Origin of the sequence: Micromonospora sp. WMMD710, from assembly GCF_029626045.1 — a bacterium.
Classification (GTDB): Bacteria; Actinomycetota; Actinomycetes; order Mycobacteriales; family Micromonosporaceae; genus Micromonospora.
Window position 1 is genome coordinate 3363776 of the sequence record NZ_JARUBD010000001.1, and the last position, 114049, is coordinate 3477824.

Annotated in this window: 109 protein-coding genes and 1 pseudogene (2 of these 110 cut by a window edge); 50 read left to right on the top strand and 60 right to left on the bottom strand. The window is 72.6% G+C overall.

The genetic code is table 11. The features are described from left to right. The 5 genes from O7620_RS15435 to O7620_RS15455 all read left to right on the top strand — a co-directional run. Window positions 1-95, top strand: the end of a protein-coding gene (locus O7620_RS15435; protein ID WP_278127021.1) for a site-specific integrase. The gene continues 946 nt to the left of window position 1, outside the view; 95 of the gene's 1041 nt are visible here — the last part of the coding sequence; its start codon lies beyond the left edge, outside the window; its stop codon occupies window positions 93-95. After that, complete coding sequence (locus tag O7620_RS15440) at window positions 92-427, top strand: helix-turn-helix transcriptional regulator (protein WP_278123569.1); 336 nt, start codon at window positions 92-94, stop codon at window positions 425-427. The genes O7620_RS15435 and O7620_RS15440 overlap by 4 nt, the downstream gene beginning before the upstream one ends. Then, complete coding sequence (locus tag O7620_RS15445) at window positions 427-930, top strand: hypothetical protein (RefSeq protein WP_278123570.1); 504 nt, start codon at window positions 427-429, stop codon at window positions 928-930. The genes O7620_RS15440 and O7620_RS15445 overlap by 1 nt, the downstream gene beginning before the upstream one ends. Before the next feature lie 20 nt (window positions 931-950). Further along, a complete protein-coding gene (locus O7620_RS15450) occupies window positions 951-1925 on the top strand; it encodes a hypothetical protein (protein ID WP_278123571.1) in 975 nt (324 codons plus the stop codon). A gap of 328 nt (window positions 1926-2253) precedes the next feature. Further along, window positions 2254-3819, top strand: coding sequence for an aldehyde dehydrogenase family protein (locus O7620_RS15455; protein ID WP_278123572.1), 1566 nt, complete (start codon window positions 2254-2256; stop codon window positions 3817-3819). 58 nt (window positions 3820-3877) lie between these two features. On the opposite strand, the gene O7620_RS15460 is transcribed toward O7620_RS15455, so the two are convergent. Then, entirely contained in the window at window positions 3878-4954 is a 1077-nt protein-coding gene (locus tag O7620_RS15460) for a GNAT family N-acetyltransferase (RefSeq protein ID WP_278123573.1), read from the bottom strand. A gap of 90 nt (window positions 4955-5044) precedes the next feature. Next, window positions 5045-5746, bottom strand: a complete 702-nt coding sequence (locus O7620_RS15465) for an amino acid-binding protein (RefSeq protein ID WP_278123574.1) — start codon at window positions 5744-5746, stop codon at window positions 5045-5047. 145 nt (window positions 5747-5891) lie between these two features. Here O7620_RS15465 and O7620_RS15470 point away from each other — a divergent pair, with 145 nt between their 5' ends. Both O7620_RS15470 and O7620_RS15475 read left to right on the top strand, forming a co-directional pair. Further along, the gene (locus tag O7620_RS15470; protein ID WP_278123575.1) at window positions 5892-6971 is read left to right on the top strand and encodes a phosphotransferase family protein; all 1080 of its coding nucleotides are present in this window, start codon (window positions 5892-5894) and stop codon (window positions 6969-6971) included. Beyond that, window positions 6971-8191, top strand: coding sequence for an acyl-CoA dehydrogenase family protein (locus O7620_RS15475; RefSeq protein ID WP_278123576.1), 1221 nt, complete (start codon window positions 6971-6973; stop codon window positions 8189-8191). Before O7620_RS15470 ends, O7620_RS15475 begins: the two co-directional genes overlap by 1 nt. 304 nt (window positions 8192-8495) lie before the next feature. Here the strand turns inward: O7620_RS15475 and O7620_RS15480 are convergent, their stop codons facing one another. From O7620_RS15480 to O7620_RS15505, 6 genes are all read right to left on the bottom strand, one after another. Beyond that, entirely contained in the window at window positions 8496-9542 is a 1047-nt protein-coding gene (locus O7620_RS15480) for a LacI family DNA-binding transcriptional regulator (RefSeq protein ID WP_278123577.1), read from the bottom strand. Window positions 9543-9624: 82 nt separating this feature from the next. Then, entirely contained in the window at window positions 9625-11040 is a 1416-nt protein-coding gene (locus O7620_RS15485; protein ID WP_151492223.1) for a GH1 family beta-glucosidase, read from the bottom strand. Further along, window positions 11037-11933 (bottom strand): carbohydrate ABC transporter permease, encoded by an 897-nt coding sequence (locus O7620_RS15490; RefSeq protein ID WP_278127023.1) that lies wholly within the window; start codon window positions 11931-11933, stop codon window positions 11037-11039. The genes O7620_RS15485 and O7620_RS15490 overlap by 4 nt, the downstream gene beginning before the upstream one ends. Before the next feature lie 19 nt (window positions 11934-11952). Then, complete coding sequence (locus O7620_RS15495) at window positions 11953-12939, bottom strand: sugar ABC transporter permease (RefSeq protein WP_151492222.1); 987 nt, start codon at window positions 12937-12939, stop codon at window positions 11953-11955. Between the two features lie 113 nt (window positions 12940-13052). After that, on the bottom strand, window positions 13053-14360 hold the full coding sequence (locus tag O7620_RS15500) for an extracellular solute-binding protein (RefSeq protein ID WP_151492221.1): 1308 nt from the start codon (window positions 14358-14360) through the stop codon (window positions 13053-13055). A gap of 262 nt (window positions 14361-14622) precedes the next feature. Beyond that, entirely contained in the window at window positions 14623-15174 is a 552-nt protein-coding gene (locus O7620_RS15505; RefSeq protein WP_151492220.1) for a plasmid pRiA4b ORF-3 family protein, read from the bottom strand. A gap of 150 nt (window positions 15175-15324) precedes the next feature. On the opposite strand from O7620_RS15505, the gene O7620_RS15510 reads away from it, so the two are divergent. From O7620_RS15510 to O7620_RS15555, 10 genes are all read left to right on the top strand, one after another. Further along, window positions 15325-16071 carry a pyrimidine reductase family protein gene (locus O7620_RS15510; RefSeq protein WP_278123578.1) on the top strand — a complete coding sequence of 249 codons (747 nt, stop codon included), beginning with the start codon at window positions 15325-15327 and terminating at the stop codon, window positions 16069-16071. 148 nt (window positions 16072-16219) lie between these two features. Next, window positions 16220-17971 carry an ATP-binding protein gene (locus tag O7620_RS15515; RefSeq protein ID WP_278123579.1) on the top strand — a complete coding sequence of 584 codons (1752 nt, stop codon included), beginning with the start codon at window positions 16220-16222 and terminating at the stop codon, window positions 17969-17971. 14 nt (window positions 17972-17985) lie between these two features. After that, window positions 17986-19134 (top strand): exonuclease SbcCD subunit D, encoded by a 1149-nt coding sequence (locus O7620_RS15520; protein WP_151492217.1) that lies wholly within the window; start codon window positions 17986-17988, stop codon window positions 19132-19134. Beyond that, complete coding sequence (locus tag O7620_RS15525) at window positions 19134-21608, top strand: SMC family ATPase (protein WP_278123580.1); 2475 nt, start codon at window positions 19134-19136, stop codon at window positions 21606-21608. Before O7620_RS15520 ends, O7620_RS15525 begins: the two co-directional genes overlap by 1 nt. A 55-nt stretch (window positions 21609-21663) precedes the next feature. After that, the gene (locus tag O7620_RS15530; protein WP_278123581.1) at window positions 21664-22626 is read left to right on the top strand and encodes a hypothetical protein; all 963 of its coding nucleotides are present in this window, start codon (window positions 21664-21666) and stop codon (window positions 22624-22626) included. 18 nt (window positions 22627-22644) lie between these two features. After that, window positions 22645-23502 (top strand): fused MFS/spermidine synthase, encoded by an 858-nt coding sequence (locus O7620_RS15535; RefSeq protein ID WP_278123582.1) that lies wholly within the window; start codon window positions 22645-22647, stop codon window positions 23500-23502. 113 nt (window positions 23503-23615) lie between these two features. After that, complete coding sequence (locus O7620_RS15540) at window positions 23616-24308, top strand: sigma-70 family RNA polymerase sigma factor (RefSeq protein ID WP_139582135.1); 693 nt, start codon at window positions 23616-23618, stop codon at window positions 24306-24308. Further along, the gene (locus O7620_RS15545; RefSeq protein ID WP_278123583.1) at window positions 24305-25087 is read left to right on the top strand and encodes a zf-HC2 domain-containing protein; all 783 of its coding nucleotides are present in this window, start codon (window positions 24305-24307) and stop codon (window positions 25085-25087) included. Before O7620_RS15540 ends, O7620_RS15545 begins: the two co-directional genes overlap by 4 nt. 206 nt (window positions 25088-25293) lie before the next feature. After that, complete coding sequence (locus tag O7620_RS15550) at window positions 25294-25941, top strand: hypothetical protein (RefSeq protein WP_278123584.1); 648 nt, start codon at window positions 25294-25296, stop codon at window positions 25939-25941. Window positions 25942-26060: 119 nt separating this feature from the next. After that, on the top strand, window positions 26061-26981 hold the full coding sequence (locus O7620_RS15555; RefSeq protein WP_278123585.1) for a DNA-3-methyladenine glycosylase 2 family protein: 921 nt from the start codon (window positions 26061-26063) through the stop codon (window positions 26979-26981). Between the two features lie 14 nt (window positions 26982-26995). Here O7620_RS15555 and O7620_RS15560 read toward each other — a convergent pair whose 3' ends face one another. Next, window positions 26996-27499 carry a DUF1990 domain-containing protein gene (locus O7620_RS15560; protein ID WP_278123586.1) on the bottom strand — a complete coding sequence of 168 codons (504 nt, stop codon included), beginning with the start codon at window positions 27497-27499 and terminating at the stop codon, window positions 26996-26998. A gap of 96 nt (window positions 27500-27595) precedes the next feature. Between O7620_RS15560 and O7620_RS15565 the strand changes: the two genes are divergently transcribed. After that, window positions 27596-28090, top strand: coding sequence for a GNAT family N-acetyltransferase (locus O7620_RS15565; protein WP_278123587.1), 495 nt, complete (start codon window positions 27596-27598; stop codon window positions 28088-28090). Here the strand turns inward: O7620_RS15565 and O7620_RS15570 are convergent. Continuing rightward, window positions 28065-28487 (bottom strand): SRPBCC family protein, encoded by a 423-nt coding sequence (locus O7620_RS15570; RefSeq protein ID WP_278123588.1) that lies wholly within the window; start codon window positions 28485-28487, stop codon window positions 28065-28067. The genes O7620_RS15565 and O7620_RS15570 overlap by 26 nt on opposite strands. Window positions 28488-28612: 125 nt before the next feature. Further along, window positions 28613-28825 (bottom strand): hypothetical protein, encoded by a 213-nt coding sequence (locus tag O7620_RS15575; RefSeq protein ID WP_278123589.1) that lies wholly within the window; start codon window positions 28823-28825, stop codon window positions 28613-28615. 135 nt (window positions 28826-28960) lie between these two features. Between O7620_RS15575 and O7620_RS15580 the strand changes: the two genes are divergently transcribed. Genes O7620_RS15580 through O7620_RS15590 form a run of 3 tightly spaced genes read left to right on the top strand, consistent with a single transcriptional unit; the run spans window position 28961 to window position 32139 of the window. Continuing rightward, complete coding sequence (locus tag O7620_RS15580; protein WP_278123590.1) at window positions 28961-30076, top strand: ATP-dependent DNA ligase; 1116 nt, start codon at window positions 28961-28963, stop codon at window positions 30074-30076. Window positions 30077-30107: 31 nt separating this feature from the next. Continuing rightward, window positions 30108-31664, top strand: coding sequence for an alpha/beta hydrolase (locus O7620_RS15585; RefSeq protein ID WP_278123591.1), 1557 nt, complete (start codon window positions 30108-30110; stop codon window positions 31662-31664). A gap of 22 nt (window positions 31665-31686) precedes the next feature. Next, window positions 31687-32139, top strand: a complete 453-nt coding sequence (locus O7620_RS15590; protein ID WP_278123592.1) for a GNAT family N-acetyltransferase — start codon at window positions 31687-31689, stop codon at window positions 32137-32139. A 484-nt stretch (window positions 32140-32623) separates the two neighbouring features. Here O7620_RS15590 and O7620_RS15595 read toward each other — a convergent pair whose 3' ends face one another. The 10 genes from O7620_RS15595 to ligD form a co-directional block, all read right to left on the bottom strand. After that, window positions 32624-33349 carry an ABC transporter ATP-binding protein gene (locus O7620_RS15595; RefSeq protein WP_278123593.1) on the bottom strand — a complete coding sequence of 242 codons (726 nt, stop codon included), beginning with the start codon at window positions 33347-33349 and terminating at the stop codon, window positions 32624-32626. 11 nt (window positions 33350-33360) lie between these two features. Further along, the gene (locus tag O7620_RS15600) at window positions 33361-34356 is read right to left on the bottom strand and encodes an ABC transporter ATP-binding protein (protein ID WP_278123594.1); all 996 of its coding nucleotides are present in this window, start codon (window positions 34354-34356) and stop codon (window positions 33361-33363) included. Window position 34357: 1 nt separating this feature from the next. Continuing rightward, a complete protein-coding gene (locus tag O7620_RS15605; RefSeq protein WP_278123595.1) occupies window positions 34358-37060 on the bottom strand; it encodes an FtsX-like permease family protein in 2703 nt (900 codons plus the stop codon). Between the two features lies 1 nt (window position 37061). Continuing rightward, entirely contained in the window at window positions 37062-39782 is a 2721-nt protein-coding gene (locus O7620_RS15610) for an FtsX-like permease family protein (RefSeq protein ID WP_278123596.1), read from the bottom strand. Then, on the bottom strand, window positions 39779-42964 hold the full coding sequence (locus O7620_RS15615) for an FtsX-like permease family protein (RefSeq protein ID WP_278123597.1): 3186 nt from the start codon (window positions 42962-42964) through the stop codon (window positions 39779-39781). The genes O7620_RS15610 and O7620_RS15615 overlap by 4 nt, the downstream gene beginning before the upstream one ends. Window positions 42965-43072: 108 nt before the next feature. After that, entirely contained in the window at window positions 43073-43228 is a 156-nt protein-coding gene (locus O7620_RS15620; protein ID WP_192580289.1) for a hypothetical protein, read from the bottom strand. Further along, entirely contained in the window at window positions 43225-43440 is a 216-nt protein-coding gene (locus tag O7620_RS15625) for a helix-turn-helix transcriptional regulator (RefSeq protein WP_151490317.1), read from the bottom strand. Before O7620_RS15625 ends, O7620_RS15620 begins: the two co-directional genes overlap by 4 nt. Further along, window positions 43440-43898: a DUF2975 domain-containing protein gene (locus O7620_RS15630; RefSeq protein WP_278123598.1), complete on the bottom strand. Its 459-nt coding sequence runs from the start codon at window positions 43896-43898 to the stop codon at window positions 43440-43442. The genes O7620_RS15625 and O7620_RS15630 overlap by 1 nt, the downstream gene beginning before the upstream one ends. Before the next feature lie 116 nt (window positions 43899-44014). After that, entirely contained in the window at window positions 44015-45160 is a 1146-nt protein-coding gene (locus O7620_RS15635) for a hypothetical protein (protein WP_278123599.1), read from the bottom strand. A 240-nt stretch (window positions 45161-45400) separates the two neighbouring features. After that, a complete protein-coding gene (ligD, locus tag O7620_RS15640; protein WP_278123600.1) occupies window positions 45401-46423 on the bottom strand; it encodes a non-homologous end-joining DNA ligase in 1023 nt (340 codons plus the stop codon). A gap of 47 nt (window positions 46424-46470) precedes the next feature. On the opposite strand from ligD, the gene msrB reads away from it, so the two are divergent. Next, window positions 46471-46875, top strand: coding sequence for a peptide-methionine (R)-S-oxide reductase MsrB (msrB, locus tag O7620_RS15645; protein ID WP_088990835.1), 405 nt, complete (start codon window positions 46471-46473; stop codon window positions 46873-46875). Between the two features lie 95 nt (window positions 46876-46970). Here the strand turns inward: msrB and O7620_RS15650 are convergent, their stop codons facing one another. From O7620_RS15650 to O7620_RS15660, 3 genes are all read right to left on the bottom strand, one after another. Next, window positions 46971-47564, bottom strand: a complete 594-nt coding sequence (locus O7620_RS15650) for a DUF305 domain-containing protein (protein WP_278123601.1) — start codon at window positions 47562-47564, stop codon at window positions 46971-46973. Between the two features lie 62 nt (window positions 47565-47626). Beyond that, window positions 47627-48370 (bottom strand): lytic polysaccharide monooxygenase, encoded by a 744-nt coding sequence (locus O7620_RS15655; RefSeq protein WP_278123602.1) that lies wholly within the window; start codon window positions 48368-48370, stop codon window positions 47627-47629. Between the two features lie 106 nt (window positions 48371-48476). Beyond that, window positions 48477-48752, bottom strand: coding sequence for an isoamylase early set domain-containing protein (locus O7620_RS15660; protein WP_151492303.1), 276 nt, complete (start codon window positions 48750-48752; stop codon window positions 48477-48479). 154 nt (window positions 48753-48906) lie between these two features. On the opposite strand from O7620_RS15660, the gene O7620_RS15665 reads away from it, so the two are divergent. The 4 genes from O7620_RS15665 (at window position 48907) to O7620_RS15680 (ending at window position 52090) form a co-directional block, all read left to right on the top strand. Continuing rightward, complete coding sequence (locus O7620_RS15665) at window positions 48907-49167, top strand: Prokaryotic metallothionein (RefSeq protein ID WP_151492304.1); 261 nt, start codon at window positions 48907-48909, stop codon at window positions 49165-49167. Window positions 49168-49347: 180 nt separating this feature from the next. Next, entirely contained in the window at window positions 49348-50319 is a 972-nt protein-coding gene (locus tag O7620_RS15670) for a DMT family transporter (protein ID WP_278123603.1), read from the top strand. A 24-nt stretch (window positions 50320-50343) separates the two neighbouring features. Next, window positions 50344-50814, top strand: coding sequence for a GNAT family N-acetyltransferase (locus tag O7620_RS15675; protein ID WP_278123604.1), 471 nt, complete (start codon window positions 50344-50346; stop codon window positions 50812-50814). Window positions 50815-50932: 118 nt separating this feature from the next. Next, window positions 50933-52090, top strand: a complete 1158-nt coding sequence (locus O7620_RS15680) for a lytic polysaccharide monooxygenase (RefSeq protein WP_278123605.1) — start codon at window positions 50933-50935, stop codon at window positions 52088-52090. 50 nt (window positions 52091-52140) lie between these two features. Here O7620_RS15680 and hemQ read toward each other — a convergent pair whose 3' ends face one another. The 3 genes from hemQ to hemE are packed head-to-tail and all read right to left on the bottom strand — an operon-like array spanning window position 52141 to window position 55352. Then, window positions 52141-52842, bottom strand: coding sequence for a hydrogen peroxide-dependent heme synthase (hemQ, locus tag O7620_RS15685; RefSeq protein ID WP_151493180.1), 702 nt, complete (start codon window positions 52840-52842; stop codon window positions 52141-52143). Then, the gene (hemG, locus tag O7620_RS15690) at window positions 52839-54248 is read right to left on the bottom strand and encodes a protoporphyrinogen oxidase (RefSeq protein WP_278123606.1); all 1410 of its coding nucleotides are present in this window, start codon (window positions 54246-54248) and stop codon (window positions 52839-52841) included. The genes hemQ and hemG overlap by 4 nt, the downstream gene beginning before the upstream one ends. Before the next feature lie 6 nt (window positions 54249-54254). Beyond that, complete coding sequence (gene hemE / locus O7620_RS15695) at window positions 54255-55352, bottom strand: uroporphyrinogen decarboxylase (protein WP_278123607.1); 1098 nt, start codon at window positions 55350-55352, stop codon at window positions 54255-54257. Window positions 55353-55489: 137 nt separating this feature from the next. Here hemE and O7620_RS15700 point away from each other — a divergent pair, with 137 nt between their 5' ends. Further along, on the top strand, window positions 55490-56062 hold the full coding sequence (locus tag O7620_RS15700; protein ID WP_278123608.1) for a DUF3000 domain-containing protein: 573 nt from the start codon (window positions 55490-55492) through the stop codon (window positions 56060-56062). Window positions 56063-56226: 164 nt separating this feature from the next. Here the strand turns inward: O7620_RS15700 and O7620_RS15705 are convergent, their stop codons facing one another. Both O7620_RS15705 and O7620_RS15710 read right to left on the bottom strand, forming a co-directional pair. Beyond that, on the bottom strand, window positions 56227-57018 hold the full coding sequence (locus tag O7620_RS15705; RefSeq protein WP_278123609.1) for a hypothetical protein: 792 nt from the start codon (window positions 57016-57018) through the stop codon (window positions 56227-56229). Window positions 57019-57189: 171 nt separating this feature from the next. Next, window positions 57190-58455, bottom strand: a complete 1266-nt coding sequence (locus O7620_RS15710) for a trypsin-like peptidase domain-containing protein (protein WP_278123610.1) — start codon at window positions 58453-58455, stop codon at window positions 57190-57192. A 209-nt stretch (window positions 58456-58664) separates the two neighbouring features. Here O7620_RS15710 and O7620_RS15715 point away from each other — a divergent pair, with 209 nt between their 5' ends. The 4 genes from O7620_RS15715 (at window position 58665) to O7620_RS15730 (ending at window position 64267) form a co-directional block, all read left to right on the top strand. Continuing rightward, on the top strand, window positions 58665-59996 hold the full coding sequence (locus O7620_RS15715; RefSeq protein WP_278123611.1) for a ribonuclease D: 1332 nt from the start codon (window positions 58665-58667) through the stop codon (window positions 59994-59996). A gap of 105 nt (window positions 59997-60101) precedes the next feature. After that, entirely contained in the window at window positions 60102-61298 is a 1197-nt protein-coding gene (locus tag O7620_RS15720) for a thiolase family protein (protein ID WP_278123612.1), read from the top strand. Beyond that, window positions 61295-63364 (top strand): 3-hydroxyacyl-CoA dehydrogenase NAD-binding domain-containing protein, encoded by a 2070-nt coding sequence (locus tag O7620_RS15725; protein WP_278123613.1) that lies wholly within the window; start codon window positions 61295-61297, stop codon window positions 63362-63364. Before O7620_RS15720 ends, O7620_RS15725 begins: the two co-directional genes overlap by 4 nt. A gap of 168 nt (window positions 63365-63532) precedes the next feature. Then, entirely contained in the window at window positions 63533-64267 is a 735-nt protein-coding gene (locus O7620_RS15730) for a hypothetical protein (protein WP_278123614.1), read from the top strand. A 98-nt stretch (window positions 64268-64365) separates the two neighbouring features. On the opposite strand, the gene O7620_RS15735 is transcribed toward O7620_RS15730, so the two are convergent. The 3 genes from O7620_RS15735 to O7620_RS15745 form a co-directional block, all read right to left on the bottom strand. Beyond that, window positions 64366-64797: a VOC family protein gene (locus O7620_RS15735; RefSeq protein ID WP_278123615.1), complete on the bottom strand. Its 432-nt coding sequence runs from the start codon at window positions 64795-64797 to the stop codon at window positions 64366-64368. A 161-nt stretch (window positions 64798-64958) separates the two neighbouring features. Further along, the gene (locus O7620_RS15740) at window positions 64959-66134 is read right to left on the bottom strand and encodes a HAMP domain-containing sensor histidine kinase (protein WP_278123616.1); all 1176 of its coding nucleotides are present in this window, start codon (window positions 66132-66134) and stop codon (window positions 64959-64961) included. Further along, the gene (locus O7620_RS15745) at window positions 66131-66799 is read right to left on the bottom strand and encodes a response regulator transcription factor (RefSeq protein ID WP_088951539.1); all 669 of its coding nucleotides are present in this window, start codon (window positions 66797-66799) and stop codon (window positions 66131-66133) included. Before O7620_RS15745 ends, O7620_RS15740 begins: the two co-directional genes overlap by 4 nt. A 138-nt stretch (window positions 66800-66937) precedes the next feature. On the opposite strand from O7620_RS15745, the gene O7620_RS15750 reads away from it, so the two are divergent. Further along, complete coding sequence (locus tag O7620_RS15750) at window positions 66938-68044, top strand: peptidase C39 family protein (protein ID WP_278123617.1); 1107 nt, start codon at window positions 66938-66940, stop codon at window positions 68042-68044. Here O7620_RS15750 and O7620_RS15755 read toward each other — a convergent pair whose 3' ends face one another. Further along, entirely contained in the window at window positions 68045-69325 is a 1281-nt protein-coding gene (locus O7620_RS15755) for a PQQ-binding-like beta-propeller repeat protein (protein ID WP_278123618.1), read from the bottom strand. Next, window positions 69322-70248 carry a PQQ-binding-like beta-propeller repeat protein gene (locus tag O7620_RS15760; RefSeq protein ID WP_278123619.1) on the bottom strand — a complete coding sequence of 309 codons (927 nt, stop codon included), beginning with the start codon at window positions 70246-70248 and terminating at the stop codon, window positions 69322-69324. Before O7620_RS15760 ends, O7620_RS15755 begins: the two co-directional genes overlap by 4 nt. A 124-nt stretch (window positions 70249-70372) precedes the next feature. On the opposite strand from O7620_RS15760, the gene O7620_RS15765 reads away from it, so the two are divergent. Further along, the gene (locus O7620_RS15765; protein ID WP_192580495.1) at window positions 70373-72232 is read left to right on the top strand and encodes a hypothetical protein; all 1860 of its coding nucleotides are present in this window, start codon (window positions 70373-70375) and stop codon (window positions 72230-72232) included. On the opposite strand, the gene O7620_RS15770 is transcribed toward O7620_RS15765, so the two are convergent. Both O7620_RS15770 and O7620_RS15775 read right to left on the bottom strand, forming a co-directional pair. After that, window positions 72233-74023, bottom strand: coding sequence for a hypothetical protein (locus O7620_RS15770; RefSeq protein WP_278123620.1), 1791 nt, complete (start codon window positions 74021-74023; stop codon window positions 72233-72235). It lies immediately after the preceding gene. Next, window positions 74023-75786, bottom strand: a complete 1764-nt coding sequence (locus O7620_RS15775; protein WP_278127024.1) for a hypothetical protein — start codon at window positions 75784-75786, stop codon at window positions 74023-74025. The genes O7620_RS15770 and O7620_RS15775 overlap by 1 nt, the downstream gene beginning before the upstream one ends. Window positions 75787-76352: 566 nt before the next feature. Between O7620_RS15775 and O7620_RS15780 the strand changes: the two genes are divergently transcribed. After that, window positions 76353-77513 (top strand): hypothetical protein, encoded by a 1161-nt coding sequence (locus O7620_RS15780; RefSeq protein WP_278127026.1) that lies wholly within the window; start codon window positions 76353-76355, stop codon window positions 77511-77513. An 81-nt stretch (window positions 77514-77594) separates the two neighbouring features. Here O7620_RS15780 and O7620_RS15785 read toward each other — a convergent pair whose 3' ends face one another. The 4 genes from O7620_RS15785 to O7620_RS15800 form a co-directional block, all read right to left on the bottom strand. Next, window positions 77595-78821: an IS110 family transposase gene (locus tag O7620_RS15785; RefSeq protein WP_278121797.1), complete on the bottom strand. Its 1227-nt coding sequence runs from the start codon at window positions 78819-78821 to the stop codon at window positions 77595-77597. A 457-nt stretch (window positions 78822-79278) separates the two neighbouring features. Continuing rightward, complete coding sequence (dxs, locus tag O7620_RS15790; protein ID WP_278123621.1) at window positions 79279-81225, bottom strand: 1-deoxy-D-xylulose-5-phosphate synthase; 1947 nt, start codon at window positions 81223-81225, stop codon at window positions 79279-79281. 81 nt (window positions 81226-81306) lie between these two features. Further along, window positions 81307-82581, bottom strand: coding sequence for a TRAM domain-containing protein (locus O7620_RS15795; RefSeq protein ID WP_278123622.1), 1275 nt, complete (start codon window positions 82579-82581; stop codon window positions 81307-81309). A 7-nt stretch (window positions 82582-82588) separates the two neighbouring features. After that, the gene (locus O7620_RS15800; RefSeq protein WP_278123623.1) at window positions 82589-84658 is read right to left on the bottom strand and encodes an APC family permease; all 2070 of its coding nucleotides are present in this window, start codon (window positions 84656-84658) and stop codon (window positions 82589-82591) included. Window positions 84659-84822: 164 nt separating this feature from the next. On the opposite strand from O7620_RS15800, the gene O7620_RS15805 reads away from it, so the two are divergent. Next, a complete protein-coding gene (locus tag O7620_RS15805; protein WP_278123624.1) occupies window positions 84823-85488 on the top strand; it encodes a TrkA family potassium uptake protein in 666 nt (221 codons plus the stop codon). A 3-nt stretch (window positions 85489-85491) separates the two neighbouring features. Further along, a complete protein-coding gene (locus O7620_RS15810; protein ID WP_151490745.1) occupies window positions 85492-86181 on the top strand; it encodes a TrkA family potassium uptake protein in 690 nt (229 codons plus the stop codon). Window positions 86182-86221: 40 nt separating this feature from the next. On the opposite strand, the gene O7620_RS15815 is transcribed toward O7620_RS15810, so the two are convergent. The 4 genes from O7620_RS15815 to dut all read right to left on the bottom strand — a co-directional run bounded on the left by O7620_RS15815 (window position 86222) and on the right by dut (window position 88670). Further along, a complete protein-coding gene (locus tag O7620_RS15815) occupies window positions 86222-86905 on the bottom strand; it encodes a DUF3159 domain-containing protein (RefSeq protein ID WP_151490746.1) in 684 nt (227 codons plus the stop codon). Window positions 86906-86930: 25 nt separating this feature from the next. Further along, window positions 86931-87311: an OB-fold nucleic acid binding domain-containing protein gene (locus tag O7620_RS15820; RefSeq protein WP_151490763.1), complete on the bottom strand. Its 381-nt coding sequence runs from the start codon at window positions 87309-87311 to the stop codon at window positions 86931-86933. Window positions 87312-87436: 125 nt separating this feature from the next. Next, window positions 87437-88108: a DUF3710 domain-containing protein gene (locus O7620_RS15825; protein WP_151490747.1), complete on the bottom strand. Its 672-nt coding sequence runs from the start codon at window positions 88106-88108 to the stop codon at window positions 87437-87439. 25 nt (window positions 88109-88133) lie between these two features. Beyond that, window positions 88134-88670: a dUTP diphosphatase gene (gene dut, locus O7620_RS15830; RefSeq protein ID WP_278123625.1), complete on the bottom strand. Its 537-nt coding sequence runs from the start codon at window positions 88668-88670 to the stop codon at window positions 88134-88136. Between the two features lie 89 nt (window positions 88671-88759). Between dut and O7620_RS15835 the strand changes: the two genes are divergently transcribed. After that, a complete protein-coding gene (locus tag O7620_RS15835; protein WP_278127027.1) occupies window positions 88760-89287 on the top strand; it encodes a DUF3093 domain-containing protein in 528 nt (175 codons plus the stop codon). An 18-nt stretch (window positions 89288-89305) separates the two neighbouring features. On the opposite strand, the gene O7620_RS15840 is transcribed toward O7620_RS15835, so the two are convergent. Together O7620_RS15840 and O7620_RS15845 are read right to left on the bottom strand one after the other, a co-directional pair. Beyond that, complete coding sequence (locus tag O7620_RS15840) at window positions 89306-90103, bottom strand: hypothetical protein (RefSeq protein WP_151490749.1); 798 nt, start codon at window positions 90101-90103, stop codon at window positions 89306-89308. Window positions 90104-90224: 121 nt separating this feature from the next. Continuing rightward, on the bottom strand, window positions 90225-90521 hold the full coding sequence (locus O7620_RS15845) for a DUF4193 domain-containing protein (protein ID WP_007075406.1): 297 nt from the start codon (window positions 90519-90521) through the stop codon (window positions 90225-90227). Window positions 90522-90944: 423 nt separating this feature from the next. On the opposite strand from O7620_RS15845, the gene O7620_RS15850 reads away from it, so the two are divergent. After that, a complete protein-coding gene (locus tag O7620_RS15850) occupies window positions 90945-91460 on the top strand; it encodes a LytR C-terminal domain-containing protein (protein WP_278127028.1) in 516 nt (171 codons plus the stop codon). Between the two features lie 4 nt (window positions 91461-91464). Here the strand turns inward: O7620_RS15850 and O7620_RS15855 are convergent, their stop codons facing one another. Then, on the bottom strand, window positions 91465-92295 hold the full coding sequence (locus tag O7620_RS15855) for an inositol monophosphatase family protein (RefSeq protein ID WP_278123626.1): 831 nt from the start codon (window positions 92293-92295) through the stop codon (window positions 91465-91467). 502 nt (window positions 92296-92797) lie between these two features. Here O7620_RS15855 and O7620_RS15860 point away from each other — a divergent pair. Together O7620_RS15860 and O7620_RS15865 are read left to right on the top strand one after the other, a co-directional pair. Next, window positions 92798-94411, top strand: coding sequence for an RNA polymerase sigma factor (locus tag O7620_RS15860; protein ID WP_278123627.1), 1614 nt, complete (start codon window positions 92798-92800; stop codon window positions 94409-94411). 245 nt (window positions 94412-94656) lie between these two features. Next, window positions 94657-94890, top strand: coding sequence for a hypothetical protein (locus O7620_RS15865; protein ID WP_030337431.1), 234 nt, complete (start codon window positions 94657-94659; stop codon window positions 94888-94890). Window positions 94891-95107: 217 nt separating this feature from the next. Here the strand turns inward: O7620_RS15865 and O7620_RS15870 are convergent, their stop codons facing one another. The 3 genes from O7620_RS15870 to O7620_RS15880 form a co-directional block, all read right to left on the bottom strand. Beyond that, complete coding sequence (locus O7620_RS15870; protein WP_278123628.1) at window positions 95108-96841, bottom strand: DEAD/DEAH box helicase; 1734 nt, start codon at window positions 96839-96841, stop codon at window positions 95108-95110. Between the two features lie 179 nt (window positions 96842-97020). Beyond that, window positions 97021-97665, bottom strand: a complete 645-nt coding sequence (locus O7620_RS15875) for a trimeric intracellular cation channel family protein (protein WP_151490754.1) — start codon at window positions 97663-97665, stop codon at window positions 97021-97023. Window positions 97666-97705: 40 nt separating this feature from the next. Further along, window positions 97706-97924: a DUF3039 domain-containing protein gene (locus O7620_RS15880; protein WP_007456912.1), complete on the bottom strand. Its 219-nt coding sequence runs from the start codon at window positions 97922-97924 to the stop codon at window positions 97706-97708. Between the two features lie 89 nt (window positions 97925-98013). Between O7620_RS15880 and O7620_RS15885 the strand changes: the two are divergent. Both O7620_RS15885 and O7620_RS15890 read left to right on the top strand, forming a co-directional pair. Next, a pseudogene (locus tag O7620_RS15885) lies at window positions 98014-98948 on the top strand (pseudouridine-5'-phosphate glycosidase). Then, window positions 98945-99844: a carbohydrate kinase family protein gene (locus tag O7620_RS15890; protein WP_278123629.1), complete on the top strand. Its 900-nt coding sequence runs from the start codon at window positions 98945-98947 to the stop codon at window positions 99842-99844. The pseudogene O7620_RS15885 and the gene O7620_RS15890 overlap by 4 nt, the downstream one beginning before the upstream one ends. A gap of 30 nt (window positions 99845-99874) precedes the next feature. Here O7620_RS15890 and O7620_RS15895 read toward each other — a convergent pair whose 3' ends face one another. Next, window positions 99875-100234, bottom strand: a complete 360-nt coding sequence (locus tag O7620_RS15895; RefSeq protein WP_192580325.1) for a DUF3099 domain-containing protein — start codon at window positions 100232-100234, stop codon at window positions 99875-99877. Window positions 100235-100337: 103 nt separating this feature from the next. Between O7620_RS15895 and O7620_RS15900 the strand changes: the two genes are divergently transcribed. Then, window positions 100338-100625 (top strand): hypothetical protein, encoded by a 288-nt coding sequence (locus tag O7620_RS15900; protein ID WP_151490758.1) that lies wholly within the window; start codon window positions 100338-100340, stop codon window positions 100623-100625. Between the two features lie 13 nt (window positions 100626-100638). After that, a complete protein-coding gene (locus tag O7620_RS15905; RefSeq protein ID WP_151490765.1) occupies window positions 100639-100950 on the top strand; it encodes a hypothetical protein in 312 nt (103 codons plus the stop codon). 9 nt (window positions 100951-100959) lie between these two features. On the opposite strand, the gene O7620_RS15910 is transcribed toward O7620_RS15905, so the two are convergent. Then, window positions 100960-101535 carry an HhH-GPD-type base excision DNA repair protein gene (locus O7620_RS15910; protein ID WP_278123630.1) on the bottom strand — a complete coding sequence of 192 codons (576 nt, stop codon included), beginning with the start codon at window positions 101533-101535 and terminating at the stop codon, window positions 100960-100962. A gap of 104 nt (window positions 101536-101639) precedes the next feature. Between O7620_RS15910 and O7620_RS15915 the strand changes: the two genes are divergently transcribed. Beyond that, window positions 101640-103124 (top strand): methyltransferase, encoded by a 1485-nt coding sequence (locus O7620_RS15915; RefSeq protein ID WP_278123631.1) that lies wholly within the window; start codon window positions 101640-101642, stop codon window positions 103122-103124. Beyond that, on the top strand, window positions 103124-103546 hold the full coding sequence (gene dtd / locus O7620_RS15920; protein WP_278123632.1) for a D-aminoacyl-tRNA deacylase: 423 nt from the start codon (window positions 103124-103126) through the stop codon (window positions 103544-103546). The genes O7620_RS15915 and dtd overlap by 1 nt, the downstream gene beginning before the upstream one ends. Window positions 103547-103658: 112 nt before the next feature. On the opposite strand, the gene O7620_RS15925 is transcribed toward dtd, so the two are convergent. Beyond that, window positions 103659-104447 carry a sporulation protein gene (locus tag O7620_RS15925; RefSeq protein ID WP_151492667.1) on the bottom strand — a complete coding sequence of 263 codons (789 nt, stop codon included), beginning with the start codon at window positions 104445-104447 and terminating at the stop codon, window positions 103659-103661. A 243-nt stretch (window positions 104448-104690) separates the two neighbouring features. Between O7620_RS15925 and sigB the strand changes: the two genes are divergently transcribed. Then, a complete protein-coding gene (gene sigB, locus O7620_RS15930) occupies window positions 104691-105695 on the top strand; it encodes an RNA polymerase sigma factor SigB (protein ID WP_278127030.1) in 1005 nt (334 codons plus the stop codon). Between the two features lie 53 nt (window positions 105696-105748). On the opposite strand, the gene O7620_RS15935 is transcribed toward sigB, so the two are convergent. Genes O7620_RS15935 through O7620_RS15945 form a run of 3 tightly spaced genes read right to left on the bottom strand, consistent with a single transcriptional unit; the run spans window position 105749 to window position 110420 of the window. Next, entirely contained in the window at window positions 105749-108304 is a 2556-nt protein-coding gene (locus O7620_RS15935; protein ID WP_278123633.1) for a bifunctional GNAT family N-acetyltransferase/acetate--CoA ligase family protein, read from the bottom strand. 25 nt (window positions 108305-108329) lie between these two features. Then, window positions 108330-109511, bottom strand: coding sequence for an acetoin utilization protein AcuC (locus O7620_RS15940; RefSeq protein ID WP_278123634.1), 1182 nt, complete (start codon window positions 109509-109511; stop codon window positions 108330-108332). 48 nt (window positions 109512-109559) lie between these two features. After that, the gene (locus tag O7620_RS15945) at window positions 109560-110420 is read right to left on the bottom strand and encodes a sulfurtransferase (protein WP_151492663.1); all 861 of its coding nucleotides are present in this window, start codon (window positions 110418-110420) and stop codon (window positions 109560-109562) included. 100 nt (window positions 110421-110520) lie between these two features. On the opposite strand from O7620_RS15945, the gene O7620_RS15950 reads away from it, so the two are divergent. Then, window positions 110521-111210 (top strand): metal-dependent transcriptional regulator, encoded by a 690-nt coding sequence (locus O7620_RS15950; RefSeq protein ID WP_151492664.1) that lies wholly within the window; start codon window positions 110521-110523, stop codon window positions 111208-111210. A 20-nt stretch (window positions 111211-111230) separates the two neighbouring features. On the opposite strand, the gene O7620_RS15955 is transcribed toward O7620_RS15950, so the two are convergent. Next, complete coding sequence (locus O7620_RS15955) at window positions 111231-111779, bottom strand: hypothetical protein (protein ID WP_278123635.1); 549 nt, start codon at window positions 111777-111779, stop codon at window positions 111231-111233. An 88-nt stretch (window positions 111780-111867) separates the two neighbouring features. Then, a complete protein-coding gene (locus O7620_RS15960; protein ID WP_278123636.1) occupies window positions 111868-112122 on the bottom strand; it encodes a DUF5522 domain-containing protein in 255 nt (84 codons plus the stop codon). Between the two features lie 273 nt (window positions 112123-112395). Here O7620_RS15960 and O7620_RS15965 point away from each other — a divergent pair, with 273 nt between their 5' ends. Both O7620_RS15965 and O7620_RS15970 read left to right on the top strand, forming a co-directional pair. Next, window positions 112396-113217: a hypothetical protein gene (locus O7620_RS15965; protein ID WP_278123637.1), complete on the top strand. Its 822-nt coding sequence runs from the start codon at window positions 112396-112398 to the stop codon at window positions 113215-113217. An 89-nt stretch (window positions 113218-113306) separates the two neighbouring features. Continuing rightward, window positions 113307-113774, top strand: a complete 468-nt coding sequence (locus O7620_RS15970; protein WP_278127031.1) for a carbohydrate-binding protein — start codon at window positions 113307-113309, stop codon at window positions 113772-113774. A 64-nt stretch (window positions 113775-113838) separates the two neighbouring features. Here the strand turns inward: O7620_RS15970 and O7620_RS15975 are convergent, their stop codons facing one another. Both O7620_RS15975 and O7620_RS15980 read right to left on the bottom strand, forming a co-directional pair. Then, window positions 113839-114021: a hypothetical protein gene (locus O7620_RS15975; protein WP_278123638.1), complete on the bottom strand. Its 183-nt coding sequence runs from the start codon at window positions 114019-114021 to the stop codon at window positions 113839-113841. After that, on the bottom strand, window positions 114018-114049 hold the 3' end of the coding sequence (locus O7620_RS15980) for a hypothetical protein (RefSeq protein WP_278123639.1). The gene runs 187 nt beyond the window's last position; 32 of the gene's 219 nt are visible here — the last part of the coding sequence; its start codon lies beyond the right edge, outside the window; its stop codon occupies window positions 114018-114020. The genes O7620_RS15975 and O7620_RS15980 overlap by 4 nt, the downstream gene beginning before the upstream one ends.

The following is a 114049-nucleotide window of genomic DNA, read 5'->3' on the forward strand; positions in this document are numbered from 1 at the left end:
CCTGCGTGTCGTCGGACTTCCGCACCCGCACGCTGCGGCAGGCTCTCGACGCGACCATGGACGCGGCACTACGACCGTCCCGGAGGGCGCAATGAGCATGAAACGCCAGGTCAGCTACCGGTGGCGGCTGCGGGAGATGATGGCCGCCCGCAGCGTGTTCACCGCCACCGAGCTGGTGCCGCTGTTGCACGAACGTGGCATCGACCTGTCCGCCTCCCAGGTCCACCGCCTCGTGACCGGCATCCCCGAGCGGCTGTCGCTGCCGGTCCTCGCGGCGCTGTGCGACATCCTGGAGGTCACCCCTGCCGACCTGGTCGCCACCTCGGCAGCCAACGTCGCGCCGCGCAAGGCCGTCGCCGGCGACGCACCGGCACCGGTGGACCTGGCCACCGTCCGGCCCCGCCGGGCCCGCGTGCGACCGGACTGATGGACCGTCCCTACGCCACCGCCGAGCAGTACGAACGCTGGTTCATCCGCGACTGCGCCCGGTGCGGCCGGCGCGGCAACTTCGCGGCTCGCTGGCCGGACGGGCACGTCTGCCGCACCTGCCACGACCGGGCGCTACGCACCCATGGCCGTTGTCCCGGCTGCGGCCACGAGCGGCTCCTGGCCGGGCTGCGCCCTGCGGACCAGGAGCCGATCTGCACCAGCTGCGCCGGGTTCTCCTCCTCACATGCCTGCGTCGAGTGCGGACAGGAGGGCAAGCTGCACGCCGGCCGCCGCTGCACCCGTTGCACCCTCGCCCGCCGCGTCGCCGAGCTCCTCGACGACGGCACCGGCCGAATCCGGCTCGAGCTGGCGCCTCTGGCCGAGCTGTTGGCCAGCATGGACAACCCACTCTCCGGCCTGGCCTGGGTTTCGTCCCGGCGCGCGTTCCGCTGGAGTCGCCGACCTGCTGCAGGGCTTGGGCTGCGGCGAACATCGAACTGACCCACGACGCGTTCCACCGTTTGCAGCCCTGGCGCGTCGCCGCCCACCTGCGCGAGTTGCTCATGGCCTGCGGCGCCCTACCCCGCATCGACAAGCAGGTCGCGCTGTTCGAGAGGTGGCTGCTCGAGCACCTGGACACCGTCACCGACCCCGAGCAGCGCCGGCTGCTGCGCCAATACACCACCTGGCATACCCTGCCCTGGCTGCGGCGCCGCGCCGAACGCGGACCCATCAGCCGTCACACCCGCAACGACCTTGGTCAGCAAGTCCTACGCGCTGGCGACCTCTTCGCCTGGACCCAGGAGCAGGGACTGACCCTCAGCATGCTGCGGCAGGCCGACCTCGACCGCTGGCTGGTCGACCACCGGCCGCACCAGCGGCAACTCCTCAAGCCATTCCTGACCTGGGCCGCACGCGCCGGGCACATGCCCCGCCTGGAGATTCCTCCCTACCGGCCCGGCCAGCAGACCCCGATCACCCAGCACCGCCGTCTCGCGCTGCTGCGCAAACTGATCACCGACGAGACCGGCGGACTGCGCACCCGCGTGGCCGCGATCCTCGTCCTGCTCTACGCCCAGCCCCTCAGCCGGATCCTGCGCCTGAGCATCGACGACATCGACACCACCGGGCCCGACGTCCTGCTGCACCTCGGCGACCCGCCGACGCCGGTCCCCGAACCTGTCGCCGCACTGCTGCTGGCCCTGCGCGATCAGCGCACCAACATGCGCACCGCCACCAACCACGACGCCCACTGGCTGTTCCCCGGCCGCCGCGCCGGCCAACCCCTCACCCTCGACACGATCGCCCCGCTCATCCGGGACCTTGGCGTCCCGACCGTCCCCGGCCGCCTCGCCGCGCTGCGCCAGCTCGTGCTCCAAGCCCCGGCACCAGTCGTCGCCCAAGCCCTCGGCTTCCATCACCACACGACCCAACGGCACCACGCCGCCGGCGGCGGCACCTGGAACCGCTACAGCCCAACCCGCAACGCACCGTGACCATCGGACCGTGCTGGGCCGTGATTACAAGACGGATGGATTACCGCAGCCTGCCAGTCGGACGGGCCCCAGCGCCGCAACGCTGGCGCGAGCGTACTCGCGGGTAACTCCATCGAGGACGTCACACCATCGATTGATCTCAATACAAAGGTGGCCGTCTTCGCAGTTCAGAGGCTCGCCGCCCAGACAGCCGTCGGGGCCGACGACGCCGACGGCGTCCAGCCAGACAAACGTACTGTTGCTGACCCACTACTGTCCGCGAGACAGTACGGATCACCAGCGGTGCCATCGACGCCGCCGCTCCCCGGTCGACCCTGAGGAGAACGCGATGGCACGACGACTCGCCGAGGGCACCGCCTGGTCCGACGTCCTCACCCGCGCGGTGACCGCCACGCCAGAGACGTTCGGCGCCGCCGTGGACGGCGTCACCACCCTGCACAACCTGGTCGAAGGAGAATGGCGGGCCGTCGGCCGTCCCGCACCCGTCCGCACCCCGGTGGACAACACCGTCGTGATCAACCTGCCCCGGATCGACGCCGACACGGCCCGCGCCGCCGTCGCGCACGCCGCCGCCGCGCACCGGGACTGGGCGCAGACCCCGCTCGCCGAGCGCAAGGCCCGGGTCGCCGACGCCCTGGACGCCCTGGACGCCCACCGTGACCTGCTCGCGCTGCTGCTCGTCTGGGAGATCGGTAAGCCATGGCGGCTGGCCTGCGCCGACGTGGACCGCGCGCTCGACGGCGTCCGCTGGTACGCCGGCGAGATCGACCGGATGCTCGCCGACGGCCGCGAGCCGCTGCCGGGCCCGGTCAGCAACATCGCGTCGTGGAACTACCCGATGAGCGTCCTCGTGCACGCCGAACTGGTCCAACTGCTGGCCGGCAACGCGGTCATCGCCAAGACCCCGTCTCAGGGTGGCGCCGTCTGCCTGACCGTCGCGCACGCGCTGATGCGCCGCGCCGGGCTGCCCGCCACCCTCGTTTCCGGCGGCGGCGAGGAACTGTCCGAAGTGCTGGTCCGGGCACCCGAGATCGGCGCGGTGGCGTTCGTCGGCGGACGCTCCAACGGCGGCAAGGTGGCCGCCGCGCTGCTCGACAGCGACAAGCGGCACTTCATCGAGCAGGAGGGCCTCAACGCCTGGGGCATCTGGAACTTCTCCCAGTGGGACCTACTCGCCACGCACCTGAAGAAGGGCTTCGAGTACGGCAAGCAGCGCTGCACCGCGTACCCCCGGTTCGTCGTGCAACGTGACCTGGTCGACGAGTTCCTCGACATGTACCTGCCCGTCGTGCGCAGCGTCCGCTTCGGCCACCCGCTCGCCGTCGACGACACCTGGACCGCCGGCGACCCGCTGCCCGAGCTGGACTTCGGGCCGCTGATCAGCGCCGCGAAGGCCGACGAGCTGCACCGCAAGGTCGACGAGGCGGTCCGCGGCGGCGCGGTGCCGCTGCACCGCGGCAAGCTGACCGGCGCCCCGTTCCTGCCCGGACAGGACACCTCGGCGTACGTGGCGCCGTCGGTGCTGCTCGCACCGCCCGGCCGGTCCCGGCTGATGCACGCCGAACCGTTCGGGCCGGTCGATACGATCGTCGTGGTGGACACCACCGACGAACTGCTGGCCGCCATGAACGCCTCCAACGGCGCGCTGGTCGCGTCCCTGGCCTGCGACGACGAGGAGGTGGCCGGCAAGCTCGCGGTGGACCTGCAGGCGTTCAAGGTGGGCATCAACAAGCCGCGCTCGCGGGGTGACCGCGACGAGGCGTTCGGCGGCCGGGGCGCCTCGTGGAAGGGCGCGTTCGTCGGCGGCGACCTGCTGGTGCAGGCCGTCACCGTCGGCGGCGACGACCGGCTCTACGGCAACTTCCCCGACTACAACAGCTACCCCGCCACCTGATCGACACCCCCGGTCCCCGCCACGGTGGCGGGGACCGGGGAACGGCGTACAGCCCTACCTACGCGCCGGACGACAGGGCGGTGTTCGTCCGACCGACCGGGACCGGGGCGGCGAGCGGGACGGTGAGAGTGAGCAGAGGCCCGTCGCGCTCCGTCAAGCTGGGCCGGTCGAGCCGGCGCAGCGTCCGCAGCATCGGGGTGTTCTCGGCCTGGACGTGCAGCACCAGCGCCGCGTACCCGGCGGCGTCGGCGTGCCGGGCCAGCCGGCGCAGCAACGCCGAGCCGAGCCCACGCCGCTGCCAGTCGTCGCGCACCAGCAGCGCCACCTCGGCCTCGTCGCCCTCGCCGAGCAGGTTCGCCATCGCCACCACCGACTCCGCCGCACCGTCGGGGCCGGTGGCCGTGGCGACCAGCGTCAACCCTCGGGTCGGCTCCAGCAGTCGCCGCAGCCGAGCCTGCTGCGGCAACGCCGCACCGCCCAAGTAGCGCCGGTGCCGGCTGCGCGGAGAGCACGCCTCGTGCAGCTCCAGCACACCCGACAGGTCGTCCACGCACGCCGGCCGCACCGCCACCTCGGCACCGTCGGGCAGCACCAGGGTGACCTGCTCGGCGGCCCGGCGCGCCACGGTGGCGGCCAGCTCGACCAGGGCCTGCGCCCGGGCGTACTCCGCCGGGGTGAAGGCGGGCGCGGCCCGGCGCAGCGCGAACGAGCCGCCCGCCGGGTCGGCCAACAGCATGCTGGTGCCGGTGATGCCCCGGTCGAAGCCGGTCGACGCGGGCCGCCAGCTGACCGAGTCGGCGCCGAGCAGCGTCCGAAGCGCCTCGCCCGTCGCGTCCGGGTCACGGACCAGTCGGTTGGCCAGCCCGAGCACCCGGGTGGGCTGGTCGGCCAGGCCGCGCGCCTCGCTGCGCGCCACCCAGCAGTCCCGTCCACGCCCGCGCTCGACGGCGGCGATCAGCTCGGTCTCGTCGAGCGCGTCCGGCGCGTCGACCAGGAAATCGTCCACCGCGCCCTGCTCGGTGGGCTGCACCTGCACGGTGAGGATGTTGACCCCGCGCAGCGCGAGGCTCGCCGTGAGGACCGACAGGTAACCCGGCCGGTCGTCCACCGTTGCTCGGATCCGCCACAACGTCATGGTTGGCTCCCTTCCCCACCCAAGAGCCTCGCCCCCGGCTGTTGCCGGCCGGTTGCTCGCCGGTGTCGACCCGGGAACTCCTCGTGCAGGTCAGGGGCCGGCGATCACCGGGGGCGCGCCGACCAGGTCCAGTCGGTCACCGAGGATCACCGCGCTGGCCCGGACGAGCTGGCTGAGCCGGTCCACCTCGGTGCTGTGGAACCCGGCGGCGCAGAGCGTGTCACTGTGCTCGCGGGCCACCACCAGCACCAGGCCGGCCCGACCGAACGGCACCACCGCGTGGTGGGTGCCGTCGGGCGTGGTCATCGACCGGCCGCGCAGCGGGGTCACCTCCGGCAACCGCAGCGGTACGGGAGCACGCCAGCTGGCGTGCCCGACGGTGGCTCCGCCGCCCCCGGTGCGGGACGCCCAATCCACCGGGACCACCGCGGCGACGGCCCAGTCGGCCGCCAGCAGCCCGGGTACCGCGTCGACCAGGGTGGCCAGCCCGTCTGCCGGGTTAGCCGCGACCTGAGCCAGCAGCTCCGCGTCCTGGCCGGTGGTGGTGGGCGCGCCGATCGCCCGCCACACGCCGTCGACCCGCACACCGGGAATCGCCGCGAGACCGGCCAGCAGCCGCTCGACCCGGGCCGCACCCGGCCAGACCACCGTGAAGTCGTCCACCGCGCGCCCGCCGAGCCGCTCGAGGACGACCACCTGCACGATGTCCGCGCCGGATACACCCAGCGTGCGGGCAACCTGGCCGAGGGTGCCCGGACGGTCCGGCAGGGTGACCCGAACTCGCAGCAACATGTCTGTCCCTCCGCTCGGCGGGCCGGCGACGGCCGGCAGGCTGGACCCAGCCTGGTAGATGACCATTTCGTCCCTGTTGCAGAGGCATGTCCCGAGGGGAAAATCTGACCTTGACAACGTGAGCGAGCTGCCATCAACTAGTCGGATGACCGATCCGGCCGTCGACGCGCTCCGGCCGGACGCGGTTCCGGCCTCCCCCGCCGGGCTCGACCTCGATCGGCTCGCCGGCTATCTGGCGCAGCACCGGCCCGAGCTGGCCGCCGGGCCGCTGCGGGCCGAGCTGATCGCCGGCGGCAAGTCCAACCTCACCTACCTGCTGCGTCTCGGCGACCGGGAGGTCGTGCTGCGCCGGCCACCGCTGGGGCACGTCCTGGCGACCGCGCACGACATGGCCCGCGAGTTCCGGGTCATCTCGGCCCTGGCGCCGACCGAGGTGCCGGTTCCGGACGCGCTGCTGCTCTGCGCCGACCCGGAGGTGATCGGCGCCCCGTTCTACCTGATGCAACGCGTACCCGGGGAGGTCTTCCGCACCCGCGCGCAGACCGACCCGCTGGGCGACGAGCGTCGCCGGGCCCTCGCCCTGGCGATGATGGACACTCTCGCCGCCCTGCACACCGTCGACCCGGCGGCGGTCGGGCTGAGCGACTTCGGCCGCCCCGAGGGCTACCTCGCCCGGCAGGTACGCCGCTGGGCCGGGCAGCTCGACCGCTCCCGCAGCCGCCCGCTGCCCGGCATCGACGAGCTGCGCGACCTGCTCGCCGCGACCGCGCCGGAGGGGGCGAACGCCGGCCGGATCGTGCACGGCGACTACCGGCTCGACAACCTCCTCGCCTCGGCCGACCCGGTGGCCGTGCACGCGGTGCTCGACTGGGAGATGGCCACCCTCGGCGACCCCCTCGCCGATCTGGGGCTGCTCCTGACGTACTGGGACGTGCTGGGTGGCAGCGAGACGGCCGCCGGCAACCCGGTCGCCGACGGTCTCGGCCCGCGCGCCGGCTTCCCCACCGGCACCGAGCTGATCGATTGGTACGCCGGGCGCAGCGACGTCGACGTCGGGCCGCTGCACTGGCACGTGGCGCTCGGCTGTTTCAAGCTCGCGGTCATCTGCGAGGGCATCCACTACCGCCACACCCTGGGGCAGACCCTCGGTGCGGGCTTCGACCGGATCGGCGACATGGTGGCACCGCTGGTCGCGCACGGTCTGACCGCCGCCAGGGAGCGGTGATGGACTTCGCGTACGACACCCGGACCGAGGAGCTGCGCGACGAGCTGACCCGGTTCCTGACCGAGCACGTCTACCCGGCCGAGCCGGTGCACGCCGAGCAGGTCGCCGCCGGCGACCCGTGGTCGCGTACCCCGGTGCTGGCCGAGCTGAAGGCGGAGGCCCGCAAGCGCGGCCTGTGGAACCTCTTCCTGCCCGACCCGCGCTACGGCGCCGGCCTCACCAACCTGCAGTACGCCCCGCTCGCCGAGTTGACCGGGCGCAGCCCGCACCTGGCGCCGGAGGCCGTCAACTGCGCGGCACCGGACACCGGCAACGTGGAGCTGCTGGCCGAGTTCGGGTCGGACGCGCAGCGGGAGCGCTGGCTCCTGCCGCTGCTGGAGGGCGAGATCCGCTCCGCGTTCTGCATGACCGAACCGGACGTGGCCTCCTCCGACGCCACCAACATCGCCACCAGCATCACCCGCGACGGCGACGAGTACGTCATCAACGGGCGCAAGTGGTGGTCGTCCGGCGCGATGGACCCGCGCTGCGAGATCTTCATCGTGATGGGTAAGACCGACCCGGCCGCCGACCGGCACCGCCAGCAGAGCATGGTCCTGGTCCCCCGCGACACCCCGGGGGTGAACGTCCGTCGGGGCATGACCGTCTTCGGCTACACCGACGGGTCGCACGGCGGGCACGCCGAGATCGACTTCACCGACGTGCGGGTGCCGGCGGAGAACCTGATCGGCGCCGAGGGCGGCGGGTTCGCCATCGCCCAGGCCCGGCTGGGTCCGGGCCGCATCCACCACTGCATGCGATTAATCGGAATGGCTGAGCGGGCATTGGAACTGCTCTGCAAGCGGGCGCTCGGCCGGATCGCGTTCGGCCGGCCGCTCGCCGAGCAGGGCGTGGTCCGGGAGTGGATCGCCGAGTCCCGGGTGCGCATCGAGCAGGCCCGGTTGCTGGTGCTCAAGACGGCGTGGCTGATGGACACCGTCGGCAACAAGGGCGCGCACACCGAGATCCAGGCCATCAAGATCGGCACGCCGGCGATGGCGGAGTGGGTGATCGACAAGGCCATCCAGGGGTACGGCGGCGCGGGCGTCAGCCAGGACACTCCACTCGCCGCCCTCTGGGCGCAGACCCGCACCCTGCGCCTCGCCGACGGCCCCGACGAGGTCCACCGCAACTCACTCGCCAAGCGAGAACTCCGCCGCTGGACCCCACCCCCGGCCTGACCCCACCCCCACCCCCACCCGGCCCGCACGCCCCCACCCACACGCCCCCACCCCGCGCCGCACTCCTGCCCCCGACCTTCAAGATCACGCTCGATCCTGGATGTAGTGGTGTCGGGTCGACGGGAGGCCACTCGATCCAGGATCGAGCGCGATCTTGCCCGCACCCCCGCGTCGATCATGAGGTTGGCGAGACGGAATGCCCCGGAATGCCCCCGTCAAACCCATGATCGACACGGGTCAGGGCGAGGGGTGGGGGGTGGGGGGATGGGGGGTGAGGGGTGGGGGGTGTGGGTGGGGTGGGGGGTTAGGCGGAGGCTCGGTGGACTAGTTGGGTGTCCAGGAGGATGTGGGGGGCGGGGAGGTCCTCGCCGCGGATCCGGGCCACCAGGAGGCGGGCCATCTGCCGGCCCATCTCCTCCACCGGCTGAAAGACCGTGGTCAACGGCGGGTCGGCCTGCCGGGCGATCGGCGCGTCGTCGAAGCCGATCACCGCGACGTCCTCGGGCACCCGCCGACCGGCCTCACGCAGGGAGCGCAGCGCACCGAACGCCATCAGGTCGGACGCGACGAAGACGGCGTCGAGGTCCGGGCAGGCGTCCAGCAGCCGGCGCATGGCGTTCGCGCCGCTGCCCTCGCTGAAGTCGCCGTACGCGATCAGGTCGGGGTTGACGCCGGCCCCGGTGGCCTTGACGGCCTCGGTGTAGCCGGCCAACCGGGCCAGGCCGGCGCCCATGTCCTGCGGGCCGGCGATGGTGGCGATCCGGCGCCGCCCCCGCCCGGCCAGGTACTCCACGGCCTGCCGGGCCCCGCCAACGTTGTCCACGTCGACGAACCAGGCCGGCTGGGCGCCGGGTTGCAGCATCCGGGCCGGCCGGCCGCCGAGCACCGCGGGCAGGCCGCGTTCCTCCAGCAGGGTCGGCAGCGGGTCCGAGTCGTGCAGCGACAGCAGCAGTACGCCGTCGACGTGCTGGTTGGTGAGGTGGTGCTCGACGCGCTCCCGCTCCACCGGCGACTGGGCCATGGCCAGCCAGAGCTGCATCGGCGTCTCCAGCAGACCGGAGCTGATCCCCCGCACGATGGCGGCGAAGAACGGCTCGGTGAAGACCCGCTCGCCGGATTCGGACACCACCAGCGCCACGGAGTCGGTCCGCTGGGTGACCAGCGCACGGGCCGCCCGGTTCGGCACGTACCCCAGCTCGGCGATCGCCTGCTGGACGGCGGCCCGGGCCTCCGGGCTGACCTGGGGCGAGCCGTTGACGACGCGGGAGACCGTGCCCCGGCCGACGCCGGCGCGCGCCGCGACCGCGTCGAGGGTCGGGCGCCCGAGCGACCGGGTGCGCTGCGTTGTCATCGTCTGCTCCTCCGACGGCGGGCGGACCCGGTGCCACCAGCGGGGGGTGGACACCAGGACCGCCCTGATGGCTGGCCCGAGCCTATTGTGCGGCCAGACCGTTGCGTCGGATCACCGAGGCGTACCACCTGGCGCTGGACTTGGGAATGCGGACCTGGCTGTCGTAGTCGACATGGATCATGCCGAACCGCTTCGTGTAACCCCAGGCCCACTCGAAATTATCCATCAACGACCAGGCGAAGTATCCCCGCAGGGGCACCCCCGCGTTGATCGCCTCGTGGGAGGCGCGCAGGTGGGCGTCGAAGTAGGCCAACCGGTCGACGTCGTCGACCTGCCCGTCGACCACCGTGTCGACGAACGCGGATCCGTTCTCGGTGACGTACAACGGCAGGTCGGTGTAGTCGTCGTGCACGCGCCGCAGGGTCTCCAGCAGGCCGGGGGCGTCGATCTCCCAGCCCATGTCGGTGACCGGGACACCCCGGGTGACGAACCGGACGTCCTCGCTGCCCGGCCAGCATGAGGGGCCCGGGTCGGCCTCGGTCGCGGCGGATACGACGTGCCGGCTGTAGTAGTTGACGCCGACCATGTCCAGCGGCGTGGCGATGGTCGCCAGGTCGCCGTCCTGCACGTGGCCGAAGTCGGTCACCGCGCGCAGGTCGGTCACCAGGTCCTGCGGGTACGACCCGCGCAGCAGCGGGTCGAGGAAGAACCGGTTGGCCAACCCGTCGATCCGCCGGGCCGCGTCCACGTCCGCCGGAGCGTCGCTGGCCGGGTCCACCGGGTAGAGGTTGACCGTCACACCCACCTCGGCGTCCGGCCGGGTGGCCCGCAACGCCTGCACGGCCAGGCCGTGACCGAGCATCAGGTGGTGCCCGGCCCGGACCGCGTCCGCGCCGTCGGTGCGGCCGGGCGCGTGCACGCCGGAGCCGTAGCCGAGGAACGCCGAGCACCACGGCTCGTTGAGCGTGGTCCAGTAGCGCACCCGGTCGCCGAGCGCGTCGGCCACCAGCGTCGTGTAGTCGGCGAAACGCGCCGCGGTGTCGCGGGCCGGCCAGCCACCGGCGTCCTCCAGCGGCTGCGGCAGGTCCCAGTGGTAGAGGGTCAGCCACGGCTCGATGCCGTTGGCCAGCAGGTTGTCGACCAGCCGCCGGTAGAAGTCGAGGCCGCGCTGGTTGGCCGGGCCGGTGCCGCCGGGCTGCACCCGGGGCCAGGAGACCGAGAAACGGTACGACTTCAGGCCCAGCTCGGCCATCAGCGCGACGTCGTCACCGACCCGGTGGTAGTGGTCGCAGGCCACGTCGCCGGTGTGTCCGTTGACCACCCGGCCCTCGGTGTGGCTGAAGGTGTCCCAGATCGACGGGGTGCGGCCACCCTCGGCCGCCGCCCCCTCGATCTGGTAAGCCGCGGTCGCGGCGCCCCAGAGGAAGCCGGGTGGGAAGGTCAGCCCGGGGCGCTCGTCGAGGACGTCGACGGCGGGTGGGCTGGCGGGGTTGCTCACGACTTGACGGCACCTTCCATGATCCCGCCAATGATCTGGCGGCCGAACAGGACGAACACGATGAACAGGGGAAGGGTGGCGATCAACGTACCCGCGAAGATCTGCGAGTTGTCCGCGAAGTACGCGGTGTTCAGACTGCGCAGCGAGATCTGCACGGTCGGATTGGCCGGGTCGGCGAGCACCACGAACGGCCAGAAGAACTGGTTCCACTGCTCCATGAAGGTGAGCAGCCCGAGTACGGCCGCCGCGGGGCGCAGCGCCGGCACCACCACGTGCCAGTAGACGCGCCAGGTGGAGCAGCCGTCGACCCGGGCCGCCTCGATCAGCTCGTTGGGCACCGCCTGTTCGGCGTACTGGCGCATCATGAAGATGCCGAATCCACCGATCAGGAACGGCACGGTCACCGACGGCATGGTGTTCAGCCATTCCAGCTTCGCCATCAGGATGTACAGCGGCAGCACGCCGAGCTGGATGGGAATCATCATCGAGGCCAGGATGATCAACAGCAGCGCGTTCTTGCCGCGGAAGCGCAGTTTCGCGAACGCGAACCCGGCGAGCGAGCCGAAGAACACGGTCGCCACCGTGATCGTGCCCGACACCAGGAACGAGTTCATCAGGCCCTTGACGATGTTCGCGTCGCCGTTGTCGAGCACCCGCTGGATGTTCTCGCCCAGCTTGCCGCCCGGCAGGAAGGGCGGCGGCCAGGAGTTGGCCGCGTCGCTGGTCCGCGAGGCGATGACGATCATCCAGTAGAACGGGAAGAGCGACAGGATCACGCCGAAGACGAGCCCGATCCAGGTCAGCGGGCTGGCCGTCCAGAGCTTCTCCGCCCGATGGCGGAGGCCGGTACGCCCGGTCGGCGGCAGCGCCGCCGGCGGTCGAAGAGTGGTCATGGTCATGGGTGCGCCACCCTCACTTGTCGGAGCTGATTCGGCGGGCCAGCAGGTAGTTGAGGAACGAGACGGACGCGATCAGCAGGAAGAGCACCAGCGCGACGGCGCCCGCGTACCCCCACCGGAACCGCTGGTTCATCACGTCCAGCAGATACATCGTGATCGTCTGGAACTGCCCCTCCGTGCCGCCGGAGAGTGCGCCCGAGCCGCTGGTGAACATGAGCGGCTCGGTGAAGAGCTGCAGACCGCCGATGGTCGAGATGATCAGCGTGAAGATGATGGTGGGACGCAGCTGGGGGATGGTGATCGACCAGAACTGCCGACGCTGGGACGCGCCGTCGAGCGCGGCCGCTTCGTACACGTCCTTGTTGATCGACTGCATCGCCGCGAGGTAGATCAGGGCGTTGTAGCCCACCCACCGCCAGTCGACCATGGTGGCGATGGCGAACCAGGAGGCGAATCGGTTGGCCCGCCAGTCGATCGGGCCGAGGCCGACCAGGTCGAGCAGCCAGTTCACCAGGCCGAAGTCGCGGGCGTAGATCATCGAGAAGATGAGCGCCACCACGGCGGTCGAGGTGATGATCGGCATCGCGATGGCCAGCCGGAAGAACATCTGGCCGCGGATGCGCCGGTTCAGCGCGTTCGCCAGCAGCAGCGCGATGATCAGCTGCGGGATAGTGGAGAGCGCGAACATCCCGAAGGTGTTCACCACCGCGTTCCAGAACTGCGGATCGTTGGTGAACAGCTCGACGAAGTTGTCCAGGCCGACGAAGCTGATCGTCGTGTTCATCGGTGACCGGTCGGTCATCGCGATCCAGAACGTGTAGACGATCGGGTAGACGCCGAAGATCGCGAAGAGCACGAAGAAGGGCAGGACGAAGACGTACGGGGTGAAGCGCAGGTCCAGCCGGTTCAGCTGCCGGCGGCGCGCCGGTGAGTGCCGCGGGGCTGGGCGCGACCGGCGGTCCGACGCACCCGGTGGCGCGGGGGTCTTCAGGGAGCTCATGAGCGGTCCTTCACACTCGGCGGCACCGTCGTGGGCGCCGCGGCAGGGCGTTCCGACGCGGGTTCACGGGTGGTGCCGGAGTCCGGCACCACCCGTGAGCGCATCCACAGCCGTTACTTGCCTGCGGCCTGGCCGTTCTTCACCGCGTCCTGCCAGGCGGCGTCGGCGGCCTTGCCCTGCTCGATGCTGCGCAGCGCGTTCTCGACCGCGTCGCGGACGGCCTGGTTCTTCGGGCCGAGGTAGACCGGCTTCAGCTCGGTCGCGCCGGCGGCGAAGATCTTGCCGATCGGAGCGCCGCTGAAGTACTCGTTGGTGGCGGCGAGCACGGCCGGGTCGTTGAGGGCCTGCGGCGACGAGGGCAGGTTGCCGACCTTCTTGAACGCCTCGGTCTGGCTCTTGGCACTGGTCAGGTACTTGGCCAGCTCGGCGGCTTCCTTCTGGTGCTTGCTGGACTTCGGCACGGCCAGCCAGGAACCGCCCCAGTTGCCGGCGCCGCCCGGCGCCTTGGCGACGTCCCACTTGCCGGTCGCCGCGTCGCCGGCCTGACCCTTGATGACACCGGTCATCCACGCCGGGCAGCCGATGGTGGCGAAGCTGCCGTTCTTGAAGCCGGCGTTCCACTCGTTGGAGAAGCTCCGCAGGTTGTTCGACAGACCCGCGCTGATCATCTTGGTGGTCTGCTGGAACGCGGACTGCACGTCCGGGTTCTCGCCGACGACGAGCTTGTTGCTCTTGTCGAAGTAGGTGTAGCCGCTGCCGGCGCCCGCCGTCTGCATCAGCACGATGTTGTAGAAGTTGGTGGCCGAGTCGACGAACTTGTGCTTCGTGTCGGCGGCGGCGAACTTCTTGCCCTGCTCGATGAAGGCGTCCCACGTCGGCCAGAGGGCGCCGACCTGCTCGCGGTCGGTCGGCAGACCGGCGGCCTTGAAAAGGTCGCTGCGGTAGCAGACGGCCATGCCACCGACGTCGGTGCCGAGGCCGAGCACCTTGCCGTCCGGCGTGAGGCCACCTTCCCACTTCCAGGGCAGGAAGTTGCCCTTGAGGTCGTTGGCGCCGTGGTCGGCCAGGTTGACGAACTTGTCGGCCTGCGCGAAGAACTGCACGATCGTGCCCTCTTCGAGGGCGACGACGTCGCCGGCGCCGGCGCCGGCGGTGATCTGCTGCGTCAGCCGGGTGTTGTAGTCGCCCAGGCCCAGGCCCTTGCCGCGCTCCTGGATGGTGACGTTCGGGTGCTCCGTCTGGTACTGCTTGTAAAGATCTTCGTAGCCGAAGCCCTGGTCGCCGAAGACGTCGACGACCAGGGTGACCTTGCCGCCGTCCGATCCGGACGACGAGTCGTCGCCGCAGGCGGTTGCCGAGGCGAGCACGGCGACGGACGCGAGCGCGATCGCCGCAAAGCGGCGACGTGAGGTGACGCTCATCCTGACCCCTCTCAAGTGGTGAGGCTTGGTGTGTCGTGTGGCGGGGGATGCTGCAGCGCCCTGCTGTCACCCGGCCGGTGGCCGCGGCGTCGCGGGGGGAGCTGTGAGGAGATATCCGCCACTCCCCCGGGAGCGCTCCCATGAGATTGCCGGGGCGTCCCGAAGGTGTCAATAGACTGTTGGGAGCGTTCCCAGATCGTTACCGCCCTGTTTCGGACGAACGCCCGCGGCGACCGCGCCCGGTCGGGACCGGTCGCGGCGGTCAGCAGAAGCGGCGCAGCAGCGTGGTCGTCCGGTCGGGGTCGAAGCGCGACGGGTCGTAGCTGACACCCGCCCAGTCCCGCACCAGGGCGAGCCGCGGATCGGCGGCGGCCGGATCCTCGAGCGCGACCAGCAGCGCGCGGTGGCCCGGCGGCCCGCCGACACCCTCCGGCGGGCAGGCCCGCTCACCGTCCAGGCAGACCGGGTACCGCTCGTCCGGGTCCGCGGTCAGCGCGTCCTCGACGACCAGGTCGTGCTCCCACCAGTCGCCGAAGTCGTAGGTGTAGGAGAACCGGCTGCCCTTGCCGAGCACCGCGTCCAGCCGCACGTCCAGCTCGTCGGACAGCGCCAGCTCCCCGTCCGGGTCGGGCTCGCCGTACTGGACGGCGTCGATCTCGAACGAGTGCAGGTGGCAGTCCCGCCAGCCCATCGCGTGCTGCACGACCCGGTGCAGTCGGTCCAACGTGTAGCCGGCCGGCACGAGCACCCGACGCCACACCGGCGGACGGACGCCGACGAGGGACATCTTCAGCTGGAAGATCTGACGCGGCATGCTGTCCTGTCCTCCCGCGGCTTAGGCTGCCAGCATGATCTGCCGAGCGTGCCGGGCCCGGCGGCACGGCGAATGCCCGGGCCGGAACTGGTGCGACTGCCAGCACCGTACCGCCCGACCGACCCCTCCGGTCACCGGTCCGGCCAGCGAATGACCGTCGGAATCCCGATCCGGCGGCTCTGGCCCGAGCCGTCGACCGAGCCACTCGACGACGCCACGCTGACCGACCTCTACGGCCGCGCGGAAAAGCCCCGGCTGCGGGTCAACTTCGTGGCCAGCCTGGACGGCGCGGTCACCGTGGACGGCTACTCCGCAGGGCTGTCCGGTGAGCCGGACAAGCGGGTGTTCGGCCTGCTGCGGATGGTCTGCGACGCCCTGGTGGTGGCCGCCGGCACGCTGCGCCACGAGGGGTACCGGGCGGTCCGGCTCGACGAACGCCGACGGGCCTGGCGCCAGGCGCACGGGCTGGCCGCGTACCCGACGCTGGTGGTCGTGTCCGGCTCACTCGACCTGGACCCGGCGCAGGCCGCCTTCGCCGACGCGCCGGTCCGCCCGATCGTGCTGACCCACGCCGACGCCGACCCGCCACCCGGCCTGACCGACGTCGCCGACCTGCTGCGCTGCGGCGGTGACCGGGTCGACCTGGCCGCCGGCCTCGCCGAGCTGCACGGTCGCGGGCTGACCCAACTGCTCTGCGAGGGCGGGCCACACCTGTTCGGCGCGCTCACCGCCGCCGACCTGGTGGACGAGCTGTGCCTGACCGTCTCGCCGCTGCTCGCGGGGCCGGGCCCGGGCCGGATCACCGCCGGCGACGCCACACCGCCCCGGCACCTGCCGCTGCGGCACGTGCTCGCCGCCGACGACGGCGTCCTCATGCTCCGCCACGCCCGCCCGTGACGGGGAGTCGCCCGGCCGGACACCAAGCGTCGCGAGTGTGACGGCGCATCGTGTCGTCCGCCGCGTCGCGTGGCGACCTGTCGTACTCCTCGGGCAGGATGCACCTCATGCGTGCCGACCGTGCTGCCCGACCGACCGGACCCGCCCGATGACCGACGCCGGCCCCGAGGGCCCCGGCGAGCCGGTCGGCCGGGTGTTGGGCACCGCCGACGCCACCCCGCTGCAGTTCTGGACGGCCGTGGCACCCGGCAGCTACCTCCAGCTCGACGACGTGGTGGTGACCCGACGGGAGCTGCCCGACCGCGAGCCGGTGACGATCGCCGGGGTGGTCACCCAGGTGCGGGCCCGGCACGAGGGCGCCCAGTTCGACTCCGACGTGTTCGCCATCGCCGACGGCACGCTGCCCGCGCAGGTGCAGGAGGCGGCCGAGGTGACCACCACCCGGGTCGACCCGGAGTTCTACGTGCCGCCGACCCCGGGAGCGGTGGTGCACCGGGCCGAGGGCGACGCCCGCGCGCGGGCGCTGCACTTCGACCGGATGGAACGGCGCATCCCGATGGGCATGGGCCGCGACGGGGTGCCGGTCTACCTCAACGCCGACTTCCTCGACGGCAGTCGGGGCGCGCACGTCTCGATCTCCGGCATCTCCGGCGTGGCCACCAAGACCAGCTTCGCCACCTTCCTGCTCTACTCGGTGTTCCGCTCCGGGGTGCTGGGCGGCGACGCGGTCAACGCCAAGGCGCTCATCTTCAACGTCAAGGGCGAGGACCTGCTGTTCCTCGACCACCCCAACACCCGCCTCGACGAGCCCACCCGGGCGGCGTACGCGAAGCTGGGGCTGACCGCCGGCGCGTTCCCCGACGTGCGGGTGTACGCCCCGCCCCGGGTCGGTGACGCGGCCGGCACCCCCGACGTGAGCAGCCGACTCACCGGGGTGGACGCCTTCTACTGGACGTTGAGCGAGTTCTGCGCCGACCGGCTGCTGCCGTACGTCTTCGCCGACGCCGACGACGAGCGCCAGCAGTACACGATGGTGGTCCACTCGGTCACCGCGCACCTGGCCCGCTACGCCCAGCCCGCGGACGGCGGGGTGAGCATCGACGGAGTGCGGCTCGGCTCGTACGGCGACCTGGTCGACCACATCGTCGATGCGCTCAACGACGACGAGACCCGCTCCGACTGGGCGGGCAGCGCGGTCGGTCTGGGCACCGTGAACGCGTTCGCCCGGCGGTTGATCGGCAGCAAGAAGGACCTCGCCCGGCTGATCCGGGGCGACCTGGCCACCCGCCGCCCGCACTCGATCAACACCAGCGAGTCCGCGCAGGTCACCGTCGTCGATCTGCACAACCTGCCGGACCGCGCCCAGCGGTTCGTGGTCGGTGTGACGCTCAAGAGCGAGTTCGAACGCAAGGAGAAGTCGGGCACCGCCAAGCCGCTGCTCTTCGTCGTCCTCGACGAGCTCAACAAGTACGCCCCCCGAGAGGGCTCCTCGCCGATCAAGGAGGTCCTGCTGGACATCGCCGAGCGGGGCCGGTCGCTCGGTGTGATCCTGATCGGCGCCCAGCAGACGGCGAGCGAGGTGGAGCGGCGCATCGTCACCAACTCGGCGATCCGGGTGGTCGGCCGGCTCGACCCCGCCGAGGCGTCCCGCCCGGAGTACGGCTTCCTCCCGCCGGCCCAGCGGCAGCGGGCGTTGCTCGCCAAGCCCGGCACCATGTTCGTCAACCAGCCGGACATCCCGGTGCCGCTCTGCCTGGAGTTCCCGTTCCCGGCCTGGGCGACCCGGGTCTCCGAGGCGGGCCGGGCACCCTCGGAGACGCTGCGCTCGATCACCCAGTCCGCCGACCCGTTCGCCGTGGTGGGCTCCGGCGGCGGCACCGACGACGACATCCCGTTCTAGGGGGCAGCGCAGCCATGAAGATCCTGCACACCTCCGACTGGCACGTGGGCAAGGTGCTCAAGGGGCAGTCCCGGGCCGAGGAGCACAAGGCCGTACTGGCCGGGGTGATCGACATCGCCCGTGCCGAGCAGCCGGATCTGGTGATCGTCGCCGGTGACCTCTACGACACGGCCGCGCCCACCTCGGAGGCGACCCGGCTGGTCACCCGGGCGTTGACGGCGCTGCGCCGCACCGGCGCGGACGTGGTCGCGATCGGTGGCAACCACGACAACGGCCCGGCTCTGGACGCGCTGCGCCCGTGGGCCGATGCCGCCGGCATCACGCTGCGCGGCGGGGTGCGGGAAAACCCGGACGAGCACGTGATCGACGGCACCACCGCCGGTGGCGAGCGGTGGCGGTTGGCCGCGCTGCCGTTCCTCTCCCAGCGGTACGCGGTGCGCGCGCTGGAGATGTACGAGCTGACCGCCGCGGAGACCAACCAGACGTACGCCGACCACCTGGGCCGGGTGTTGGGGCGACTCACCGAGGGTTTCACCGAACCGGACCGGGTGCACCTGGTCACCGCGCACCTGACGGTGACCGGCGCGGCCACCGGCGGCGGTGAGCGTGACGCGCACACGGTGCTCGGTTACGCCGTGCCGGCCACCGTCTTCCCGGCGACCGCGCACTACGTGGCGCTGGGTCACCTGCACCGGGCGCAGCGCGTCGAGGGCCCCTGCCCGGTGCGCTACAGCGGCAGCCCGCTCGCGGTCGACTTCGGCGAGCAGGAGAACGTCCCGTCGGTGACGATGGTCGAGGTGACGGCGAGCACCGCGGCGCGGGTGCGGGAGGTGCCGGTGACCGCGGCGAGCGCGCTGCGGACGGTGCGGGGCACCCTGGCCCAGCTCGCCGAGATCGAGGCGCCGGACGCCTGGCTGCGGGTGTACGTGCGGGAGCAACCCCGTGCCGGCCTGCGCGAGGAGGTCCAGGAGCTGCTCCCCCGGGCGCTGGAGATCCGGATCGACCCGGAGTTGTTGGCCGCGTCGGGCAGCGGCGCGCGCATCGCGCAGCGGTCGGGGCGGTCGCCGCGGGAGTTGTTCGCCGACTACCTGGACAGCCGGGGTCACGCCGACGAGGGTGTCCGAGAACTCTTCGACGAGCTCTTCGAGGAGGTCGATCACTGATGCGTCCGATGCGGTTGGACATGGCCGGGTTCACGGTCTTCCGGGACGAGACCACCGTGGACTTCACCGACGCCGACTTCTTCGCCCTGATCGGCCCGACCGGTTCGGGTAAGTCCACCGTGTTGGACGCCATCTGTTTCGCCCTCTATGGCACCGTGCCCCGCTGGGGTGGCACGCGGGGGCTGGCGAACGCGCTCGCGCCGTCGGCGACCGAGGCCCGGGTGCGGCTGGTCTTCGAGTCCGGTGGCGCCCGGTACGTGGCGACCCGGGTGGTCCGTCGCGACGGCCGGGGCAACGTGAAGACCGCGAACGCCGGGCTGCAGCTGATGCCGGCCGGTTTCGACGTGACCAAACTGGACACCGGCCTGAGCCCGGACGATCTCGGCGAGGTGGTGGCCGGCACCCCCGCCGAGATGGAGCAGGCGGTGCTGGAGGCGGTGGGGCTGCCGTACGAGCAGTTCACCAGCTGTGTGGTGCTGCCGCAGGGGCAGTTCGCGGATTTCCTGCACGCCAAGCCGGCGACCCGGCAGCAGATCCTGGTCAACCTGCTCGGCCTGGGCGTCTACGAGGACGTGCAGAAACGGGCGACGGCACGCGCGGCCCAGGCGGAGGCCCGCCTGGAGGCGGTGGACCAGGTGTTGGCCGGCCTGACCGGCGTGGACGACGAGGCGTTGGCCGAGGCCGACGCCCGGGTCGACCGGATGGCCGAGCTGGCCGCGGCGGTGACCGCGGCGGTGCCGGAGCTGGCGGCGGCCCGGGCCGCGGCGCGGGAGGCCGCGGGGGCGCTGACCGCCCTGGACGACGAGCTGGGGGTGCTGGCCGGGGTGCGGGCGCCGGGCGGGGTGGCCGAGGTGGCGCTCGCGGTGACGGCGGCACGGGCCGAGTCCGAGGCGGCGGCCACCGGCGTGTCGCTGGCCGAGGAGCGGGAGGAGAAGCTGCGCGGCGAGCTGGCCGGCGCCGGGGACGAGAGCGCGCTGCGGCTGCTGCTGCGGGCGTACGACGATCGGGACCGGCTGACCGGTGAGGCCGAGACGGTCCGCGCGGCGGTGCGCGCGGCGGACGAGGAGCACGTTACGGCGGTGGCCGCGCTGGCCGCCGCCCGCGCGGACGCCGAGCGGGCCGACGCCGAGTTGGAGGCGGCCTTCCGGGCACACGAGGAGGCGAAGGCCACCGACCTGGCGGTGAGCCTGCGGGCGCACCTGCATCCGGGCGCGCCCTGCCCGGTGTGCGAGCAGCCGGTGGCCGAGGTGCCGGCGGTGCCGGCGGATTCGGCGGTGGCGGCGGCGACGGCGGCCGGCAAGGCGGCGCGGGCCGCCACCAAGGCCGCGCAGGCGGCGGTGCAGCAGCGGGACGCGGCGGCACGGGACCTGGAGCGGCTGCTGGTGCAGGCCCGCGCCCGGCAGGAGCAGGTGGACGCCCGGCTGGCCGAGCTGGCTGGGCAGCTCTCGGGTGCGGCCGAGCCGGCGGTGCTGCGTCGGGAGTTGGCCGAGCACGCCCGGCTGCGGCGTGCCCTGGAGGAGGCGGCCGCGGCGGTACGCGCCGGCCGGGACACCGCCCGTCGGGCCCGGGGCGGTGTGGACGCCGCCGAGGAGCGTCTGCGGGCGGCGTGGCGGGGCTTCGACACCACGCGTGACGGGTTGGCCCGGTTCGGTCCACCCGCGACGGACCGGGACGACGTGGCCGCCGCGTGGTCGGCGTTGACCGGCTGGGCGGCGGCCGAGGCGGAGCGCCGCCGTGCCGACCGGGCGGTTCGGGCGGCGGCCGTCGCCGAGGCCGAGGTGGCTGCCGACACGGTGCAGCGGCACATCGCGGGCATCTTCGCGGCGGCGGACGTGCCGGTCGGCGACGATCCCGTGCACGCCGCGACGGTGGCCGTGGAGCGGGCCGAGGCGGACCGGCGCCTGCTGCGGGAGCGCCGCGAGCAGGCCGGGACGCTGCGCGAACAGCGCGCCGGTCATGAGCGCGAGGCGCAGGTCGCCCGCGCGCTCGCCGGGCACCTGCGGGCCAACAACTTCGAGCGGTGGCTGCTGGCCGAGGCGCTGGACCTGCTGGTCGACGGGGCGTCGGGGATCCTGCGGGAGCTCTCTGCCGGGCAGTACGAGCTGGTGCACGACAAGGGCGAGTTCTTCGTCGTCGACCACCATGACGCGGGGCTGCGGCGGGGGGTGCGCACCCTCTCTGGTGGCGAGACGTTCCAGGCGTCGTTGGCGTTGGCGCTGGCGCTTTCCGAACAGCTGGCCGGCATGTCGACGACGGCCGCGAGCCTGGAGTCGATCGTCCTGGACGAGGGTTTCGGCACGTTGGACGCCGCCACGCTGGACACGGTGGCGGCCACCCTGGAAAACCTGGCCGCGCGCGGTGACCGGATGGTCGGTGTGGTCACCCACGTGTCCGCGCTGGCCGAACGGATCCCGGTCCGCTTCGAGGTGCGCAAGGACGCCCGGTCGGCGCGGATCGAACGGACCGGCCGGTGAGCGCGAGGAGTGCAGCGCAGCGGAGCCCCGCAGTCGCGAACGAGGGGCCAGCCCGGTGAGTGACGCCGCGTTCTTCGTCGACTCGTGGGATCCGGCGTACGGGGCGTCGTTCGAGGCGTCCGCCGCCGGCCCGGCCGCGCCGAGCAGTGCGCAGGTCGACGCGGACGTGGAGCTGCCCGCGGTGGACTGGCGGGCGATCGGGGTACGCCCCGGGGTGCGGGCGCCCGACGTGGTGTTGCTGGTCGACGGTGTCCGCCGGATCGACGCGAGCATCTGGACGGCCGAGGCCGACGGTGGGTCGTTCCCCGGGCTGGCCGCCTCGTACGCGGCCGGGGTGGTGCGCTGTGACCTGGGGCGGGGTGCCGCGCAGTTGGCGGGTACCCGGGTCGCTCGGGGGTTGTTCACGGCGAGCCCGTCGGCACAGGACGTGGTGGCGGGTGCGGTCCGTTATCCGGTGCACCGGGTGGGCGGGACGGGCGAGTTGGCGAAGTTGCCGGCGGCCGTGCAGGGCCCGCTGACCGCCCTCGAGGTGGCGGTGTCGGACGCCGCGCGGGTCGACGGTGACCTGCTGGTGGTGGACGGGCCGCTGCGCAGTCGCCGGCAGTTGCCCCGCACGCTCGGCTACATCAAGACCCAGCACAGCCAGTATCTCGACGCCCGGTTGACGGCCGTCGTCACGGGTCTGGCGTCGGGTGAGCGTTCGCCGGTGTTCCGGCTGGGCACGGCCTGGGGTGGCTGGTCGTGGTATCTGCGGTTGCCGGTGGCCGTCGGTGCGCCGTGGGCGGGCATCGTGCGGGTGGAGTGTTCCGCGGAGCTGCCCGTCGAGTCGGCGATCGAGTTGGCCGACCTGTCGCTGGTCACCCTGCCCCGCTTCGCGTCGACGCCGTACAAGGATCCGCGGGCGCCACAGAATCTGATCCCGATCGCCGGTCTGGAGCGCCGACTGCGTGCCCTGCTCGGTGACTCCCGGCTGCTGCATCGCGCGCTGACCACCGCCGCCCGCGCCGCGGCCCGTTGAGCACGGACACCGGTCGTCGTGGGCCGTAAGCGGGCGGGCGACCGGGTGGTCGAGCAGGTCGACACCGGTTTGGCGGAGCTGGTGCCGTCACCGGACCGGGCCGGCTCGTGGACGTTGCTGCTGGACGGCGCGCCGCAGTCGCACGTCGACCTGACCGATCCCACCCATCTGGAATTCGAGTACGTGCGGCGGCTGGCCGCGGCGGTGGACCTGGTGGCACCGGCCGGTGAGCCGTTGCGGGTGCTGCACCTCGGCGGCGGGGCGTTGACGCTGCCGAGGTACGTGTCGGCGACCCGGCCCGGCTCCACCCAGCGGGTGTCCGAGGTGGACGGTGCGCTGGTGGAGCTGGTCCGTCGGGCGCTGCCCTGGCCGGCGGACCCGCGGCTGCGGGTGCGGGTCGAGGACGCCCGTACCGTGCTGGCCGCCACCCGCGACGCCAGCTACGACGTGGTGGTCGCCGACGTCTTCGCCGGTGCCCGCACCCCGGCCCACCTCACGTCGGTGGAGTACGCGGCGGAGGTGGCCCGGGTGCTCCGCCCGGCGGGCTGGTATCTGGCGAACCTGGCCGACGGTCCGCCGCTGCGGCACGCCCGCGGGCAGGTCGCCACGGTCCGTTCGGTTCTGCCGCAGGCGTGTCTCGTCGGGGACGCGGCGGTGCTGCGGGGCCGCCGGTACGGCAACCTGGTGCTGGTCGCGGGGCGTACGACGCCTCCGGTGCCGGCGTTGACCCGGCGGGCCGCCGGCGACTGGTTTCCCGGGCGGGTGGTCGCCGGCGACGAGCTGGACCGGTTCGCCGGTGGCGCGGCGGTGGTGCGTGACGCGGACGCCACCGGCTCGGATCCGCCGCCGCCGGGCCTGTTCTCCGTGCGCCGCTGACCGCCGGCCAGAACTTTTTTCGCGGTTCGTTGATCCGCTCGGGGCGGCGCTGCGTACCACCGGGCGGCCCACCTCGTGGGCCGGCGTTGGTCACGGACATCCCGGAGGTCTGCATGCATGCGGTGGCGGCCGGTTGGCATGGCGACGCGGTACGCGCTGACTGGATGTCCGCGCGGTCGTCGTCGCGGCCGACGTCGTCTGCCCGAGGGGTCGACGCCCGCGCGACGGCTCGCCAGAATGGTCCGGTGACGCCGCGACCGGCGCCCGGGCGCCATCAGGCGACGTCAACCGAGGCGAGCCACTCCGACCAGTTGATCCGCCTGCTCTACGCGGAGCACGCCGGTCCGTTGCTGATGTTCGTCATGCGCCTCACCGGGGGGGACCGGCAGCGCGCGGAGGACATCGTGCAGGAGACGCTGCTGCGGGCCTGGCGCAACGCGCATCGCCTCGGTGCGCAGGGGCAGGGGTCGTTGCGGCCGTGGCTGGTCACGGTGGCCCGCCGCATCGCCATCGACGAGCACCGCAGTCAGGAGGCCCGGCCGCCGGAGACGTACGACCGGGACCTGACCGCGTTCGCCGAGGCGGACAGCACCGACCGGGTGCTGCGCACCATGACGGTGGCGGACGCGCTGCGTACGCTGAGTCAGTCGCATCGGGAAATCCTGGTGGCGACGTACTTCCGGGGGCGGACGGTCCCCGAGGCCGCCGAGGAGTTGGGGCTTCCTCTCGGCACCGCGAAGTCGCGGGTCTACTACGCGCTGCGCGCGCTGCGCACGGCTCTGCAGGAGCGGGGGGTGACAGAATGAGCCGGCCAGAGCACATGGACGTCGCCGCGTACGCGCTCGGCGTGCTCGACGAGCAGGACACCGAGCGGTTCGAGGAGCATCTCGCCGCGTGCTGGGCGTGCGCGGCCGAGTTGGAGACGATGGTGCCGGTGGTGGGGCTGCTCTCCGACATCGACGGCGAGACGATGATGGCGCTGGAGCAGACCGCGACGGACCCGGCGCTGCTGGATCGGACGCTGGGCGCGGTCCGCGCCGACCGCCGGCGTACCCGGTTTCGTCAGCTGCTCGCCACCGCCGCGGCGGTGGTGGTGTTCGGCGGGTTGACCGGGTACGGCTTCGTCAACGTGGCCGGCGACGACACGCCGGGGGTGATCGCCGAGCCGACGTCGACCGCAGCGGTCAACGACCCGCCGACGAGCGTGCCGACGGCGCCGCCGAGCGGCCCGGGTGTGGGCGGCACCGAGGAGGAGGGTGACCAGGTCGACGCGACCGACCCGACCACGGGCGTGCAGACGACCATGTTCCTGGTGAAGCGGGAGTACGGCACCCGGATCAATTTCAGTCTGCGAAAGTTGCCCGGCCCGCGCATCTGCCGCCTCGTGGTGGTACGGAAGAACGCCGAGACCGAGGTGATTTCGACGTGGTCGGTGCCGGAGGACGGTTACGGCACGAACACCCGGCCGCAGGGTCTTGAGTTGAGCGCTTCGACGTCGGCGGTGGCGACCGACATCAAGCAGATCCAGGTGCAGTCGGTGGACGCGAACGGGGTGGCGAGTCCGCTGGTCACGGTGCCTCTGTAGGGGTTGCCTGCCGCGTCGGCACCGGTCATTGTCACAATGACTGGTGCCGATTTGTTGTGGTGCGGCAAAGAGGGCGCGTCGGGCCATACGCAGGGCGACCCCGATCGGTTCAATCAATAGAAGTGAAATTGACCACTGTTACTACTTCAACCTTGACAGCCCGCTCTCCGTACCTATGGGTGAACTGCCAAGTATGAGGAGGGCACGTGGCACAGATGAAGCGGACCGTCATCGTCGCGAGCGCGATGGTCGCACTAACGGCCTGCGCTCCCGCGGGTTACGACGGGGCGAACTCGAGCGCGGCTGAGCCGGTCGCCGTCGCCGCGGCCGAACCCACCGCGACGGCTGAACCCGAGGCGTCGGCATCCGCGGAGGCGCCGGCCGCCGACGCGCCGCCCGCGAACGTCGACCTGACCGAGCAGTTGATCGGCAAGAATGTCGCCCGGATGGGCAAGGTGGTCACCGACCAGGACGGCTGGATCCTGTACCGCTTCGACAAGGACACCGCCGACCCGCCGGCGTCGAACTGCGTCGACAAGTGCGCCGAGGTGTGGCCCCCCGCGCTGACCGACGGCAACCCGCAGCTCACCGGCGTCTCCGACGACAAGGTCGGCAGCGTGACCCGGCAGGACGGCACCCGCCAGCTCACCGTCGGCGGCTGGCCGGTGTACCGCTACATCGGCGACAAGAAGCCCGGCCAGTGGAAGGGCCAGGCCGTCGGCGGCACCTGGTTCGTCGTCCAGCCGGACGGCAAGAAGAACCTGAGCTGCCTGCCCACCAGCACCCCGAAGGCCGTCGCCCCGCCGGCGGACAGCGACTCGAGTAACGCCGGAGGCTCGGGCTACTCGTACTGAGCCAGCAGGACGCGGTGGTCGGTCGCAGCCGGGGAGGGCGCGGCCGGCCACCGTCGTGCGCGGGACGTCGGCATACCGGTGGTGCCGACGTCCCGCCCCGCCCGTGGCAGAGTGGCGGGGTGACCGAGACCGGACCCGCCGCGACCAGGGTGCTGCACCCACCGGTCGGCTACCGGCTGGCCGCGTCGGTCCGCGCGCTCACCTTCAGCCCGTACGACCCGTGTGCCCGGGTGGCGGCCGGCACGTTCTGGTGGGCCAGCCGCACCCCGGACGGTCCGGCCACGCTCGCGCTGCGGCCCGCCGGCGGCGAGGTGCTCGCGGAGGGCTACGGGCCCGGCGCCGAGCACGTCCTCGCCCGCGCCGACGCGATCGCGGGGCTGCGCGACGACCTGACCGGCTTCACCGAGCTGGCCGCGGCGCACCCGCTGGTCGCCCGGCTGGCCCGGGAGCACCGGGGGCTACGGATGCCCGCCACCGGGCAGGTCTTCCCCCGACTGCTGCGCGCGGTCTTCGAGCAGAAGGTCACCGGCAAGGAGGCCTACCGGGCGTACGCGGCGACCGTGCGGCACTTCCGCGAGCCGGCACCCGGCCCGCTTCAGCCGCTGCTGCTGCCGCCCGAGGCCGCGGCGGTGGCCGCGACCCCGTACTGGGTGTTCCACCCGTTCGGGGTGGAGCAGCGGCGAGCCGACACGCTCCGTCGCGCCGCGGCGCTCGCCGACCGCCTGGAGCGCTGCGCCGACGCCACCGAGGCCACCCGCCGGCTGACCGCCATCCCCGGCATCGGCCCGTGGACGGCCGCCGAGGTGGTCCGGATCGCGTACGGGGATCCGGACGCGGTCAGCGTCGGCGACTATCACATCCCGAACACGGTGGCCTGGGCACTCGCCGGCGAACCGAGGGGCGACGACGCCCGGATGGTGGCCCTGCTGGAGCCGTTCCGGGGTCACCGGGGCCGGGTGTGCCTGCTGCTGGCCGCCGCCGGCATCCAGGCGCCGAAGTACGGCCCGCGCGCCCCGATCCGCTCGTTCGCCCGCTTCTGACCCGGGCGGCGCGGTCAGCGGCCGGCGCAGAGCCGACGCAGGGTGCGACCGAGCCACCACGCGTACCCGTGCTGCACGGCCCGGACCGCCGGGCCTCCGGCGCGGGTCAACCAGCGGTCCGGACGGCTGAACGCGCGTACCTCGAACCAGACCGCGCCGACGTCGTCGCGGCCAACCTCGAACGCCTCCTCGCCCCGCTCCGGGTGCCCGGGCAGGGTGCCGTAGCCGAAGCCGGCCAGCACGGGTGAATCCTCGCTCCAGACCACCCGGCACGGCCCCCAGACGCGGGCCGGGCCGACACCGAGGCCGGACGCCACCAGCACCCCCGCGGTGGCGCGCGGGGCATCGGTGCGGATCCGGACGCCGGCGGCGCGGTGCAGCCGCCAGCTCAGCAGCGCCTCCGCCGCGGTCTCGAAGCAGCCGGCCGGCAGCGGGTACCGGTGGCGCAGGTGGTGGTATCCGGCGGGCAGCGGACCATGCCGGGTCGACCCCACTTCCGGGTACGTCAGCTCGGCCACCGCTCCCCCTCGCCGTCGTGCGGACACCGGCCAGGGTACGGCCGGCGCGGACGGCCCGCCCGCGGATGCGGTGGGCGGCTGTGGTGTGCTGCCTCGATGAGCGTCGAGGCGAGCATCGTCCCGGCCGGTGTCGCGGACGCCGGCGAGATCCTCACCGTGCAGCGCGCCGCGTACCTGACCGAGGCGCAGAACTACACCGATCCGTTCCTGCCGCCGTTGACCGAGACGCTGGCCGAGGTGGTGGCGGCGTTGGCCGGCCCGACCATCGTGCTCGCCGCTCGGTTGGGTCACCGTCTGGTCGGCTCGGTACGGGCCGAACTGGACGGGGACACCGCGCGCGTCGGTCGCCTCTCGGTCGCACCGGACCAGCAGGGGCGGGGCGTCGGGGGTCGGCTGCTCGCCGCGATCGAGGCGGCCTGCGTCGGCCGGGCCGCCCGGTTCACCCTGTTCACGGGGGCGGACAGCGCGCCGAACCTGCGGCTGTACGAGCGGCACGGCTACCGGATCGTGGCGTACCGGCCGGACCCGAACGGCATCCGGTTGGCCGTGCTGGAGAAGCCTGCGGTCAGCCCTGCTCGCACCGACGTCTGAGCCCGTCGGCCTCCATCCGCAGGTAGCGGCGGAACAGTTCGCCGTACAGCCAACCGATCGGCCCGGCCAACGGCCCGGACTGGGTCATCGCCAGCTCGACGCGGGTCCGTCCATCGGGCAGCGGCAGCAGCCGGTGCTCCGCCGTGGTCCGCACGCCGGGGGTCTCTGAGGCCCAGGTGAACGTCCGGCCCTCGGTCAGCTCGGTGACCCGCCACACCGCCGGCCGCAGCTTGGGCTGGGTCAGGCGTGCGGTCGCGCCGACGGCGAGCGGCCCCGACTCGCCCCGCTCCGCCCGGGACATCGAGGCCGTCCAGTCCGGCCAGCGCTCCACGTCGACCAGCACCGCCCAGACCCGCTCGGCGTCGGCGGCGATCTCGGTATCGGCATCGAACCGCATGGTGTCCCCTCCCCCGTGGTGGTGGCCCCCGAACGGCGCCGCCGTGGGTGCAGACGAGGCCGCCGGGAGCAGTGTGACACCGGCGTTCAACACCGCCGCCGTCGAAGCTCCTGAGTGGACGTGGGTCAGGCGGCCTCGTGCAGGTCGGCCAGGCTGAGCGGGGTACGCCGACGCAGCAGCTCCTCCAGCTCCGGCACCGAACCGACCTCACCGAGCACGTTGCGGCCACCGCCGAACCGCTCGGGGTAACGGCGGGTCAGCCGGTAGCGGTAGCGGCCCCGGATCAGCTCGACGCTCACCCGCCACCGCCCGCAGCAGTCACAAGCCCACTCGGACACCTCGCGAAAGTAGCTCTGACCTGCGGTTATTCGATTCGCCCGGCGGGGACGAGCGGCACGCGGGCGGACACGACGCCCCCGCACCCACGGTGATCTGCCTCACGACTGTCGGTGCCGTCTGGTTGACTGGTCGGCGTGGACCTGCCGATCAACCCACCGGTCGAGCCGATGCTGGCCAAGAGCGTCGCCAAGCTGCCCACCACGCCCGGGGTGACCTATGAGCCCAAGTGGGACGGGTTCCGGTGCATCGTGTTCCGCGACGGCGACGAGGTCGAGCTGGCCAGCCGGGGCGGCAAGTCGATGACCCGATACTTCCCCGAGGTGGTCGAGCAGGCGCTGCGGCAGTTGCCGGAGCGGTGCGCGGTCGACGGCGAGTTGATCGTGATCCGACGGGACGGCCCGGACGGCCAGCCCCGGCTCGATTTCGAGCTGCTGGCCCAGCGCATCCACCCGGCGGCGTCCCGGGTGACGATGCTGGCCGAGACCACCCCGGCCGACTTCGTCGCGTTCGACCTGCTGGCCATCGGCGACGAGGCGCTGCTCGACCAGCCGTACCCCCGCCGCCGGGAGCGTCTGGTCGAGGCCCTGGCCGGGGTGCGCCCGCCGGTGCACGTCACCCAGGTCACCACCGATGCCGAGACCGCGCGCCGCTGGTTCGACGTCTTCGAGGGCGCCGGCCTGGACGGCTTGATCGTCAAGCCGGCCGATCTGCCGTACGAGCCGGGCAAGCGGCTGATGTTCAAGGTCAAGCACGCCCGCACCGCCGACGTCGTGGTCGCGGGTTTCCGCTGGCACAAGTCCGGTCCGGTGGTCGGCTCGCTGCTGCTCGGCCTGTACGACGACGCCGGGGTGCTGCACCACGTGGGAGTGAGCGCGTCGTTCAGCATGGCCCGCCGCGCCGAGTTGCTCGACGAGTTGGCCCCCTACCGGGACACCGGCGGCGAGCACCCGTGGGTGCACGGCGACCACGAGCGCGGCCAGCGCATTCCGGGCGGGGTCAGCCGGTGGACCGGCACGAAGAACCTGGAATGGGAGCCGGTGCGCCCGGAGCTGGTGGTCGAGGTCGGCTACGACGCGATGGAGGGCGAACGGTTCCGGCACACCGCCCAGTTCGTCCGGTGGCGGCCGGACCGCGATCCCCGCTCGTGCCGCTACGACCAGCTTGACCGCCCGATCCGCTTCGACGTGGATCAGGTGCTGCGCGGCGATCCGGCGGCCACCGTGGACCGGGCCGCCACCGGCTCGGCGTAGCCTGGCCGTCGACTCGACCCCGGAGGACCACGTGATCCGTCGCCGTCTGGCCGCCCTCACCGTCGCGGCGCTGCTCACCGCCGGCTGCACCCTGCCGGCGTTCGCGCCACGCACCGACGTGGAGGGTGCGGCTGCGCCGACCGGCAGCGCGCCGACGTGGCGGGCCTGCCCGGAGGTCGCCGAGGATCTGGTCGGGCGGGGCGCACCGGACATGCGGTACGAGTGTGCCCGGATCGCGGTGCCCCGCGACTGGGGCACCGGTGGCGGGGCGACCGCCGGCCCGGGTGCCGGGCAGACCTTCGAGATCGCCCTGCTGCGGGCCCGGTCCACCAAGCAGCGCGACCGGATCGGCTCGCTGGTGGTCAACCCGGGCGGCCCCGGCGGCTCCGGCGTCGACACCGCCGTCTACCTGTCCTTTGGGACCCAGTTCGGTGGGCTGCCCAGCTCGGTCACCGAGCGTTTCGACATCGTCGGCTTCGACCCGCGCGGGGTGTCCCGGTCCAGCCCGGTCAAGTGCATCTCGGACGCCGACCTGGACACCAACTTCGGCTACGACCCTGATCCGGCCAGCCAGGCGGCGTTCGACGGCTTCGTCGGCCTGAGCCAGCGGATCGGGCGTGGCTGCGGCGACCGGTACGGCGACCAGTTGCCGCTGTACGGCAGCGAGCAGGCCGCCCGCGACATGGACGCCGTGCGGGCGGCGGTGGGTGACGACAAGTTGACCTACCTGGGTTACTCGTACGGGACCCTGCTGGGCGCCATCTACGCCCAGCTCTACCCGCAGCGGGTGCGGGCGTTGGTGCTCGACGGCGCGGTCGACCCGCAGCAGCGGCTGGTGGCCGGGTCGGAGAGCCAGGCCCGGGGCTTCGAGCGGGCCTTCGACAACTTCGCCCGCTGGTGCACGGCGAACGCCGGCCGCTGCCCGATCGCCCCGGACGCACGCGCCGCGGTCACCTCCGCCATCGACAAGGCCAAGGTCTCACCGGTACGCGGTGCCGACGGTCGGGAGGCCACCGCCGGCTGGGTCTTCTACGCGGTCATCTCGTCGCTCTACACCGAGTCCGGCTGGCAGGAGTTGGCCCAGGCGATCGACCGGCTGGCCGAGGGTGATCCGAAGGACGTGTTCCGGCTCGCCGACTCGTACGCCGGCCGGGAGTCCGACGGGCACTACTCGAACCTGTTCGACGCCAACCTGGCCATCAACTGCGCCGACGAGACGGAGAAGCCGAGCCGGGAGCAGATCCGCCAGTTGCAGTCCCAGTGGCGCACGAAGTATCCGCTGTTCGGTCCGGCGCTCGCGGTCGGCATGTTGAGCTGCGTCGAGTGGCCGGGTGGACAGGACCCGTACCCGACCGGCCGGGCCGGCGGCGCGCCGCCGATCGTGGTGGTCGGCACCACCGGCGACCCGGCGACGCCGTACGAGCAGACCGGCCGCCTCGCCTCGATGCTCGGCGTTGGCCGGGTGCTCACCTGGGAGGGCGAGGGGCACACCGCCTACCCGCAGACGTCCTGCGTCACCGATGCCGTCGACGCCTACCTGCTCGATCTCACCGTGCCACGGGAAGGCCTGCGCTGCCCGGCCAGGTGAGGGCTGTGTCAGGCTGACCGGCATGAGCGACATGATCTTCCGGGAGGCGGTCCGCGCGGACCTGTCCGCCGTCATCGCCCTGCTCGCCGACGACGTCCTGGGCAAGGCTCGTGACTTCACCCAGGTCGACGAGGCGTACGAACGGGCGTTCGCCGACATCAGCGCCGACCCGCGGAACTTCCTGATCGTCGCCGAGCAGGGCGGCGACCTGGTCGGATGTCTACAGGTCACCTATATCCCGGGGCTCGGCCGGCACGGCGCCGAACGCGCCCTGGTCGAGTCGGTCCGGGTCCGCTCCGACCGGCGGGGTCAGGGGCTCGGCCGGGAGCTGATGGCCTGGGTCATCGACCAGGCCCGGCAACGGGGCTGCGCTCTGGTCCAGCTCACCACGGACAAGTCCCGCACCGACGCGCACCGCTTCTACCTGAGCCTCGGCTTCGTCGCGAGCCACGAGGGCATGAAGCTCCCGCTCTGACCCGCCCGAGACGCCAGGCCGCCCGACTACGCCGGCAGGCGGTAGCGCCGGCAGGGCGGCTGCCCTCGACAGGTGGTCGGCTGCTCGGGTCCCAGGTCGCCACTGGACGCGTGTCGAGCTGCCCCAGATCTGGGGCGCGGCGAACCACGCCAACGACTCGCGCGAGCCGCCCGCGCCAACCGTCGACACGGACACCCGCCCACGCCAACCGCTGACACAGACACCCGCTCACGCCAACTGCGCGGCCCATATCTGGGGCAGCTCGACAGGAGGCGAACGGACCTAGTCGTCCTCTCTGACCGAGTCCACCGCCCACCGGTCCACCGCCCACCGCCCACCGGCCCACCGCCCCACCGCCCCACCGGCCCACCGGACCACCGGCCCACCGGCCCACCGGCCCGCAGCCCCACCGGCCCACCGGCCCGCAGCCCCACCGGCCCGCGGCCCGCAGCCGACTCCCAGCGAGGCAGACGGCGGGCACCGCTCAGCCGTCGACCAGGCTGCCGTCGCGCAGGACGAGGACCCGGTCGGCGAGGTCGATCAGGGCCGGGTCGTGCGTGGCGACCAGGGCCGTCATCCCTCGGGCGTGCACCACCGCGCGCAGCAGATCCATGATGGACCGACCGGTCTCCGAGTCGAGCTGGCCGGTGGGCTCGTCGGCAATGAGCAGGTCCGGTTCGTTGGCGAGCGCGCGGGCTACGGCGACCCGCTGCTGCTGACCGCCGGAGAGCTCGTACGGGCGCTGGGCCGCGTGCCCACCGAGGCCCACCAGCTCGAGCAGCACCGCGACGCGCTCCTCCCGCTCGGCGGCCGGCACCTGCGCCAACCGTAGCGGCACACCCACGTTCTCGGCGGCGGAGAGGATCGGCACCAGCCCGAAGGTCTGGAACACGAACCCGACGGTGCCCCGACGCAGCCGCAGCAGCTCGGCCTCCCCGGCCGAGGTCACATCGTGCCCGGCCACCACCACCTGGCCGCTGTCCGGTCGGTCCAGCCCGCCGATGAGGTTCAGCAAAGTGGTCTTGCCGGCCCCGGAGCGGCCCCGGACGGCGACCAACTCGCCGCGGGTGGCGGTGAAGGAGACGTCCCGCACCGCCTGCACGGCGTGCTCACCACGGCCGAAGGTACGGCTCACCCCGCTGACCCGGACCACCTCGGCGGGAGGCACGCCCGGCCCACCGCCCGTCGACGCCGCTCCCGCGACTGCCATGTCCTGAAAGCTCACGCCCGTGCCTCCCGCTCGTCCGAGACCCGCTCACCGGGCCGTACCTGCACATGGTCGGGCTCCAGATCGAGCCGGACCCGCTCCTTCAGCGACAGCGCGTCGACGAACGCGGCCGGTAGCTGCATCCGACCGCTACGGTCCAGCACCGCGTACTCCTCGCTGACCAGTTCGGTGTTGCCGTCCACGCCGACGCGCGCGGTCCGACGTACCTCGGAGGCGGTCCGACCGTCGCGGATCGCGACGGTCCGGCGGACCTGGGTGGCGACGGCGTGGTCGTGGGTGACGACCACGATGGTCACGCCCAGCTCGGCGTTGATGGTGCGCAGCGCCCCGAAGACCTCCGCGCCGGTGGCCTCGTCCAGCTCACCGGTCGGCTCGTCGGCGAAGAGCACCTCCGGGTCGTTGGCCACCGCCACCGCCACCGCGACCCGCTGCTGCTCGCCGCCGCTGAGCTGACCGGGCCGCCGGTCCGCGCCGTAGCCCACGCCGACCAGGTCGAGCAGTTCCCGCGCCCGTTCCCGGCGGGCCCGCCCCGAGCGCGTGCCGGCCAACTGCATCGGCAGTTCGACGTTCTCCACCGCGGTGAGGTACGGCAGCAGGTTACGGCCGGTCTGCTGCCAGACGAACCCGACCAGCTGCCGCCGGTAGCTCAACCGACGCTTCGCGGAGAGCGAGAGCAGGTCGTAGTCGGCCACCCGGGCGATGCCGGCGGTCGGCGTGTCCAGGCCGGAAAGGATGTTGAGCAGGGTCGACTTGCCCGAACCGGACGCGCCGACGATCGCCACCAGCTCGCCCCGGTCGATGACCAGGTCGAGCCCCTGGAGGGCGACCACCTCCACCCCCTCGGTCTTGAAGATGCGCACCAAGCCGTCACAGACGATGTGTCCCCGCAGGCGGTCCTGCCCGCCGGCCCGCTCGGCGGCGCGTTGCGCGGCCCGCTGCTGCAGGGACGCCAGGTCGGGCACCAGGGCACTCTGGGCGGTTGCGGTCATCTCAGCTCTCCTCTCCGAGCCGGAGCACCTCACCGAGGCGCAACCGGCGGTTGTTCAACGCCTCGACGGCAATCGCGAAGCCGAGGGCGATCGCCCCGAGCGCGACCACCGCGACAACCAGGCCGGGTTCGAACTCCACCCGGACCGGCACTCCGCCAGTGAACGCGCTCAGACCGAGCACCGGATTGAGCACCAGCGGCAACACCGCGCCGACCAACGCCCCGGTCAGCACCGACACCCCGACCAGCGGAGTCAGCTCAACCACCAGCAACCCCCGCCACTGCCGACGGGACAACCCAAGAGTGCGCAACCGGGACAGCACCTGACCCCGAGCCCGCGCACCAGCCAACACAGTGAACGCGATGGCCAGCAGACCGAGGACCGTGCCGCCGGCCGCACCGCCCACGAACCCGAACACGAGGACGCCGTTCGCGCCACCGTCGGCGAGCTGGTGCCGTACGCCCGCTCGGGTGTCGACGGTGACTCCGAGTGGCCGTGCCTGACCGGTGACCGCGCCCTGCTGCTGGAAGCGCAGCTGACCCTGGTCACCGGCCTGCTGCAGCACCTGCGCGTCGAGGCGGTCGCCGGCGACGAGCAGGCTGGTCGGCACCGGCGTCGTGGTCCGCGGCGGCAGCGCCTGCCAGGGCAGGATGACGAATCGGCCGGTGTCCGCCGGCAGCAGCGGGAAGCCGTCCTGCGCGCCGGCCACCCGGAACTCGTACCGCTGGCCCTGTACCGCGACGAACGCCGACTCCCGCAGCCCTGCCCGCGCCAGGTCGGCGGCGACGGCCGGCGACACGATCGCGGGCAGCGTCCCCGGTCCGGCCTGGGCCCTGCGCAGCGCGTCCGGCACCGTCACGTCCACCCCGGACTCGGTCGTCACCCGGGCCAGACCGGGACCGTCGACCAGCAACACCATGGTCTGGCCGATCCGCGCGTCGGTGCCCAGCTCGTCGCTGGCCAGCCGCTGGTCGCGCTCGATCAGCACCGGCGTGGCGGCCTGGACGCCGGGCAGACCGGTCAGCGCGTCGACCGTGTCCGGGGCGAAGCGTTCGCCTCGGATCAGCGCATCAGCGGGGATGACGTGTTCGGCGGCCCGACCTCGGCTCGCGTCAACGCCGGCGGCGACGATCGCGCAGAAGGCCGCCGTGCCGATCGCCAGCACCACGACGACCAGCGGCGCGGCGACCGTCGAGCGACCGGCCCGCGCGGTGCCGAGGAAGGTCACGCTGCCGCGGGTCCGCGCGGCGAGCCGACTGACCAGCAACAAGGGCCAGGGGTACGCGCGCAGCGCGAGCACCGCCGCGGCGACCGCGAGCAGCACCGGCACCGACACGAGCAGCGGGTCGACCTCGCCGAGGGTGAGCCCGCGCCGGCGCAGCAGCACGGCGGCGAGCCCGGCCAGCAGCAGGAGGAAGACCTCGACGGTCAGCCGGCGGGTCGACGGACGTACCCGGATCAGGTCGTGACGGGCCACGCCGACGCTCTGTACCGCCAGCGTCGCCAGCGGCAGCGCGAGGATGACCAGCACGGTCGCCGCAGTGGCGTACGGCGCGGTGGGGTCGGGCGTACCGGGGAACAGGGTGCCCAGCCACCAGCCCAGCACCGCCGCGACCGGCACCACCAGCAGTGATTCGGCGAGGCTGCGGCGCGCGCTGGCGGTGGCCGCGCCACCACGGGCCCGGATCAGCGCGAATTCCGAGCGACGTCGGCGGGTGAACAGGGTCGCCGCGAGGACGATCAGCCCGGCCAGGGTGGCCAGGACGCCCGCCCCGACCACCGCGAGCAGGGTTCGTGCGGAGTTCACCTGGGCGGCGAACGCGCGCAGTGGGATGTCGACGGCCTGGGTCAGCGTGAGACCGGGCGGAACGTGGCGCTGCAACTGCTGCAGGCTCTCGATCGTCTGGTCGAGCTGGCGCGCGTCGATCCGGTCCACGCCGAGCCGGTAGCGCCACTGCATACGTACCGGCCAACCTTCGGCGGCCCGCTTGTCGAGGATCACCGGGGCGACCACGCCAACGGCGGTGTAGGGCTCGCCGTCATCCGGGTCGGCGAGCTGAAGGACCTGCGGCAGCCCGCCCCAGGCGCCGCTCGCACGATCGAGGGGTCGGAACAGCCCGACCACCACAATGGGTGCCGGATCGACGAGGACGCCGCCGGCAGCGGGCTTACCGATGCTCAGCTGGCTCCCGACGTGCAGGTTCAGCCTGCGCGCCACGTCCGCGTCGAGAGCCAGCTCGATGGGTCGGCCGACGACGAAGGTCTCGTTCGGCCAGGCGCCCTCGACGAGGGTGCTCTCCTGCTGGATGCCGGGCATGGCGCGCAGACCGAGGTCGACAAGCAGGTTGTTGGCCTTCAGGTCGGGGCCGACCAGCCGGCCGGGTGCGGTCTCCACGCTGTACCACCGTTCGGTGACGGCGGACCGGACGCGCGGTGGCATCTCCTCGACCAGGCTGTCGAACTGTTCCCGGGCACCGGGCATGACCGGCCCAGCAGCGGTGTCTACCTCCCCGGTGGAGTAGTTGAGGTCCCGGCGGAGGGGCAGCTCGCTGTTGAGCTGCGCCCGCAGACCCTCCTCGGCAAACCGGTTGACCAGTCGGGGCACCCCACTGACCAGCAGCGTGACCACCAGGGTCAACACCGCTAGGAGCAGGAACTGCCCGCCGTGCGCCCGGACCCGCCGGACGGCCGCGCCGACGCTCATCTCAGCTCTCCTCTCCGAGCCGAAGCACCTCACCGAGGCGCAACCGGCGGCTGTTCAACGCCTCGACGGCGACCGCGAAGCCAAGAGCAACCGCCCCCAGCGCGACCACCGCGGCAACCAAGCCAGGCTCGAACTCCACCCGGACCGGCACGCCACCGGTGAACGCGGCCAGCCCGAGCACCGGATTGAGCACCAGCGGCAACACCGCGCCGACCAGTGCTCCGGTCAGCACCGACACCCCGACCAGCGGGGTCAGCTCAACCACCAGCAACCCCCGCCACTGCCGACGAGACAGCCCAAGAGTGCGCAACCGGGACAGCACCTGACCCCGAGCCCGCGCACCAGACAACACACTGAACGCGATGGCCAACAGACCGAGCACAACCCCACCCGCAGCACCACCCACGAAACCGAACACCAGGACACCGTTCGCGCCGCCGTCGGCGAACTGGTGCCGGACACCCACCCGGGTATCGACGGTCACCCCGAGCGGCCGACCCGGCCCCGTCACCGCACCGCTGCGTTGGAACCGGCTCTGCCCTTCGTCCCCGACCCTGCGCAACACCTCCGCGTCGAGCCGGTTCCCGGCCACCAGCAGGCCGGTCGGCACCGGCTTCGTGGTCCGTGGCGGCAACGCCTGCCACGGCAAGACGACGAACCGGTCGGTATCCGTCGGTAGCAGCGGGAAGCCATCCTGCGTACCGGCCACCCGGAACTCGTACCGCTGGCCCTGTACCGCGAGAAACGCCGAATCCTCCAGGCCCGCCCGCGCCAGGTCGGCGGCGACGGCCGGTGACACGATCGCGGGCAACACCCCCGGTGCGGCCCGCGCCGAACGCAACGCCTCCGGCACGTGCACCTCCACGCCGGACACGCCGGTCGCCTCGGCCAGACCAGGGCCGTCGACCAGCAGCACGGTGCTCTGACCGATCCCCGCGTCAGTGCCAACCTCGTCGACCGCCAACCGCTGGTCCCGCTCGATCAGCACCGGCGTGGCAGCCCGAACGCCGGGCAAGCCCTTCAACGCGTCAACGGTGTCCGGGGCGAAACGTTCCCCCCGAATCAATGCGTCCGCCGGGACAACCTGTTCAGCAGCCCGGTCCCGACTCGCACCGACCCCAGCAGCGACGACCGCGCAGAACGCCGCCGTCCCGATCGCCAACACCACCACCACCAACGGCGCGGCGACCGCCGACCGACCAGCCCGCGCCATACCGAGAAAGGCAACACTGCCCCGCGTCCGCGCCGCGAGCCGACTCACCACCAACAACGGCCAGGGGTACACGCGCAGCGCAAGCACCGCCGCAGCGACCGCGAACAACACCGGCACCGACACAAGGAGCGGATCGACCTCGCCGAGGGTGAGACCCCGCCGACGCAACAACACCACACCGAGAACGGCCAACAGCAGCAACGACACTTCGACAGTCAGCCGACGCGCCGACGGACGCACCCGCACCAGATCCCGACGGGCCGCACCGCCCACCGGCACACCCAACGCCGCCAACGGCAACGCCAACGTCACCAACACCGTCACCGTAACGCCATACCAGGCAACCGGATCCGGGGCGCCAGGAACCAGCGTGCCCAGCCACCAACCCAACGCCGCAGCAACCGGCACCACCAGCAACGACTCAGCCAGACTGCGGCGCGCGCCGGCGGCGAACGCCCCACCACGAGCCCGGATCAGCGCGAACTCCGAGCGACGTCGCCGCACCGCCAGCATCGCCGCCAACACGATCAACCCGGCCAACGTCGCCAACACGCCCGACGCGATCACGGCCAGCAATGTGCGCGCCGCATCGACCTGAGCGGCGAACGCCCGCAACGCGCCGTCCACACCCACCGTCAACGTCAACCCCGACGGAACAGCACGCTGCGCATCATCCAGGCCCTCAACCAGATGACCGAGATAACGCACATCGATCTGATCAGCGGTCAACCGGTACCGCCAACCGAACCGGACCGGCCAACCCTTGCGGACCAGGTTGTCCAGAGCCGCCGGGCCGGTCACGCCGAGGGCGATGAACGGGAACCCGTCGGCTTCCGGATCAACGACCTGAAGCAGCTGCGGTAGAGCGTCCCACATCCCGTCCGTACGGTCGTTGGCACGAAAGAGGCCGACCACCACCAGATCGGACGCCTTGTCAACAGGCTGCAGAGGGCGCGTCACAGGGTCGTCGCTTCGTTGCAGCCGCAGCGCGCTGCCCCGACGCAGATTCAGTTTGCGGGCCACATCGGCGTCGAGCGCCACCTCGGTCGGTCGGCCGGGGACGTACGTCTCGTTAGGCCATTCGCCCTCAACGATGGTGGCGGCATCCCGCACGCCGGGCACGGCGCGAAAACCAAGATCGACCTTCAGGTAGCGAGCCGCCAGGTCGGGGCCGGTAACCCGGCCGGGCTGGATTTCGGCGCTGTACCACCGCTCGTCGACCAGCTCCCGCACCTGCGCGGGCAACTGGGACTCCAGCACGGGCAGCCGAGCCTGACTCGACGACGCGATCGTACCCGCTGGCAGGTTCATCAGCCTGCTCGTGTAGCTCACGTCCCGGCGGGCGGGCAGTTCGCTGCTGAGCTGTGTCCGCAGGCCCTGGTCGGTGAGCCGGTTGACCAGCCGGGGCACCCCACTGATCAACAACACCATCACCAGAGTCAGCGCCGCCAACAGCAGAAACTGCCCCCCGTACGCCCGGACCCGCCGGATAGCGGCACCGACGCTCACCGATCTCCACCGATTCGGAGTTGCACCGCCGCCACCCGCTGACGGATGCCGGTGGCGATGAACGCGCTGAAGGCGAGCGCCGCCAGCAGCAGGCCGACCGCGGTCAGGCCGATGGGCGCCCAGGGCAGCGAGAATGCCGGCGGTGGGATCGGTCGGTCGGCGGCCGGGGTGAGGATGACCAGTGGGGCCATGGTGGCCCCGACCACGGCGCCGAGCAGCAGTCCGACGCCAACACCGATGCCGGCCAGGAAGGTCTGCTCGGCCAGCAGCGCCCGGGCCAGCAGCCGGGGGGTCGCGCCGAGGGTGGTCAACACGGCGAACTCACTCAGCCGACGCCGGGCGGTGGCCCACACGTCGACCATGAGGCCGACCAGGGCGAGCAGCACCGTGCCGAGCGCGGCGGCGAGCATCCCGGTGCGGGAACCCCGCCAGTACGGGTCGACGGCGGCGGCCTCGATCTCGGCCCGCCGGTCGAGGACGGTGACGCCGACCAGTTGCTCGACGGCGCGGGTGGCGGCCGCCGGGTCGTCGGCACCGACCCACCACTCGGGTGTGTTCCGGACGATTCCACCACTGCGAATCAGCGCATCGACGGCCGTGGGCAGGTCGAGGAGTACACCCTGGCCCGAAGTCGTCGGCACGGAGTCCAGCTCACCGATCAGCCGGGCCGGCACGGACGCGCCGGCGAGGACCAAGGTGAAGGTGTCGCCGGTGTGCAGGCTCATCGCGTCGGGCACACCGGGCGTCATCAGGACCGGAACGGGCGTGATCGCTCCGGCGGGCACGATGGCGAACCGGGTGGGCGGATGGAAGGCGGTCCGCCCACCGGGAATCATGTCCACGGGGTAGTCGGCGACGACGCCCTGCGCGCTGGACCGCGCCCGGGCGGGCGGGCTACCGCCGGCCATGGCGCCCCAGGCCCCGGTCAGCGCGGCGGGCTGTTTGACGCCGTCCGCGCCGACCAGCGTCAGCCCGTCCACCTGAAGCCGGTACGAGGTCCCGGCGTCCGCTCCGCCGGCGGCCTCGAAGCCGGCGAGCCGCAGTCGCGCGCCCCCCACGTCCGGTAGCTGCACGGTGAACGGCGCGGGTCGTCCGTCGCTGGTGGCGTTGACCGCCGGCAGTCGGAAGGCCGTCCCGTCGCTGCTGGTGACCAGCAGTGTCACGCCGACGTTCAGCAGGCGAGGGGCCCAGTCCACGGGGGTGCGCGCCGTACCGGTGATCGCCCGGGTGCCGGCGGGCAGTTCGACGCCGGTAGGAGCACCCCGCGCTGCGGTCATGCGCTGGTACTGCGTCGCCGGCGGATCGTCGCTCAGCCGGTCGGCGAGCCGGACAACGCCCTCCGCACCAGCCGAGTCGAAGCCGATCACGGTGACGGGCAGATCTCCGCGACCGACCCGCACCTCGTCGCGCCACACCGGCAGCGCCCGGCGTACGCCCGGCAGCGCGGCGAGTTCACCGGCCCGGTTCACCGGGGCGGCGCCGCCGCGCTCGGTCACCCGCAGGTCGGCGCCGACCGTGTGGCCGGCCTGCTCGACCTGGGACCGTTGCCCGGTGCTGACCAGGGACCAGGCGAGCGTGCTGCCGCCGACGGCGAGGGCGAGCAGCAGCACGGGTCCGGCGTGGGGACGCCGACCGGCCTGCCACATGCCCAGCATGGTGGCCGTCCACGGCCGCCGGTCGACGAACCGTTCGGCGAACCGGGTGAGCGGTGGGAGCACCCGCAGTGCCAGCACGGCCCCGGCCAGCACGCCGAGGGTGGGTGCGGCGACCAGCAGGGGGTCTAGGCCGAGCCGGCCGTTCGAGCCGGCGAGCGGTGAGGCGTACCGGCGCAGCTGCACCCAGGCGAGCATGGCGAGGGCGACGAGCACCAGATCGACGCTCGCGCGCTGGATGCTCGCCGACCGGTTCGGCCGGGATCGGGCGGCCATGTCGGCGACGTACGTGCCGGAACCCCGCAGCGTCGGCGCGACCATGGCCACCAGGCAGCCCGCCGCCGTCGCCGCGGCCGCCGCCCAGATCAGGGTGGTGTCACCGCCGGCGGTGGAGAGTTCCGCAGCGCCCCCGGGCCGGACGAATCGCAGCGCCTCGCCGGCGATCACCGGTCCGAGCAGCGCGGCCGGAGCCACCACCAGGGTCGCCTCCCGGGCGGCGAGGCCGGCCAGTTGGCGGCGGGCTGCGCCGCGGGCGCGCAGCAGCGCGGTCTGCGGGCGACGGTCCTCGTGCAGGAGGGCGGCGACCAGCACCAGCGCGTAGCCGCCAAGCACAAGGATGAGCAGCAGCGGAGTGGCCAGCGCGGAGCGACCCACCAAATCGGCCCGGGCGATCCGGTCCAGCAGCCGGTCGATCTTCGTCGCGACCTGCCCCGAGCTGCCCAGTTCGGCGGCCTCGGGCACCGCGACCGCGGCCGCGCTCACGGCGGCCCGTACGGCGGGCAGGTCAGCGGTGTCGACGCCGCCGAGGTCCGGTTCGGCCAGCCAGGACGCCGTCACCGAGCCCGGGAAGAGGGTCACGAAGTCGGTCGGGTCGAGCGCGAACGGCCCGTAGGAGGTGGCCGATCCCGCGCTGCCCGTCCCCACCCCGGGGGCCAGCAGCCAGTACGCCTCGGCCGGGTCGCGGGGTCGCCAGGTGCCGGCGAGCACCACCTCGCTGGCCTTCTCGGCGGAGCGGTCCCGCAGCGGAATCCGGTCGCCGACGGTCAGGCCGAGTGTCGTGGCGACCCGCTCCGGCAGGCTCACCTGGGCCGGCGTCGCGCCGGGGCGGGGCCACGCGCCGCCGGTCAGCTCGGCGTGTGCGGTCAGGTCGTCGAGGGTGGCCAGGTTGGCGAAGATCGGCTCGCCGCCCTTGCGCGGCACCGAGCCGAGATCGCCGGTCAGTTCCCGGCCGGTGCCGTACCGCGCGGCGTAGACGGCGACCGGGACGTCGGCGAGCCCGTCGGCGAACTGTGCCCGCGCCGCGCCGTCGCGCGTGGCGAACTCGGCGGCGTCGCGACCGCCGGACCCGGTGATCAACAGGCCGCGTTCCTCGACCGGTGACGCCGCGACCAACGCGCGCTGCCCGGCGTCCACCGCACGGCGGTTGTAGTCCGACAGACCGGTGACCAACGCTACGGCGACCAGGGCGGCGAGCACCGCGGCAACCAGCAGACCCCGCGCCTCGCGGGCCCGCCTCCACACCAGCTTCATCCGACGCCTCCCCTGGCCCTGGCGGGCCGACGACCTTCAAGACAGGTCACCTACGGGAAAAGGTTCGCGCCCGTTACATGATCGTTATTGCCAGGACAGTCGAGGGGGTCACGTACCGCGTCGGGCGGCCCGTACGGCGAAGGCGATCGCGCTCACGACGAGCAGTGCGCCGATGAGCTGGAGGCCCGGCGAGTCGTCGACTCCTCCGTACACGACGGCGGCGACGCCGAGGACGACGGCCGCGATGGCGACGACGTGCCTCATGGGGTCTCCTCCTCGATCCATTCGAGCAGGTCCCCGGGCTGGCATTCGAGCACCCGGCACATCGCTTCGAGGGTGCTGAAACGGACGGCCTTGGCACGGCCGTTCTTCAGCACCGCCACGTTCGCCGGGGTGAGCCCGACGCGCTCCGCGAACTCGCCGACGCTCATCTTGCGTTTGGCCAGCTCGACATCGATCCGGACGACGATGGGCATCAGATCACCGCTTCCATGTCGGTCCGCAGCGTGGTGGCCTGCCGCAGCAGGGCGCGCATGACCACCATGAGGAGCCCCAGCACGGTGACGCCCACCGTCAGCAGGAACAGCAGGAGCGGCAGCCCGGGATCATCCGCGTTGAACCCCACGTAGAGGAAGACGCCCACCAGCACCACCCACGCGGCGGCGATGGCCCAGACGATGGCGTCCACCCACTTCAGCGACGCCTCGGTGAAGATGCGGTCGTTTTTGACCAGGCTGAGCAGCTGCCACGTCGCGACGATCACCACCTGGACGCAGAGCACCCAGAAGACCGTCACGATCGTCGCCGGCCACCGGAGGTACGCGTCCTGTGGCGACTCCTGCGCCATGTGCGCGAACTGCCCCGGCAGCGAGAGGGTCTGGAAGAGGACAAGGATCCCGAACAGCACCACGAGAAATACTCGGAGAGCGGACACCGCTCGACGTTCAACAAACATACATTGATTTTCGCTCGTTACCTATCGAAAGTCAATCGGTGGCGGCGAGGCTATCGATGATCGCGCGCCCTACGCCGCCCAATTCAGGCCGGCCGTCACCCGCCCGTGGCCCGACCCGGGCTGTTCATCTGGCGACGGAACGCGAGGTACGCGCTCAGGTTCGCCAGCAGCATCACCATCCCGATCGCCGAGGCCAGAAGCCCGACGTCGAGGCTCGGCAGCGCCACGAAGGTCAGCGCGGCGAGCACAATGGCGAAGATGTTCAGGAAGGTGAAGGCCAGCACCAGTTCGTTGAGCAGGCGGGACCGCCGGTCCTGGAGGCGACCGACCAGTTGCTGGTGCAGCGTTCGGACGAAGTCGAGCCGTTCGTCCAACGTGGTGAGCACGAGCCGGAACTTCCACTGCTGTTCCAGCGCGTTCCAGACGGTACCGCCGGCCGCGTCGAGGTGCGCCTCCACCGACGAATAGCCGAGCCGGAACAGACGGATGCGGTGGTAGCCACCGAGAATGCGCTTGGCCTGGTCTTCGAGAGCAGTTATCGACAGGCCGCCACGCCCGGGGTCGATCTGGGACAGTTCCGCCGAGAGCACGGCGTCGTAGCGCAGGGCCGCAGCCCAGCAGACGTGGTGCACACCGGTCAGCCGCGCCAACAGCAGGGCCGGGCGCGACCCGAAGTCACTGACCACCGCCGTGGTGTGCGAGCCGACCCGCAACACACCGTCCCGAATGCCGTCGGGCGTGCAGTCCACACCGTCCGGGGTGAACCGCTCGGCGATGGCACGTCGGCGCGCCGGATCGCAGTCCGGGTCCACCCGTACGGTAAAAGTGGTGTTGGCCCAGAGGACGAACACCTCGTCCGCGCCGTCCGGTGCCGGCAGGACAGCACGCAGGAGCCGCGTCACCGCGGGCACCATCCGCTGCACCGGCGGAGCGACCTCGGCAACCACGTCGCCGGCGCCACTGACGATGCCGTCCGGCAGTTGGTACGTGACGCACACCAGACCACAGTCAACGTTCCAGACGCTGACCCGGGCCGACACCACCTGCCACGCACCGGACTCCGTGGTGGGCAACAGTGCGGGTTCGACCTCCTGCCCGGCGGTCCGCAGGATCTCCACGCCACCGCTGATCTCCTGGGTCGGCCGTGGCATGCTGCCGAGCAGTTCGTCGAGGAGTCGTTGACCGTAGGGCTGCAACGCCAGGTCGTCGAGGCCGTCGGTGACCCGCCAGCCCGCAGACACGGCACCCGCGCGGTGGCGGTGTCTCGTCTGTGCGGCCGCCTGGCCGTGCCCGCCGGCCCGACTGCTACTGACCAGGCAGTACCGGCGGGATCGGGTGGGGTTGTCGGTCGACCTGGCGAGCCAGTTGTTCGAGGCGACGGCAGACCTGCTGAAGCTGAACCCGGACGGGGTACCCGACCCTCGGAAGCCGTTCGACAGGTTCGTGGCGTGGACGGCCCGGCCGCCCTCGGGAGAACGGAGCTAGGGGGTGCGCTTGGCGCGGCTGGGCTGCACGCGCTTGGGCTCGCCCGGCATCTTCGGGTGGTCGGGTGGGTACGGCAGGTCGCCCTGGCCGGCGGCGGCGTCGCGGTCGGCCCACTCCAGCAGAGGGGTGATGTCCCACGGGGCGTCGTCGATGCCGGCGTGCGGATCACCCCGCTCGGCGAGCCGGGTCGGGACGGTGCGCAGGTCGAAGTCGTCGGGGTCGACGTCGGGCAGTTCGTCCCAGGTGACCGGGGTGGAGACGGTGGCCCGGGCGTTGGCGCGCAGCGAGTACGCGCAGGCGATTGTCCGGTCCCGGGCCATCTGGTTGTAGTCGACGAAGACCCGGCTGCCGCGCTCCTCCTTCCACCAGGCGGTGGTGACCAGGTCGGGGTCGCGGCGTTCCACCTCCCGGGCGAGCGCGATGGTGGCCCGGCGCACCTCGGTGAACGTCCAGCGGGGCTGGATGCGCAGGTACACGTGCACGCCGCGACCGCCGGAGGTCTTCGGCCAGCCGGGCACGCCCAGCTCGTCGAGGACCGCTCGGACCTGACCGGCGGCGCGCGCCGCGTCGGCGAAGTCGGTGCCGGGCTGCGGGTCGAGGTCGATGCGCAGCTCGTCGGGGCGGTCCACGTCGGCGGCGCGCACCGGCCACGGGTGGAACACGATGGTGCCCATCTGCGCCGCCCAGGCCACGTGCGCGAGGTCGACCGGGCAGAGTTCCGCCGCGCCGCGACCACTAGGGAAGGTGATCTGGGCGGTCGTCATCCAGGGCGGCACGCCCCGGGTGGGCACCCGTTTCTGGAAGAACGCCTCACCCTCGACGCCCTCGGGGAAACGTTGCAGCGTGGTGGGCCGGTCCCGCAGGGCGCGCATGATCCCGTCGCCGACCGCGAGGTAGTAGTGGAAGACGTCCGCCTTGGTGAAGCCCCGCTGCGGGAAGATCACCCGGTCCGGACTGCTCAGCCGCACGCTGTGCCCGGCCACCTCGACCTCGGTGACCGCCGCCTTGGTCCCAGCCATCTCGCGACCATATGCCACAGCCCCGACGTTCGACGTACCGTTGACGGGTGAGTCTTGACGACAACGAGCTGCCCCGCACCGAGGACGAGTGGCGGGTCCGGTTGACCCCCGAGGAGTTCCACGTCCTGCGGGAGGCCGGCACCGAACGTCCGTGGACCGGCGAGTACGTGGACACCAAGACCCAAGGGGTCTACCACTGCCGCGCCTGCGGGTTGGAACTCTTTTCCAGCGACACGAAGTTCGACTCGCACTGCGGGTGGCCGAGCTTCGACGACGCCATCCCGGGGCGGGTCAAGGAAATCGAGGACCGCAGCCTCGGCATGGCGCGTACGGAGATCCGCTGCGCCCGCTGCGACAGCCACCTCGGGCACGTGTTCCACGGCGAGGGCTTCACTCCGAAGGACACCCGGCACTGCGTCAACTCGATCTCGGTCCGGCTGGAACCCCGCTGACCTGAGCGGTCCGGGAGCGGTCCGACAGCGGCCCGGGAGCGGTCCGACAGCGGCCCGGGAGCGGTCCGACAGCGGCCCGAGAGCGGTCGACGCGCTCAGGGCGTACCCCTGAGCATCTCGACCTCGGCGGTCCGGGACCGCTCGATGCGCCGGGCAAGGTCGCGGACCTGGTCGCTGCGGCCGACGTCGACCTGGGCGCGGGCCAGGTCGGCGGCGGCCCGCTGGTGGTCGGCGAGCACCTCGCGCAGCACCCGGTCGACGTCCGCGTCCGGTGCGGCCCGCAGCCGGTCGAGCGCGGCGTCGTCGCCGTGCCCGTCGTGGTGGTGGGCGGTCACGCTGGTGCCCGGCCCTTCGGTGGGCAGCCAGCCCCGCATGGCGGTCAGCTCGTCGGCCTCGGTCGCCTCGATGGCGGCGGCGAGGGTGCGGAGCGCGTCGTCGCGCAGCCGGTCGCGGGCCAGTCGGACGATCTGCAGGGTGCGTTCGCTGTGCCCGACCATGGTGCCCAGGAACACCACGTCGATGCCGCTCATCACCTCACCGGCGGCCGGTCCGGCCAGCGCCGACCCGGCCGCCGCCGACCCGGCCGGGGGCGCTGGCGCGGGCCGCGGCCCGGCCGGGGTGGGTGGCCCGGCGCAGGCGCCGGTGAGCAGCAGGGCGGCGAGCAGGGACACCAGAGGGGTACACCGCATGCCGGGTGCTCCGATCTCGCGAGGTGGCGGCACGGGTGCGGCCGTCGACCGCACCCGCGCGGTCAGACCTGAAGCCAGAGCGCCGGTACGTTCGGCGGCTCCCAGCCGGGGATGGCGGTGTGCGCCTGCCGGCAGCGGTACGTCAGTCCGCCGTAGGTGACCTGGTCACCGACCTGGTACGCCCGGCCCGTCGTCCAACTGCCACCCGGCGCGGGCGGGGTCGTCGGCGTGGCGGTCGGGGTGGGTCGTGGGGTGGGCGAGGTGGTCGGGGTGGGGGTGGGGGTCGGCCCGCCTCCGCCGCCGATCTGCACGTCGATGCAGGAGTAGAAGGCGTTCGCGGTGTCGGAGATGTTCCACACCGCGAGGATCTTCTGCCGCCCGGAGAAGCCGCCCAGGTTGACCGTGTGCGAGACGGTCGCGCCCGGCTGTTGGCCGTTGCCGTTGACCACGCCGACGCGGGTGTTGCCGATCCAGTACTCCCAGTTGCTGGTGGCGTGCCGGGCGGTGTTGACCCAGGTGAAGGTCAGCGAGGAGCCGACGGAGGTGGCCGGCCAGCCGCGGCTGTCGTCGTTGAGGACGGCGAACTGGGCGATGCCGGCGTTGCAGCTGCGCAGACCCTTGGGGCCTTCGACGCTCTGCGGCTCGTACTTGATCTGCCCGCAGTCGGGCACCCGGCCCTGCGCGCAGAGCGCCTGCCGGCTCGGCGGGGCGGAGACGTAGCCGTGCGCCTGCGCGGGGGCGGCGACGGTGAGAGTGGCGGCGACGGCGCCCGCCGCCACCAGCGGGACGGTGATTGTTCGACGCATCGGGCAGCTCCTTTGCAGGTGCGGTGAGGTGCCCTCAACGTAATTTAAACTTTGTTAACAGCAAAGAGCCTGGTCGATAAATACATCGATGGTGACGAGTTTTTCGTCAGAGTCGCAGCAGGCTGCCGCGATCGTCGACCTCGTCGGCCGACTCGTCGTCCAGCCAGACGCCGCCGCTGGCGAGGTACCGGAAGCGGTACTCCCCCGGCGGGAGCTTCACCGTCACCGTCCGGGTGCCGTCGCGGCGGGCCACCAGCTCGTGCCGGCCGGGCTCCCACTCGTTGAAGCAACCCACCACGCTCACCGGACCGGGTGGGGTGTCCCCGGGCAGGCAGAAGGTGACCCGGGTCTGACTGCCGAAGAGTCTGTTGCGCTTGATCACGGTGATCCTCCGGGGGTTGCGGCGGTTCATCCGGCATAACGGACGACACGCCGACGCCGACACGCCGCCGAACGCCCGTGCGGCGACATTCCGCCACGAGCAAGACCAAACTGCGGAATTCTGTACCTACATGTCCTGATACGGGGGGTTTACCGTGGCAACCTGCGAGGTCTGCGGCAACGACTACTGGATGGCGTTCGAGGTGCACACCGTCAGCGGCGACGTGCACACCTTCGACTCGTTCGAGTGTGCGATCCACCGGATGGCACCGATCTGCGAGCACTGCCAGATCAAGATCGTCGGGCACGGCGTCGAGGTCAACGGCCGCTTCTTCTGCTGCGGGCACTGCGCCCGCTCGGTCGAGGGCGCCGAGGGCGCCGAGATCCGCGACGCCGTCGGCGCGCGTCCCGCCTGAGCGCAGCCCTACGGTACGGTCGTGGCCATGCGGCCGTACCTGGGCGTCCTGCCCCCGCCGCGCTCCTGAGCGGAGCGCCGCGCCTCCCGCCGACCGGGTGACCGACCCGGCCCGGCCAGTTCGCCGTACGCGCTCCGTCGACGTCGTCCCCGTCAACGGCTCACCCTTCGGAGCGCATCCGTGTCCACCTCCCGAACCGCGCCGCCGGCCGCCCCGGCCCCGACCGTCAGCCAGGCCCGCACCGGCCTGATCCAGATCACCGTCACCGGAGTGCTGTGGGGCACCACCGGCGTCGCGGTGCAACTGCTGCGCGAGAGCACCGGGCTCAGCCCGGTGAGCATCGGCTTCCACCGCCTGGCGATCGCCGCGCTCGTCCTGCTGGCGTGCACCGCGGGCCGGCTCGGCACCATCGTGGCCGCCCTGCGCGCGGCACCCGTACCGCTGCTGCTCACCGGCGTCGGGCTCGGCCTCTACCAGGCGCTCTACTTCGCCGCCGTGGCGCTCGCCGGAGTCAGCGTGGCGACCGTCGTCAGCCTGGGCCTGGCGCCGGTGCTCGCCGCGACCTGGGAGTCGCTGCGCGCCCGCCGGGTCCCCGGTCCGCTGCGCCTCGGCACCCTGGTCACCGCCGTGGCCGGCCTCGCCCTGATCACCGGGGCGACGGCGGACCCCACCGCCACGGCGCCCGCGCCGCTGCTCGGCCTGCTCGCGGCCGCCGGGTCGGGTCTGGGGTACGCGGTGACGACCCTGATCAGCCGCCAGGTGTCGCAGCGCACCGCGCCGATGACACTGACCACCATCTCCACCGTGGTCGGCGCACTGACCCTGGCGCCGTTGGCCCTGACCGCCGGCGTCGCCGTCCCGGTCCGCCCCGACACCGTGGCGCTGCTGCTGCACCTCGGCGTGGTCACCACCGCGGTGGCGTATGCGCTGTTCTACGCCGGCCTGCGCACCACGCCGGGCAGCGTCGCCGCCGTCCTGACCCTGCTCGAACCGCTCACCGCCGCGGCGCTGGCGGTGGCGCTGCTACACGAGCCGCTGCCCCTGCCGGTCGTCGTCGGCGGCGCGCTGCTGCTCACCGCCGTGGCCGCCACCTACCTCGCACCTGCTCGCGCGACCGACCACCCGGTCCGGCAGAGCACCGACGCCGGGTGAACCCGCCCGGCCTACCATCGGTGCGTGCCCCAACAGACCACCGAGATCCGTACGGCCTCCTTCGCCGACCTGAACGCCCGCACCTTCCACGACCTGCTCAAGCTGCGCATCGACGTGTTCGTGGTGGAGCAGAACTGCCCGTACCCGGAACTCGACGGGCGTGACGTCGAGCCGGGCACCCGGCACCTCTGGCTGACCGACGGCGGCGCGCCGCTGGCGTACCTGCGGATTCTCGCCGACCCGGACGGCGCCGCCCGGATCGGTCGGGTGGTGGTGGCCCCGACCGCGCGCGGCGGCGGGCACGCCGGCCGGCTCATGACGGCCGCGCTGGAGGTGGTGGGCAACCGGCCCTGCGTGCTGGAGGCCCAGTCGCACCTGGTCCCGTTCTACCGCCGGCACGGCTTCGCCGTCAGCGGCCCGGACTACGTCGAGGACGGCATCCCGCACACCCCGATGAGTCGCCCCGCACCGACGACGTCAGCCATTGACGTCTGACGATCTGCCTGGCATCGTGCCGGGTAGAGCCATCGCGGGAGCCAGCGAGTAGGCACGGGAGCGGGCATCTCCCGGCAGTCCGGGCGTCGTCGTCCGACCTCATCCCCCCGGGGGCTCCATGTCCACTCTCGCCCGATCACCACGCGTGCTCCGGCCGCTCGCCGTCGCGGCGGCCGCCACGCTCCTGCTGACCACCGCGCTGACCGTCGCGCTGGTCCAGCCCGCCTCGGCGCACGGCTCGGTCGTCGACCCGGCCTCGCGCAACTACAGCTGCTGGCAACGCTGGGGCAGCGACTTCCAGAATCCGCGGATGGCCACCGAGGACCCGATGTGCTGGCAGGCCTGGCAGGCCGACCCGGCCGCCATGTGGAACTGGAACGGCCTGTTCCGCGAGGGAGTGGCCGGCAACCACCAGGGCGCCGTCCCCAACGGCCAGCTGTGCAGCGGCGGGCGCACCCAGAGCCCCCGCTACAACGCGCTGGACACCATCGGCGCGTGGAAGACCACCTCGGTGTCGAACAACTTCCGGCTCCGCTTCTTCGACCAGGCCAGTCACGGCGCCGACTACATCCGGGTGTACGTGACCAAGCAGGGCTTCAACGCCCTCACCGAGCCGCTCGGCTGGGACGACCTGGAGCTGGCCGGCCAGATCGGCAACACCCCGGCCTCGCAGTGGAACCCGGACACCGGTGGCGTCTCCATCCAGATCCCGGTCAGCGCGCCCGGACGCACCGGACGGCACATCGTCTACACCGTCTGGCAAGCCAGCCACCTGGACCAGTCGTACTACCTGTGCAGTGACGTCGAGTTCGGCGGGACGAACACCCCGCCGCCCACCACGCCGCCGCCGACGACCCCGCCGCCCACCACTCCCCCGCCCACCACGCCGCCGCCCACCACTCCCCCGCCCACCACGCCGCCGCCCACCACTCCCCCGCCCACCACGCCGCCGCCCACCACTCCCCCGCCGGCCGGGGCCTGCACGGCGACGTACCAGATCACCGGCCAGTGGGCCGGTGGCTTCCAGGCGGAGGTGAAGGTCACCGCGGGCGGCTCGCCCACCCGGGGCTGGTCGGTGAGCTGGAACTACGCCAACGGCCAGCAGGTCGGCTCGGCGTGGAACGCCACCGTCACCAGCAACGGCACACTGGTCACCGCGCGCAACGTCAACTACAACGGCGCGCTCGCCGCCGGAGCCAGCACCACCTTCGGTCTGCTCGGCTCGTGGAACGGCAGCAACCCCGCTCCGCTGGTCTCCTGCACCACGACCAGTTGATCCCCGTCCGGCGCCGCACCCGGGCGGGGGTGCGGCGCCGGCCGGCGGGCTCAGACCAGGCAGTTGACGATCTCGGCCACCGAGCGGCGGCGGCCCGTGTAGAACGGGACCTCCTCGCGGACGTGCCGGCGGGCGCCCGAGGCGCGCAGGTCCCGCATCAGGTCGACGATCCGGTGCAGCTCGTCGGCCTCGAAGGCGAGCATCCACTCGTAGTCGCCCAACGCGAACGAGGCGACCGTGTTCGCCCGCACGTCCGGGTAGCCGCGGGCCATCTTCCCGTGCTCGGCCAGCATTTCGCGCCGCTCGGCGTCGGGCAGCAGGTACCACTCGTAGGAGCGGACGAACGGGTACACGCACAGGTAGGGGCGAGCCTCCTCACCAGCGAGGAACGCCGGGATGTGGCTCTTGTTGAACTCCGCCGGCCGGTGCAGCGCCATCTGCGACCACACCGGGGTCAGGGCCCGGCCCAGCGTCGTACGCCGGAACCGCAGGTACGCGTCCTGCAGCGCGTCGCTGGAGGCGGAGTGCCACCAGATCATCACGTCCGCGTCGGCGCGCAGCCCGGAGACGTCGTACACGCCGCGGACCACCACATCCTTGCCGGCCAACTCGTCGAAGAGGGCCACCACCTCGCCGGTGACGTTGTCCCGCAGCGAGGGCAGCGGAGCGCTGGCCCGGAACACCGACCACATCGTGTAACGGATGCTGTCGTTCAACTCCCGCAGGCGGGCCGCGTTGGTCTGCTCGGTCATCTCGCCGATCCTCCCAGTGCTGTGATGATCTCGTCGGCCGCCGTCTCGCCGGAGCGGACGCAGACCGGGATGCCGACGCCGTCGTAGCCGGCGCCGGCGAGGACCAGGGTGGGGTGCGCCGCCCGCAACGCCGTCCGCGCGGCGGCGACCCGGTCGGCGTGCCCCGGCGCGTACTGCGGCAGCGCACCACCCCACCGTTGCACGTGCCCGTCGACCGGAGCGGGCAGCGGGGTGCAGAGCACCGCCGACAACTCGCGGTGCACGGTCGCCGCGAGGTCCGCGTCCGGGCGCTGGAGCTGCGCCTCCTCGCGGTAGCGGCCCACCGAGGCGCGCACCAGCGCCAGCCCGTCGGCCCGGCGCAGGTGCCCCCACTTGGTGGTGAAGAACGTCGCCGCCTTGATCAGCAGGCCCTCGGTGCTCGGCACCAGGAAGCCGGACAGCTCGGGCAGTCGCGGCTGCGGCAACGCCAGGGTGACCAGCGCGACGCTCGCGTAGTCCAGCTCACCGACGCCCGCCGCCACCGCCGGCGCCGGGCCGGCGAGCAGCCGGGCCGCCGGTCGGGCCGGCACCGCCAGCACCACGGCATCCACGTCGACGAACTCCGGGTCACGGGTCGGGCCGACGGTGAGCCGCCACCCCGTGCCGGTCGGCGTGAGTTCGCGGACGGCGGCATCGGATCGCACCGTCGCCCCGCTGGCCGTCACCGCCGCCTCGACCAGCGTGCTCAACCCACCGGCCAGGGTGCCGAAGACCGGGGTGCCGGGAGCGCGCGGAGCGGCGGCCTGCGCCGCCCGGACCGCGCCGACGAGGGTGTGCTCCACCCGGGCCGCACGGGCCAGCGCCGGCATCGTCGTGACCAGCGACAGATCGTCGGCGCGGCCCGCGTACACACCGCCCAGCATCGGGTCGACCAGCCGGTCGACCACCTCGTCGCCGAAGCGGGCCCGCACCAGCGCGCCCACCGAGACGTCCGCGTCCGGCCCGACCAGCGGCCGGCCACCGTCGGTGTCGGCGTCCGCGGCCGGGCGGGCGACAGTGGCCACCCGGTCCAGATCCCCGGGTACGCCCACCAGCGTGCCGCCCGGGATGGGGCGCAGCCCCCCGTCGACGACCAGCGCGGCCTGCCCCACCGTGGGGTGCACGATCCGCTCGGCCAACCCGAGCCGGCGGGCCAACACCACCGCCGCGCTCTCGGCACCGGTCGGGTCGCGCATCAGGAACGACTCGGCGCCGAACTCCACCGGCTCACCGGCCACCTCACCGGTGCGCAGCTTGCCGCCCAGCGCGCCGGACTGCTCGTACACCGTGATCTCGGTGCCCCCCGGCGCGCGGTCGCGCAGGCGGACCGCGGCGGCCAGCCCGGCGATCCCGCCGCCGACCACCGCCACCCGCCAGGGCTGCCGCATCGCTGCTCAGCCCTGGTCGGCCCGGCGGTTGGAAACCTCGTGCACCAGCGCGACCACCCGGGTCAACACGTCCGGGTCGGTCTCCGGCAGCACGCCGTGGCCGAGGTTGAACACGTGCCCGGGGGACGACCGGCCCTGCTCCAGGATGCGGCGTACCTCGGCCTCCACCACCGGCCACGGCGCGAGCAGCACGGTCGGGTCCAGGTTGCCCTGCACCGCCCGGTCCGGGCCGATCCGGCCGGTCGCCACGTCCAGTGGGGTACGCCAGTCGACGCCGACGACGTCCGCGCCGGCCTCACCCATCGCACCGAGCAGCTCGGCGGTGCCCACCCCGAAGTGGATGCGCGGCACCCCGGCGTCAGCCAGGCCGCCCAGCACGGCCGTCGAGTGCGGCAGCACGTACTGGCGGTAGTCCGCCTCGGAGAGCGCGCCGGCCCACGAGTCGAACAACTGCACCGCGGACACGCCGGCCTCGATCTGCACCCGCAGGAAGGCAAGCGTCACCTCGGCCAGCCGGGCGCAGAGCGCGTGCCACAGCTCGGGATCGCCGTACATCAGGGCCTTGGTCTTCGCGTGGGTCCGCGACGGCCCGCCTTCGACCAGGTAGCTCGCGAGGGTGAACGGCGCGCCCGCGAACCCGATCAGCGGGGTGTCGCCCAGCTCGACCACCAACTGCCGGACGGCCTCGTCCACGTACGGGACGTCGTCGCGGGTGATCGGGCGGATCCGCTCGACGTCGGCGTCGGTGCGGATCGGCTCGGCGACCACCGGGCCGGTGCCCGGCACGATGTCCAGGTCGATGCCGGCCGCCGCGACCGGCACCACGATGTCGCTGAACAGGATGGCCGCGTCCACGCCGTGCCGGCGTACCGGCTGGAGGGTGATCTCGGTGACCAACTCCGGACGACGGCAGGACTCCAGCATCGGCACGCTCGCCCGGATCTCCCGGTACTCCGGCAGTGAGCGGCCGGCCTGGCGCATGAACCAGACCGGGGTGTGCGGGCCGGGACGGCGCCGGCAGGCCCGGATGAAGGGCGAGTCGGCCGGTCCGCCGGGGCGTGGGTCTCCGTCTCGGGCGGCAGTGCCCGTGGCTTCCGTGGTCATCGCCGCAATCGTGCCACGCCCCCCACCTCCGACCGGGTGGGGGTGAGAGGAAGGGCACCGTTACACACTCCGGTGCCCAACGGGAGCGTCGGCGCGCCGTCGAAGCGGGTGGGCCGACGGCGGCATAGGCTGCCAACATGGCCCCCCCGATCGCGCTCCCGGAGACCTTTGCCCGCGCGGTCGCCGGGCTGCGGTCCGCGGCGCCCCGGCCGGAGATCACCCTCGAGGAGGTCGGCGCACCCCAACGGCTGGCTCCGTACGCGTTCGCGCTCTCCGCGGCCGTGCTGCGCGACGGCGACGAGGTGGCCACCGGGCGGTTGATCCTGCTGCACGATCCGGTCGGGCACGAGGCGTGGCAGGGCACCCTGCGGCTGGTCACCTACGTGACCGCCGAGTTGGAGGTCGACCTGGCCGCCGACCCGCTGCTGCCCGGTGTCGGCTGGACGTGGCTCACCGACGCACTGGACGCCCACGACGCCGGTCACCGGGCGATCGGCGGGACGGTCACCCAGACCATGTCGACCCGGTTCGGCGACCTGGCCGGCCCACCGACCGCCGGTGACATCGAGATCCGCGCCTCGTGGACGCCGGTCGACGACGACCTGGCCCCCCACCTGCTCGGCTGGTGCGCCCTGCTCGCCTCGACGGCCGGCCTCCCCCCACCCGGGGTGACCGCCCTCGCCGACCGCCGCCCCGCCACCACCGCCTAACCCCCACCCCGTTATCCCGCCCCCGCCCCTCCCCGCCCCCACCCCTCACGAGTCGATCATGGAGTTGTGGTGGGCGGAATGTCCCTCGGCGGGGCATTCATGGGGCACCACAACTTCATGATCGACCGGGTGGCGGGCGGGGCGGGGCGGGGCGGGATGCCCTCTTACAGGTAGTTCTCGGCCTCGTCGCAGACCTTGTCGAGGCCCTTCATCGCGCTGTCGTACGCGCCCTTGTTGCCGGCCGCCGCCGCGCCGAGCGCCGTGGTCAGCTTGTCCAGGCAGCTCGCGATGACCTTCTTCTGCCGGGCCTGCTCGTCACGGTCGTTGCGGGTGCCGGTCAGGTCCTGCTCGGTGTTGTCGAGCTTGTCCTGCATCGCCTGCAGGTCGGTCCTCAGCTTGGCGATCTCGGTGGTGTTGGCCCTGATCGTGCCGTCACGCTGGCTGACCTGACCGGTGAGGCGCTTCTCCGTCCGGTTCAGCTCGCTGTTCTTGGTCACGAACAGCCCGGTCATCACGCCACTGACGACGAAGAGCAGCGCCGCCACCACCGCCAACACCAGCACCGTGCGACTCCGACCGGCCGGCGGCGCCCCGTACGGCGGCATCCCCGGCGGGGCCGACATCGGCTGCCCGTAGGCCGGGCCGGAGACCGGCGGCGCGGACATCGGCGGGGCGTAGCCGGGGGCGGAAACCGGTGGTCCGGAGACCTGCCCGGCGTACGGCGGGGCGCTGGCCGGGTAGTTGGGCGCGGCCTGCGGGGCGCCGTACGGCGCGGGCTGGGCCGCGCCGTACTGCGGTGCGGACTGACCGGGCGCGTACTGCGGCGGCACCGGCTGGCCCGCCGGGTACTGGACGGTCGGGTCGGCGCCCGCCGGGTACTGGACGGTCGGGTCGCCGGTCGGCGGCGTCGGGGTGGCCGACGGAAGCCCGTCCGGTCCGTTCGATGGCTGGGACATCTCTATTCCTCCAGGTGAGCGGACCACCCGCCGGTGGGCGCGACGGTCCGGGTACAGCGGCGAGATCGTCCGGGTCCGTGGACCCGGGCGGGAACGGGAACGGCCGGTGCCGGCCGTGGGTGGTGGAGCGGAACCGGCACCGACGCCGGACCGTGGGTCAGCAGATCGGGGTCAGCAGATCTTGAAGCCGTCGCAGGCGACCTTGATCGGTACGGCCAGCCCGATGCCCTCGGCGTCGCGCGCCTTGGCGGTGGCGATGCCGACCACCTGCTTGCTGCCGTTGATCACCGGCCCGCCGGAGTTGCCCGGGTTGATCGGAGCGTCGAACTGGATGGACGGCCCGGAGCCGCCCGACGCGGAGCGCAGCGCACTGACCACACCGGTGGTGACGCTGTCCTCCAGACCGAGCGGAGCGCCGACGACGACGATCTGCTGGCCGGACTTCACGGCGGCGGGGGCGGTCACCAGGCCGGTGAACTTTCCGCTGGTCCGCAGCTGAGCCACGTCGTTGGTCTTGTCGACCTTCACGATGGTCGCCGGGAAGCGCTGGTCGGTGCGCTCCAGGAACACCTCGCGGCCACCGCCGTCCCACACCGCCTCGACCACGTGGAAGTTGGTGAACAGGTTCGTCCCGCCGCCGGCCGCCGGCTTGCCGACCGCGAACGCGGTCCCGGTGAACTGGCCGGCCCGGACCCGGAACACGCTGGGCAGCACCGCGCTGGCCACCGCCTCCGGGTTGAACGCGGCGCCGGCCTGCTTCTCCAGCGCCTCCGCCCGCTTCTCCAGAGCGTCGAAGCGGGTGCCGTCGCCGTCCTGGGCCTGCGCCAGCCGCCGGTCGGTGTCGGCGAGCCGGTCGCCGAGGCGGTCGAGCTGGTACGCCTGCACGCCGGCCACCGCCGCCAGGACGACCACGAGCAGCGTGGCGAGCACGACCGGCCAGCGGCGGCGACGCGGCGCCCCGGCGAGCGGCGGCGGTGCGGCACCCGGCCAGCCGGGCTGCGCGGGACCGCCCGGGTGGCCTGCGGTCGCGAACGGCGGGGCACTGGCCGGGCCGCCGGGCTGCTGCGGGTAACCGCCCGGGAAGCTCGGCGCGGGTGACGGGTGGCCGCCAGCGCTCGGCGGCACCGTCGGAGCGCCGGCACCGTGCGCTGCGGGGTTGCCGGGGGTGCCGTACGGCGCCGGGGCGGCGACGGGGGACGGCTGCGGGCCGCCCCACTGGCCGGTGTTGGGTGGGCCGGACCAGCCGGTACGCGGGGTCGGAACGACCCGGGACGGATCGGCGTCGCCGGTCGGGGCAGCGGACCAGGTCGGCGCGGCACCGGGGTGCGGCGCGATGCGCGGTGGCAGTGGCCCCGGCCGCTCGCCGGTCGGCCCGCCCACGCCGGCAGGCTCGGCGCCCGCCGGTCGTCCGTCCCCCGAACCGAAGCCAGCCGTCATGATCGTCTTGCCTTCCCGTGGTCTCCCCGTGCCGCCAGCGACCCGCGTGTCACGCGTACCCGGGCCGGCGGCTCGATGGACCGTACCTGCGCGAAAGGGCTTTGTCTCCCCCGATGTCCGGCATTCGAAAGGACACCTTCTGGACACCTGACCGACACGCACCGGACCGGCTGCACCCACCGGATCACCGCGCGCACTAGGGTTGACAGGTGACCGACGAACCACCCCTGCGCCGTCGGCCCGCCGAAGACCTTCCGGGCACCGCCCCCCACCACCCGCCGTCGGCCCAGCCGCAGCCGGCGGGCGAGGGAGCCGACCCGACCGACGGTGGGCCCGTTCCGCTGATCGCCCCGCGTGACGGCACCCCCGATCCGGTGGCCGCGCCGGCCGAGCTTGCCGAGGTCGTGGCCCGTTTCGCGGCCGGCAGCGGCCCGGTCGCCCTGGACGCCGAGCGGGCCTCGGGCTACCGCTACAGCCAACGGGCGTACCTGGTCCAGCTCCGTCGGGCCGGCTCCGGCACGGCGTTGATCGACCCACTGCCGCTGCCCGACCTGAGCGCACTGGACGCGGTGATCGGCGAGGCCGAGTGGGTGCTCCACGCGGCCAGTCAGGATCTGCCCTGCCTCGCCGAGGTGGGGTTGCGTCCGCGCCGTCTGTTCGACACGGAACTGGCCGCTCGGCTGGCCGGATTCGAGCGGGTCGGCCTGGCCGCGCTGACCGAGCAGTTGCTCGGATTCACCCTGGAGAAGCACCACTCGGCGGCCGACTGGTCGAGCCGGCCACTGCCCGAGTCGTGGCTGACCTACGCGGCGCTCGACGTGGAACTGCTGACCGACCTGCGCGACGCGCTCGCCGCCGAGTTGGCCCGCCAGGGCAAGTCGGCGTGGGCCGCGGAGGAGTTCGCCGCGCTGGTCCGTACCGGCGCACGCCCGCCCCGGGTCCGCGCGGAGCCCTGGCGACGCACCTCGGGCATCCACCGGGTACGCGGGGCGCGGGCTCAGGCCCGGGTGCGCTCGATGTGGTACGCCCGGGACCAGATCGCGGCCCGGCGGGACTCGGCGCCCGGTCGGGTGCTGCCCGACTCGGCGATCATCGCCGCCGCCGAGCTGGATCCGAAGGACGAGAAGACGCTGCTGACGCTGCCCGGTTTCGGCGGTCGATCGGTACGCCGGTTGGCTCGCACCTGGCTGGCCGCACTCGACGACGCCCGGCAGTTGCCGGACGACCAGCTGCCGGTGACGCCGACGGTGGAGGGTCCACCTCCGCCGCACCGGTGGGCCGAACGGGATCCGGTGGCGGCCGGTCGGCTCGCCCGTTCCCGGGAGGTGGTGGTCCGCATCGCCGGCGAGCACCATCTGCCTCCGGAGAACCTGATCACCCCGGATTCGGTCCGGCGGCTGGCGTGGACTCCGCCGGAGGACGTCACCGAGGACACGGTGGCGGAGACCCTGCGCGGGTTCAACGCCCGCGAATGGCAGATCGCCCTCCTCGCCCCCGACCTGGCCGAGGCCCTCTCGCCGACCCAGCCAGCCCAGGGGTAGGCCCCCGGCCGGTGTGGGGTGGGCCACAGCGGAGGGTCGGGACGGGGCTGGTTACTGGCGAGTAGCATCCGGGGAGAACCTGCCGTGGTCGATTAGGAGGCTCCAGTGCCCCGTGAAGTCCGGGATGTCGTCTTCGTCGACGGCGTCCGCACCCCGTTCGGCAAGGCGGGTGGCATGTACGCCAACACCCGCGCCGACGACCTGGTGATCCGCTGCATCCGTGAACTGCTGCGCCGCAACCCGCAGCTGCCGCCGGAGCGGGTCGAGGAGGTCGCCATCGCGGCCACCACCCAGATCGGCGACCAGGGCCTCACCATCGGCCGCACCGCCGCGCTGCTGTCCGGTCTACCCAAGACCGTTCCCGGTTTCGCCATCGACCGGATGTGCGCCGGCGCGATGACCGCCGTGACCACCGTCGCCAGCGGCATCGCCATGGGCGCGTACGACGTCGCCATCGCCGGCGGTGTCGAGCACATGGGCCGCCACCCGATGGGTGAGGGCGTCGACCCCAACCCGCGCGTCATCGCGGAGAAGCTGGTCGACCCGTCCGCGCTGGTCATGGGCGCCACCGCGGAGAACCTGCACGACCTGGTCCCGCACATCACCAAGGAGCGCACCGACGCGTTCGCGCTCGCCTCGCAGCAGAAGACCGCGAAGGCGTACGCCAACGGCAAGCTCCAGGACGACCTGGTGCCGATGTCCATCCGCGACGCGGAGGGCGGCTGGGGTCTGGCCACGGTGGACGAGGCCCCCCGGGACACCTCGCTGGAGAAGCTCGCCACCCTGAAGGCCCCGTTCCGCCCGCACGGCAAGGTCACCGCGGGCAACGCGGCCGGCCTGAACGACGGCGCCACGGCCAGCCTGCTCGCCGACGAGGCCACCGCCCGCGAGCTGGGCCTTCCGGTCGCCATGCGGCTGGTGTCGTTCGGTTTCGTCGGGGTGGAACCGGAGGTGATGGGTGTCGGCCCGATCCCGTCGACGGAGAAGGCGCTGCGCCTCGCCGGGCTCAGCATCGACGACATCGGCCTGTTCGAGCTGAACGAGGCGTTCGCCGTACAGGTGCTCGCCTTCCTCGACCACTTCGGCATCGCCGACGACGACCCGCGGGTCAACCCGTGGGGCGGTGCGATCGCCATCGGTCACCCCCTCGCGTCGTCCGGCGTGCGGCTGATGACCCAGCTGGCACGCCAGTTCGCCGAGCACCCCGAGGTCCGCTACGGCGTCACCGCGATGTGCATCGGTATCGGCATGGGCGGCACGGTCATCTGGGAGAACCCGCACTGGACGGAGGGCGACAAGTGAGCGCACTGGCCGCACCGAACGAGGTCGTCACCAAGGCGCTGCTGCGTCAGGTGAACGTACCCGGGCTGGACCGCCCGGCCGCCCTGATCACGCTGGACAACGGCTTCGACCACACCAAGCCGAACACCTTCGGCCCGGGTGGGCTGGCCAGCCTGGACGAGGCGATCACCGCCGCGCTCGCCGCCGACCCGGCGTTCATCGCGGTCACCGGCAAGCCGTACATCTTCTGTGTGGGCGCGGACATCGTCGGCCTGCCGCAGCTCGCCGACCGCGCGCAGGCGCTGGAGATCGGCCGGCTCGGCCACCGGGTCTTCGCCCGGCTCAAGGACAGCACCGTGCCCACGTTCGCGTTCGTCAACGGCGCGGCGATGGGCGGCGGCCTGGAGCTGGCGCTGCACTGCCACTACCGGACGCTGTCCGGTGGCGCGGCGGCGCTCGCCCTGCCCGAGGTGTCCCTCGGTCTGGTGCCCGGCTGGGGCGGCACCCAGCTGCTGCCGAACCTGATCGGCATCCCCGCCGCCACCCAGGTGATCATCCAGAACCCGCTGATGCAGAACAAGATGCTCAAGCCGAAGCAGGCCGCCGAGCTGGGCATCGCGGACGTGCTGCTGGAGCCGGCGGACTTCCTGGAGCGGTCCCTGGAGTGGGCCGCCGGGGTGGTGCGCGGCCAGGTCACCGTCACCCGGCCCGAGGTCGACAAGGACATGTGGGCCGGCGTGCTCTACTTCGCGCGGGAGACGCTGAACCAGCGGCTGCACGGCGCGGTGCCGGCCGCGTACAAGGCGCTCGACCTGCTGGAGACGGCGAAGGACGCGGATTTCGCGACCGGCACCGCCGCCGAGGACGAGGCCCTCGCGGACCTGGTCTTCTCCGAGGAGCTGCGTAGCGGCCTGTACGCGTTCGACCTGGTGCAGCGACGCGCCAAGCGGCCGGCCGGCGCACCGGACAAGGGCCTGGCCCGCACGATCACCAAGGTCGGCATCGTCGGCGCGGGTTTGATGGCCAGCCAGTTGGCGCTGCTGTTCGCCCGCCGCCTCCAGGTGCCGGTGGTGATGACCGACCTGGACCAGTCCCGGGTGGACAAGGGCGTCGGCTACGTGCACACCCAGATCGAGAAGGCCGTCACCAAGGGCCGGATGGACAAGGGCACCGCCGCCAAGCTGTACGGCCTGGTCAGCGGCACGGTCGACAAGAGCGCCTTCGCGGACGCCGACTTCGTCATCGAGGCGGTCTTCGAGGACCTGGGCGTCAAGAAGCAGGTCTGGGCCGAGCTGGAGAAGATCGTCTCCCCGGAGGCGGTACTCGCCACCAACACCTCCAGCCTGTCCATCACCGAGATGGCCGCCGAGCTGGAGCACCCGGAGCGGGTGGTCGGCTTCCACTTCTTCAACCCGGTGGCCGTGCTGCCGCTGCTGGAGATCGTCCGGGGTGAGCGCACCGACGACGCCACCCTCGCGACCGCGTTCGCGGTGGGCAAGCAGCTCAAGAAGTCGAGCGTGTTGGTCAAGGACGCTCCGGCGTTCGTGGTGAACCGGCTGCTCACCCGCTTCCTGGGCACCGTCTTCGCGGCCGTCGACGCCGGCACCCCGCTGGACGTGGCGAACAGCGCACTGGACCCGCTGGGCCTGCCGATGCGCCCGCTCGCCCTGCTCCAGCTGGTCGGGCCGGCCGTCGCCTACCACGTGGGCGGCACGCTACACGCCGCGTACCCGAACCGGTTCGGGGTCAGCGAAAATCTCAAGCGGATCGCCGACTCGGGTCAGCCGATCGTGGTCGACGACCAGGTCAACGACGAGGTCGCGAAGCTGCTCGTGGTGGGTGACCAGCCGTTGACCGCCGAGCAGGTCCGACAGAACGCGCTGGACGCGCTGGCGCAGGAGATCCGGCTGATGGTGGACGAGGGCGTGGTCGCCGAGGCGCAGGACATCGACCTGTGCATGATCCTCGGTGCCGGTTGGCCGTTCCACCTGGGCGGCGTCACGCCGTACCTGGACCGGACCGGCACCAGCGAGCGGGTCACCGGCCGGCGGTTCCTGCCGCGCGGGGCAGCAAGCCTGCCCGCCTGACCGTCACCGCTTCACCGTCGCGGTGGTCGGACCGTCCCTCCCGGACGGACCGGCCACCGCGATCACGTTTCGGCACCCGAGATGGTCGGGACCTGCGTTCGGGACGACGGGATGTCCTACCACCGGGTTAAGATCATCCGCTTTTCCACCCGAATTTGGAGCTGACTGATGTCTCAGCCGCCGGCCACCCCCTACGGCCCGCCGCACGATTCCCCTACCCCGCCGCAGCAGCCGGGCTACCCGCAACAGCAGGGCTTCCCGGCCCCGCAGCCGGGCCAGTCGTACGGTGACCCGGGCGCGCCCGTCGGCCCGCCGCCGGCGAAGAAGTCCAAGGCCGGCAAGATCATCCTGATCGTGCTGGCCGTCGTGCTGGTGCTCTGCCTCGGCGGCGCGGCGATCTCCTGGTTCGCGCTCAAGGACGAGGTGGGCGACGTCGTCGACGCCACCAAGACCCGGGTGGTCGCGCCGGCCACGCTCGCCGGCCGGGCGAAGAACACCGACCCGCAGTTGCAGACGGTCGCCGACCAGATGGTCACCGACATGAAGTCGGAGGTGCAGAACGAGACCAGCACGGTCGGCGCGTTCTACGGCGACCCGACCAAGCAGGACCTGATCATGATCACCGCGGTGTCCGGCGTGATGGCCGACCCGAAGAAGGAACTGGACGAGGCGGTGACCGGGCTCTCCACCGAGCTCGCCGTGACCAACATGGCGGCGGTCGAGGCCGGCCCGCTCGGTGGTGAGGCGCGCTGCGGCGACGGCAAGGCCGAGAGCGTGCCGCTGGGCGTCTGCGTCTGGGCCGACCGCGGCAGCGTGGGCCTGGTGGTCGTGTACTTCAAGACCGCCGAGCAGGTGAAGGCCGAGTTCGTCACCATCCGGGGCCAGATCGAACAGCGCTCCTGATCGGACAGCGACCGGGGCCCCGGCCACCCTCGGGTGGTCGGGGCCCCGTGCCGTACCGCCCGGCGTCGGACCATCGGGACGTTGCGCTCCGTCGGCACCTAGGCCGGGTCGATGTCACCCGTCGCAGAAGTGTCCGGCGAGGCCGGCATGGCCGCCCGCTCGGCCGCGCTGCGCAGCACGCAGAACTCGTTGCCCTCCGGGTCGGCGAGCACCGCCCAGCCCGTGCCGTCGGCGTTCCGCCGGTCGGCGACCATCGTCGCCCCGAGGCCGAGCACCCGCTCGACCTCCTCGTCCCTGGTCCGTTCGACGGGTTCCAGGCAGATGTGCAGCCGGTTCTTGGTCACCTTGTCCTCCGGCACCGCCTGGAAGAACAGGGCCGGAATCGCCCCGTCCGAGGGCAGCAGCGCCGCCTCCGGATCACCCGGGACGTCATCGGAGTGCCGGACGTAGCCGAGCACCGCCGACCAGAAGCCGGCCAGGGCGTACGTGTCGTGACAGTCAAAACTGATGTTGCGGATCCGTGGATACACGGGTGTTCCCTCCGGTGCTGGATGGGACGCTCCGCCTCCGGACGTCAGCCGACGCAGACCCGGGGCGCGGAGTCACGGTTGGTGGACATCGACGCACCCCCCTTCGTCTCGAGCTGACTCGGCAGATCCTGCCATCGGCCGAGCGCCGCGTGCAACCCCGTTCAGCCGGCCGTGGGCACCGGGCCGGGCACCGCCGGGGCGTCCGCCGACGGCAGGGTGACCGTCACCTCCAGGCCACCGCCGGGCTGCGCGATGACCCGTACCGTGCCGCCGTGGGCGTTGCAGACCGCCCGGACGATGGACAGCCCCAGGCCGGACCCGCGGGCACCGGTGCGTTCCCGTCCGCCGCGCCGGAACGGCTCGAACAGTCCCGGCACGTCGGCCTGGTCCACCTCGAACCCGGTGTTGCCGACCACCAGCCACGAGCGGTCGCCGTCGGTGCCGGTACGCACCCAGAGCCGACCGTGCAGGTGGTTGTAGCGGACCGCGTTCTCGATGAGGTTGCCGGCCAGCCGGTCGAGCAGTCCCGGGTCGCCGACCACCGGCGCGGACTCCAGCGATGTCTGCACCCGCAAGCCGATCCGGTCCACCTCACGACGCATCGCCGACAACGCGTTGGCGGTGCCGGCGGCCAGATCACATTCGGTACGCCGACCGAGTCGCCGCCCGGCCTGCGCCTCGCTGCGGGCCAGCACCAGCAGCGCGTCCACCAGCCCGTTCGCCCGCTCCGAGGCGTCGCGGACCACGGTGGCCATCCGGCGGTACTCGGCGGCGTCCGCATCGTCGTCGCTGAGCGTCACGTCGATCTCGGTGCGCATCACGGCGAGCGGAGTCCGCAGCTCGTGCGAGGCGTTGGCCACGAAGCGCTTCTGCGCCTCGAACGCGGACGCGATCCGGTCCAGCATCGCGTCGAACGTCTTGGCCAGCTCGGCCACCTCGTCGTCGGCGCCCGAGTAGCCGATCCGCTGGTCCAGGGTCGCCTCACCGAGCCGCTGCGCGGTCGCCGTGACCTGGTGCAGGGGGCGCAGCGCCCGGCCGGCCACCGCGTACGCGCCAGCCACCCCGACCACGCTGATCGCGAGCAGCGCGACCAGGCCCTTGGCCAGCAGCTCCCCGGAGGCGGCGTCGACGAGCTGCCGCTGCCACTGCGCGGCGTCCATCTGCCGGCCGTCGGAGAGCAGCACGATCGTGCCGGGCACCAGCTCGTCGGTGGGTCGCAGCGCGTCGCGGACCAGCAGCCAGGCCAGCAGCACCAGGATCGCTCCCGCGCCGATCAGCAGCACGCCGTTGAGCAGGGTCAGCCGCAGCCGCAGCGTCGGACGCAGGCGGCGGCTCACGCGCCGACCTCGGCCGTCCGGTAGCCGGCGCCGACCACCGTCTCGATCAGCGGCGGGTCACCGAGCTTCTTGCGCAGCGTCATGACGGTGACCCGGACGATGGTGGTGAACGGGTCGGTGTTCGCGTCCCAGACCCGTTCCAGCAGTTCCTCGGAGGAGACCACCGCGCCGCGCGCCTTGAGCAGCTCGCTGAGCACCCCGAACTCCTTGTTGGTGAGGTCGACGGGCACTCCGGCGCGGGTGGCCACCCGGCGGGCCGGGTCGAGCACCAGGTCGGCCAGTTCGAGCACCGGCGGCGCCGCCGGAGTGGCCCGCCGGCCCAGCGCCTGCACCCGGGCCACCAACTCGTCGAAGGCGAACGGCTTGGGCAGGTAGTCGTCCGCGCCGAGCTGCAACCCCTCCACCCGGTCGGCGACCGTGCCGCTGGCGGTCAGCATCAACACCCGGGTCAGCGCGCCGGAGGCGGCCAGGTCGGCGCAGATCTGGTCGCCGTGCACACCCGGCAGGTCACGGTCGAGCACCACCACGTCGTACCGGGTGACGAACGCCGCCTCGTGGCCGGCGTCGCCGTCGTACGCCACGTCGACCGCCATCCCCCGCTTGCGCAACCCGCGCGCGATCGCGTCGGCGAGGTTGCGCTCGTCCTCCACCACCAGTACCCGCATCCCGGCCTCCTCGCTGCTGACCACCGACAACCTAGTGCCGGCCGGCAACCATCGTCCCTCGCCGTCCGCGCCGGTCGGCGTTGCGGACCGGCTCGGCGTACGCGATGCTGCCCGCACCGAGCGACGGACGGACCCGGCATGAGCAGCACGGCACCACCCACCCGGCGGGACATCGCCTACCGGGGCTTCCACCTCCCGGCGGACTCGACGGCCGGCACCGTCGACGAGCGGGGCGGGTGGACGTCGCCGCCGGTGCGGGTCGGCTTCGAGGTCGCCGAGGTGGTGCCGTCGTGGACCGCCGACACCCCGGACGGCTGCTGGATCGAGGTCGAGCTGCGCGGCTGGCACGGCGACACGCCCAGCACCGACTGGTACCTGCTGGCCCGCTGGTCGGCCGACGACCGCACGGTACGGCGCACCTCGGTGCCCGGCCAGCGCGGCGGTGACGCCCGGGTGGACACCGACACCCTGACCGTGACGGGAGCGACGGTCACCGGCTGGCAGGCACGGGTGACCCCGCGCCGGCCGGAGGGCAGCCCGACCGGGCCGGTGCTGCGCAGCATCGGCGCGGTCGCCACCGGGCGCACACCCGTCGGGCAGGGGTACGAGCCGGTGCCCGCCTCGACCGCCGCTCGGGGTCGGGTGCTGGACGTGCCCCGCTACTCACAGCGGCTGTACGCCGGACAGCACGCGCAGTGGGGTGGCGGCGGCGACTCCTGGTGCAGCCCCACCTGCACCTCGATGGTGCTCGCCTACTGGGGTGCCGCGCCGCCGCCCGAGCGGTACGCCTGGGTGCAGCCGCCCGGCCCGCGTCCGGTGGTGGTGCACGCCGCCCGGCACTGCTACGACCACGCCTACGCCGGGACCGGCAACTGGCCGTTCAACACCGCCTACGCGGGTCTGCACGGGGTGGACGCGTTCGTCACCCGGCTGCGGTCGCTGACCGAGGCGGAGGCGTTCGTCGCCGCCGGCATCCCCCTGATCGTCTCCGCGGCGTTCCGGGCCGACGACGTGCCGGGGCTCGCCTACGACACCCGAGGGCACCTCATGGTGCTGGTCGGCTTCACCGTCGACGGCGACCCGGTGCTCAACGACCCGTACGCGCCGGACGACGACTCGGTACGGCGGACGGTGCCCCGGCAGCGGTTCGCGGCGGTGTGGCAACGCGGCAGCGGTGGCCTGGCGTACGTGCTGCGGCCCACGTCGGTGCCACTGCCCCCGCCGCCCGAGCAGGCCAACTGGTGATCAGTCGGGGGTGCGCAGCAGCCGGTACGAGCCGTCGACGCGCTGGCAGAGCAGAACGCCCACGCTCGCCTGGCAGCTCCCGGCGACGCCGGGCAACACGTCCAGCGGGCGCGCCTTCCCGGCGCTGACATCGAGCCGCGCGACGTACAGTCCCCCGTCCGGATGCCGGCGCACACCGACCAGCGGGTTGCCGAAGCCGGACTGGGCCAGCTCCCAGCCGCCCAGCTCGGCCACCTCCCGCCCGGTCGCCGGATCGAGCACGACGAGCTGCTCCAGTCGCGTGCCGGAGCTGTTCGCCACGCTGGCGACCAACCGGTCGCCGTACGAGAACACCCACGACCAGCGGTCGCTGTACCAGCGCGGTTCGCCGGTGGCGGGGTCCACCGCCCACAGCCCGACACCGCCGAGGTGCAGACACAGCACCGGGCCGCAGTCGAACGCGAACTCGGCCTGCCGGGCGGGGACGCTCCACCGCCTCTCCAGCCGGTCCAGTCCGTACGCGGTGATCGTGGCCGGGCTCCCCGTGATGGTCACCAGCAGGTCGTTCACCACCTGCCTGATCTGGGGCCCGCCGCCGGAGTCGCCCAGGTCGGCAGTGGCCAGTGCCGCACCGGTGGTGGCGTCGCGTACCTCGATCCGACCGCCCGCCCGCGTGAGCACCATGCGGTCCGCCCCTCGCCCCCGGTGCCGGAAGCTGACGGCGGCGTCCGCCGACACCTGCCAGCGCACGGTGCCGCAGCAGGGATCGACCGCGCGCAGGCCGATCGGGTCGTCTCCGCTGCTGGACTGCAGCAACAGATTGCCGTCCGCCAGCTCGACGGGGCTACCCGGCTGCTGCCACCGGTACGCCCCGGTCTCCCGGTCGAACGCCAGGGACAGCGAGCCCTGACCGGGCATGTCGCTATCGTAGACGGTGACCAGCAGCGCCCCGCCCACCGACGCGATTCCCCAGGACCGGCCCTCCACCGGCACCGGGGTCTGCCACACCCGCTCGCCGCCCGGCATCCGGTAGACGGTCAGGGTCCGCTGTGTCGGCCGGGCGGGGACCGGGTCGAGGACCACGAACACGCCGTCGGCGAGCAGCGTCTCGGCGGCGATCTGCGCCGGCAGCGTCACCACGTCCTGCCGGCGTGTCGGTGCCGCGGCGGCGAGGGTGGCCAGCACGAGCAGGAGGACCAGCGCGCACCGCAGCGGTCGGCCGTTCGCCCGGGGTGGGCGGGGCAGCGGGGCCGGCTCCGAGGTGTGCCGCAGCTCGCCCAGGTCGATGACCGGGCCGGTCATTCCGGCAACCGCCACAACGCGGTCGACCCGTCGAGGCGCTGGCAGAGCAAAATCGGCAGGGACGCCTGGCAGTTGCCCACGACATCCGGAAGCACGTCGATGATGCGCGACCGGCCGGCCACCAGGTCCAGTTCGGCGACGACCAGCCGCCCGTCGCGCACCGGACGCACGCCGACCAACGGGTCGTCCGGTCGGAGCGTCGGCACCAGGTTCCACTGGCCCAGCTCGGCCCGCGCCTGCCCGGTCGCCGCATCCCGCGCCGCGTACCGCTGGTTGGGCCCGGCCACCAGCATCCGGCCGTGCCGGACGTCGGTCAGCGTGTCCAGGCCCGGGTCCGACCAGCGCACCGCGCCGCTGGCCGGATCGAGAACCTGGAGGCCGCCGGTCTGCTGCAACGCGCAGAGCAGACCCGCGCAACCGATCACATAGGACACCAGCGGCCCGCCGTCCGCCGTCGGCTGCGAACGGCCGTAGTGCTGCCAGCGCTGCCGACCCGTCTCGGCGGCGAAGGCGGTGGTCTGGAACACACCGTTGGCGGCGCTGATCCCCAGCACCAGCACCAGTCCTCGCTCGACCCGGACGCCGAGGTAGTCGCCGGTGCGGGGCAGGGGTGCCTGCCACCGCCGCCGCACGCCACCGTCCGCCGTCGGCGGGGCGTACGCGGTCAGGTAGCGGTCACCGGTGGCGGTCGGCGGATCGACGACGAAGACGCCGTCCTCGGCGAGGTACGCCGCGGCGGCCCGCGCGGCCGGCACCGGACTCACCATGCGCCCGGGCGCCGGCGCGGCACCGGCCAACACGACAGCGGCCAGCAGCAGTACGGCCACGCCGCGCGCCGGGCGGCCGACGGCACGCGGCGGGCGGGGCGCCGGCGCCATCGAGCCGTCATCGCCGTGGACCTCGCCCAGCTCGATGATCGACACCGACCGTCCGTCCTTCCGTCACCCGTCGCGGCCGGCGAACGGGTCGCCCCGGTAAGACCGACCGCGGGCACACCGGCCCGGCAAATCCGACGCATCACCGCCTGTACGATGGCGCGTCGTGGCTGTGCCGGTGGTAGACCCCTCGCTGAATCCCGTAACCGACGCCGACCCGGTCGAGGTCGAGCCGACACGGCGACCTCGACGTCGACCCGGCCGCGCCGACCTCGTGGCCCTCGGAGCCTATGTGGTGCTGGGCGTGTTCGTCTGCCTCAACTACTGGGGTGACGTGACCGGCCGGGTCTCCTCGCACCTGCCCACCGACCACAGCTGGTTCGAGTGGTTGTTCGCGCACGGCGCGTACTCCGTTCGGCACCTGGAGAACCCGCTGTTCACAGCCCGGCAGAACGCCCCGGACGGGGTGAACATGATGGCGAACACCTCGCTTCTCGGGGTGACCCTGCCGTTGGCGCCGCTGACCATGCTGCTCGGCCCCCAGGTGATGTACGCGCTCTACCTGGGCGGGGCCCTCGCTGCGACCGCCGGCACCGCGTACTGGATGCTCTCCCGTCACCTGGTGCGCTCCAGGGCGGCGGCCTTCGTCGGCGGCGCGTTCCTCGGCTTCGCGCCGGGCATCATCCACCATGCCAACGGCCAACCCAACTTCGTGTCCAACTTCCTGCTGCCGCTGATCGTGGTGCGGGTGCTGCGCCTCGGCGAGCCGGGCCGGTGGCGGCGCAACGGGCTGGTGCTCGGGGCGCTGGTGGCGTACCAGATCTTCATCAATGAGGAGATGCTGCTGCTCACCGCGCTGGCCTGCCTCGTCGTGGTGCTGGCGTACGCCGTGCAGCGGCCGGCCGCCACGCGGGCCGCCGCCGGCACGTTCCTGGCCGGGCTCGGCGTCGCCGGTGGGCTGGCGCTGCTGCTCGCCGCGTACCCGATCTGGTTCCAGTTCAACGGCCCGCAGTCCTACCGCGGTTTACAGGGCGGCGTCTTCCACAACTGGGGTGAGGACCTCGTCGCGTTCGTCACCTTCGCCCGGGACACCTGGGCCGGCGACCCGGCGGTGGAGCAGACCATCGGGTTGACCGAGCAGAACACCTGGTTCGGTTGGCCGCTGGTGCTGCTCTCGGTGGTCGCGCTGGTGCTGCTCGTCCGTCGCTCGCTACCGGCCCGGATCGCCGCGGTGCTGATCGTGGTCTTCACGGTCGCCTCGATCGGGCCCCGGGTGCGGTTCGACGGCGTGGAGACCGGGGTGCGCGGCCCGTGGTCGTACGTGCCGGACGACCTGCCGCTGGTCGAGATGATGATGCCGACCCGCCTGACGCTGGTGGTCGCCGCCGCGGTCGGCGTACTGCTCGCGCTCACCTGGGACGCCGCGTCCCGTCAGGGCTCCCCGGCCGCCGACCGGCCGCCGGTGCCGGCCCAGCGCACCGGCGAACCGTCCGTCGCGTCCCGTCGGCGGTGGCTGCGCCCGGTGGGGTACGCGGCGGTCACCCTCGCCGTGCTGCCGCTCTTCCCCCGGCCACTGCCCGCCCAGCAGATCGAACCGCCGCCGCACTTCATCACCGCCGGCGGCTGGCGGCCGTACGTGCCGGCGGGCCGGACCCTGGTGCCGGTGCCGATCCCGAGCAACGTGCACGGCCTGCCCACGCTGCGCTGGAGCGCGCTGACCGGGCAGGAGTTCCCCGTCCCGGGCGGCTACTTCATCGGCCCGAACGAGTTGGGCGAGGGGGTCTTCGGCGCGCCGAACCGGCCGACCAGCAGCCTCATCTACTCCACCATGGACGCGGGCACCGTCCCGGCGCTCACCGACGAGAACCGCCGCCAGGCCGTGGAGGACCTGCGCTTCTGGCGGGCGTCGGTGGTGGTGCTCGGGGCGCACCCGCGCGAGGCGGTGCTGCGGGAGCTGGTCACCGCCCTGATCGGGCCGCCGCAGCGGGTCGACGACGTCTGGGTCTGGGACGTCCGCACCCTGGTGGGTTGATCAGCCGGCCAGGCTTCGGACGTCCCACATCCACCCGCCGTCGACCGGACGGCCCGGTCCGAGCAGGTCGTCGACGGTCCGGCGGACCGGGTCGCCGTTGGTCAAGTTGCCGAGCACCACGACGGCGGCCCGCCAGTGCCGGAGATCCTCCACGGCCTGGCGGCGGTCGACGTCGCTGAGCACCGGCACCACGCCGGTGTCGGCCACCCGGCGCAGCAGCACCGACGTGGGCCGGTCCGGTGCTCCCCAGCGGGCCGTCGGATCGTCCGGGCCACTCGGTCCGATGAAGTACCCACCCGGCGCCGGGAACGCGAGCCCGGTGCGGGCGGACCAGAGCATCACCGGGCTCCGCGCCGCGCCGGTGACCGGGGGTACGGCGACCACCGTCCGGCCGGGCGGCACCAGGGGACGCCACCCGCCGTCGGCGACGAACCCCGGTACCGGCGCGACCGGCACCACCCGGATCGGTGTCGGGACAAGCGGCAGCAGGGCGGCGGCCACCGCACCGGCCCACAGCAGCCGTACCGGCAGACCCGGCACGGCCGGCAGCCGGCGCGCCGCCCGGACCCGGTCCAGGGAGAGCGCCACCAGCATCCCCAGCACCGGCACGCACACCAGCGCGAACCGGGCCGGCACCGCGAGGTCGAGCAGCGGCAGCCCGGCGACCAGCCGGTACGGCCCCGGAACGCCGGTGACGGTGCCGTCGACCCGCAGCTCGGTGCCGAGCGAGAGCACCGCGAACACCAGGCCGCAGCCGGCCAGCGCGCGCACCAGCGGCCGGCGCCACAGCCAGATCACGATCACCACGGCGAGCACCAGCAGCCCCGGGCCGAAGAACGAGTTCTCCTCGGTCGGGTTCGGCGAGAGCAGGCCCGGCAACCAGTCGTCGCCGAGCACGGTCTGCCGGGCCGAGGCGGTGAACGACGCCGCGTCCAGTTGGAAGCCGTGCGCCGCGAAGGCCATCCCCGCGTAGTGCTGCGGGCCGCGGAACTGGAACCACAGCGGGTACGCCAGCAGCACCGCCGCCACCCCGGCCGCCACCGCGAGGCGGCCGAGCAGGGCCGGTGCGAGCCGGCGGGCGGCCACCCGGTCGGCGAGCGCGAAGCCCAGCGCGAACACCCCGGCGGCGAGTGCCAGGAAGACAAGCGTCTCCTCGCCGATGAAGACCTGCCAGACGACCAGGAGTCCGAGGCCGACGCCGGGCCGCCACGGGGACCGTTCGGCATCGGCGGGCCGGAACACCAGGGCGAGGATCGCCGGCACCAGGAACTGCGCGGCCATGTGCAGGTGCGCGCCCGCCTGAGCGATCATGCCGGGGGCGAAGCCGCAGATCAGGCCACCGACCGCCGCCGCGGACCGGGCGCCGACCAGCCGGCGGCGCAGCAGCGCGTACCAGGCCGACGCGGTGCCGGCGAGGCAGCTGACGACCGCCACGCAGAACGCCACCTGTGAACCGAACAGCAGCGTGACCGGGGTCAGCGGCACACCCAGGCCGAGCACCGAGGTGTTCGCCATCAGGTTGACCCCGTCCGGCGCGTTCAACGCCGTGCTGTGCAGCGGGTTCTCCCCCTCGACGACGGCGTGCGCCGCATGGGCCAGCATCCACTCGAAGAGGACCTGGTCGCCGGCCTGGTGGAACAGCCGCCACGGATGCCCCCACTGCGCGCTGGTCAGCAGGACGGCCAGGGCCAGATAGCCGGCCACCACCAGCGCGTCCGGCAGCCAGGTCGGCCGGGACTGCCGCACCGGCGCCGGCGCGACCGGTGCCGGGGACGCCGTCCCGGTGGTCATCAGACCGAGCGGTCGGTCAGCGTCCGGACGTCCCACACCCAGACGTCCAGTTCCTGGCGGCCGGGGCCGACCAGGTCCTCGACGGTACGCCGCAACGGCTCGGCGTTCTGCTGGCGGAGCGGCAGCACCAGGATCGCCGCCCGCCAGTGGCGCAGCTCGTCGGCGAACCGGCGGCGCTGCCGGTCGTCGAGTTCCGGGGTACGGCCGGTGGTGGCCACCTCCTCCAGCAGCTCACCGACACCGCTGGGCCGTCCGCCGAACCGACCCGGGTCACCGGTGTTGCCGTTGCGGGGTGCGAGGAAGTAACCGCCCGGGATCTTGAAGTCGAGGTTGGTGGTGGCAGCCCAGCGCATGCCGTGCGTGTTGCCCATGCTGGGCACCGGGATCGGCACCAGTGTCTGGTCCGGGCCCACGTACGCCCGCCACCGGTCGGCGGTGATGAAGTCCGGCACCGGCGGCCGGGAGACCATCCGCAGCGGCATCGGGGCGATCGGCAGCAGCGCGAACGCCAGACCGGCGGCGGTGAGCATCCGGACCGTGCGGCGGTCGGCGGGGCGCAGCGCCCACGCCCGTTCGACGGCGAACGCGAGCAGCAGACCGATCACCACGCTGGTGATCAGGCCGAACCGGGTCGGCACGACCGCGTCCAGCAGCGGCAGGTGGACCAGCAACTGCCACGGGCCGGCGATCAGCTCCCGGTCCCACCAGGAGACCCGCTCGCCCAGGGAGAGCACGGCGAAGAGCACGCCGGTGGCCGCGAGAGCCCGTACGACCAGCTCCCGGCGCAGCCACACCACGATGGCGATGGCGAGCAGCGACAGGCTCCAGCCGAAGAAGGCGTTCTCCTCCGAGTAGTTCGGCGCCAGGTTGATGTTGGCCCGCTGGTTGCCGCCGAGGGTGGGAGAGCCCGGCGCGAAGAAGGCGGCGATGTCGTTGCCGTAGTCCCGCACCGCGTCGCTGAGCCCGTGGTACGCCATCGGCCCGGCGAACTGCACGTACAGCGGGTACGCCAGCAGCGCCCCGGCCAGCAGCGTGCAGGCCGCCAGGCCGGCGCCCAGCGGTCGCCACGCGGCCGACCAGCGAGCGGGCTCCTGGACGAGCACCGCGATCAGGAACACACCGCAGGCCAGGGCCGTGAAGAGCAGGATCTCCTCGTTGATGAACGCCTGCGCGGTGACCAGCAGAGCGAGCAGCGCGCCGTCACGCACCGGCCGAACCGACCGGGTCAGCACCAGCACCCGCCACACGATGAACGGCAACAGGAACTGGCTGATGATGTTCGGATGCCAACTGGCGTGCGACAGCATCGCCGGGGAGAACCCGCAGAACCAGCCGCCGACCGCCGCCGCGAGCGGGGTACGCACCAGGTGCCGGGAGAGCATGAGGTACCAGGCCATGGCGGTGCCGGCCAGACCGAGCGTCACCAGCACCACGAAGGACACCGCCGGCCCGAAGAGCAGCGTCACCGGCACCATCGGGATGCCCAGCGCCAGCACGGCCGTGTTGGCCATCAGGTTGACGCCGTCGGGGTAGTTGAACTGTTCGGTGTAGAACGGGTATTCGCCGTGCAGCACCACGCGTACCGAGTGGGCGAGGAAGAACTGCACCTGCGCCGGGTCGCCGGTGTAGAGCGAGGCCACCCGGCCGGCCGGGTCCAGCCAGATCCGGCTGGTCACCCAGAGCGCGGCGAGCAGGAACAGCCCGCCGACCGCGAGGTGCTGCCGCCGCCGGGTCCACCGACGCCACCGGTTCCTGCCCGGCACCTCGGCGTCGGCGTCGGCGTCGTCGCCGTCGGCGGCGTCGGCCGGTGCGCCGTCGGTGTCCGGCGGGACATCGACCGGTGCCGTGGCCGGTGCGGCGAGTGCGGGCTCGGCGACGCCGACGGAGGCTTCGGCCGGCCCGGCGGAGGCCGGGGCGGTAGTGGCCGGTGCGGCGAGCGCAGGCTCAGCGAGCGCGAGCGCGGGCGCGGGGTCGGCGACGCCGACGGTGGCGTCGGCCGGCGCGGCGGACGTGGCGACGCGGCCGCCCGGTCGGCTGGCCGACGTGCGGTAGTTCACTGTCTCGTCGAGGTCGTCGAGGCCGTCAGCCGCCTCCGGGTGCGGCGCGGACAGGGCGCGGGACTCGGCAGGCGTCACAGTCGGCGGAGTCTACCGGAGCGGCGAAAAGGCACGAAAACCCCGGTGGTGTCCACTGTGGTGGGTGTGGCGGCGACCACCTGAGGTGCCGCGCCGGACATCTCGTACTATGGCGCTTTCCGACAGCGACGGCGAGGCGATCGGGGGCGGGCCAGGTGACTCCAGGCCGTCGGCACGGCAGGGCGCTCACCGTCCTGCTGGGCGTACTGCTGGCCGCCACGGCGTGCGGCCCGGTCGCCGACCGTCAACCGCGGGACCTGCGGGTCGGGTACGACAGCCTGGACGGCTCACTGGCGGTGTGGCCGCCCCGGGGCGACCTGGCCCGCGACGCGGCGTCGACGACGGCGGTCACCGATGCGGTGCGCGACTGGCGTTCACCGGCCGACGACCGGGCACACCTGCCCTCGTCCGGCATTCTCTTCTCCGGCCGGGTCGACGGCACCCCGGTGGCCCTGGTCGCCGCGGACGTCCCCGGCGAGAGCGCCTCCTGGCTGCTGCAACTCACCCGCGACGGCGACCGGTACGCGATCACCCGCGCCGCCGAGTACACCGACCCCGGCTACCTGGTCTACTCCGACGTGCTGCCGGTGCAGACCGGCGGCGGTCGGCGCTACCTGGTCTCCGCCCGGGTACAGACGCTGCTCGGGCCGCAGGGCCGGGCGCTGACAGTCGCCGACGGTCTCAGCGCTCCGGTCGACGTGCCGGCCTGCGCGGCGGTGCCGGTGACCGCGACCCTGCGGGCCACCGAGTCGCTGCCCCGGGGGCGGGCCGCCGACCGGCTCCTCGACCTCGGCACCGGCACCGTCGATCCGCGCTACCCGCTGGTCCGCGACGAGTCCGGCGCCGGTCGGCGCGCGCTGACCGGCCTGGACACCTGCGTACTGGCCGGCGACCGGGGACCGTTCGGCAGCATCCCCCGACGCATCGGCGACCGGGACGCGCCGCGTTCGGTGCCGACGTCGTGGCCGATGGCGAAGCTGACCGTCCGCTCGCTCGGCGAGGTCGCCCTCGGCGGCGGCGAGGCCGCCGAGTTGCAGCAGTTGAGCTGGGACACCGACGCCGGCACGATGACCGCCGTGATCTACCGGCCGGCGGACGGGAGCGCGCCGGTGGTCTCGCCGGCCGACCGGGCCACCCCGTTGCAGACGTACCAGCTGCCGGTGCCGGGCCAGCCGCTGGTGGTGCTCAGTTGGCGGGCCACCCGGGACAGCTCCCTCTCCGTGCCGCCCGGAACCCCGCTGCTGGTGGAACGCCCTGGCCTGGTGGTCGTCCCCGAACCCACCCGCACCCAGACCTACAGCCTCGCCAACACCGACAAAACCCACTACCGCTCCATAACCCCCCGCCCCCGCTAACTCGAAAATCGACCGTGACTTGACGTGCGGCAGCATCCCGCGTCGCGAAGCGGCGCGGGATGGGTGTTGTTGCGTGGTGCGTTAGGCGGCGAGGTCGAGGGTGACGCGGTAGCCGAGGGCTTCGAGTTGGTGGACGTGGTTGCGTTTGCGGCGTTCGGTGTCGGTGCGGCTGAGGTAGAAGTCGGCGCCGAGATCACGGAAGCCGGCTGCGGGGTCGGACAGAAGGTGCCAGATGATCGTCAGGACCGAGCGGCCGACCGCGACGATGGCGCGTTTGGCGCCGCGTCTTCGCGCGATGCGCCGGTAGCGTTCGCCGAGGAACGTGCTGGTGCGGGCGGCGGAGACCGCGATCTGTCCGAGGACGCGGGCGAGGTAGCGGTTGCCGTGCCCGGTTGATCCGGTGCCTTTGCGGCGGCCGGCTGATTCCTTGACGCCGGGCGCGAACTTGGCCCAGCCGGCGAGGTGGGCCGGGGTCGGGAAGCGGGTCATGTCCACGCCGATCTCGGCGATGATCGCGGCAGCGGCGGCCGGCCCGACCCCGGGGATCTCAAGCAGCCGGGCCGCCGCCGGGGCGAAAGGGGCCAGTTGCGCCTCGATCCGGGCGTCGACCTCGCGGATGTCGGCCTCGACCTGCTCGACGCGGGCGATCATCTTGCCCAGCAGGAACGCGTGATGATCGGTGAAATGACCGGTGAGAGCTTCCTGCAGGGCGGGGATCTTGCGGCGCAGGCTGGAGCGGGCCAACTCGGCCAGGGTGTGTGGGTCACGCTGCCCGGCGATCAACGCCGCCATCATGGCCCGCCCGGACGTGCCGAACAGGTCGCTGACCACGACCGACAGTTTGATCTGCGCGTCTTCGAGCAACTTCTCCGCCCGGTTGCGTTCCGCCCCCGCCTCAGCGATCAGATCGACCCGGTAGCGGGTCAGGTCCCGCAGCATCCGGATCGGCGCCGGTGGCACGAAACTCGGCCGGATCATCTGCCGTTCGGCGACCTTGCACAACCACACCGCGTCCAGCTTGTCGGTCTTCGGCCGGCCCGGTAGGTGTTTGACGTCGCGGGCATTGACCAGCCACACCTCGAACCCGTGCGCTTCCAACAGGTAGAACACCGGCTTCCAGTAGTCACTGGTGGCCTCCATAACCACCCGGGTTACCCCCAGCGCTGCCAGGCGCTCGGCCAGCCCGATCAGTGATCGGGTCATCGTCGGATAGGTCCGCACCTCCTGCAGCCGCCGTCCGGGCTTCGCCTCGTCCGGAACCCGTGCGCAGCACACCAACGACGCCTTGCCGATGTCCAACCCCGCCACACGCGTGATGATCTGCTCTTCATCCTGGGCCTGTTCCAGCAACCGAAACCCTCCCCACCAGCGCGAACATCAGGGCGGTCGCCCGCGGCAGCCACAGAACGGGTGAATCTAACTCGCGTGCTCGCAGCAACAGTGAAAGGCCCACAACGCGACTACCAGCGTCCGACTAACCCACGACCTCACACGGACCAAGGAGCGACGACGTCAGCGAGCGACCGACACGATTTTCAGCCCGGAACGGGCCACCTCGCCAGAGGCGACAAGGACTAACCCCAACCCCGCGCCGCCCCGCCCCCGCCCCTTCCGCGTCGATCATGGACTTGTGGTGGGCGGTAGGTGGTGATTCACACCTTTCGCGGGGCACCACAACTTCATGATCGACGACGCAAAAGACGGGCATGGGACGACGACGGCGGGCGCCCTCGTAGGGGGCGCCCGCCGTTGGTGTGTCGTGGGTCTAGTTCTGGGCTGCGGTTCTGGACGGGGTCAGGCGGTCCGGGGTGGCGTCCAGGCTGGAGATCCAGCCGGTGACGTCACGGGCCACGTCCTGCGCGGTCAGGCCCAGGTCCGCGAGGATCTGCGCGCGGGTGCCGTGCGGGTGCCAGTCGGCCGGTACGCCCAGGTCCTTCAACGGCACCCGGACGTCGGCGTCGCGCATCGCCTGGGCGAGCGCGTCGCCCACCCCGCCGACCCGTACGCCGTCCTCGACGCTCACCACGAGCCGGTGGCTGGCGGCCAGCTCGACCAGTTCCGCCGGAACCGGGCGCACCCAGCGAGGGTCGACGACCGTCACCCCGTAGCCCTGCTCGGCGATACGGGCGGCCACCTCCATGCCCATCTGCCCGAAGGAGCCGACGGCGACCAGCAGCACGTCGGTACGTGCCGACTCGGCCAGTACGTCGACCGGGCCGACCCGGCGCAGCGCCGGCAGGTCCGCGGCGACCGCGCCGGTCGGGAAGCGCACCACGGTCGGGCCGTCGTCGACGGCAAGGGCCTCGCGCAGTTCCTCGCGCAGCGTGGCGGCGTCGCGGGGTGCGGCGATCCGCAGACCGGGCACCACCCCGAACACCGACATGTCCCAGATGCCGTAGTGGCTGGGGCCGTCCGGGCCGGTGATGCCCGCCCGGTCCAGCACGAAGGTCACCGGCAGCTTGTGCATCGCCACGTCCAGCAGGACCTGGTCGAAGGCGCGGTTGAGGAACGTGGCGTAGACCGCGACCACCGGGTGCAGGCCACCGAGTGCCAGCCCGGCCGCCGAGGTGGCGGCGTGCTGCTCGGCGATGCCGACGTCGTACACCCGCTCGGGGTACTTGCGGGCCAGCTTCGCGATGCCGGTCGGCTCGGCCATGGCGGCGGTGATGCCCACCACGTCCGGTCGTTCGTCGGCGACGGCCAGCAGTTCGTCGGCGAAGACGTGGGTCCACTTGACCGAGGGTGCGGCCAGCAGCGCGCCGGTCTCCACGTCGAAGGCGCTGCCGGGGCCGTGCAGGCAGTCCGCCTCATCCTCCTCGGCCGGGCGGTAGCCGTAGCCCTTGCGGGTGACGGCGTGCACGATCACCGGGCCGCCGAAGTTCTTCGCGGCGCGCAGCGCCGACTCGACCGCGGCCACGTCGTGCCCGTCCACCGGGCCGACGTACTTGATGCCGAGGTCCTCGAACATCGCCTGCGGGGCGACGGCGTCCTTGATGCCCTTCTTGACCGCGTGCAGCACCTCGTACATCGGCTTGCCGACCAGCGGCGTGGAGCCGAGGGCGTCCTTGACGGTGTCGAGGACCTTCTCGTAGCCGGGGTTGAGCCGCAGCGACGAGAGGTGGTCGGCGAGGCCGCCGATGGTCGGCGAGTAGGACCGGCCGTTGTCGTTGACCACGATCACCAGGGAGTTGCCGGCGGTGGCGATGTTGTTCAGCGCCTCCCAGCACATGCCGCCGGTGAGCGCGCCATCACCGACCACGGCCACGACGCTGCGCGCCTCGCCCCGCAACGCGTACGCCTTGGCCAGGCCGTCGGCGTAGGAGAGCGCGGTGGAGGCGTGCGAGTTCTCGATCAGGTCGTGCTCACTCTCCGCCTGGCTGGGGTAGCCGGAGAGGCCACCGCGCTGGCGGAGCTTGTCGAAGCCGGCCTGACGTCCGGTGAGGATCTTGTGTACGTACGCCTGGTGGCCGGTGTCGAACAGGAGCCGGTCTCGGGGGGAGTCGAAGACGCGGTGCATGGCCAGCGTCAGCTCGACCACACCGAGGTTGGGCCCGACGTGCCCGCCGGTGCGGGAGACCTTCGCGATCAGGAAGTCCCGGATCTCCGCGGCGAGAACGTCCAATTCCTCGCCCGACATCCGCTTGACGTCCTGCGGACCGCGGACCGTCCCCAGCAACCGACCGTGATTGGCCGTGTCCTCTTCAACGCTCATGACCGGAGAGTCTATCGGCCGCCCGGTACTCCGCAGCCCGACCCGAGCCTCCCGAGCCGTACCGGGCGGCTGAGCGCCTGCTCAGGCACGGATCCCTGGCCGGCTCTCGTCCGCCGGGACCAGCAGCCCGACCAGTTCGACGTGCTGCGTCATCGGGAACAGGTCGAAGCCGCGCAGCGCGGCCAGCCGCCAGCCGAGGTCGGCGAACGTGCGGACGTCCCGGGCGAAGGCGGCCGGGTCACAGGCCACGTACGCGACGGCGCGCGGGCCGGCGGCGACGATGTCGCGCACCACCGGGGCGCCCGCGCCGGAGCGCGGTGGGTCGAGCACCACCACGTCGACCGGGCCGGTGATCCGGCGGCGGGCCAGCGCGGTCTCCACCCGGGCGGCGACCACCTCGACGTGGGGCAGGTCGGCCAGGTTGGCCCGGGCCGCGTCCACCCCGTCCCGGCTGGACTCGACCAGGGTGACCCGGGCGTCGCCGACCCGGCCGGCGAGGGCCGCGGCGAACAGCCCGGCGCCGCCGTAGAGGTCCCAGGCCACCTCGCCCGGGCGCGGGTCGAGCAGCTCCAGCACGGCCGTCGTGAGGGTGTCCGCCGCGGCGGGGTGCACCTGCCAGAAGGCGGACGCGGGCAGCGTCCAGTCCCGGCCGGCGGCCACCTCGCGGACCTCGGACGGCCCGCTCACCGGGGTGGACACACCGTCCCGGACCTGCGCGACGGTCACGTCGCCGCCGCTGCTGGCGACGGTCTCCACCGCCTCGGCGGCGGGCCAGAGCGCCCCGGTCGGGGTGAGCACCGGAAGCTGCTGGATGGCCGGGTGGGCGATCCGGCAACGGTCGATCGGCACCACCTCGTGCGAGCGGTGCTTGAGCAGCCCGGCCCGGTCCGCGGCGTCCACCGCGTAGCGGACCCGCGAGCGCCAGCCGAGCAGGCCACCGGGCAGCGCCTCGACGCGGACGCCGAGCCGGTCCAGGTCGGCGTCGGTCAGCCCGCCGAGGCGGACCAGCTGCTCGCGCACCACGGCGGCCTTCCACGCCAGCTGGGCGTCCGGAGCGACGTGTTGCAGGTCACAGCCACCGCAGGCACCCGGCTTCGCGTACGGGCAGGGTGGCTCGACCCGGTCCGGCGAGGCGTCCAGCACGATCACCGCGTCGGCCCGGACGAACCCCCGGTGCACCTCGGTGACCTCGACGAGGACCCGTTCGCCGGGCAGGGCGTGCCGGACGAAGACCACCTGCCCGTCGACCCGGGCCACGCAGTGCCCGCCGGGCGCGACGGCGTCGACGGTGAGTTCGACGCGTTCCGCCTCGGCCAGCCCACGCTCCGGTGCCGCCGACGTCGCGGCAGCACCCACGCCCGCCTCAGTCACGGTCGACCGCGCCGCCGCCACCGGCCGGCGCGGAGACCACCGGCGGGACGTCCGGCGGCACCGGGCCGCGCAGGCCGATCCGTGGGCCACGCGCCGGGGTCCGGGACAACGTGGCGTCCAGCCGGTCCAGGTTCTTGCTCGCCGTCGAGGCGAGCTGCCACGGCACGCTGACCACCATCACCCCCGGTTCGAAGAGCAGGCGGCCCTTGAGACGCAGCGCGCTCTGGTTGTGCAGCAGGTTCTCCCACCAGCGGCCGACCACGTACTCCGGGATGAAGACGGTGACCACGTCCCGGGGCGACTTGCGGCGGGTGGAGGCGACGAAGTCCAGGATCGGGCGGGTGATCTCCCGGTACGGCGAGTCGATCACGGTGAGCGGGATGGCCATCTCCCGACGTTCCCACTCGGCCTGCAGAGCCCGGGTGTCCTCCTCGTCCACGTTGACCGTCACGGCGGTCAACGTGTCCGGCCGGGTGGCCCGGGCGTACGCGATGGCCCGCAGGGTCGGCTGGTGCAGCTTGCTGACCAGCACGATCGCGTGGTTGCGGGCGGGCAGCACGGCACGGCCCTCGTCCGGCGGGGTCAGTTCGACGGCGATCCGGTCGTAGTGCCGGCGGATGGCCAGCATCAACACGTAGATCACCGCCATGGCGGCGATCGCGATCCACGCGCCGAGCAGGAACTTGGTGATCAGGACGATCACCAGCACCGTGCCGGTCAGGCCCGTACCGAACGTGTTGATGGCCCGGGACCGCTGCATCCGGCGGCGCGCCTCGGGATCCCGTTCGGTCCGCAGGCGCCGGTTCCAGTGCCGGATCATGCCGGCCTGGGAGACGGTGAACGAGACGAAGACCCCGACGATGTAGAGCTGGATGAGCCGGGTCACCTCGGCCTGGAAGCCGACGATCAGCACGATCGCGAAGAGGGCGAGGAAGACGATGCCGTTGGAGAACGCCAGCCGGTCGCCCCGGGTGTGGAACTGGCGGGGCAGGTAGCGGTCCTGCGCGAGGATCGAGCCGAGCACCGGGAAGCCGTTGAAGGCGGTGTTCGCGGCCAGGAACAGGATCAGGGCGGTCACGCCGGCCACCACGTAGAGCAGGATCGACCCGGAGCCGAAGACCGTCTCGCCGAGCTGGGTGGTGACGGTCTTCTGCACGTACCCCTCGGGGCCGGAGACGATCTGCAGGGCCGGATCCTCGACGAACTGCAGGTGGGTGAGCCGGGCCAGCCAGATGATCCCGACCAGCATGCTCACCGAGATGCCGCCGAGCAGCAGCAGGGTGGTGGCGGCGTTACGGCTCTTCGGGGCCTTGAACGCCGGCACCCCGTTGGAGATCGCCTCGACGCCGGTGAGCGCGGCGGCGCCCGAACTGAACGTCCGCAGCAGCAGGAAGATGAGCGCGAAACCGGTCACGCTGTGCTCGGCCTGGATGACCAGATCGGCGCTCGGCGCGCGGAGGTCGTCACCCAGCACGAACACCCGGACCAGCCCGGTGAGCAGCATCCCGGCCATCACGATCACGAAGCCGTACGTCGGGATGGCGAACGCCGTGCCCGACTCGCGCAGACCGCGCAGGTTCACCGCGCTCAGCAGCACCACCGCGAGCACCGCGATGAGGACCTTGTGGGTGGCCACGAACGGCACCACCGAGCCGAGGTTGGCCACCCCGGAGGAGACCGACACCGCGACCGTGAGCACGTAGTCGACCAGCAGGGCACTGGCCACCCCGACGCCGAACCTCGGGCCCAGGTTGACCGTGGCGACCTCGTAGTCACCTCCCCCGGAGGGGTAGGCGTGCACGTTCTGCCGGTAGCTGGCGACCACCGTGAGCATCACCACGACCACGGCCAGGGCGATCCACGGCGAGAAGACGTACGCGGAGGCGCCGGCGATGGAGAGGGTCAGCAGGATCTCGTCGGGCGCGTACGCGACGCTGGACAGCGCGTCGGAGGCGAAAACGGGCAGCGCGATGCGCTTCGGCAGGAGGGTGTGCTGCAGCCGGTCGGACCGGAACGGTCGACCGAGGAGCAGGCGCTTCAGTTGCGAAGTGGGACTGGCCACGAACGCCAAGGGTACGACCAACCACGGTGGGAGCGTGGGGGTGGGCGATCGTGGCCGATCCGCGCGGCAGGGTACGGTCGGTCCCCGCTGGGCATCCGGACGTGGCAGGCTCGCACTCGTCAGGCCACCGGCAGCGGAGCGGTACGCACCTTGGGAGGGACAGCGTGCACGTCGTGATCATGGGCTGTGGCCGGGTCGGGTCGACCCTCGCCCACAGCCTGGAGTCTCGGGGGCACTCGGTGGCGGTGATCGACCAGGACGCCGACGCCTTCCGCCGGCTCGGCCCCGACTTCACCGGGATCACGGTGACCGGGGCGGGCTTCGACGGCGAGGTGCTGCGGCAGGCCGGTATCGAGCGGGCGGACGCCTTCGCGGCCGTCTCCAGCGGCGACAACTCCAACATCATCTCGGCCCGGTTGGCCCGCGAGACGTTCGGCGTGTCCCGGGTGGCGGCCCGGATCTACGACCAGCGCCGGGCGCAGGTCTACGAGCGGCTGGGCATCCCGACCGTGGCGACGGTCCGTTGGACGGCCGACCGGATGCTGCGGCACCTCGTGCCGGAGGGCAACGTGGAGATCTTCCGCGACCCGACGAGCACCGTGTCGATCGTCGAGGTGCCCGTGCACAAGGACTGGATCGGCCGGCCGGTGCGCGTGCTGGAGGAGGCGTCCGGGGCGCGGGTGGCGTACCTGATCCGCTTCGGTATCGGCACGCTGCCCACCGCGTCCACTGTCGTGCAGGAGGGTGACCAGGTGTTCATGCTGGTCAGCGACGACATCGTGGTGACGGTCACGTCGGTGGCGGCGACGCCGCCGGAAGGGGGGCACTGAGCCATGCGGATCGCCATCGCGGGCGCCGGCAACGTGGGCCGCTCGATCGCCCAGGAGCTGATCGAGAATGGCCACCAGGTGATGCTGATCGAGCGCCAGCCGAAGATGCTGCGCCCGGACCGGGTGCCGGCCGCCGAATGGGTTCTCGCCGACGCGTGCGAGGTGGCCAGCCTGGAGGAGGCCAACGTCGCCGGCTGTGACGTGGTCGTCGCGGCCACCGGTGACGACAAGACCAACCTGGTGCTGTCGCTGCTGGCCAAGACCGAGTTCGCGGTGCCCCGCGTGGTCGCCCGGGTCAACCGGGCCGAGAACGAGTGGCTCTTCACCGAGCAGTGGGGCGTGGACGTCGCGGTGAGCAAGCCGCGGGTGATGGCCGCGCTGGTCGAGGAGGCGGTCACCGTCGGCGACCTGGTCCGGCTCATGACGTTCCGGCAGGGCGAGGCCAACCTCGTCGAGATCACCCTGCCGCCGACCGCGCCCTACGTGGGTCAGCCCATCCACGCCGTGCCGCTGCCCCGCGACTCCGCGCTGGTGGCGATCCTGCGCGGCAAGCGGGTCCTGGTGCCCAGCCCGGACGACCCGATCGAGGCCGGGGATGAGCTGGTCTTCGTCTGCACCGCCGAGGTGGAGGACGAGGTCCGCGCGGTGATCCTCGGCCCGGACAGCGTCGAACGGACCCGCGGGGCGCGGTGAGCCCGCCCCCCTGGGCCGGCGGTGCGGGCCGCGCCGACGCTCAGGCGCCGGGCAGCGGGGTCGGTTGCGGCTCCCGGGTGACCCGGCGCACCGTCCAGACGGTGATCAGCAGCAGCAGCGCGTACGGCGGGTAGCCCAGGGCCAGCCGGGCCACGCCCAGCGCGGTGTCCTGGTGGGCCAGGTAGAGGCCGGCCTGCACGCCCACCTTGGCCAGCCAGACCACACCCCAGAGCACCGTCAGCTGGGTGAAGGTCCGCACCAGCTTCGGGTCGGTCCGCCACTCCGAGCGGCCCTTGGCGACCAGCACCGACCAGATCCAGCCGACGAGGGGCTGCCGGATGGCCGCCGAGATGAGCAGGGCCACGCCGTAGCCGATGCCGTAGAGGATGCCGGGGAGGTAGAAATCCCGTTCGTCGCCGGTACGCCAGGCGATGGCCGCGCCGACGCCGACGCCGAACAGGCCGTTGACCGCGTGCCGGATCGGCCGGCGCTGGGCCAGCCGCAGCACGGCGATCAACAGCGCGACGGCCACCGAGGCGATCACCGCGGGCCGCAGCTCGCCGATGATGTTGGCGAGGACGAAGACCACCACCGGGATGCTGGACTCGACCAGCCCCCGCCACCCGCCGAGCTGGTCGGCCATCTGCTCGGCGATCGTCGGCAGTCGCTCGTCGTCCTCGGAGCCGGTGTCCGGCTGTGCCGCCCGGTCCTGTCCCGTCGTCATCGCCGGCCTTCCGTCCGCAGCGCCGTCACTTCGGCGAGTCCAGCTCGTAGTGCGGGTTGTAGATGACCTTGCGGTCGTCGCGCATCGCCACCCGGCCCCGCGCGGTCAGGTGCCGCCCCGGCTCGATCCCGGCGATGTGCCGCCGGCCCAGCCAGACCAGGGTGACGACGTCACTGCCGTCGTACAGGTCGGCCTCGAGGGTGGGCAGGTTGGTGCGCGGCGTGTAGACCACGGTGCGCAGCCGACCGGCGACCGAGACCACCTGGCCCCGGGAGCACATCTGGGCCGGGATGCCGCCGCACTCGGCGCTCTCCCGGCGCAGCTCCTGCGCGTCGATCTCGGCTTCGCTGGCGGTGAACCGTTGCAGGAGGCGCCGCAGCGACCCCCCACCCTCGTCGGTCATCATGACCTCCGCGTCACCCTCTCCACGCTCACCGGCCTCGACCGGCACTGGCCCGACCCCGGCGACGCCGGAACCGTGCCGCCAGCGTACGCCGACGGGGCCGGTTCCGGCGGGCCGGTGCGTGCCGGTCAGACCTGGCGTGGTTCGGCGGCGGGGGCGGAGCCGTCCTCGGCGCCCGCCTGGTCGGCGATCTCCCGGGGCAGCCGCAGCGGCAGCGGCTCGCGTACCGGCTTCGCCTCCTGCCCGCGGTCGACCACCAGGCCGTCCAGGCACTCGGCGAGCGGGCCGGCGGTGGCCGGATCGGTCGCCACCGGGCCCTGGAACACGCCACGGACCATCCAGCGCGGCCCGTCGACGCCGACGAACCGCAGGTTGGTCGGGCCGTCCGGGGTGCGCACCTGGGCGTGCAGCTCCGGGCCGTACTCGCCCTCGACCTCCTGGGCGGCGGCGCCGTCGCGCAGCAGCGACTGGCGGATCTCCTCGCGCACCTCGTCCCAGATCCCCTCGGACCGGGGGGCGGCGAAGACGCCGAGCTGCAGCGCGTTGTCCCCGTGCACCAGCACGACCTGCTGGACCACGCCCTGCGGGTCGGCCTGCACCCGCACCTCCACCTCGGCGATCGCCGGGATGTGCAGGCTGCCCAGGTCGAGACGCTGCACGTCGTCGTCGACCTCGGAGATGTCGTACGGGCCGCGCACCAGCGCCGACGCCGACCCCTCGGCGCCCTGGTCGAGGACCTCGGTGGTCCGCTCGTCGCGGGTCTGCCGCCCGGCACCGGCCCGCTTTCGGGAGAAGATCACTGCGCCCACCCTCCGCTGTTCACACTCACCCTGCCATCTCTTCCGTGCGCCCACGTCCGGGCTCGTCCGACCGCTGTTCGACCCGATCCTGACCAGCCGGCGACGGCTCCAGCCCGGCGTGTCCGCCGGTGGAACCGTGCCCGCCGGTCCCGCGTCGGGAGCCGGGCAGCTCGGCCACCGGCTCGAACCGTGCCCGCGCGACCCGCTGGACCACGAGCTGCGCGATCCGGTCGCCGCGGGAGATCTTCGCCGGCGTGTCCCGATCATGATTGATCAGGTTGACCAGGATCTCACCCCGGTAGCCGGCGTCGACCGTACCGGGCGCGTTGAGCACCGTCACGCCGAGCCTCGCCGCCAGCCCGGAGCGGGGGTGGACCAGGCCCACGTACCCCTCCGGCAGCGCGATGGCGACGCCGGTGGGCACCAGGGCGCGGCCGCCGGGCGGCAGCTCCACGTCCGCGGCCGCCACCAGGTCGGCACCGGCGTCGCCGGGATGGGCGTACGTGGGCAGCGGCAGCTCGGCGTCGAGCTGCCGTACGGGCACGGGTACGACGTCGGTCACAGGTCCCTCTTCCGTCGGGTTCACGGGGTGACCCTGCCATCCTGCCGGTTGGCCGGGCCGCCGTGCGCCGTACCCTCGCAGGAGTGAGCATGTCGCCCTCCCCGTCCGCCGGTCAGCCGCCCGTGGCGGCCCGCACGGCGTACGCCGAACGGCTGGACCTGCCCTGGTGGCTGTGGCTGGTGGGGCTGGTGGCGGCCGCGCTGCTGGCCGTCGAGATCTGGATGGGCGGCTCCGGCGTGCGCGCCTGGCTGCCGTTCGCGGTGCTGCTGCCGGCCACCGCGGCCGGGTTGTGGTGGTTGGGCCGGATCCGGGTCGCGGTCGCCGACGGCGAGCTGCGGGTGGACGACGCCCGGCTGCCGGTGCGTTTCGTGGCCGACGTGGTCCCGTTGGACGCGGCCGGCCGTCGTGAGGTGCTCGGGGTGGGCGCCGACCCGCTCGCCTTCGTGGTGCAGCGACCGTGGATCGGCGGCGCCGTGCAGGTGGTCCTCGACGATCCGGCCGATCCGACCCCGTTCTGGGTGGTGAGCACCCGGCACCCGGTCGAGTTCGCCGAGGCGGTGCTGGCCGCGCGGGACGCCCTGCCGCTCACCGACCGTACGGCCGGCGAGCCGGGCTGATCCCGCGCCGCCGCCCGCTCAAGTGCCGGTGGGCGGGCCGGGCAGGGCCGGTGGTGGCGCCGGTCGGGCGATGCCGCGGCGCCGGAGGTCCACCTGGAGCTGCTCGGCCATCTGCTGAGTGGCCCGACGGTTGAGGAAGCTGGCCACCGCCGCGCCGGTGAGGAACGGTCCGAGGGTGGTGAGGTTGCGCCCGAAGCGCCGCAGCAGCATGTCCCGCAGCTCCTTGCGGGCGGCGGTGCCGAGCACCGCGCCCACCCCGACACCGGGCACCATCGGGTTGACCCCGCGCTGGGTGGCCCAGGAGTGCACCAGGGCGACCGCCCGCTGGCTGCCACCACCCGGCAGCGCCACGCCGTGGATCTCGTGCAGTTCGCCGACCAGCTTCAGCTCCACCGCCACCACGGCGACGGTCTCGGCGGCGAGCAGCACCGGCGCGGAGAGCAGGGTCGGTGCCACGGCCCACTCGACGGCGGCGACTCCCCCGCCGGCCGCGCCGATCGCGGCGGTGGTCCGTGACGCGTTGCGGATCAACCGCTCGGCCAGGGCGGCGTCGTCCAGCCCCGGAAAGTGTGCCCGCAGGGTGTCCAGGTCACGGACCGGCACGTGCGGGGCGATCTCGGCGACGGTGTCGACCATCCAGCGCACGGCGGCGCGGGGCTTGAACAGGTCGGCGATGCCCCGGGCGCGGGCCTGCCCCACCATGCGGGTGAGCAGTTGGCGGCGTCGGGCCGGCTCGATGTCGTCCGCGGTCAACGCGGCGACGGTGGCGCCGAGGTCGTCGGCGCCACCGTCGGTGGTCTCGCCTCGATCGCTCATGGGTCGAACCTCCCGGTGCTGTGGGCTACCCGTTACGAGTCAAGCAGGTACCCACCTGTGTCGCACGGCTACACCGGCAGCGGCGGCCCCGATCAGGAGGCCGCCGCTGGTGTCATGCGAGTCAGACGCACTCGCGGCAGATCAGCTCGCCGTTACGCTCGACCGCCAGCTGGCTGCGGTGGTGCACCAGGAAGCAGCGGGCGCACCGGAACTCGTCCTGCTGCATCGGTAGCACCTTGACCGTGAGCTCCTCGTCGGCCAGGTCGGCGCCGGGCAGCTCGAAGCTCTCGGCCACCTCGGCCTCGTCAACGTCCACCGCGCCCGACTGTGAGTCGACGCGCCGGGCCTTGAGCTCTTCCAGGCTGTCCTCGCCGAGGTCGACCTCGTCGCGACGCGGGGCGTCGTAGTCGGTGGCCATCGGTTTCACTCTCCCATATCGATGTTGTCGCTTCCCGGTTGTAACGCCGGACGACGCTGTTTCGGTTCCGTTGGCCGGCCACCACTTGTGTCGGGGACCCGACCCGGGGACCGAACGGGTCGAGCCCGCTGGGGCGACTCCCCTGCGAGCGCGGAACCTTACCCCCCCTTGGGCGAGGCATGTATACCGCCCTCGCGGCCTAGATGTACGCCCCCGCACGCGAAGTTGTTCCCAATGTGACTCAGGCGACACGAAGATAGGGGTAGTAGTACCCGCTTCGCGGTCGCCGCGCCGGCATGTCGGACTGTTTCCACGCGACGGCCGGACAACCGTTAACCTCAGCGGCGTATTCGACGGCCGGCGGTCAGAGATCGTTGCCACCCACCTGACGTCCCGGGGAGTGCCCTGATGAGTTTTGCGCGAGTGCGAGCCCTCGTCGTCGTCGGCCTGTTGGCGGTCATCGCCCTGGTCTTCGTCGTCGTGGCCGTGGTCCGCGACAGCCAGGGCGGGGCGGGCGCCGCCGCGGGCTGCCCCGAGGGCTGGCCGCTGGCGGACCTGACCCTGCGCGAGCGCAAGGACGTGAAAATCAACGTCTACAACGCCACGAACCAGCCCGGCCTCGCCCGCACGGTCGCCGACGAGTTCAGCAACCGGCAGTTCCAGGTCAAGAAGACCGCAAACGAGAAGAAGCAGGTCGACGGCATCGCGGTGCTGCGGTACGGCCCGAAGGGCGTCGGCTCGGCGCACCTGCTCCAGGCGTACTTCCTCAACAACGCCGACCCGGGCTACGACGAGAAGCGCACCGACGACACGGTGGACGTGGTGCTGGGCAACGGCTTCCAGCAGTTGGCCACCACCACCGAGGTCAACCAGTCGCTCGGCGACTCGGGCGCGCCGGAGGCGCCCAAGGGCACCTGCCCGATGCCGGCCAAGAAGTAGCCGCTCAGGGGCCACCCGCGGCGTCCAGGTCGTCCAGGCGGTCGTGCAGCGGCGCGAAGAGGGCCTCCGGGGCCGCGAGCACCAGGTCCGGGCCGGCCGGCCGGCCCCGCAGGCCGGCCACCCGCAGGCCCGCCTCGCTCGCCACCAGGCCGCCGGCGGCCTGGTCCCAGGCCGCCAGACCCTTTTCGAAGTACGCGTCGACGCGCCCCTCGGCGGCCAGGCAGAGATCCAGGGCGGCGGCGCCGAGTCGCCGGATGTCCCGCACGTGACCGATGAGCCCGGCGACCACCCGGCCCTGGTGCGACCGGCGGGCGGCGTCGTACCCGAAGCCGGTGGCGACCAGCGCCTGCCCCAGGTCGGTCTCGGTCGAGCAGCGCAACCGCTGCCCCGCCCGCCAGGCGCCGCCGCCGACGGTGGCCGTCCACTCCTCGCCGGTGAACACGTTGCGCACCACCCCGGCGACCACCACGCCGTCGACCTCGGCGGCCAGCGAGACCGCGCAGTGCGGCAACCCGTACAGGTAGTTGACCGTGCCGTCGATCGGGTCGACGATCCAGCGCACCCCGCCGCCGGTCGGGCCGGTGGCACCTCCACCGTTCTCCTCGCCGTACTCCTCACCCAGCACCGGGTCGTCGGGGCGGAGCGTGGCCAGCGCGTCGAGAACCTGCCGCTCGACCGCCCGGTCGGCGGCGGTGACCACGTCGGTGCGGGTGCTCTTGGTCGCGGCGACCACGACCCCCTCGCCCCGCATCCGGTACGCGGTGTCGGCCGCCTTCCGGGCCACGTCGATCGCGATCGTGAGCAGTTCCTGCGGCGTCGGCGTCGAGCCGGTCATGGTTGTCCCTTTCCACACGTCAGCGTCCGCGCGCCATATGACCGGCATGTCCGGTTTGTGTTGGTAATGTGCGCTAGGTGCTCAGCTCTCCGACCCCGTCCACGGCGCACCGGCCCGTTCCACCGCGATCCACCTGCGACCATCGCGCTCCGCACCCGAACCGCCACCACCCCAGAGCCGTCCGTGCTGGTCAACCGGCACCTCGGGCCCGGTCCGCCCGCGGCCGGCCACGACGACGGAGGCCCCACGCGCCGTACGCGAGTATCATCCTTACAAAGTCCACATCAGCGCCGAATCGGCGGTCTCACCGCCGTTACGCAGTGCGGCGCAGGATGATCGCCGCAGTCGGCGTTACAATTCACCCCTGCCCACGCGCCACGGACCGCCGACCACCGGCCGGCCCGGGACACGGGGGCCCCTCAACCACATCGCCCGGCCCGGTTGACCCATGCTGTGCCGGACGACCCGGCCGTGCCCGCTCTTCGCCTCCGGAAGGTCATTCGTGACAGAACCCCGCCAGACCGGCGCCGACGTTCGCTCGCTCACCGACACCCTGATCGCCCACGCGCAGAGCGCCGGTGGTCAGCTCACGTCGGCCCAGCTCGCGCGCACCGTCGAGTCCGCCGAGGTGACTCCGGCCCAGGCCAAGAAGATCCTGCGGGCGCTCTCCGAGGCGGGAGTGACCGTAGTGGTGGACGGCTCGGCGAGCACCCGCCGCCGGGTCGCCGCGGCCCGCTCCACGACGCCGGCGTCCCGGGCCACCACCGCCAAGACCACCAAGAAGGCCGCCGCGCCCGCGCCGAAGCAGGCGCCCGCCTCCGACGAGGCGCCGTCGGCGCCCGCCCCCCGCAAGGCGGCCCCCCGCAAGGTCGCCGGCAGCACTGCCGAGGTCGCCGCCGCCGCCTCGCCGGCGAAGGCGACCAAGTCGACCCGGGCCACCAAGGCGACCGTCGCCGCGGCCGCCGGCGCCAAGCCGGCCAAGGTCGCCGGCAAGGCCAAGGGCGAGGGTGCCGACGGCGAGATCGACCCCGAGGAACTCGCCGCCACCATCGAGGACGTGGTCGTCGAGGAGCCGGCCGAGCTGGCCCAGGCCGCCGAGACCGACGCCGCCGCCTCCGCCACCGACAACGACTTCGAGTGGGACGACGAGGAGTCCGAGGCGCTCAAGCAGGCCCGGCGCGACGCCGAGCTGACCGCCTCCGCCGACTCGGTCCGCGCGTACCTGAAGCAGATCGGCAAGGTCCCGCTGCTCAACGCCGAGCAGGAGGTGGAGCTGGCCAAGCGCATCGAGGCCGGGCTCTACGCCGCCGAGCGGCTGCGCGCGGCCGACGAGGGCGAGGAGAAGCTCGTCCGGGAGATGGTCCGCGACCTGGGCTGGATCTCCCGCGACGGCGAACGCGCCAAGAACCACCTGCTGGAGGCCAACCTCCGCCTCGTCGTCTCCCTCGCGAAGCGGTACACGGGTCGCGGCATGGCCTTCCTCGACCTCATCCAGGAGGGCAACCTCGGCCTGATCCGGGCCGTGGAGAAGTTCGACTACACCAAGGGCTACAAGTTCTCCACGTACGCCACCTGGTGGATCCGGCAGGCCATCACCCGCGCCATGGCCGACCAGGCCCGCACCATCCGCATCCCGGTGCACATGGTGGAGGTCATCAACAAGCTCGGCCGCATACAGCGCGAGCTGCTCCAGGACCTGGGCCGCGAGCCCACGCCGGAGGAGCTGGCCAAGGAGATGGACATCACACCCGAGAAGGTGCTGGAGATCCAGCAGTACGCTCGGGAGCCCATCTCGCTGGACCAGACCATCGGCGACGAGGGCGACAGCCAGCTCGGTGACTTCATCGAGGATTCCGAGGCCGTGGTCGCGGTCGACGCCGTCTCGTTCTCACTCCTGCAGGACCAGCTCCAGCAGGTGTTGCAGACGCTCTCCGAGCGTGAGGCGGGTGTCGTACGCCTGCGTTTCGGCCTGACCGACGGTCAGCCGCGGACGCTCGACGAGATCGGCCAGGTCTACGGGGTGACCCGGGAGCGGATCCGGCAGATCGAGTCCAAGACGATGTCCAAGCTGCGTCACCCGTCCCGGTCGCAGGTTCTCCGGGATTACCTGGACTGAGCGGGTTTCGTCAACCGAACGTGTCGTTTTGACCACCTGGTGTGCAACACCAGATGGTGATCGTCCGGATGCACGAATGTGATCGTTGACGTGGCACCCTGGGTGCACGGCACACTGTCCCTGCCATGTGTGACCTCGGTCCCCCGCGGGCACACAGGGAAGGCAAGGCCCGGCACGGGTGTTGCACGATAGGTGAGCAACGACCGAAGAGATTGTTCATCGGTGACGACCAGAGGAGGAAGGCGATGACCCCGACCCTCACGCCGCCGCCCGAGACGGTGGCGCCCCCAGCCGCCGATGAACGGTGCGACCGCTGCAATGCTGCCGGGAAGCTCCGGATCACTCTGGCGGGTGGGAGCGAGCTGGTGTTCTGTGGGCACCACGCGAACAAGTACGCGGAGGATCTCGTGAAGATCACCGAGCGGTTCGCAACGGAGCCCGATTTCAGCTGGCGTGGCGCCGATCTGATGGCGAACTAAATCCGCAAACCGACATAGCCGACCGGAGACACCCAGAGGGTGCCTCCGGTCGGCTTTTTCTGTCCGAACGTCGCACGCCCGCGCCCCAGCGCCCAGCAGACAGACCCCGTGATCCACTCGGTTTCGTGGAAGTCGCGGTATCCACGCCTGGTGGATACCGCGTTTTCCATGGAGTCGAGTGGATCAACGCCGGATGGGGACGGCGGGGTGGGCGGGTCTAGAGGGTCTGGACGGTGGCGATGCGTTCCTCAAGCTGCTCGATCGTGGCCTGGGCGCTGGGCGGGCCGCCGCAGAGCCGGCGCAACTCGGCGTGGATCTTGCCGTGGGGTTGGCCGGTGCGGTGGTGCCGGGCGGCCACGAGGGCGTTCAGTTGGCGCCGGAGCGCCACACGGCGCTGGGCGGCACTCAGAGGTGCCGGCGGCGCCACGGTGGGCGCAGCGGCCGGCTGAGCGGCCCGCTCGGCGGTACGGCGGCGCTGGGCGGCGAGTTGGGCGGCCTGCCGTTTGGTCAGCAGCAGCGAAACCTGGTCGGCGGTGAGCAGCCCGGGGAGGCCGAGGTACTCCTCCTCCTCGGGGGTGCCGGCCTGGGCGGCGGTGCCAAACGACGCGCCGTCGAAGATCACCTGATCCAGCTCGGCGGTGGCGGAGAGCGCGGCGAACCGCTTCTCCAACTCCCCGCTGGCCTGGTCGTCGCGCTGCGCCCGCTCCAGCAGGTCGTCGTCGAGGCCGTCGGAGTCCTTGGGTTTACCGAGCACGTGGTCCCGCTCGGTCTCCATCTCGCTGGCCAGGCCGAGCAGATGCGGCACGCTGGGCAGGAACACCGACGCGGTCTCCCCGGGTCGGCGGGCCCGGACGAAGCGGCCAATCGCCTGCGCGAAGTAGAGCGGCGTGCTGGCGCTGGTGGCGTAGACGCCGACCGCGAGCCGGGGGATGTCCACCCCCTCGGACACCATCCGCACCGCGACGAGCCACCGCTGGTCGGACGCCGCGAACGTCGCGATCCGCGCGGACGCACCCTGGTCGTCGGAGAGGACAACGGCGGCGTTCTCGCCGGTCACCTGCGCGATCAGCTTGGCGTACGAGCGGGCGGTCTGCTGATCGGTGGCGATGATCAGGCCACCGGCGTCGGGCATACCCGCGTTGCGCAGCACGGTGAGTCGGGCGTCGGCGGCCCGCAGGACCTGCGGCATCCAGTCCCCGGCCGGGTCCAGGGCGGTACGCCACGCCTGCGCCACCAGGTCCTGGGTCATCGGCTCACCGAGCCGGGCCGCCAGCTCGTCCCCGGCGTTGGTCCGCCACCGGGTCTCCCCGGAGTACGCCAGGAACAGCACGGGCCGGACGACGCCGTCGCGCAGGGCGTCGGCGTAGCCGTACACCGAGTCGGCCCGGGAGCGGAGCAGCCCGTCACCGCCGCGCTCGTAGCTGACGAACGGGATCGGGTTGTCGTCGGAGCGGAACGGCGTCCCGGTGAGCATCAGCCGGCGTACGGCGGGTTCGAAGGCGGCCTTCACCCCGTCTCCCCAGGAGCGGGAGTCGCCGGCGTGGTGGATCTCGTCGAGGATGACCAGGGTGCGTCGGGTCATGGTGCGCCGCCGGTGCACCTGCGGGGCCATTCCCACCTGGGCGTACGTGATGACCGCGCCGTGGAAGTCGGCCGCGGAGTGCACGTCGGCGTTGCGGAACGCGGCGTCGAGCTGGATACCCACCCGGGCGGCGGCTTGCGCCCACTGGCTCTTCAGGTGCTCGGTCGGTGCGACCACGGTGACCGCCTCGACGGTGCCGTCGGCGAGCAGTTCCGCGGCGATCCGCAGGGCGAAGGTGGTCTTGCCGGCGCCCGGTGTGGCGACGGCGGTGAAGTCCTCGGTGCGCCGGCGCAGGTACTCCACCAGGGCCTTGCGCTGCCAGGCGCGTAGTGCCGGGAACGTATCGAGCACCGGCGTCCGGGCTGCCACGCGAAGCTCCTCTCCGACCGCACGCTGGCGGACCCCGGGCGAGGGCCACGAGTACCGCCGCCCATGAAAACGCCTCCGCGCAGTAGCTGCCGCGAAGGCCGACTCAGCATAACCAGCGCGGGCCCCACAGCCCAGGCGACGCCACGCTGGTCACATCCGTCACCCCTGTAGTACCGGCCTCACCACTCCGGGTCACCGGTGCGTGGTGGTCGCAGCGTCGCCACCGGCGCGGACCAGCGACGGCGCAGCGCGACCAGACGCAGCCCGAAGACCAGCACGGCGGCCGCGGTGAGCGGCGCCGGCCCGGTCCGCCCGGCGACATACAGCAGCACCACCGCGACCGAACCGGTCAGCGCGGCCACCGCGTAGATCTCCCGGCGCAGCACCACCGGGATCTCGGCGGTGAGCAGGTCCCGGGCGAGCCCGCCGCCGATCGCGGTGAGCATGCCGATCAGGCAGGCGCCGACGGCCGGCACCCGGGCGTCGAGCGCCTTGAGCGTGCCGGTCACGGTGAACAGCGCGAGGCCCGCCGCGTCCAGCACCAGCACGGTGGTGCGCAGTCGGGCCAGCTGCGGGTGCAGCCAGAAGACGGCGAGTGCGGTGACCGCGGCGGTGCCCGCGTACCGCCAGTCGGCGAAGGCCAGCGGCGGCACCTCGTCGATGGCCAGGTCGCGGAAGATCCCACCGCCGAGGGCGGCCACGAAGCCGACGAAAGCGACGCCGAACAAGTCCAGTCGCTTGGCCACCGCCGCCGAGGCCCCGGAGGCGGCGAAGACCGCCACCCCGGTGAGGTCGGCGAGGAGCAGGGCGGTGGAGGTGGTCACCGCCGCAGGCTACGTCGCCGGCCGGGTCGCCGGCCGGGCTTCACTCGCGGTACGAGTCGTAGATCTCCTTGCACTTGGGGCAGACCGGCGAACCGGGCTTGGCGGCCTTGGTGACCGGGAAGGTCTCGCCGCAGAGAGCGACGACGAAGGTGCCCATGACGGCACTCTCGGCGATCTTCTCCTTGCGGACGTAGTGGAACATCTCGGGACCGGTGTCGGCGTCCTTCAGCTCCGGACGCTCGAGAACCTCTGTGCTCACGTCTGCACCTCCAACCGTCAAGTTTGGCAGGTCATCACGGCCGGGTCCACTTGAGGCCGGCGCGGGCTCGACCCCGTACCGTGCCCGGTGTGACTGACTTTCGCATCAGCTACGGGACCGAGGTGGGCGACGCCCGGCGCGACGGCCGTCCCGTGGTCGCCCTGGAGAGCACCATCGTCTCGCACGGCCTGCCCCGGCCGGAGAACCTGCGCGTGGCCAGGGAGATCGAGCAGACGGTCCGGGACGCGGGAGCCGTCCCGGCGACGATCGGCATGGTCGGTGGCGAGCTGGTGGTCGGTCTGGACGACGCCCAGCTGACCCGGCTGGCCACCGTCGACGGAGTGAGCAAACTCTCCGTCCGCGCCTGGCGGTGGCCGCCGCGACCGGCGCGGACGGCGCCACCACGGTTGCCGCGACCAGTGCCGTGGCCGCCGCCGCCGGGATCGGGGTGTTCGCCACCGGTGGACTCGGCGGGGTGCACCGGGAGGCGACGCACACCTTCGACGAGTCGGCGGACCTGATCACCCTGGCCCAGACGCCGATCGCGGTGGTCTGCGCCGGGGTCAAGTCGATCCTCGACGTGGGGGCGACGCTGGAGCGGTTGGAGACCCTCGGGGTCGCCGTGGTCGGCTACCGCACCCGCCGCTTCCCCGGCTTCTACCTGACCGACGGCGGCTTCGACCTGGACTGGTCGCTGGAGTCGCCGGAGCAGGTCGCCGACGTGCTCGCCGCCCGCGACGGACTGGCCGTGCACACCGGCGGCCTGATCGTCGCCAACCCGCTGCCGGTGGACGAGCAGCTCGACCCGGAGCTGCACGACCGGACCCTGACCGACGGTCTGGCCCGGCTGGAGCGCGACGGGGTCACCGGCAAGGCCGTCACCCCGTACCTGCTGGCGCACTTCCACTCGGCCACCGAGGGCGCGAGCCTCGCGGTGAACGTTCGTATCATCCTGCGCAACGCCGACCTGGCCGCGCGGATCGCGGTCGCCTCGGCCGCCCGCACCACCGCCGTTCCGGCATGACCCGAGCGGCCCGGGTGGTCGTCGTCGGGGACCTGCTCACCGACGTGGTCGCGGTGCTGGCCGGGCCGCTCGCGGCGGGTTCGGACACCTCCGCCGAGATCAGCTTCGGTGGTGGCGGGCAGGCGGCCAACACCGCCGCCTGGATCGCCGCGCAGGGGGTGCCGGTCACGCTCGTCGGCGCGGTCGGCGACGACGAGGCGGGGCGGGAGCGGGTGGCCGAACTCGACCGGGCGGGCGTCGACTGCGCGGTGCAGCGCGTCGAGGACGCCCCCACCGGCACGGTGATCGTGCTGGCCGGCGACGGTGAGCGCACCATGGTCACCCAGCGGGGCGCGAACCTGCGGTTGAGCGCCGAGCACGTCGAGGCGGCCCTCGCGGCGGCGCCCGACGCCGGGCATCTGCACCTGTCCGCGTACACCCTGTTGGACGCCGGGTCGCGCGGCGCGGGCCTGCGGGCGTTGGCCGCCGCCCGCGAGCGCGGGCTCACCACCAGCGTCGACGCGGCGTCCGCGGCGCCGCTGCGGCGGGTCGGCCCGGCGGCGTTCCTGGCCTGGGTACGCGACGTCGACCTGCTGCTGGTCAACGCGGACGAGGCCACGGTGCTGGCCGGTGGGCTGGACCCGGCGGCGCAGGGGCGGGCGCTGTCGGCGACGGCCCGGCGGGTCGTGGTGAAGCGCGGCGCGGCGGGCGCGGTCTGGGTGGACCGGGGCGCGGTGGTCAGCGTGGCCGCGGTCCGGCGGGTGGCGGTGGTGGACGTCACCGGGGCGGGCGACGCCTTCGCGGCCGGTCTGCTCACCGCCTGGCTCGCCGGCGCCACCCCGACGGCGGCGATGGGCCGCGCCACCGACCTGGGCGCGCTGGCCGTCTCCACCGCCGGCGCACGGCCACAGCCGTGAGCGTGCGAACCCTGGCCCGCGCGGGGCGGGTCAGGGTTCGACGTCGATGACCTTGTGCGGGCGCTCCTCGGCGGTGAGGCTCATCGGCGGGGTGTCGTCCCGCTGGCGCCGGTGGAACCGGTTGGCCAGCCGGTGCTCCTCCTTGGGCGGCCGGTCGTTGGCCAGCAGCACCGCCAACCACGGGATGAGCACCATGCCGAGGGCGCACAGGGGCAGCCAGAGCCACAGCAGTGGGGCGTTCGCGCCGACCAGGATCGCGCCGGCGACGATGCAGGCCACCCGGATGCCCATCATCAGGACATAGCGGCGCTGACGGCTGGTGAGCTGATCGTGCTGGCTGCGCGAGGCGTCGGTGATCAGAATCGGCTGGTATGCCTGCCGCTTCACCATGGACCTCCTCGAGGGGTTACACCTCATCCTGTCACCGTGCGGCCGTGATCAGCGAACTTCGACTCATCCCGGCGCGTGTTACGCGCGTGGTACGCTGCGCGATGTGGGCAGCAGGTTCAGCTTCACCGACGAGGCGTTGGCCAACCTGAGGGTCTACGACGTCACACCCGGGGAAGTCTGGGAGGCGCTGCACAGCGCCCGACGGGTGATCCGCCACCTGGGCGACGACGTGATGGTGGTCTACGCCGCCGCCCGCCGGGGCCGCCGACTGGCGGTGCTGCTCGCCGAGGCCGATGGCACCGACAACGACTGGGACATCCTCTCCGCCCGTGAGCTGAGCGACGTCGAGTCCAAGCGCTACGACGAGGCCGTGCGGAGACATCGCCGATGAGGAGGCCGTGACGATGCACCGTAACGACGCGACCAAGCAGTTCCACAACGGCGACGACCGCATCGCCGACCTGATCGACGACAGCCCGGCGGTGGACCTGCCCACCCCCGACACCGACGTGCCGATGGTGAGCCGATCGGTGCGGCTGCCACTGGACACCTACGAGCGGGTACGCGCCGCCGCCGACGCCCGGGGCATCGGCGTCACCACGCTGATGCGGCAGTGGATCGAGGCCGGCCTGGCCGACCTGGACGACTCCGCCACCGTGTCGCTCGCCGACGTCCGGCGCGCGCTGGCCTCGCTGGCCCACCCGACCGCCGCCTGAGCGACCGGGTCAGCCCTTCGCGGCCTTCGCCGCCGCCTTGGCCTGCTGCTTGAACTCCCGCACCCGGCGCAGCGACTCGGCGTCGGTGACGTCGGCCACCGACCGGTACGCGCCCGGGTCGCCGTACCCGCCGGCCGCCTCCCGCCAGTCCTGCGGGGTCACCCCGAACCGCTTGCCGAGCAGCGCCACGAAAATCTGCGCCTTCTGCTTACCGAAGCCGGGCAGCTCGGAGACCCGGCGCAGCAGCTGCGGCCCGTCGGCGACCTCCGACCAGAGCAGCGCCGCGTCGCCGTCGTAGCGGTCCACCAGAACCTGGCACACCTCCTGCACCCGGGCGGCCATCGCCTTCGGGAACCGGTGCAGCGCGGGAGGCTCGGCGAACAGCGCGACGAGCGCCTCCGGGTCGTACCCGGCCAACTCCGCCGCGTCCAGGTCGTGGCCGAGTCGCCGGGTGAGCACGTACGGCGACGAGAACGCCTTCTCCATCGGCACCTGCTGGTCGAGAACCATGCCGAGGAGCAGAGCCAGCGGACTGCGCTCCAGCAGCCGGTTGGCCTCCGGGTCGATGGGCAGCACAAGCGTCATGCGGACATCCTGCCCCGCCGCGCGATCCACGCGGACACCGACGCTCCGGATCGGATGCGGCGGGTGGCGCCGGCCGGTCGCGCGACGGAAGGCAGGATGGCGGGGTGGACGAACACGACATGCTGCTCTCCCCCGCCGGCGTCGACGCGCTGCGGACCGCGCTGACCCGGGCCGGGTTCACCAGCAACGGCATCGCCGAGCGGCTCGGCCCGCAGGCCACCGCCGCGGTCGCGCGCAACGATCACCGGGCCGCGCTGCGCGCCACCGAGGACCGCGATCCGCTCGGCACGCTGATCCGGGTGTTCATCTGCGACCAGGTCGAGCCCGAGGCGACGGTCGCCGCCGCCCTGGCGCCGCTGAGCCTCGACGAGGCGCTGGCCGGCGGGCTGGTCGAGAGGTACGGCGACGGTCTGCGCGCCGGCGTCGACCTCGAGCCGTACGGCGACGACTGGTGGACGCTCGCCGACGTGCCGGCCAGCGCCCGGCCGGGTCGCCCGCTGGGCGCCGAGCACGTGCTCGGCGTCGGCGGCGCCACCCAGACGCTGATCGGGGCGACCGTCCGCCGGCCGGTCGACACCGCACTGGACCTGGGCACCGGCTCCGGCATCCAGGCCCTGCACCTGGCCACCCACGCCCGGACGGTGACCGCCACCGACCTGTCGGAGCGGGCCCTGCGCTTCGCCGCGACCACCGCCGCCCTCAACGGTCAGGACTGGGAACTGCTGCGCGGCGACATGGTCGCCCCGGTGGCCGGCCGGCGCTTCGACCTGGTGGTGAGCAACCCGCCGTTCGTGGTGGGGCCGGGCACCACCACGCACGTCTACCGCGACTCAGGCCGGGTCGGTGACGCGATCGGCGCGGAGCTGGCCGCCGCCGCGCCGGGCCTGCTCACCGAGGGCGGCACGATGCAGTACCTGGCGAACTGGGTGCACGTCGCCGGCGAGGAGTGGGACGAGCGGGTGGCCGGCTGGTTCGCCGGGACCGGCCTGGACGCCTGGGTGATCCAGCGCGAGGTGGCCGACCCCATGGCATACGTCGACCTGTGGCTCACCGACGCCGCCGAGTCCGCCGATCCGCAGCGGATGGCCGCCTGGCTGGACTGGTTCGACGCGCACAAGGTGGAGGGGATCGGCTTCGGCATCGTGTCGCTGCGCCGGGCCGGGCACGCCGACCCGGTGGTCCGGGTGGAGGACCTGCGCCAGCGGGTGCAGCCGCCGCTGGGCGACCACGTCGCCGCCTGGTTCGACCGCCAGGACTTTCTGCGGGTACGCGACACCGACGGGTTGCTCGCCGAGCGCTACCGGGCCGCCGAGGGTCTCCAGCTGCGGCAGGAGGCGACCATGGGTGACGAGGGCTGGGCGGTGGACCGGCAGGTCCTCGCGATGCCGCACGGCCTGCGTTGGACCGAGGAGATCGACCCGCTGGTGCTGGCGCTGGTCGGCGGTGCCGACGGTCGACTGCCGCTGCGTGACCAGCTCGCCCTGCTCGCCGCGGCGCACGACGTCGAGCCCGACGAGATGGCCGAGGCGGCCGGCCCGATCGTCGCGCACCTCGTGGAGCGCGGCTTCATCGAGCCGGTGACCGCCTGATGCGCGCGGTGGTGCAGACCGTCGGGCGGGCCAGCGTGACCGTGGACGGCGAGGTGGTCGGCGCCATCGACGGCGGCCTGCTGGTGCTGCTCGGGGTGACCCACACCGACACCGCCCAGACCGCGCAGACGATGGCCCGCAAGGTGCACGAGCTGCGCATCCTGGACGGCGAGCGGTCCGCCGCCGACACCGGCGCGCCGATCCTCGTGGTCAGCCAGTTCACCCTCTACGGCGACGCCCGCAAGGGCCGCCGCCCGACCTGGACCGCAGCGGCCCCCGCCGAGGTCGCCGAACCCCTGGTGACAGCGGTGGTGGAGGCGCTGCGCACCCGCGGAGCGACAGTCCAGACCGGCCGCTTCCGCGCCCACATGCTGGTCGAAAGCATCAACCTAGGCCCCCAAACAATCCTCCTAGACCTCTAACCCCCCACCCCCCACCCCACATCCAGCGGTGATCAAGAGCTTTGCGTCATGTCGGGGCCGGATTTTGACGCAAAGCTCTTGATCACCGGGGGAGTCCCGGGGGTGGGTGGGGTTAGGAGAAGAGGCCTCGGCGGGACAGGGACTGGCGGAGCCAGGTGTCCAACTCGGCGGTCCAGTCGGTGCGGTCGGCGGTGGCGTGGTCGACCGTGAACCGGCCGAAGGCGTCCCGCCCCTCGGTGAAGACGCCGCCGCGCTTGTCGACCTCCAGGACCACCTGCATCTGCCGCTCGTCGGCGATGAAGGTGACCTCCAACTGGTTGATCGAGCGGGCGTACTGCGGCGCCGGGCCGAACTCGATCTCCTGGTAGAACGGCAACGTCTGCCGTACGCCGTAGATGTGACCACGCTCCACATCGGCGCGCGCGAACCGGAAACCGAGTCGTAACAACGCCTCCAGCAGCCGCTCCTGCGCCGGCAGCGGGTGCACCGACACCGCGTCCAGGTCACCCTTGTCGACCGCGCGGGCGACCTCCAGCTCGGTACGCAGCCCCATCGTCATGCCGTGCAGGTGCTGCCCGTACAGCTCGGTGACCGGCGTCTCCCACGGCACGTCGAAGCGGAACGGGAGGTCGTAGCGCTGCCCCGGCTCCAGCCGGAACGCGCCGGTGACCCGCTGGCGGTGGAACTCCTGGGTGGTGTCGTAGTCGTTGTCGCCACTCTCCACCTCGACCCGGGTGACCAGGCCGAGCGTGACGTGGTCGATGTCGACCTGGTGGTCACCGCCGAGCACCTGGATACGGCCCTCCAACTGCCCGCCGGGGCGGCAGTTCGGGTTGGCGAGCACCGTCTCGACCGACGGACCACCGACACCCATCGCCTTCATGAGCCGCTTGAAGACCACACCGTCCTCCATCTGCTGTCCCGCCGACCCGGGCTGGCCGACCGTCCGCAACGTAACCGGGCCGGGCAAGCAGCCAACGGGACGACACACCGCGGCAGCGATCGGACCGAAGTGCTGTCGGGTGCCCGATCGCCTCACTCCCGTTTCACGTCCCGCCCGCCAAGCTGTGTGTCACACCGGCACCACTGGGCCGGAGACGCGGCACAGACGTGGATACGGGGAGAGACAGAGATGGCCCTGCAGATGACGGAACACCGGACGCGCCCCACCACCAGCATCGACACCGACGGGGCCGTCGACGCCCTCGCCGACCTTGACGCCACCGATGAGCGCGGCATCTCCACCGACCTGGTCCGGGCGTACCTCAACGGGATCGGTCGGACGAAGCTGCTGACCGCCGCGCAGGAGGTCGACCTGGCCCGACGCGTCGAGGCCGGCCTGTTCGCCGACGAGAAACTCGCCACCTGCACCCCGGTCTCCGAAGAGCTGCGGGCCGACCTGGAGCTGATCGTCGCGGAGGGCCGCGCGGCCAAGGACCACCTGCTGGAGGCGAACCTGCGGCTGGTGGTCAGCATCGCCAAGCGCTACACCGGGCGCGGGATGGCCTTCCTCGACCTGATCCAGGAGGGCAACCTGGGGCTGATCCGGGCGGTGGAAAAGTTCGACTACGCCAAGGGCTACAAGTTCTCCACGTACGCCACCTGGTGGATCCGGCAGGCCATCACCCGCGCCATGGCCGACCAGGCCCGCACCATCCGCATCCCGGTGCACATGGTCGAGCAGGTCAACCGCATGGTCCGGGCCCGCCGCGAACTGGCGGTGACGCTGGGCCGTGAACCCACGGTCGCCGAGGTCGCCCGGGCTCTGGAGATCCCCGAGCTTCAGGTCATCGAGCTGATCTCCTACGACCGGGAGCCGGTCAGCCTGGACCAGGCCGTCGGCGACGACGGCGAGAGCGCGCTCGGCGACTTCGTGGCCGCGGTGGATCCGCGGACCGAGCCGGGCGACGCGGCCGCGCAGGGCGAGCTGCGCAACGAGGTGAGCGTCGTGCTGGCCACCCTGTCCCAGCGGGAGCAGGCGGTCATCCGGCTCCGGTTCGGTCTCGACGACGGCCGGCAGCGCACCCTGGACGAGGTCGGTCGGGAGTTCGGCCTGTCCCGGGAGCGGATCCGGCAGATCGAGAAGGTGACGTTACTGAAGCTGCGCGCGCCGGAGCGGGCCCAGCGTCTGGAGGCGTACGCCTGCTGACACACCGGCCCTTCGGGGAAGGCCCTGGCGGTTCGCCGGGGCCTTCCACCCGTTCAGAGGCGGCGGGGACCGGTGTCGGGGCGGGCGACCAACCCGCCGACCCGTACCTGGGCGTGCAGGACGGAGATGCCGTCCGGGCGGGCGAGCACCGGGTTGAGGGTCAGCGACCGCACCCGCGGCTGCTCGTCGGCGAGCCGCGCCACCCGCAGCAGCAGGTCGGCCAGGGCGGCCCGGTCGACCGGCGCCGCACCCCGGTGCCCCCGCAGCAGCGGCGCCGCGCGGGGCTCGTCGACCAGCTCGGCGGCGTCGGTGTCGGTCAGCGGCACCGCCCGCCACGCCCGATCGCCGAGCAGCTCGGTGGCGACCCCGCCGAGACCGAAGCCGACCACCGGCCCGAACGCCGGATCTTCCACCAGCTCCACCACGCAGGCCACCCCGGGCGGGACCATCGGCTGGACCAGCACGTCCGCGCCGAACACGGCCGCCACCTCGGCGTACGCCCGGCGCAGCGTCAGCTCGTCGGGCAGGTCGAGCCGGACCGCGCCGAGATCGAGCCGATGCCGCAGCCCCGGGGCGGCAGCCTTGAGGGCGACCGGGAAACCCAGGCGCGCCGCCGCGTCGACCACGTCGTCGACCGAGTCGGCGGGCACCGACGCCACCGGTTCGATGCCGTACGCGGCCAGCAGCGCGCCGGGGTCGACGGTGTCGGCGCGTAGTGCGGCCTGCGCGGCGTCGGAGTCGACGCGGGGCAGCTCGGGCACCACGCCGGGCGGCCGGCGCAGCCACTCGGCGTACCGGTGCACCCGGGCGAGGGCACGCACCGCCTCCTCGACACCGCCGTACGCCGGCACCCCGGCCGGCAGCCGACCGACGAGGAACGTCGCCACGGTCGGCTTGCCCAGCGCCAGCGCGGCCGGCAGCGCGGCGGTGACGTCGGCGTCCACATCGGTGAGCTGGCCGGGCAGGGGCGGCGCGAACACCACCACCAGGGCGTCCACCCGGTCGTCGCCGGCCGTCTCGGCGAGGGCGGCGGCGAACTCGGCGGCGCCCGCGCTCGGCCCCACGTCGCGCGGGTAGCCGGCGGCGACGGTGAGGCCCTGCCCGGCGCAGGCGGTGGCGGCCAGACCGGTCAGCGCCGAGGAGTTGCCGACCACGCCGACCCGGCCGCCGGCCGGCAGCGGCTGGTTGGCCAGCAGCACCCCCACGTCGAGCAGCTCCGCCACGGTGTCCACCCGGATCACCCCGGACTGGGCGAACAGCGCGGCCACCGCCACCTCGTCCGGGCCGTCGGTGTCCCCCACCCCGACCGGGCGGGCCGGCGAGGCGAGCGCCACGACGGGCTTCGCCCGGCCGATCCGCCGGGCCAGTCGGGCGAACTTGCGGGGGTTCCCGAACGTCTCCAGGTACAGCATGATCACGTCGGTGCCCGGGTCGTCCTGCCAGTACTGGAGCAGGTCGTTGCCGGAGACGTCGGCCCGGTTGCCGGCCGAGACGAAGCTGGACAGCCCGAGGCCCCGCCGGTCGGCCTCGGCGAGCAGCGCCACCCCGAACGCGCCGGACTGGCTGAAGATGCCCACCCGGCCGGCCGGCGGCAGGGCCGGGGCGAGGGTGGCGTTGAGGCGTACCGTCGGATCGGTGTTGGCCACGCCGAGGCAGTTCGGGCCGACCACCCGCATGCCGGCGGCGTGCGCCGCGCGGACCAACGCCCGCTGCACCGCCGCACCCTCCGGACCGGCCTCGGCGAAGCCCGCCGAGATGACCACCAGACCGTGCACGCCCGCGGCGGCCGCGTCGGCGACCACCGCGGTCGCCGCCTCCGGCGGCACCGCCACCACCGCCAGGTCCATCGGCACCCCGGCGTCGACAGCCGAGGGGTACGCGGGCAGCCCCGCCACGGTCGGCGCGCTCGGATGCACCGGCACCACCGTGCCGGCGAAGCCGCCGTCGCGCAGGTGCCCGAGCACCGCCGCGCCGACGCCCTGACCGGTGGCGCTGGCACCGTAGACGGCGATGCCCCGCGGGGCGAGCAGCCGGGCGATCGAACGGGCCTCGGTGCGGTGCTCCCGGCCACGCTGCACCTCCAGCGTCGCCTCGGTCGGCGCGATCGGGAAGCTCAGGTGCACCACGCCGTCGGCGTACTCCCGTTGAACCTGGTAGCCGAAGTCGGCGAAGACCCGCAGCATCGTCCCGTTGGCCGGCAGCACCTCGGCCACGAAGCTCATGATGCCGTTGCGTCGGGCGGCGTCGGCCAGATGCTCCATCAGCACCGAACCGATGCCCCGGCCCTGATGGGCGTCCTCCACCACGAAGGCCACCTCGGCCTCCGGGGCCTGCGGACCGAGCCGCTCGTACCGGCCGACGGCGATGATCTGGTCGCCGGCCAGCACCACGAACGCCTCCCGGTCGCGGTGGTCGACGGTGACGAACCGGATCAGGTCCCGTTCGGGGATGCGCGGGTACGGCGAGAAGTAACGCAGGTAGCGGGTGCGCTCGGAGAACCGGCTGTGCATCGCCACGACGCCCGGCGCGTCGGCCGGGTCGATGGGTCGCAACTGGACGGTGCTGCCGTCTCTGAGCAGCACGTCCACCGGCTGGTCCACGGTCGTCACCGGCGTGGTCCTCCCCCGGCCCGGCTCAGTCCCGCGGGTCGTGCGGGTCGAGCCCGAGCAGCGGGAAGACCGTCTTGCGGGTGGCCGCGATGGCCCGGTCCACGGCGTTCGGCTCACCGGTCGGCTGCCACGGCTCGTACGACGGGTCGGCGTCGTCGGTCATCCGCAGCGGAATGTCCTGACCCGGACGGCGGGCGGCGGCCAGCGCCCGCCAGGCCGGCGGGGTCAGCGTCGCCGGGTCGATCGGGTCGCCGGTGGCCGCCGCCAGCAGGTGACTCCAGGCGCGGGGCACGACCTCGACCAGCGCGTACCCGCCGCCGCCGGTGGCCACCCAGCGGCCGTCGCACAGCTCGTCGGCGAGCGCCCGCAGCGCCAGGTAGGTGGCCCGCTGCCCGTCCACCGTCAGGTTGAGGTCGGCCAGCGGGTCCAGTCGGTGCCCGTCCGCGCCGCACTGGCTGACCAGCACCTGCGGCCGGAACGCGCGCAGCACCGACGGCACGATCGCGTGGAACGCCCGCTGCCAGCCGGTGTCGTCGACGCCCGGCGGCAGTGGCATGTTCACGGCGGTGCCCTGCGCGCCCGGCCCACCGGTCTCGTCCGGGAAACCGGTGCCCGGGAACAGCGCGAGCGGTGTCTCGTGCAGGCTGACCGTGAGCACCCGGGGGTCGTCCCAGAAGATCTGCTGCACCCCGTCGCCGTGGTGCACGTCGACGTCCACGTACGCGACGCGTTCCGCGCCCAGGTCGAGCAGGCGGGCGATGGCCACCGCCGGATCGTTGTAGACGCAGAAGCCGGACGCCCGGGCAGGCATCGCGTGGTGCAGGCCGCCGGCCACGTTCACCGCCCGGCGGGCGTCACCGCGCCAGACCGCCTCGGCGGCGGCCACCGTCGCGCCGGCGATCAGCGCACTGGACTCGTGCATCCCGTCGAAGACCGGATTGTCGGAGGTGCCCAGCCCGTACCCCGCGAAGAGCGGGTCGCGCGGCGCGGCACGCACCGCGGCCAGGTAGGCCGGGTGATGCACGCGGGTGAGCAGGGCGTCGTCGGCGGGCTCCGGCTTGACCACGCGCACGCCTGGGCGGTCCAGGATGCCCAGGTCGCGGGCGAGCGCGACGGTCAGCTCCACCCGGACCGGGTCGAGCGGATGGTCACCCATGTCGTAGGCGAGCAGCGACTCGTCCCACACCACCACCGTGTCGTCGGACATGCGCCCATCGTCGCACGCGGACCGCCGCCGGCCCACCGCACGCGCTGGTCAGCGACCGGGTGTCGGGCCGGAGGCGACCGGCCGCGCCGGGTCGGCCACCCAGTTGCTCCACGATCCAACGTAGAGCGCCGCGTCCGGTCGGCCCGCCAGATGCAGCGCGAGCACCGCCTGCGCGGCGGTCACCCCGGAGCCGCAGTACGCCCCGACGGATCGTCCCTCGGTCACACCGGCGGCGGCGAACCGTTCCCGCAACACGTCGGCCGCCGGGAACCGCCCGTCCGGGCCGACGTACTCACCGGCCGGCAGGTTCGCCGCGCCGGGCACGTGACCGGCGACCGGGTCGATCGGCTCGACCTCGCCGGCGTAGCGGGGCGCGGCCCGCACGTCGAGCAGGACGGCGTCGTCCGCGGCGGCCAGCCGGGCGGCCTGCGCCGCGTCGAGCACCGGCAGGTCACCGGGGCGCACCTCGACGTCGCCAGGGACCGGATCGGGTGCCGTCGTCGAGACGGGTCGGCCGGCGGCCACCCAGGCCGGCCACCCACCGTGCAGCAGGCGCACCGGACGGTGCCCCGCCCAGCGCAGCGTCCACCAGGCCCGCGCGGCGGCCAGGCCGTCGCCGCCGTCGTACACGACGACGGAGTGACCGGCGCGGACACCGGCGGCCCGCAGCGTGGCCTGCAACGCGGCCGGGTCGGGCAGCGGATGCCGGCCGCCGGCGCCGGGCGGACCGCACAGCGCGGTGTCCAGGTCGATGAAGACCGCGCCGGGCAGGTGGCCGACGAGGTAGTCGTCACGGCCGGGCGGCCCGGTGAGCCGCCAGCGGACGTCGAGCAGGGTGGGCGGATCGGCGCGGTCGAGCTCGTCAACGAGCCGATCGACCTCGACCAGCGGCTCCTGGGTTCCGGACATGGCGACCATCCAACACCATCCGTGCCGACGGCACGCGGTTCGGCGGCGGTCGCTGGCCATCCTGCGAGGTAGCATCGTGCACCGGAGGGCCGCTGACGTTATGAAGTCTCACGACCTGGTCGACACGACCGAAATGTACCTGCGCACCATCCTCGAGTTGGAGGAGGAAGGTGTGCCGCCGCTGCGTGCCCGCATCGCCGAGCGTCTGCGGCAGAGCGGCCCCACCGTGAGCCAGACCGTCGCCCGGATGGAGCGCGACGGCCTGCTCACCGTCGAGGGTGACCGGCATCTCACGCTCACCGCGCTGGGCCGCGGCACCGCGGTCTCCGTGATGCGCAAGCACCGCCTCGCCGAATTGCTGCTGGTCAACGTCATCGGCATGCCCTACGAGGAGGCCCACGAGGAGGCCTGCCGCTGGGAGCACGTGATGAGCGACGCCGTGGAGAAGCGGGTGTACGACCTGCTCAACCGGCCGACCCGCTCCCCGTACGGCAACCCCATCCCGGGGCTGGAGGAGCTGGGCTCGCCCGAGGCGGAGACCACCGACGCCGGCGACGGCGAGCGCAACCTGGCCTTCCCCGGCCTGTCCGGGCCGGTCGTCGTCCGTCGGATCTGCGAGAGCGTGCAGACCGACGCCGGCGTGCTGCGCCAGCTGCACGCCGCGGGTGTCGACCCGGGCGCCACGGTGACAGTCGCCCAGGAACGCGACGGGGTGTCGATCGACCGCTCCGGTGACCGGGTCCGGCTGCCCCGCGAGGTCGCCTCCCGGGTCTTCGTCGCCGCCAACTGACCGACGTCGGCCCCCGGGCGTCACAGCGCCCGGGTGTCCACCTTCTTCGCCAACGCGACCAGGTCACCGGTCAACTTCTCGGCCGCCGCCCGCTCGCTACCACGGGCGCCGGTCCAGCTCAGCGTGGCCATCCGGCCGTCGGCGGCGAGCCAGCCCACCTCGGCGACCGGCCCGTGCCCGCTCGCCTCCACGGTGGTCCGCCAGTACGCCTGCTGACCCAGCCCGCTGACCTTCGCCGCCTTGTCGGGCACCACGTCCGCGCCGAAGGTGGCCTTGTCGATCGTGGTCTCGGTCACGCTCAGCGTCAGCTCCGGCAGCGCCGCGCCCTCGGTCCGGACCACGCAGGTGTGCGAGTCGTCGCGGTCGCTGGCCGCCGCCACGTCGAAGCGCACCTTGACCGCCTGCTCGATCACGGTGAAGTCGAGCAGCCGGCAGGCACCGCCCGAGGAGGCGGCCGCCACGTCCAGGGCAACCGGTGCCGGTGGTGGCACCGCCACCGGTGCCGACTCGGCGGCACAACCGCTCACCAGTAGGCCCGCCAGCCCAGCGACCACTATCCGCCCGCGCACGCTCCACCCTCTCGCCGACCGACGGCGGAAGGCGTCCGCCGGATGTCCGTCGGAAACCGTACGGGGTGTCCGGGTCGGGCGGAAGCTCTCATTCTGAGGGTGGATCATCCACGTACGGGCAGTGCCGGCAGCCGCGTCCACAACACGTGCCGCGGCGGGCCAGGAAGCCGGCGCTGAGCACGAACAGACCCGTCGCCGGGTCGGGGTAGCCAGCCTCTCCGGCGGCCAGCGCGGCACCGTGCGCGGCGAGGATCCGGGCCCGGTCGGGATGTGCCGACACCAGCCGGGACGGGTGCGGCTCGGTGAGCGGCCGGTCGGCCAAGAGTCGTCGTGCTCCGCTCACCGCAGCAGTCTAACTAGACACCTGAATGATCGCCAGAAGGCTGCACTCTTCTACGTATCCGCCGGAACCAGCATGACTATCCCATAATCGACTATCCGGTCATAGCTCGATCTTGCGAATACCCCGCCCGAACCCCGCTGACGCCATCGGGATCGGCGCTACTCGCCGTGGCCGCAGAAGAGGCCGGCAAGATCTCACGCCCGGGCGCGTGAACCGGCTTTCGTGAATCTCCGTTGTATCAGCACACGAACGGCCATTCCTCCTGGAGAAGAAATGTCGCACCCTTATCCGCTTGCCGGACGCCCGGAGCAAGAACATTCGATCGAATGGGAGGACCAGCTCCCAACAGTGCCTGAATGGCCGTGCAATTGGCCGACATTTGTAAGTAAAGCAAAATTTTTTGGCGACAGGATGATCGCGCTCCGGGGGCAAGCAGAGGGACTTAAGGCGAGTGATCGGAGAACCTTTAGAGAGACAATCATCGAACCTCCGAAAGGTCTCACCCCCGGAGATCTAAAAGAAGTGGCCGAAGTGACTGCCCTGGCCTTCAGGATCAAGAGAACAGGGAGAACAGGAGATGGAGAATACGAATACATAACCTCCGATTGGGGAAAGGCCGACAGGCTCGCACATGTCGCTGCGGAGTTGGCCGTAGCGGCAGAGATGCTCTATTTCGAGGTAATCAACAAGGCTAATTACACGCCTGATCTTATTGCCGCAACTCGCCAGAGAACCCTGCGCGAGACGCAGAAGAACACGGGAAGGTTTTTCTCGCCTAGATACGACATGACACCAGCACTCGAAAGCATGAGGAAAAGCCTCGGGCTCATCGACACTCTGGCAAATCGGCGACAACCCGCCGCAGTTCCGCAGGCTGCGGCACCGCAAGCCGCGAACCAGCGAGCCGTCGGCGAGGCGCAACGAGCCGCAGCTCAAGCCGCACATATGGTTTCGCCGCTCGTTGCGGAAATCGCGAATTCAAGCGCCCCCGCACAGGCCGGGACTCGCGCATCCTCTACAGCCACGCCGTCGACGACGGCAACGCGGCCAGCATCGGCGCCTTCACCCGGCACCAGCCGCCGTCCTAGGAGCTGATCTTCGACATTCAGACCGACAACCAGGGTCAGCTGCTGGACTGGCTGGCGAGCCGCCGCGAGCACGGCCCGAAGGCGCAGTGGCCGGCCCTGCCGGACGGCACCGTCCGCGTACAGGCCGAGGACTGCTCGCGCGACGGCAAGAACGTCGGCTACCACGACGCCGAGGACGACAACAAGGGCGGGACGCAGCGCACGTACGAGGGCGTCGACATCTGCGACCAGAACGGCGCGATCGACGTGTGCTGGATCCGCGACGACGAGTGGATGAGGTACAGCGTCGAGGTGCCGAAGACCGGCACCTACGAGGTGGCGGCCCGGGTCTCCTCGCTGTACAGCCCGGCGGGGCGGTTCACGCTGACGGTCGACGGGTCCCGGACGACCGGGCCGGTCGATGTGAAGACCACGACCTCGCATGACGCGTTCATGCTCCAGCCGCTGCCGGAGACGCCGCACCTGACGCGGGGCGCCCACGAGTTCGTGGTCACCGTGGACCCGGCCGCCTACCAGAACTTCAACATCGACTACGTCGAGTTCCGGTACGCCGGCAAGCACTGAGCCCTCCGGCCCAGCCATCGTCAAGATCACTTGATGCTGAGTAGTCGAATCGGCTCCCCCACACCTACTCAGCATCAAGTGATCGAGGCGGCCTCCTGCGGCTTGAGATCTCCTCCAGGTGCTGCCGCTGGTGCCGGCGCACCATCTCGTCCCAGACATCCTGGTCGTAGTCCGGGTCGGGCGGGATCCACCGGTGTGAGTTGTCGCTGTAGTGGAACCGCTCGTCGCCCCGCCTGATCAGACTCACCGGACCCATCCCAGGAAGCGCCGGTGCA

Excerpts from the sequence above, each read along its gene's own strand:
- O7620_RS15810 (WP_151490745.1), top strand. The coding sequence starts at position 85,492 with ATGCGGATCGCCATCGCGGGCGCCGGCAACGTGGGCCGCTCGATCGCC.
- O7620_RS15680 (WP_278123605.1), top strand. The coding sequence starts at position 50,933 with ATGTCCACTCTCGCCCGATCACCACGCGTGCTCCGGCCGCTCGCCGTC.
- O7620_RS15820 (WP_151490763.1), bottom strand. The coding sequence starts at position 87,311 with ATGATGACCGACGAGGGTGGGGGGTCGCTGCGGCGCCTCCTGCAACGG.
- O7620_RS15890 (WP_278123629.1), top strand. The coding sequence starts at position 98,945 with ATGACCCGAGCGGCCCGGGTGGTCGTCGTCGGGGACCTGCTCACCGAC.
- O7620_RS15840 (WP_151490749.1), bottom strand. The coding sequence starts at position 90,103 with ATGAGCGATCGAGGCGAGACCACCGACGGTGGCGCCGACGACCTCGGC.
- O7620_RS15595 (WP_278123593.1), bottom strand. The coding sequence starts at position 33,349 with ATGGCAGTCGCGGGAGCGGCGTCGACGGGCGGTGGGCCGGGCGTGCCT.
- O7620_RS15705 (WP_278123609.1), bottom strand. The coding sequence starts at position 57,018 with ATGTCCCAGCCATCGAACGGACCGGACGGGCTTCCGTCGGCCACCCCG.
- O7620_RS15950 (WP_151492664.1), top strand. The coding sequence starts at position 110,521 with ATGAAGTCTCACGACCTGGTCGACACGACCGAAATGTACCTGCGCACC.
- O7620_RS15445 (WP_278123570.1), top strand. The coding sequence starts at position 427 with ATGGACCGTCCCTACGCCACCGCCGAGCAGTACGAACGCTGGTTCATC.
- O7620_RS15770 (WP_278123620.1), bottom strand. The coding sequence starts at position 74,023 with ATGACCACCGGGACGGCGTCCCCGGCACCGGTCGCGCCGGCGCCGGTG.
- O7620_RS15700 (WP_278123608.1), top strand. The coding sequence starts at position 55,490 with ATGGCCCCCCCGATCGCGCTCCCGGAGACCTTTGCCCGCGCGGTCGCC.
- O7620_RS15475 (WP_278123576.1), top strand. The coding sequence starts at position 6,971 with ATGGACTTCGCGTACGACACCCGGACCGAGGAGCTGCGCGACGAGCTG.
- hemQ (WP_151493180.1), bottom strand. The coding sequence starts at position 52,842 with ATGACCGAGCAGACCAACGCGGCCCGCCTGCGGGAGTTGAACGACAGC.
- O7620_RS15745 (WP_088951539.1), bottom strand. The coding sequence starts at position 66,799 with ATGCGGGTACTGGTGGTGGAGGACGAGCGCAACCTCGCCGACGCGATC.
- O7620_RS15500 (WP_151492221.1), bottom strand. The coding sequence starts at position 14,360 with ATGAGCGTCACCTCACGTCGCCGCTTTGCGGCGATCGCGCTCGCGTCC.
- O7620_RS15440 (WP_278123569.1), top strand. The coding sequence starts at position 92 with ATGAGCATGAAACGCCAGGTCAGCTACCGGTGGCGGCTGCGGGAGATG.
- O7620_RS15940 (WP_278123634.1), bottom strand. The coding sequence starts at position 109,511 with ATGTCCGACGACACGGTGGTGGTGTGGGACGAGTCGCTGCTCGCCTAC.
- O7620_RS15710 (WP_278123610.1), bottom strand. The coding sequence starts at position 58,455 with ATGACGGCTGGCTTCGGTTCGGGGGACGGACGACCGGCGGGCGCCGAG.
- dtd (WP_278123632.1), top strand. The coding sequence starts at position 103,124 with ATGCGCGCGGTGGTGCAGACCGTCGGGCGGGCCAGCGTGACCGTGGAC.
- O7620_RS15565 (WP_278123587.1), top strand. The coding sequence starts at position 27,596 with ATGAGCGTCGAGGCGAGCATCGTCCCGGCCGGTGTCGCGGACGCCGGC.
- O7620_RS15615 (WP_278123597.1), bottom strand. The coding sequence starts at position 42,964 with ATGAAGCTGGTGTGGAGGCGGGCCCGCGAGGCGCGGGGTCTGCTGGTT.
- O7620_RS15845 (WP_007075406.1), bottom strand. The coding sequence starts at position 90,521 with ATGGCCACCGACTACGACGCCCCGCGTCGCGACGAGGTCGACCTCGGC.
- O7620_RS15505 (WP_151492220.1), bottom strand. The coding sequence starts at position 15,174 with ATGCCGCGTCAGATCTTCCAGCTGAAGATGTCCCTCGTCGGCGTCCGT.
- hemE (WP_278123607.1), bottom strand. The coding sequence starts at position 55,352 with ATGACCACGGAAGCCACGGGCACTGCCGCCCGAGACGGAGACCCACGC.
- O7620_RS15460 (WP_278123573.1), bottom strand. The coding sequence starts at position 4,954 with ATGACGTTGTGGCGGATCCGAGCAACGGTGGACGACCGGCCGGGTTAC.
- O7620_RS15815 (WP_151490746.1), bottom strand. The coding sequence starts at position 86,905 with ATGACGACGGGACAGGACCGGGCGGCACAGCCGGACACCGGCTCCGAG.
- O7620_RS15600 (WP_278123594.1), bottom strand. The coding sequence starts at position 34,356 with ATGACCGCAACCGCCCAGAGTGCCCTGGTGCCCGACCTGGCGTCCCTG.
- O7620_RS15655 (WP_278123602.1), bottom strand. The coding sequence starts at position 48,370 with ATGCGTCGAACAATCACCGTCCCGCTGGTGGCGGCGGGCGCCGTCGCC.
- O7620_RS15910 (WP_278123630.1), bottom strand. The coding sequence starts at position 101,535 with ATGACGCTTGTGCTGCCCATCGACCCGGAGGCCAACCGGCTGCTGGAG.
- O7620_RS15835 (WP_278127027.1), top strand. The coding sequence starts at position 88,760 with ATGTCGCCCTCCCCGTCCGCCGGTCAGCCGCCCGTGGCGGCCCGCACG.
- hemG (WP_278123606.1), bottom strand. The coding sequence starts at position 54,248 with ATGCGGCAGCCCTGGCGGGTGGCGGTGGTCGGCGGCGGGATCGCCGGG.
- O7620_RS15510 (WP_278123578.1), top strand. The coding sequence starts at position 15,325 with ATGACCGTCGGAATCCCGATCCGGCGGCTCTGGCCCGAGCCGTCGACC.
- ligD (WP_278123600.1), bottom strand. The coding sequence starts at position 46,423 with ATGGCTGGGACCAAGGCGGCGGTCACCGAGGTCGAGGTGGCCGGGCAC.
- O7620_RS15605 (WP_278123595.1), bottom strand. The coding sequence starts at position 37,060 with ATGAGCGTCGGCGCGGCCGTCCGGCGGGTCCGGGCGCACGGCGGGCAG.
- O7620_RS15545 (WP_278123583.1), top strand. The coding sequence starts at position 24,305 with ATGAGCCGGCCAGAGCACATGGACGTCGCCGCGTACGCGCTCGGCGTG.
- O7620_RS15750 (WP_278123617.1), top strand. The coding sequence starts at position 66,938 with ATGAGCAGCACGGCACCACCCACCCGGCGGGACATCGCCTACCGGGGC.
- O7620_RS15650 (WP_278123601.1), bottom strand. The coding sequence starts at position 47,564 with ATGCGGTGTACCCCTCTGGTGTCCCTGCTCGCCGCCCTGCTGCTCACC.
- O7620_RS15895 (WP_192580325.1), bottom strand. The coding sequence starts at position 100,234 with ATGGTGAAGCGGCAGGCATACCAGCCGATTCTGATCACCGACGCCTCG.
- sigB (WP_278127030.1), top strand. The coding sequence starts at position 104,691 with ATGACGGAACACCGGACGCGCCCCACCACCAGCATCGACACCGACGGG.
- dxs (WP_278123621.1), bottom strand. The coding sequence starts at position 81,225 with ATGAGCGTTGAAGAGGACACGGCCAATCACGGTCGGTTGCTGGGGACG.
- O7620_RS15540 (WP_139582135.1), top strand. The coding sequence starts at position 23,616 with ATGCATGCGGTGGCGGCCGGTTGGCATGGCGACGCGGTACGCGCTGAC.
- O7620_RS15590 (WP_278123592.1), top strand. The coding sequence starts at position 31,687 with ATGAGCGACATGATCTTCCGGGAGGCGGTCCGCGCGGACCTGTCCGCC.
- O7620_RS15945 (WP_151492663.1), bottom strand. The coding sequence starts at position 110,420 with ATGTCCGGAACCCAGGAGCCGCTGGTCGAGGTCGATCGGCTCGTTGAC.
- O7620_RS15755 (WP_278123618.1), bottom strand. The coding sequence starts at position 69,325 with ATGACCGGCCCGGTCATCGACCTGGGCGAGCTGCGGCACACCTCGGAG.
- O7620_RS15620 (WP_192580289.1), bottom strand. The coding sequence starts at position 43,228 with ATGAGGCACGTCGTCGCCATCGCGGCCGTCGTCCTCGGCGTCGCCGCC.
- O7620_RS15490 (WP_278127023.1), bottom strand. The coding sequence starts at position 11,933 with ATGACCACTCTTCGACCGCCGGCGGCGCTGCCGCCGACCGGGCGTACC.
- O7620_RS15515 (WP_278123579.1), top strand. The coding sequence starts at position 16,220 with ATGACCGACGCCGGCCCCGAGGGCCCCGGCGAGCCGGTCGGCCGGGTG.
- O7620_RS15465 (WP_278123574.1), bottom strand. The coding sequence starts at position 5,746 with ATGTTGCTGCGAGTTCGGGTCACCCTGCCGGACCGTCCGGGCACCCTC.
- O7620_RS15455 (WP_278123572.1), top strand. The coding sequence starts at position 2,254 with ATGGCACGACGACTCGCCGAGGGCACCGCCTGGTCCGACGTCCTCACC.
- O7620_RS15570 (WP_278123588.1), bottom strand. The coding sequence starts at position 28,487 with ATGCGGTTCGATGCCGATACCGAGATCGCCGCCGACGCCGAGCGGGTC.
- O7620_RS15520 (WP_151492217.1), top strand. The coding sequence starts at position 17,986 with ATGAAGATCCTGCACACCTCCGACTGGCACGTGGGCAAGGTGCTCAAG.
- O7620_RS15965 (WP_278123637.1), top strand. The coding sequence starts at position 112,396 with ATGTCGCACCCTTATCCGCTTGCCGGACGCCCGGAGCAAGAACATTCG.
- O7620_RS15525 (WP_278123580.1), top strand. The coding sequence starts at position 19,134 with ATGCGTCCGATGCGGTTGGACATGGCCGGGTTCACGGTCTTCCGGGAC.
- O7620_RS15905 (WP_151490765.1), top strand. The coding sequence starts at position 100,639 with ATGCACCGTAACGACGCGACCAAGCAGTTCCACAACGGCGACGACCGC.
- O7620_RS15730 (WP_278123614.1), top strand. The coding sequence starts at position 63,533 with ATGTCTCAGCCGCCGGCCACCCCCTACGGCCCGCCGCACGATTCCCCT.
- O7620_RS15480 (WP_278123577.1), bottom strand. The coding sequence starts at position 9,542 with ATGACAACGCAGCGCACCCGGTCGCTCGGGCGCCCGACCCTCGACGCG.
- O7620_RS15865 (WP_030337431.1), top strand. The coding sequence starts at position 94,657 with ATGACCCCGACCCTCACGCCGCCGCCCGAGACGGTGGCGCCCCCAGCC.
- O7620_RS15470 (WP_278123575.1), top strand. The coding sequence starts at position 5,892 with ATGACCGATCCGGCCGTCGACGCGCTCCGGCCGGACGCGGTTCCGGCC.
- O7620_RS15495 (WP_151492222.1), bottom strand. The coding sequence starts at position 12,939 with ATGAGCTCCCTGAAGACCCCCGCGCCACCGGGTGCGTCGGACCGCCGG.
- O7620_RS15855 (WP_278123626.1), bottom strand. The coding sequence starts at position 92,295 with ATGACCGGCTCGACGCCGACGCCGCAGGAACTGCTCACGATCGCGATC.
- O7620_RS15625 (WP_151490317.1), bottom strand. The coding sequence starts at position 43,440 with ATGCCCATCGTCGTCCGGATCGATGTCGAGCTGGCCAAACGCAAGATG.